This window comes from Streptomyces olivaceus (genome assembly GCF_000721235.1).
Classification (GTDB): domain Bacteria; phylum Actinomycetota; class Actinomycetes; order Streptomycetales; family Streptomycetaceae; genus Streptomyces; species Streptomyces olivaceus.
In genome coordinates, this window is the sequence record NZ_JOFH01000005.1 from 57510 (window position 1) to 169437 (window position 111928).

The 111928-nt window shown below is 73.1% G+C and carries 104 protein-coding genes and 1 pseudogene (2 of these 105 only partly in view); 34 read left to right on the forward strand and 71 right to left on the reverse strand.

The genetic code is table 11. From position 1 onward, the window contains the following. Positions 1-1005, forward strand: the 3' portion of a protein-coding gene (aztD, locus tag IG94_RS0108025; protein ID WP_031032958.1) for a zinc metallochaperone AztD. It extends 195 nt beyond the left edge of the window; the window shows 1005 of its 1200 coding nt (coding positions 196-1200); its start codon lies beyond the left edge, outside the window; the stop codon is at positions 1003-1005. Positions 1006-1079: 74 nt separating this feature from the next. Here aztD and IG94_RS0108030 read toward each other — a convergent pair whose 3' ends face one another. The 7 genes from IG94_RS0108030 to IG94_RS44175 all read right to left on the reverse strand — a co-directional run bounded on the left by IG94_RS0108030 (position 1080) and on the right by IG94_RS44175 (position 8885). Beyond that, a complete protein-coding gene (locus tag IG94_RS0108030; RefSeq protein WP_031032960.1) occupies positions 1080-2159 on the reverse strand; it encodes a P1 family peptidase in 1080 nt (359 codons plus the stop codon). Beyond that, positions 2101-3093 carry an ion transporter gene (locus tag IG94_RS0108035; RefSeq protein ID WP_078892216.1) on the reverse strand — a complete coding sequence of 331 codons (993 nt, stop codon included), beginning with the start codon at positions 3091-3093 and terminating at the stop codon, positions 2101-2103. Before IG94_RS0108035 ends, IG94_RS0108030 begins: the two co-directional genes overlap by 59 nt. Positions 3094-3252: 159 nt before the next feature. Beyond that, positions 3253-4869 (reverse strand): dipeptide ABC transporter ATP-binding protein, encoded by a 1617-nt coding sequence (locus IG94_RS0108040; RefSeq protein ID WP_031032963.1) that lies wholly within the window; start codon positions 4867-4869, stop codon positions 3253-3255. Beyond that, positions 4866-5873, reverse strand: a complete 1008-nt coding sequence (locus IG94_RS0108045; protein ID WP_031032964.1) for an ABC transporter permease — start codon at positions 5871-5873, stop codon at positions 4866-4868. Before IG94_RS0108045 ends, IG94_RS0108040 begins: the two co-directional genes overlap by 4 nt. Further along, the gene (locus IG94_RS0108050; RefSeq protein WP_031032965.1) at positions 5870-6868 is read right to left on the reverse strand and encodes an ABC transporter permease; all 999 of its coding nucleotides are present in this window, start codon (positions 6866-6868) and stop codon (positions 5870-5872) included. Before IG94_RS0108050 ends, IG94_RS0108045 begins: the two co-directional genes overlap by 4 nt. A 4-nt stretch (positions 6869-6872) precedes the next feature. After that, positions 6873-8597 (reverse strand): ABC transporter substrate-binding protein, encoded by a 1725-nt coding sequence (locus IG94_RS0108055; protein ID WP_031032967.1) that lies wholly within the window; start codon positions 8595-8597, stop codon positions 6873-6875. A gap of 195 nt (positions 8598-8792) precedes the next feature. After that, positions 8793-8885 (reverse strand): Ms4533A family Cys-rich leader peptide, encoded by a 93-nt coding sequence (locus IG94_RS44175; RefSeq protein ID WP_324608934.1) that lies wholly within the window; start codon positions 8883-8885, stop codon positions 8793-8795. 382 nt (positions 8886-9267) lie between these two features. Here IG94_RS44175 and IG94_RS0108065 point away from each other — a divergent pair, with 382 nt between their 5' ends. After that, entirely contained in the window at positions 9268-10518 is a 1251-nt protein-coding gene (locus IG94_RS0108065; RefSeq protein WP_031032968.1) for a sulfite oxidase, read from the forward strand. A 33-nt stretch (positions 10519-10551) separates the two neighbouring features. Here IG94_RS0108065 and IG94_RS43350 read toward each other — a convergent pair whose 3' ends face one another. Continuing rightward, a complete protein-coding gene (locus IG94_RS43350) occupies positions 10552-10839 on the reverse strand; it encodes an MGMT family protein (RefSeq protein ID WP_031032969.1) in 288 nt (95 codons plus the stop codon). 175 nt (positions 10840-11014) lie between these two features. Here IG94_RS43350 and IG94_RS0108075 point away from each other — a divergent pair, with 175 nt between their 5' ends. Beyond that, entirely contained in the window at positions 11015-11845 is an 831-nt protein-coding gene (locus IG94_RS0108075; RefSeq protein ID WP_031032971.1) for an alpha/beta fold hydrolase, read from the forward strand. Between the two features lie 37 nt (positions 11846-11882). Here the strand turns inward: IG94_RS0108075 and IG94_RS0108080 are convergent, their stop codons facing one another. Continuing rightward, positions 11883-12752 carry an alpha/beta fold hydrolase gene (locus IG94_RS0108080; RefSeq protein WP_031032973.1) on the reverse strand — a complete coding sequence of 290 codons (870 nt, stop codon included), beginning with the start codon at positions 12750-12752 and terminating at the stop codon, positions 11883-11885. 141 nt (positions 12753-12893) lie between these two features. Between IG94_RS0108080 and IG94_RS0108085 the strand changes: the two genes are divergently transcribed. Then, positions 12894-13433 (forward strand): CGNR zinc finger domain-containing protein, encoded by a 540-nt coding sequence (locus tag IG94_RS0108085; protein WP_372458773.1) that lies wholly within the window; start codon positions 12894-12896, stop codon positions 13431-13433. Between the two features lie 7 nt (positions 13434-13440). Here the strand turns inward: IG94_RS0108085 and IG94_RS0108090 are convergent, their stop codons facing one another. The 8 genes from IG94_RS0108090 to IG94_RS0108125 all read right to left on the reverse strand — a co-directional run bounded on the left by IG94_RS0108090 (position 13441) and on the right by IG94_RS0108125 (position 24076). Further along, positions 13441-14268 (reverse strand): siderophore-interacting protein, encoded by an 828-nt coding sequence (locus IG94_RS0108090; RefSeq protein ID WP_031032976.1) that lies wholly within the window; start codon positions 14266-14268, stop codon positions 13441-13443. 15 nt (positions 14269-14283) lie between these two features. Continuing rightward, positions 14284-16659 (reverse strand): glycoside hydrolase family 3 N-terminal domain-containing protein, encoded by a 2376-nt coding sequence (locus IG94_RS0108095; protein WP_078892218.1) that lies wholly within the window; start codon positions 16657-16659, stop codon positions 14284-14286. Further along, a complete protein-coding gene (locus IG94_RS0108100; RefSeq protein ID WP_031032979.1) occupies positions 16656-18590 on the reverse strand; it encodes a glycoside hydrolase 5 family protein in 1935 nt (644 codons plus the stop codon). The genes IG94_RS0108095 and IG94_RS0108100 overlap by 4 nt, the downstream gene beginning before the upstream one ends. A gap of 97 nt (positions 18591-18687) precedes the next feature. Then, entirely contained in the window at positions 18688-19731 is a 1044-nt protein-coding gene (locus IG94_RS0108105; protein WP_031032981.1) for a LacI family DNA-binding transcriptional regulator, read from the reverse strand. After that, complete coding sequence (locus tag IG94_RS0108110; RefSeq protein ID WP_031032982.1) at positions 19728-20555, reverse strand: carbohydrate ABC transporter permease; 828 nt, start codon at positions 20553-20555, stop codon at positions 19728-19730. Before IG94_RS0108110 ends, IG94_RS0108105 begins: the two co-directional genes overlap by 4 nt. A 15-nt stretch (positions 20556-20570) precedes the next feature. Next, positions 20571-21509 (reverse strand): carbohydrate ABC transporter permease, encoded by a 939-nt coding sequence (locus tag IG94_RS0108115; protein WP_031032983.1) that lies wholly within the window; start codon positions 21507-21509, stop codon positions 20571-20573. A gap of 175 nt (positions 21510-21684) precedes the next feature. Further along, positions 21685-22974, reverse strand: coding sequence for an ABC transporter substrate-binding protein (locus IG94_RS0108120; RefSeq protein ID WP_031032985.1), 1290 nt, complete (start codon positions 22972-22974; stop codon positions 21685-21687). Positions 22975-23176: 202 nt separating this feature from the next. After that, complete coding sequence (locus IG94_RS0108125; protein WP_031032986.1) at positions 23177-24076, reverse strand: NAD-dependent protein deacetylase; 900 nt, start codon at positions 24074-24076, stop codon at positions 23177-23179. 316 nt (positions 24077-24392) lie between these two features. Here IG94_RS0108125 and IG94_RS0108130 point away from each other — a divergent pair, with 316 nt between their 5' ends. Next, positions 24393-25259: a PP2C family protein-serine/threonine phosphatase gene (locus IG94_RS0108130; protein WP_031032988.1), complete on the forward strand. Its 867-nt coding sequence runs from the start codon at positions 24393-24395 to the stop codon at positions 25257-25259. Between the two features lie 50 nt (positions 25260-25309). Then, entirely contained in the window at positions 25310-26299 is a 990-nt protein-coding gene (locus tag IG94_RS0108135; RefSeq protein WP_031032989.1) for an MASE1 domain-containing protein, read from the forward strand. A gap of 71 nt (positions 26300-26370) precedes the next feature. Here the strand turns inward: IG94_RS0108135 and rhaS are convergent, their stop codons facing one another. From rhaS to IG94_RS0108165, 6 genes are all read right to left on the reverse strand, one after another. After that, entirely contained in the window at positions 26371-27450 is a 1080-nt protein-coding gene (gene rhaS / locus IG94_RS0108140) for a rhamnose ABC transporter substrate-binding protein (protein ID WP_031032991.1), read from the reverse strand. 307 nt (positions 27451-27757) lie between these two features. After that, positions 27758-28117, reverse strand: a complete 360-nt coding sequence (locus tag IG94_RS0108145; RefSeq protein WP_031032992.1) for a hypothetical protein — start codon at positions 28115-28117, stop codon at positions 27758-27760. Then, complete coding sequence (locus tag IG94_RS0108150) at positions 28114-28977, reverse strand: DODA-type extradiol aromatic ring-opening family dioxygenase (RefSeq protein ID WP_031032993.1); 864 nt, start codon at positions 28975-28977, stop codon at positions 28114-28116. Before IG94_RS0108150 ends, IG94_RS0108145 begins: the two co-directional genes overlap by 4 nt. 166 nt (positions 28978-29143) lie before the next feature. Then, positions 29144-29965 (reverse strand): citryl-CoA lyase, encoded by an 822-nt coding sequence (locus tag IG94_RS0108155; RefSeq protein WP_031032995.1) that lies wholly within the window; start codon positions 29963-29965, stop codon positions 29144-29146. Between the two features lie 116 nt (positions 29966-30081). After that, the gene (locus IG94_RS0108160; RefSeq protein ID WP_052410589.1) at positions 30082-31263 is read right to left on the reverse strand and encodes a CaiB/BaiF CoA transferase family protein; all 1182 of its coding nucleotides are present in this window, start codon (positions 31261-31263) and stop codon (positions 30082-30084) included. Positions 31264-31411: 148 nt separating this feature from the next. After that, a complete protein-coding gene (locus IG94_RS0108165; protein ID WP_031032999.1) occupies positions 31412-32215 on the reverse strand; it encodes an IclR family transcriptional regulator domain-containing protein in 804 nt (267 codons plus the stop codon). A gap of 338 nt (positions 32216-32553) precedes the next feature. Here IG94_RS0108165 and IG94_RS0108170 point away from each other — a divergent pair, with 338 nt between their 5' ends. Further along, positions 32554-34029 carry an amidohydrolase family protein gene (locus tag IG94_RS0108170; protein WP_052410590.1) on the forward strand — a complete coding sequence of 492 codons (1476 nt, stop codon included), beginning with the start codon at positions 32554-32556 and terminating at the stop codon, positions 34027-34029. A 44-nt stretch (positions 34030-34073) separates the two neighbouring features. On the opposite strand, the gene IG94_RS0108175 is transcribed toward IG94_RS0108170, so the two are convergent. The 3 genes from IG94_RS0108175 to IG94_RS0108185 form a co-directional block, all read right to left on the reverse strand. Beyond that, positions 34074-35498, reverse strand: coding sequence for an MFS transporter (locus tag IG94_RS0108175; RefSeq protein WP_031033002.1), 1425 nt, complete (start codon positions 35496-35498; stop codon positions 34074-34076). Further along, on the reverse strand, positions 35491-35937 hold the full coding sequence (locus IG94_RS0108180; protein ID WP_031033003.1) for a MarR family winged helix-turn-helix transcriptional regulator: 447 nt from the start codon (positions 35935-35937) through the stop codon (positions 35491-35493). The genes IG94_RS0108175 and IG94_RS0108180 overlap by 8 nt, the downstream gene beginning before the upstream one ends. An 87-nt stretch (positions 35938-36024) precedes the next feature. Continuing rightward, positions 36025-36933 (reverse strand): NmrA family NAD(P)-binding protein, encoded by a 909-nt coding sequence (locus tag IG94_RS0108185; RefSeq protein ID WP_031033005.1) that lies wholly within the window; start codon positions 36931-36933, stop codon positions 36025-36027. A 102-nt stretch (positions 36934-37035) separates the two neighbouring features. Between IG94_RS0108185 and IG94_RS0108190 the strand changes: the two genes are divergently transcribed. After that, on the forward strand, positions 37036-37599 hold the full coding sequence (locus IG94_RS0108190) for a TetR/AcrR family transcriptional regulator (RefSeq protein ID WP_031033006.1): 564 nt from the start codon (positions 37036-37038) through the stop codon (positions 37597-37599). A 480-nt stretch (positions 37600-38079) separates the two neighbouring features. Continuing rightward, positions 38080-39129 carry a hypothetical protein gene (locus IG94_RS0108195; RefSeq protein ID WP_224326515.1) on the forward strand — a complete coding sequence of 350 codons (1050 nt, stop codon included), beginning with the start codon at positions 38080-38082 and terminating at the stop codon, positions 39127-39129. 36 nt (positions 39130-39165) lie between these two features. Here the strand turns inward: IG94_RS0108195 and IG94_RS0108200 are convergent, their stop codons facing one another. The 3 genes from IG94_RS0108200 to IG94_RS0108210 are packed head-to-tail and all read right to left on the reverse strand — an operon-like array spanning position 39166 to position 41488. Continuing rightward, positions 39166-40023: a 5-oxoprolinase subunit C family protein gene (locus IG94_RS0108200; protein WP_031033009.1), complete on the reverse strand. Its 858-nt coding sequence runs from the start codon at positions 40021-40023 to the stop codon at positions 39166-39168. Then, positions 40020-40739 carry a 5-oxoprolinase subunit B family protein gene (locus IG94_RS0108205; protein ID WP_031033010.1) on the reverse strand — a complete coding sequence of 240 codons (720 nt, stop codon included), beginning with the start codon at positions 40737-40739 and terminating at the stop codon, positions 40020-40022. Before IG94_RS0108205 ends, IG94_RS0108200 begins: the two co-directional genes overlap by 4 nt. Beyond that, positions 40736-41488: a LamB/YcsF family protein gene (locus tag IG94_RS0108210; protein WP_031033011.1), complete on the reverse strand. Its 753-nt coding sequence runs from the start codon at positions 41486-41488 to the stop codon at positions 40736-40738. Before IG94_RS0108210 ends, IG94_RS0108205 begins: the two co-directional genes overlap by 4 nt. Before the next feature lie 285 nt (positions 41489-41773). Between IG94_RS0108210 and IG94_RS0108215 the strand changes: the two genes are divergently transcribed. The 4 genes from IG94_RS0108215 to IG94_RS0108230 all read left to right on the forward strand — a co-directional run bounded on the left by IG94_RS0108215 (position 41774) and on the right by IG94_RS0108230 (position 45241). Then, positions 41774-42493, forward strand: a complete 720-nt coding sequence (locus IG94_RS0108215) for a DUF969 domain-containing protein (protein ID WP_031033013.1) — start codon at positions 41774-41776, stop codon at positions 42491-42493. Further along, a complete protein-coding gene (locus IG94_RS0108220; protein ID WP_031033014.1) occupies positions 42490-43464 on the forward strand; it encodes a DUF979 domain-containing protein in 975 nt (324 codons plus the stop codon). Before IG94_RS0108215 ends, IG94_RS0108220 begins: the two co-directional genes overlap by 4 nt. Positions 43465-43574: 110 nt before the next feature. Continuing rightward, positions 43575-44225 carry a pyroglutamyl-peptidase I gene (gene pcp / locus IG94_RS0108225; RefSeq protein WP_031033015.1) on the forward strand — a complete coding sequence of 217 codons (651 nt, stop codon included), beginning with the start codon at positions 43575-43577 and terminating at the stop codon, positions 44223-44225. Continuing rightward, a complete protein-coding gene (locus IG94_RS0108230; RefSeq protein WP_031033018.1) occupies positions 44225-45241 on the forward strand; it encodes a DUF2891 domain-containing protein in 1017 nt (338 codons plus the stop codon). The genes pcp and IG94_RS0108230 overlap by 1 nt, the downstream gene beginning before the upstream one ends. A 125-nt stretch (positions 45242-45366) precedes the next feature. Here the strand turns inward: IG94_RS0108230 and IG94_RS0108235 are convergent, their stop codons facing one another. From IG94_RS0108235 to IG94_RS0108280, 10 genes are all read right to left on the reverse strand, one after another. Further along, entirely contained in the window at positions 45367-46566 is a 1200-nt protein-coding gene (locus IG94_RS0108235) for a MalY/PatB family protein (protein ID WP_031033019.1), read from the reverse strand. Positions 46567-46568: 2 nt separating this feature from the next. Beyond that, the gene (malX, locus tag IG94_RS0108240; RefSeq protein WP_031033020.1) at positions 46569-48209 is read right to left on the reverse strand and encodes a maltose/glucose-specific PTS transporter subunit IIBC; all 1641 of its coding nucleotides are present in this window, start codon (positions 48207-48209) and stop codon (positions 46569-46571) included. A 163-nt stretch (positions 48210-48372) separates the two neighbouring features. Beyond that, positions 48373-49815: a xylulokinase gene (locus IG94_RS0108245; protein ID WP_031033022.1), complete on the reverse strand. Its 1443-nt coding sequence runs from the start codon at positions 49813-49815 to the stop codon at positions 48373-48375. Continuing rightward, positions 49812-50528 (reverse strand): GntR family transcriptional regulator, encoded by a 717-nt coding sequence (locus IG94_RS0108250; protein ID WP_031033023.1) that lies wholly within the window; start codon positions 50526-50528, stop codon positions 49812-49814. Before IG94_RS0108250 ends, IG94_RS0108245 begins: the two co-directional genes overlap by 4 nt. A 3-nt stretch (positions 50529-50531) precedes the next feature. Then, positions 50532-51743: a CaiB/BaiF CoA transferase family protein gene (locus IG94_RS0108255; RefSeq protein ID WP_031033024.1), complete on the reverse strand. Its 1212-nt coding sequence runs from the start codon at positions 51741-51743 to the stop codon at positions 50532-50534. A gap of 71 nt (positions 51744-51814) precedes the next feature. Further along, on the reverse strand, positions 51815-53506 hold the full coding sequence (locus tag IG94_RS0108260) for a thiamine pyrophosphate-binding protein (protein ID WP_031033026.1): 1692 nt from the start codon (positions 53504-53506) through the stop codon (positions 51815-51817). A 35-nt stretch (positions 53507-53541) separates the two neighbouring features. Beyond that, positions 53542-54549, reverse strand: coding sequence for a hotdog family protein (locus tag IG94_RS0108265; RefSeq protein ID WP_031033027.1), 1008 nt, complete (start codon positions 54547-54549; stop codon positions 53542-53544). Next, on the reverse strand, positions 54546-55922 hold the full coding sequence (locus IG94_RS0108270) for an MFS transporter (RefSeq protein WP_031033028.1): 1377 nt from the start codon (positions 55920-55922) through the stop codon (positions 54546-54548). Before IG94_RS0108270 ends, IG94_RS0108265 begins: the two co-directional genes overlap by 4 nt. Positions 55923-56024: 102 nt before the next feature. Beyond that, positions 56025-56987 (reverse strand): MaoC/PaaZ C-terminal domain-containing protein, encoded by a 963-nt coding sequence (locus IG94_RS0108275; RefSeq protein WP_031033029.1) that lies wholly within the window; start codon positions 56985-56987, stop codon positions 56025-56027. A 442-nt stretch (positions 56988-57429) separates the two neighbouring features. Further along, the gene (locus IG94_RS0108280; protein ID WP_031033030.1) at positions 57430-58071 is read right to left on the reverse strand and encodes a TetR/AcrR family transcriptional regulator; all 642 of its coding nucleotides are present in this window, start codon (positions 58069-58071) and stop codon (positions 57430-57432) included. A 137-nt stretch (positions 58072-58208) separates the two neighbouring features. On the opposite strand from IG94_RS0108280, the gene IG94_RS0108285 reads away from it, so the two are divergent. The 3 genes from IG94_RS0108285 to IG94_RS0108295 all read left to right on the forward strand — a co-directional run bounded on the left by IG94_RS0108285 (position 58209) and on the right by IG94_RS0108295 (position 61439). Further along, positions 58209-58871 (forward strand): peroxiredoxin-like family protein, encoded by a 663-nt coding sequence (locus IG94_RS0108285; protein ID WP_031033031.1) that lies wholly within the window; start codon positions 58209-58211, stop codon positions 58869-58871. 60 nt (positions 58872-58931) lie between these two features. Continuing rightward, on the forward strand, positions 58932-59687 hold the full coding sequence (locus IG94_RS38455; RefSeq protein WP_037769203.1) for an SDR family NAD(P)-dependent oxidoreductase: 756 nt from the start codon (positions 58932-58934) through the stop codon (positions 59685-59687). 423 nt (positions 59688-60110) lie between these two features. Continuing rightward, positions 60111-61439 carry an SGNH/GDSL hydrolase family protein gene (locus IG94_RS0108295; protein WP_031033034.1) on the forward strand — a complete coding sequence of 443 codons (1329 nt, stop codon included), beginning with the start codon at positions 60111-60113 and terminating at the stop codon, positions 61437-61439. Positions 61440-61453: 14 nt separating this feature from the next. Here IG94_RS0108295 and IG94_RS0108300 read toward each other — a convergent pair whose 3' ends face one another. Beyond that, positions 61454-62077, reverse strand: coding sequence for a TetR/AcrR family transcriptional regulator (locus tag IG94_RS0108300; RefSeq protein WP_031033037.1), 624 nt, complete (start codon positions 62075-62077; stop codon positions 61454-61456). 84 nt (positions 62078-62161) lie between these two features. On the opposite strand from IG94_RS0108300, the gene IG94_RS0108305 reads away from it, so the two are divergent. Continuing rightward, positions 62162-63106, forward strand: a complete 945-nt coding sequence (locus IG94_RS0108305) for an aldo/keto reductase (protein WP_031033041.1) — start codon at positions 62162-62164, stop codon at positions 63104-63106. Positions 63107-63112: 6 nt separating this feature from the next. Here IG94_RS0108305 and IG94_RS0108310 read toward each other — a convergent pair whose 3' ends face one another. From IG94_RS0108310 to IG94_RS0108340, 7 genes and pseudogenes are all read right to left on the reverse strand, one after another. Continuing rightward, positions 63113-63466 carry an STAS domain-containing protein gene (locus IG94_RS0108310; protein ID WP_031033042.1) on the reverse strand — a complete coding sequence of 118 codons (354 nt, stop codon included), beginning with the start codon at positions 63464-63466 and terminating at the stop codon, positions 63113-63115. After that, the gene (locus tag IG94_RS0108315) at positions 63463-64575 is read right to left on the reverse strand and encodes a cobalamin B12-binding domain-containing protein (protein ID WP_031033044.1); all 1113 of its coding nucleotides are present in this window, start codon (positions 64573-64575) and stop codon (positions 63463-63465) included. Before IG94_RS0108315 ends, IG94_RS0108310 begins: the two co-directional genes overlap by 4 nt. Beyond that, positions 64572-64826, reverse strand: a pseudogene (locus IG94_RS0108320) (SpoIIE family protein phosphatase); the annotation flags it as partial. The gene IG94_RS0108315 and the pseudogene IG94_RS0108320, both read right to left, overlap by 4 nt. Positions 64827-64951: 125 nt before the next feature. After that, the gene (locus tag IG94_RS0108325) at positions 64952-65485 is read right to left on the reverse strand and encodes a TetR/AcrR family transcriptional regulator (protein ID WP_031033047.1); all 534 of its coding nucleotides are present in this window, start codon (positions 65483-65485) and stop codon (positions 64952-64954) included. Positions 65486-65507: 22 nt separating this feature from the next. Beyond that, entirely contained in the window at positions 65508-66344 is an 837-nt protein-coding gene (locus tag IG94_RS0108330; protein ID WP_031033049.1) for an alpha/beta fold hydrolase, read from the reverse strand. A 224-nt stretch (positions 66345-66568) separates the two neighbouring features. After that, entirely contained in the window at positions 66569-66850 is a 282-nt protein-coding gene (locus IG94_RS0108335) for a hypothetical protein (RefSeq protein WP_051159819.1), read from the reverse strand. A 173-nt stretch (positions 66851-67023) separates the two neighbouring features. Continuing rightward, complete coding sequence (locus tag IG94_RS0108340; RefSeq protein WP_031033051.1) at positions 67024-68067, reverse strand: LacI family DNA-binding transcriptional regulator; 1044 nt, start codon at positions 68065-68067, stop codon at positions 67024-67026. A 259-nt stretch (positions 68068-68326) separates the two neighbouring features. Between IG94_RS0108340 and IG94_RS0108345 the strand changes: the two genes are divergently transcribed. The 8 genes from IG94_RS0108345 (at position 68327) to IG94_RS0108380 (ending at position 76233) form a co-directional block, all read left to right on the forward strand. Then, the gene (locus IG94_RS0108345) at positions 68327-69475 is read left to right on the forward strand and encodes a Gfo/Idh/MocA family protein (RefSeq protein ID WP_031033052.1); all 1149 of its coding nucleotides are present in this window, start codon (positions 68327-68329) and stop codon (positions 69473-69475) included. Next, complete coding sequence (locus IG94_RS0108350) at positions 69472-70431, forward strand: DUF6807 domain-containing protein (protein ID WP_031033054.1); 960 nt, start codon at positions 69472-69474, stop codon at positions 70429-70431. Before IG94_RS0108345 ends, IG94_RS0108350 begins: the two co-directional genes overlap by 4 nt. After that, a complete protein-coding gene (locus tag IG94_RS0108355) occupies positions 70428-71153 on the forward strand; it encodes a cupin domain-containing protein (RefSeq protein ID WP_372459485.1) in 726 nt (241 codons plus the stop codon). Before IG94_RS0108350 ends, IG94_RS0108355 begins: the two co-directional genes overlap by 4 nt. A gap of 270 nt (positions 71154-71423) precedes the next feature. Then, entirely contained in the window at positions 71424-72764 is a 1341-nt protein-coding gene (locus IG94_RS0108360; RefSeq protein WP_031033057.1) for an ABC transporter substrate-binding protein, read from the forward strand. Then, complete coding sequence (locus tag IG94_RS0108365; protein ID WP_031033059.1) at positions 72761-73723, forward strand: carbohydrate ABC transporter permease; 963 nt, start codon at positions 72761-72763, stop codon at positions 73721-73723. The genes IG94_RS0108360 and IG94_RS0108365 overlap by 4 nt, the downstream gene beginning before the upstream one ends. Further along, positions 73720-74556: a carbohydrate ABC transporter permease gene (locus IG94_RS0108370; RefSeq protein WP_031033060.1), complete on the forward strand. Its 837-nt coding sequence runs from the start codon at positions 73720-73722 to the stop codon at positions 74554-74556. Before IG94_RS0108365 ends, IG94_RS0108370 begins: the two co-directional genes overlap by 4 nt. Positions 74557-74560: 4 nt before the next feature. Then, entirely contained in the window at positions 74561-75205 is a 645-nt protein-coding gene (locus IG94_RS0108375) for a hypothetical protein (RefSeq protein WP_052410591.1), read from the forward strand. A gap of 20 nt (positions 75206-75225) precedes the next feature. Further along, the gene (locus IG94_RS0108380) at positions 75226-76233 is read left to right on the forward strand and encodes a homoserine dehydrogenase (protein ID WP_031033063.1); all 1008 of its coding nucleotides are present in this window, start codon (positions 75226-75228) and stop codon (positions 76231-76233) included. Positions 76234-76260: 27 nt separating this feature from the next. On the opposite strand, the gene IG94_RS0108385 is transcribed toward IG94_RS0108380, so the two are convergent. The 5 genes from IG94_RS0108385 to IG94_RS0108405 form a co-directional block, all read right to left on the reverse strand. Next, positions 76261-77250 (reverse strand): NAD(P)-dependent alcohol dehydrogenase, encoded by a 990-nt coding sequence (locus tag IG94_RS0108385; protein ID WP_031033064.1) that lies wholly within the window; start codon positions 77248-77250, stop codon positions 76261-76263. Positions 77251-77357: 107 nt separating this feature from the next. Then, positions 77358-78224 (reverse strand): GNAT family N-acetyltransferase, encoded by an 867-nt coding sequence (locus tag IG94_RS0108390; RefSeq protein ID WP_031033066.1) that lies wholly within the window; start codon positions 78222-78224, stop codon positions 77358-77360. Between the two features lie 62 nt (positions 78225-78286). Further along, a complete protein-coding gene (locus IG94_RS0108395) occupies positions 78287-79006 on the reverse strand; it encodes an ABC transporter ATP-binding protein (RefSeq protein WP_224228191.1) in 720 nt (239 codons plus the stop codon). Continuing rightward, entirely contained in the window at positions 79003-80406 is a 1404-nt protein-coding gene (locus IG94_RS0108400; RefSeq protein ID WP_031033068.1) for an ABC transporter permease, read from the reverse strand. Before IG94_RS0108400 ends, IG94_RS0108395 begins: the two co-directional genes overlap by 4 nt. A gap of 133 nt (positions 80407-80539) precedes the next feature. After that, entirely contained in the window at positions 80540-81814 is a 1275-nt protein-coding gene (locus IG94_RS0108405; RefSeq protein WP_031033070.1) for an ABC transporter permease, read from the reverse strand. 185 nt (positions 81815-81999) lie between these two features. Between IG94_RS0108405 and IG94_RS0108410 the strand changes: the two genes are divergently transcribed. Together IG94_RS0108410 and IG94_RS0108415 are read left to right on the forward strand one after the other, a co-directional pair. After that, positions 82000-82662, forward strand: coding sequence for a response regulator transcription factor (locus IG94_RS0108410; RefSeq protein ID WP_031033071.1), 663 nt, complete (start codon positions 82000-82002; stop codon positions 82660-82662). After that, positions 82653-83840 (forward strand): sensor histidine kinase, encoded by a 1188-nt coding sequence (locus IG94_RS0108415; protein WP_031033072.1) that lies wholly within the window; start codon positions 82653-82655, stop codon positions 83838-83840. The genes IG94_RS0108410 and IG94_RS0108415 overlap by 10 nt, the downstream gene beginning before the upstream one ends. Here IG94_RS0108415 and IG94_RS0108420 read toward each other — a convergent pair. From IG94_RS0108420 to IG94_RS0108460, 9 genes are all read right to left on the reverse strand, one after another. Beyond that, complete coding sequence (locus tag IG94_RS0108420) at positions 83815-84507, reverse strand: dihydrofolate reductase family protein (RefSeq protein WP_372459486.1); 693 nt, start codon at positions 84505-84507, stop codon at positions 83815-83817. The two genes, IG94_RS0108415 and IG94_RS0108420, sit on opposite strands and share 26 nt — an antisense overlap. Positions 84508-84536: 29 nt before the next feature. Next, positions 84537-85067 (reverse strand): TetR/AcrR family transcriptional regulator, encoded by a 531-nt coding sequence (locus IG94_RS0108425; protein ID WP_052410601.1) that lies wholly within the window; start codon positions 85065-85067, stop codon positions 84537-84539. Between the two features lie 176 nt (positions 85068-85243). Next, entirely contained in the window at positions 85244-85852 is a 609-nt protein-coding gene (locus tag IG94_RS0108430) for a TetR/AcrR family transcriptional regulator (RefSeq protein ID WP_031033076.1), read from the reverse strand. Positions 85853-85928: 76 nt separating this feature from the next. Continuing rightward, a complete protein-coding gene (locus IG94_RS0108435) occupies positions 85929-87161 on the reverse strand; it encodes a Gfo/Idh/MocA family protein (protein WP_031033077.1) in 1233 nt (410 codons plus the stop codon). A gap of 126 nt (positions 87162-87287) precedes the next feature. After that, positions 87288-88445, reverse strand: coding sequence for an ROK family transcriptional regulator (locus IG94_RS0108440; RefSeq protein WP_031033079.1), 1158 nt, complete (start codon positions 88443-88445; stop codon positions 87288-87290). A gap of 93 nt (positions 88446-88538) precedes the next feature. Beyond that, positions 88539-90038, reverse strand: a complete 1500-nt coding sequence (locus IG94_RS0108445; protein ID WP_031033080.1) for a glycoside hydrolase family 36 protein — start codon at positions 90036-90038, stop codon at positions 88539-88541. Between the two features lie 44 nt (positions 90039-90082). Next, positions 90083-91435, reverse strand: a complete 1353-nt coding sequence (locus tag IG94_RS0108450; RefSeq protein WP_031033082.1) for an ABC transporter substrate-binding protein — start codon at positions 91433-91435, stop codon at positions 90083-90085. 37 nt (positions 91436-91472) lie between these two features. Further along, positions 91473-92327 (reverse strand): carbohydrate ABC transporter permease, encoded by an 855-nt coding sequence (locus IG94_RS0108455; RefSeq protein WP_031033083.1) that lies wholly within the window; start codon positions 92325-92327, stop codon positions 91473-91475. A gap of 136 nt (positions 92328-92463) precedes the next feature. Then, a complete protein-coding gene (locus IG94_RS0108460) occupies positions 92464-93417 on the reverse strand; it encodes a carbohydrate ABC transporter permease (protein ID WP_031033085.1) in 954 nt (317 codons plus the stop codon). A 173-nt stretch (positions 93418-93590) separates the two neighbouring features. Between IG94_RS0108460 and IG94_RS0108465 the strand changes: the two genes are divergently transcribed. Beyond that, entirely contained in the window at positions 93591-95207 is a 1617-nt protein-coding gene (locus IG94_RS0108465) for a DUF4832 domain-containing protein (protein ID WP_078892221.1), read from the forward strand. 20 nt (positions 95208-95227) lie between these two features. On the opposite strand, the gene IG94_RS0108470 is transcribed toward IG94_RS0108465, so the two are convergent. Next, on the reverse strand, positions 95228-96172 hold the full coding sequence (locus tag IG94_RS0108470) for a DUF4232 domain-containing protein (RefSeq protein WP_031033087.1): 945 nt from the start codon (positions 96170-96172) through the stop codon (positions 95228-95230). Between the two features lie 67 nt (positions 96173-96239). Then, entirely contained in the window at positions 96240-97196 is a 957-nt protein-coding gene (locus IG94_RS0108475; protein ID WP_031033089.1) for a helix-turn-helix domain-containing protein, read from the reverse strand. Positions 97197-97486: 290 nt separating this feature from the next. Between IG94_RS0108475 and IG94_RS0108480 the strand changes: the two genes are divergently transcribed. From IG94_RS0108480 to IG94_RS0108500, 5 genes are all read left to right on the forward strand, one after another. Next, positions 97487-98239: a (5-formylfuran-3-yl)methyl phosphate synthase gene (locus IG94_RS0108480; protein ID WP_031033090.1), complete on the forward strand. Its 753-nt coding sequence runs from the start codon at positions 97487-97489 to the stop codon at positions 98237-98239. Then, on the forward strand, positions 98236-99648 hold the full coding sequence (locus tag IG94_RS0108485; RefSeq protein WP_031033092.1) for an aldehyde dehydrogenase family protein: 1413 nt from the start codon (positions 98236-98238) through the stop codon (positions 99646-99648). Before IG94_RS0108480 ends, IG94_RS0108485 begins: the two co-directional genes overlap by 4 nt. A gap of 1 nt (position 99649) precedes the next feature. Further along, complete coding sequence (locus tag IG94_RS0108490) at positions 99650-100771, forward strand: NAD(P)-dependent alcohol dehydrogenase (RefSeq protein ID WP_031033093.1); 1122 nt, start codon at positions 99650-99652, stop codon at positions 100769-100771. Continuing rightward, a complete protein-coding gene (locus tag IG94_RS0108495) occupies positions 100750-101649 on the forward strand; it encodes a class I SAM-dependent methyltransferase (RefSeq protein WP_031033095.1) in 900 nt (299 codons plus the stop codon). Before IG94_RS0108490 ends, IG94_RS0108495 begins: the two co-directional genes overlap by 22 nt. A gap of 110 nt (positions 101650-101759) precedes the next feature. Continuing rightward, positions 101760-102134, forward strand: coding sequence for a VOC family protein (locus tag IG94_RS0108500; protein WP_031033096.1), 375 nt, complete (start codon positions 101760-101762; stop codon positions 102132-102134). A gap of 133 nt (positions 102135-102267) precedes the next feature. Here the strand turns inward: IG94_RS0108500 and IG94_RS0108505 are convergent, their stop codons facing one another. The 8 genes from IG94_RS0108505 to IG94_RS0108540 all read right to left on the reverse strand — a co-directional run bounded on the left by IG94_RS0108505 (position 102268) and on the right by IG94_RS0108540 (position 110976). Next, the gene (locus IG94_RS0108505; protein ID WP_107060472.1) at positions 102268-103251 is read right to left on the reverse strand and encodes a LacI family DNA-binding transcriptional regulator; all 984 of its coding nucleotides are present in this window, start codon (positions 103249-103251) and stop codon (positions 102268-102270) included. A gap of 267 nt (positions 103252-103518) precedes the next feature. Then, a complete protein-coding gene (locus IG94_RS0108510; RefSeq protein WP_031033099.1) occupies positions 103519-104517 on the reverse strand; it encodes a nuclear transport factor 2 family protein in 999 nt (332 codons plus the stop codon). Positions 104518-104602: 85 nt separating this feature from the next. Continuing rightward, on the reverse strand, positions 104603-105949 hold the full coding sequence (locus tag IG94_RS0108515) for an MFS transporter (RefSeq protein ID WP_031033100.1): 1347 nt from the start codon (positions 105947-105949) through the stop codon (positions 104603-104605). Between the two features lie 202 nt (positions 105950-106151). Next, positions 106152-106937, reverse strand: coding sequence for an HpcH/HpaI aldolase family protein (locus tag IG94_RS0108520; protein ID WP_052410592.1), 786 nt, complete (start codon positions 106935-106937; stop codon positions 106152-106154). Further along, positions 106934-107707 (reverse strand): SDR family NAD(P)-dependent oxidoreductase, encoded by a 774-nt coding sequence (locus IG94_RS0108525; RefSeq protein WP_031033103.1) that lies wholly within the window; start codon positions 107705-107707, stop codon positions 106934-106936. The genes IG94_RS0108520 and IG94_RS0108525 overlap by 4 nt, the downstream gene beginning before the upstream one ends. After that, positions 107704-109014 carry a histidinol dehydrogenase gene (gene hisD, locus IG94_RS0108530; protein WP_031033105.1) on the reverse strand — a complete coding sequence of 437 codons (1311 nt, stop codon included), beginning with the start codon at positions 109012-109014 and terminating at the stop codon, positions 107704-107706. Before hisD ends, IG94_RS0108525 begins: the two co-directional genes overlap by 4 nt. Positions 109015-109093: 79 nt before the next feature. Then, entirely contained in the window at positions 109094-109831 is a 738-nt protein-coding gene (locus tag IG94_RS0108535; protein WP_224221783.1) for an alpha/beta fold hydrolase, read from the reverse strand. 5 nt (positions 109832-109836) lie between these two features. Continuing rightward, positions 109837-110976, reverse strand: coding sequence for a cupin domain-containing protein (locus IG94_RS0108540; RefSeq protein WP_031033108.1), 1140 nt, complete (start codon positions 110974-110976; stop codon positions 109837-109839). Between the two features lie 217 nt (positions 110977-111193). Here IG94_RS0108540 and IG94_RS0108545 point away from each other — a divergent pair, with 217 nt between their 5' ends. Beyond that, positions 111194-111928 carry the 5' portion of a LacI family DNA-binding transcriptional regulator gene (locus tag IG94_RS0108545; RefSeq protein ID WP_031033109.1) on the forward strand. 264 nt of this gene lie beyond the right edge of the window, so 735 of the gene's 999 nt are visible here — the first part of the coding sequence; its start codon is at positions 111194-111196; its stop codon lies off the right edge, out of view.

Consider the following 111928-nt stretch of genomic DNA (forward strand, 5'->3'; position numbering starts at 1 on the left):
AAGGACAGCCTCGAAGTCACCGAGACCATCGACCTGCCCGGCTTCAACCGCGTCAACCCCGCAGGCGACAAGGACCACGTCGTCGTCTCCACCGACAGCGGCTTCCGCGTCCTGAACGCCGCCGCGCAGACCCTCACCGACATCCGGTACGACGGCGCCAAGCCCGGCCACGTCGTCCGCCACGGCGGAAAGACGGTGCTCTTCACCGACGGCACCGGCGAGGTCAACGTCTTCGACCCCGCCGACCTGAGCGCCGGAAAGAAGCCGGAGGGACGCACCTACGCCTCCGCCGAGGCCCACCACGGCGTCGCCATCGAACTGACCGACGGGCAGCTGCTCACCACCCTCGGCAACGAGGAGAAGCGCACCGGCGCCCTGGTCCTGGACGCGAACGACAAGGAGGTGGCCCGCAACGAGGACTGCCCCGGCGTGCACGGCGAGGCCGCGGCGCAGGGCGAGGCGGTCGCGGTCGGCTGCGAGGACGGCGTACTCGTCTACAAGGACGGCGCGTTCACCAAGGTCGACGCCCCCGACGACTACGGCCGCATCGGCAACCAGGCCGGCAGCGAGGAGTCGTCGGTGCTGCTGGGCGACTACAAGACCGACCCGGACGCCGAACTGGAACGGCCGACCCGCGTCTCCCTGATCGACACCGAGAAGGCCGAGCTGCGACTGGTGGAGCTGGGCACCAGCTACTCCTTCCGCTCCCTGGCCCGGGGACCGCACGGCGAGGCACTCGTCCTCGGCACCGACGGCGCGATCCACGTCGTCGACCCCGACAAGGGAACGGTGGAGAAGAAGATCCCCGCCGTGGGCGAGTGGCAGGAACCGCTGGACTGGCAGCAGCCCCGGCCCACCCTCTTCGTCCGCGACCACACCGCCTACGTCTCCGAGCCCGGCAAGAAGGCCCTGCACGCCATCGACCTGGAATCCGGCAAGAAGGTCAAGTCGGTGACGCTGCCGCAGAGCACCAACGAGCTGTCCGGCACGGTCGCCGGCCACTGACCGGCCCACCCGCGCGGCACCCCGGCGGGGGCGGCCCGACCTCGTCGGACCGCCCCCGCCCCGCCGTTGCCGGATCAGCCGGGGCCGGGGAGGGCGGGACCCCGCAGGGCGGCGAGCAGCGCGTCCGCCTCAAGCGCGGACACCGTCCGGCCGCCGAAGCCGGTCGTCGTGTCCGCCGCGAGCAGGGAGTTGAGCACCGCCTCCTCGACGCCGTCCAGGACCGCCTCGAACAGCGGGCCGAGGTCGGCGTCCGCCACCGCGGCACCGGCGTCCGGCCGGGTGCAGAGGGCGACGGCGTAGTCACCGCTCCCGTGGCTGTACGCCGCGCCCGTGCGGGCCAGCGCGAACACCGCGCGCCGCGCCACCCGCGTGAGCCGGCGGGCGTCCAGCGGGGCGTCCGTGGCCACCACGATCATGCAGGAACCGGCGTCCGCCGCCGGCCCCGGCCCGTCCGCCCCCGCCCCCACGGACGCCGGCGGCACGCTGCGGCCGAGCACCCGCAGCGTGCCGCCGAAGTTCGCCTGCACCAGCACCCCCACCGTGCACCGCCCGCCACCCACCTCCGGTGTGCGCGACGCGGTACCGATCCCGGCCTTGAAACCCAGCGCGACGGTGCCGGTGCCCGCGCCCACGCACCCCTCGGCCACCGGCCCGCCGGACGCGGACTCCAGGGCGGCCAGGACGTGCTCCTCGTGCACCGGCCGGGAGCGGATGTCGGACAGCACGCCGTCGTTGCACTCGCCCACCACGGGGTTGAGGCTGCGCACCTCCTCGCAGCCGGGCAGCCCGAGCACCCAGCCGACGAGGGCGTCCGCGGCCCGGAACGCCGACAGTGTGGAGGTGAGCAGCACCGGGGTCTCCAGCGCCCCCAGTTCGGAGAGCTGGGTGGTGCCGACGAGCTTGCCGTAGCCGTTGCCCGTGAACACCCCGGCCGGCAGTGGAGTGTGCGGGCCGACGCGGTCGGGGACGACGGCGGTGACACCGCTGTGCACGTCGGGCGGCCGGCGCACGGTGGTGTGCCCGACCCGGACACCGGGCACGTCGGTGATCGCGTTCAGGGGCCCGGTGGCACCGGACCCGACGACGATCCCGAGGTCACGTGCCCGGGGCCGGGGGCTGCCGGACGGGGACGGCGGGGGAGACAGTGGTTCCATACGGCCGGACAGTACGTGTTCCGTCGGGCGCGGCGGGCCGGGGCGCCGGGACGGCTGCCGCGGTGGGCGGGGCGGTGGCCGCCGACCGGGCGAGGTCGTGCTCCAGGTCGTCCAGGGCCCGCCGGACGGTCTCGACGCGGAGCAGCAGCGGATGCTCCGCCGTGCGCGGTCCGGGAGGCAGGGGGCCGTCCGGCGGCTGTCGCCGGTCCAGTTCCCGCGCCTCGTCGAGCGAGGTGATGACGACGCCGATGAGGACGTTGACGAGCACGAAGGAGGCCAGCAGGACGTAGGAGGCGTAATAGAGCAGGCTCCAGCGGGAGATGTCCAGGCCCGCGTGGACCGCGTCGCCGATGCCGTCCAGGGTCATCAGCAGGAAGAGGGTGAGCGCCGCACGCCCGATGGAACCGTAGTGCTCCGGATCGTGCTGGCCGAAGAAGACCCAGCCCACCATCGCGTACATGTACAGCAGCAGCGCGCCCACCAGCAGGAAGCTCAGGGTGCCCGGCAGGCTGCGGACCACCGCGAGCAGCACGATGCGCAGCTGCGGCAGGAAACGCGCGGTGCGCAGCACCCGGGCCAGCCGCAGCAGCCGCAGGACGGTGGTGTTCTCGCGCACCACGGGCAGGAACGCGCACAGGACCACGGCCAGGTCGAACACGTTCCAGGGGTCCCGGAGGAAGTCCCGGGGCCGGTCGGCGTGCGCGCCCAGCCGCAGCAGGATCTCCACGGTGAACGCCGCCAGGCAGACCTGCTCGGCCAGGCGTAACCAGTGGTGCCACGCGGCGGCCAGACCGGAGTACGTCTCCACCCCCAGCAGCGCGGCGTTGACGAGGATCAACGTGAACACGGCGACCGCGAACCACCGTGCGCCGACGACCGCCCCGCACCGCCGGGCCAGGGCCCGGCGGCGGGCGTTGACTTGCTCTTCGGGCATCGTGCTGCCTCGTCTCCCTCACGTGCGCGGCATACCCGCCGACCTGCTCTTCGTCGAGTGGTCGGCCTGCCGACGATCATGTCCAGGAGGCATTTTCTACAGCACTGTAGTTTCCGCTGTGCGGCCAGGTGGCCGAGTGGCGGGGGAGGCCGGGTGCGGTCAGGTCACCGCCGGCTCCCGGCGCTCCGCGCGGCGCAGCGCCGCCAGGCCCGGGTCCAGCACGGGCACGGCGGCGAGCAGCCGCGCCGTGTACGGGTCGCCCGGAGACTCGTAGATGCCGTCGGCCGGGCCGTACTCCACCACCCTGCCGTGCCGCATCACCGCCAGCCGGTCGCTGACCCGGCGCACGACCGCCAGGTCGTGGGCGATGAACACCAGGGCGAGCCCCAGCTCGCGCCGGAGTTCGTCGAGCAGTTCCACCACCTGCGCCTGCGTCGTCACGTCGAGCGCGGAGACCGGCTCGTCGCACACCAGGACGCGCGGACCGGCGGCCAGCGCCCGGGCGATGCCCACCCGCTGCCGCTGGCCCCCGCTGAACTCGTGCGGGTAGCGGTCGTAGTGGGCGGGATCGAGCCCCACTCGCTCCAGCAGCTCGGCGACCCGAGCACGGACGGCCGGACCCCGTTCGCCGCGCGCCCGCAGCGGGTCGGCGACCGACTCGCCCACGCTGCGGCGGGGGTTGAGCGAGGAGACCGGGTCCTGGAAGACCATCTGGACGTCCGGCCGCACCCCGGTCACGGCCGCCCCGTCCAGGCGGACCCCTCCCGCCGACGGTTCGAGCAGCCCCACCAGCATCCGGCCGAGCGTGGTCTTGCCGCTGCCGCTCTCGCCGACGACGCCCAGGGCTTCGCCGCGCCGCACCTCGAGCGACACGTCGTCGACCGCCGTGAACGCCTTCGACCCGCGGCCGAAGACGCGCCGCAGGCCGGTGGCCTCCAGCACCACGCCGTCGCGGGAGGCATCGTCGGCCACCGCCCCGGCCGGCGGCGCGGGCGGCCGGGGCGTGTCCACCCGCGGTACGGACTTGAGCAGCCGCCGGGTGTACGCCTCGGCGGGGGAGCCCAGGACGGAGCCCACGGGGCCGTGCTCGACGGCGCGGCCGTGCCGCATGACCAGCACCTCGTCGACGCTCTCCGCGGCGACCCCCACGTCGTGCGTGACCAGCAGCAGACCCATGCCCGTCTCCTCGCGCAGCGCGTGCAGCAGGTCGAGGATCTGGGCCTGCACGGTGACGTCGAGGGCGGTGGTGGGCTCGTCCGCGACGAGGAGGTCCGGCTCGCAGGCCAGGGCCATGGCGATCAGGGCGCGCTGGCGCATGCCGCCGCTGAACTCGTGCGGGCGCGACCGCGACCGGCGCGCCGCGTCGGGGATGCCCACCCGGTCGAGGACCTCCACCGCACGCGCCCGTGCCGCCCGGCGCGAGGCCGGGTGGTGCACGCGGTACACCTCGGCGATCTGGTCGCCGACCGCGTAGTAGGGGTCCAGCGACGACAGCGGGTCCTGGAACACCATCGCGGCCTTCCCGCCCCGCAGCCCCCGCAGCTCCCGCTCGGACGCCGCACCCACGTCCGTCCCGGCGACCCGGACCGAGCCGTCGACCACGGCGCCCGTGCCCCGGTGCAGGCCGAGCAGCGCGGACGCCACGGTGGACTTGCCGGAGCCGGACTCGCCGACCAGACCGAGCGCCGCGCCCTTCTCCAGCCGGAAGGACAGGTCCTCGACGGCCCGCACGGACCCGAACGCGACCGACAGACCGGTGACTTCGACCAGACTCATGACAGCACCGTCCTTCGGTCGGCCACCGCGAACAGCACGTCCGCGAGGGCGTTGGCGAGCACCACGAAGAAGCCGGTCAGCAGGACCATGCCGACCACGACCGGCAGGTCGACCACGTTCACGGCGTGCACCAGCTCCCGGCCGATCCCCGGCAGCCCGAACAGCGACTCGGTGAGCACGGCCCCGCCGAACAGCGAGCCCAGGTCGTTGGCGTTGAGCGCGATCAGCGGTCCGACCGCGCCGCGCAGGGCGTGCCGGCCCACGATCTTCCGCTCCCCGACCCCGTAGGCACGGAAGGTGCGCACATGGTCCTCCGCCAGCGTCTCCAGCATGGCCGACCGGGTCAGCCGGGCGTACTTGGCCGCCTCGATGAGGGCCAGGGACAGCCAGGGCAGCAGCAGGTTCCACGCCCACTGCTCGGGGTCCTCGGTGAACGGCACGTACTGCGGGAACGGCAGCAGTTGCAACTGGCCGCAGACCACGATCATCAGCAGCAGGCCGATGACGAACACGGGCGTGGCCCAGCCGGCCAGCGTGACGCCCGTCAGGATCCGCTCCTCCAGCCGTCCGCGCCGCCAGGCGGCGAGGACACCGGTGCCCACGCCGAGCAGCAGCCAGAGCACCATCGCGCCGAGGGCGAGCGAACCGGTGACCGGCAGCTTGGCCAGGATCAGCTGCATGACCTGCTGGTCGCTCTGGTACGACAGTCCCAGGCACGGCGCCGGGCAGTGCTCCACCGAGGTGCCGGTGGAGTAGTCGTGCCCGGTGAACAGGCCCTGCAGGAAGTGGAGGTAGCGGACGTACAGCGGGTCGTCGAGCCGCAGCTGCTCGGTCACCTGCCGCACCTGGGCGGGCGAGCAGCGCTGCCCGCAGGTGATCTGGGCGACGTCGCCGGGAGCGGCGTAGAAGACGACGTACACGATGACCGAGATCGCGAGCAGCGTGACGACGGCGCCGAGCGTGCGGCGCAGCGTGAAGCCGAGGAAGCCGTGCAGGGCGCTCATGCCCGAGCCTCCTTCCGGCGGCCCGTGCCCACCGAGAGCCGGGAGGCCGCCCGCGGGTCCAGAGCCCGGCGCACGCCCTCCCCGAGGACGGTCAGGGTGAGCACGGTGACGAACAACATCCCCGCGGGCAGCAGCAGATACTGCGGCGCGGCCTGGTACCAGACGTTCGCCGACGTGAGCATCTGCCCCCACGACGGCGTCGGGGGCTTGACCCCGGCGCCGAGGAAGCTCAGCGCGGCCTCGGCGCTGATGTTGACCGGCACCAGGAGCGCGGCATAGGTGATGACCGGCGCGGCGAGCGCGGGCAGCAGCTCACGGCGGGCGATCCGCCAGGAACCCCACCCGCTGAGCCGGGCCGCGGCCACGTGGTCGAGCTGCTTGAGCGTCAGCGTCCCGGCCCGCACGATCTTGGCGGTGGAACCCCACCCGATCAGCCCGATCACGCCCGCGACCAGCACCGGACGCGGGAATCCGCCGGGCACGACCGCGAGCAGCGCCAGGGACATCACCATCAGCGGCAGCGCCACCACCACGTCGGTGAACCGGCTCAGCGCCTGGTCCACCCACCGGTTGCCGAGCCCCGCGGCGATGCCCACGACGACCCCGACGGTCACCTGCACGAGTGTCGCCGCCAGCGCCACGCCGAGGGAGACCCGGGCCCCGTACACGAGCCGGGCGAACAGGTCCCGGCCCGTCTGCGGTTCGACGCCGAGCCAGTGCTCGCCGCTCATGCCGCCGAGCGCGCCGACGGGCACCCCGCCGCGCGCGGAGTCGACGAGGCCGGGGTGGTACGTGGTCGGGTCCTGCCCCTCCAGCGCGGTGAGCAGCGGAGCGGCGAGCGCGACCAGGACGAGCAGCGCGACGACGGCCGCCGCGACGAGGGCGGCCCGCTGCGCGCGCAGCCGCCGCCAGAACTGTCGGGCCCCCGAGGCGGGGGCGAGCACCATGCCGGTGCCCGCCCGCGCGCCTTCGGAGACCACTTGGGCCTCGCTCATGGGACTACTTCACCGCGACCTGGGAGACGTCCAGCACACCGGTCCAGTCGCTGATCACGACGTTTTTGACGTCCTTGCCGTACAGCCGCTTGTAAACGGGGTGGAACAGCGGCACCGTCAGCGCCTTCTCACCGATCTTCTTGTCGAGGGCGCCCCAGCGCTGCGCCGCCTCGTCGAGGTCGGTGAGCTTGTTGATGGCGTCGATCTCGTCGTTGACCGACTTGTCGTCCAGGAAGCCGGTGTTGAAGTTGGCGCCGTCCCGCACGATCTGCCGGCCGTCGAAGATCGGCGCCAGGAACGGCCCGCCGGACGGCCAGTCGGCGCCCCAGTGGGCCAGGAAGAAGCCGGGCTCGGTCTTGGCGTCGTGGATGGTGTCGCGGTAGTCGTTGTCCTCCAGGCCCTCCAGCTCGACCGTGATGCCGGCCTTCTGCAGTGCGTCCTGGAGGGCGGTGGCGATCTCCGGGCTGGTCTCGAAGTCCTTGGCGTTGGAGTGGGTGAGCGTCACCGTGAGGCCGTCGGCGTGACCGGCCTCCTTCAGCAGCTCCTTCGCCTTCGCCGGGTCGCCCGACTCGCCGGCCGGGAAGTGGTCGTGGGCCGTGTACCCGAACGACTTCTGGTTCGGCAGGTAGGTGGTCGCGGGCTCCGCCAGCGAGGAGCCGCCGGCCGCGTTGATCACGGAGGTGCGGTCGACGGCGTAGGCGATCGCCTGGCGCACCTTCGGGTCGTCGAACGGCTTCACCTTCGGATTGAAGGCGATGTAGTTGGTGTAGCCGAAGTGGCCGGTGCCCACCCGGGCCGCGAGCTCCTTGTCGCCGCTGACCTTGGCGAGTTCGGCCGGCCCCAGGTTGGTGTCGGTGGTGACGGCGGCCGCGTCGGCGCCCTGGGAGGCGGACAGCCGCTGGTTGATGACCGAGGAGTCCAGGCCGGAGCGGACGTCGATGCGGTCCGGGTAGGCCTTGCGCTCCACGTCGGTCTTCTCCGACCAGTGCTCGTTGCGCTCCAGGACCAGCCGCTCGCCGTCGTTCTCGTTCCGGACGACCTTGTACGGCCCGGAGGAGACCGGGTGCTCCTCGTACTTCGTGCCCTTGTCGGCGGACTTCGGCACCGGCGCGAACTGCGTCTGGGTGGCCAGGAAGGGGAACTCTCCCTCGGGCTTGTTCAGACGGAAGACGATGGTGCGCTCGTCCGGCGTCTCGATCGAGTCGAGCCCCTTGCCCTTGTCCTTGTACGGCCCCTGGTAGTCGGCCCCGCCGATCAGCCAGTCCCGCAGGTACGGGGCACCGCCGGACAGCTCGGCGGCGAAGGACCGCTCGATGCCGTACTTGACGTCGGCCGAGGTGATCTTCGTCCCGTCCTCGTACTTCAGGCCCTCCTTGAGGGTGTACGTCCACACGGTGGCGTCCTTGTTCGGACGGCCGGTGTCCGTGGCGAGGTCGGGCACGACCTCGGTGCCCTTGGCGCCGTCCTCGCGGTTGCGCGTGGTGAGCGTGCGGAAGACCAGCGACGGGACGTTGCCGCCGCCGGAGGTGTACAGGCGCGCGGGGTCGAAGTCCGTCTGAGGGATGGCGTTGAGGACGGTCAGGGTGCCGCCCTTCTGCGGATCGCCGTCGGCGCCGCCGGACTTGGCATCGTTGTCCTCCGGCCCGCAGGCGGCCGCACCGGCCGTCACGATCAGGCTCACGGTCAACGCGGCGGCGGCGCGGCGCGTTCTGCGGGACGGATGACGCATCGGAAGACGACCTCTCGGAAGGACCGTCCCGGATCGCGGGACGGCGGTGACACGGGGAAGGAGCTGTCGGATGGGTTCGCCCCGGCACGGGCACGCGGACCGCCGGACACCGACCGCCCCCACGGCACGCGTGAGAGGTACGGGGAGGGAGGAACGTGAGGTCGAGGAACGCGACGTACGCGCCGAAGGCGGACGTCAGCGACAGATGATGTCGGCCACGCAGAGCGGGGTCACGCCGATCAGCGCCAGCTCGATGGCGGCGCGGGCGGGGGCGTGGGCAGACGACATGACTAGGAATATGAACGAACCGGCGGAGGATGTCAAAGCGCGCCGCTCCTCCCCGCTCCGGCTGCTGCGCCTGCGGCTGCGGCTACGGATGTCCAGGTTCACGGAGAGCGCCGCTCCTTCCGTTCCGCGCGCCGCGCTCGTTCCGTACGATGTGGCCATGATCCGCAGCCTCCGCCGCTCCGCCGCCCCGCGGTTCCGCGCGCCCGCTCCGTACGGCTGTTGTTGATCCTCACCGTGTAACCCCGCTGCGGCAGGCCGCGTTGGCCCGCCGTCCCGCCCGCCCGCGGCCCGTCTCCGGCGCGCCCACCGGCGGAGCGGACGCCTTTCCCCATTCCGCGCGCGGAGCTGCTCTCCGCGCCCTCCCTGAGAAGGGCAGGCCGTCATGCGTACCTCCGAATCCGCCTACGACCGCCGCAGACTCCGCCAGTGGCTGGCCGGCGAGGCGCGGGCCGACGGTGTCTCACGGCGCGACATGCTCCGGCTCCTGGCCGCCGCGGGCCTCGCCGGTGCCGCCCCCGTCGCGCTGGGCACACCGGCGGCCGCCGCCGCGCCCGGCATCGTCAAACCCCTGCCCGCGGACCGGTTCACCGTCCGGGGCACGAACGCCGAGACCCGCTTCGCGTCACTGGCGGGCACCGGCTACCACACGCCCAACGACCGCTTCTTCGTCCGCAACCACACCGCGACGCCCACTCTGTCGGCGTCGGACTGGGCGCTCACCGTGCACGGCGACGGCCTCACCCGTGACCGCACCGTCGACTTCACCCTGGCCGACCTCAGGGCACTGCCGTCCGTGACGCACAGCGCGTTCGTGGAGTGCGCCGGGAACGGCCGCAGTTTCTTCACCGGCCAGCAGGGGCAGCCCGTCAGCGGCACCGCCTGGACCCTCGGCGCGATCGGCGTGGCCCGCTGGCGCGGGGTCCGGCTGGCCGACGTCCTCCGGCGGGCCGGTCTGAGCAGGCGGGCCGTGGACGTCCTCCCCCGCGGCCTCGACGCCGACTACGTCACCGACGACGGCACCAACCTGGGCCGCGTCCGCCGGCCGCTGCCCCTGTCCAAGGCGCTCGACGACGTGCTGCTCGCCTACGAGATGAACGGCGAGCCCCTGCCGCCCGACCACGGCCACCCCGTACGCGTCCTCGTCCCCTCCTGGGTCGGCATCGCCTCCGTCAAGTGGGTGGGCGACATCGAGGTCTCCGCCGAGCCGCTGTACTCCCCGTGGAACACCGACTTCTACCGCCTGTTCGGCGACGCCCACCCCGACGGGGGCAGCGCACCGCTGACCCGGCAGACGATCAAGAGCGCCTGGGAACTGGACGGGCAGGCGAACCTGGCGACCGGCGTGACACACCGCCTCACCGGCCGCTCCTGGTCGGGCGGGGGCGGCATCGTGGCCGTGGAGGTCAGCACCGACTCGGGCGCCACCTGGCGCCCCGCCCGGCTGCACGACGCGCCCCGGCGGGACGGCTGGGTCCGCTGGTCCACCCACTGGCGCCCGGCGGAGCCCGGCCCCCGCACGCTGCTGGCCCGGGCGACGGACACCACGGGCCGCACGCAACCGGAGGCCACCGTCCACAACACACAGGGCTACCTCTTCGACGCGGTCGTGCGGCACCCCGTCAACGCGGTCTGACGCCACCGGTGCGCCGTGGGGTGCGGGACCGCCTCACGGCGCCGACGGCGGTGCACGGTGCCGCGCGCGCTCCATGTCCACCCGCGCGCCGCGCATCGGGGTGCCCTCGTCCCTGAGCAGGCCCGGTGCCCGGCCGCCGTGGCAGGAGGCCGGCGTTCCGTCCGCGTACACCACCCGCCACCACGGCACGCCCTCGTCCAGCAGCGACATGGCCCGGCCCACCTGCCGGGGGCCGGCCCCGATCCGCTCACCGATGTCGCCGTACGAAGCGACGCACCCGACCGGAATCCCGGCCACGGCCTCCCGTACGTCCTCGACGATCCCCCGCGCCGTCGCGGCGACGTCCGCGTGCGCCCGGTCGGGCGGGGCACCTGTAGGCAACACCTGATCAGTGTAGGTCTCAGGACCGGACGGGCGGAAAGTGAGGGATGTCCGGCACCGGCGTAAAGTGGCTCGCACGGGTGCCCCTCCGGTCGCCCGCACGGGAGGTCCAGGCATGGGTACGGTCACCACCGACGACGGCACGGCCATCTTCTACAAGGACTGGGGTCCGCGCGACGGACAACCGGTCGTGTTCCACCACGGCTGGCCGCTGAGTTCCGACGACTGGGACGCCCAGATGCTGTTCTTCCTCTCCCACGGCTACCGCGTCGTCGCGCACGACCGCCGCGGCCACGGCCGTTCCGGGCAGCCGTCGGGCGGCCACGACATGGACACCTACGCCGCCGACGTCGCGGCCCTGACCGACGCGCTGGACCTGCGGGACGCGGTCCACATCGGGCACTCGACGGGCGGCGGCGAGGTCGCGCGCTACGTGGCGCGGGCGAAGGCCGGGCGGGTCGCGAAGGCCGTACTCGTCGGCGCCGTGCCCCCGGTCATGGTGAAGTCCGAGTCCAACCCCGACGGCACGCCGATCGAGGTCTTCGACGAGTTCCGCGCGGCGCTCGCCGCCAACCGCGCGCAGTTCTACATCGACGTGCCGTCCGGGCCCTTCTACGGCTTCAACCGCGAGGGCGCGAAGGTGTCCCAGGGCCTCATCGACAAGTGGTGGCTGCAGGGGATGACAGGCGCGGCCAACGCCCACTACGACTGCATCAAGGCGTTCTCCGAGACCGACTTCACCGAGGACCTCCGGCGGATCACCGTCCCCGTCCTCGTCGCACACGGCACCGACGACCAGGTCGTGCCCTACGCCGACTCGGCGCCGCGGTCGGTCGAACTGCTGCGGAACGGCACCCTGAAGTCGTACGAGGGACTGCCGCACGGCATGCTCTCGACGCATCCGGAACTCCTCAACCCGGACCTGCTGGCCTTCGTGCAGGCGTAGCGGGCGAGGGCCCCGACGGCGGGGGCGCCCGGGCCGCTCAGGCGGTGAGCCGGGCGAGGAAGCCGCGGATGTGACCCGTGATCTCCTCCAGGTGGGTCTCCAGGGCGAAGTGACCGGTGTCGAGCAGGTGGATCTCCGCGTCCGGCAGGTCGCGGCGGAAGGCCCGCGCGCCCTCGGGCCCGAAGATCTCGTCGCCCGCCCCCCACACCGCCAGGAGCGGCACCCTGCTGTCGCGGAAGTACTGCTGGAGCCGCGGGTAGAGGGCCACGTTGGTGGGGTAGTCGCGGAAGAGCGCCAGCTGGACCGCGTCGTTGCCCGGGCGGTTCAGGAGGGCCTGGTCGAGGGTCCAGGTGTCGGGGCTGACGAGGCTCGGGTCGGCGACCCCGTTCACGTACTGCCAGCGGATCATCTCGGGACCCAGCGCCTCCCGGACGACGGCCTCCGTCTCCGGGGTCGGGTCGTCGGCGTAGGCGAACAGTCCGTCCCAGAAGGGCTTGACGAAGCCGTCGGTGTAGGCGTTGCCGTTCTGCGTGACGATCGCGGTGACGCGGTGCGGGGTGCGGGTGGCGATCCGCCAGGCGACCGGCGCTCCGTAGTCCTGCACGTAGACCGCGAACCGCTCCACGCCCAGGTGGTCCAGGAGGCCGGTCGTCACGTCGGTGAGGGCGTCGAAGCCGTAGTCGAAGTCGTCGGCCGAGGGGGCGGCGGACTGGCCGAAGCCGATCATGTCGGGGGCGATCACGTGGTAGGCGTCGGCCAGCCGGGGGATGAGGTTGCGGAACATGTGCGAGCTGGTCGGGAAGCCGTGCAGCAGCACGACGGCCGGCGCCCGCGGATCCCCGGCCTCGCGGTAGAAGACCTCCAGGCCGCCCACGGTCGCGGTCCGGTGGTGCACGGTGACACTCATGACAACCCCTTTGGAATGATTTAGCGGTTAGGGAGAGTGCAGCACTCGCGAGGTAACCTGTCAAGTTGTTGTTAGGGGTTAGGGTCGAGTCCGCGGGCAGGGTCTGCTGTAACCTGCCAAGGTCGAGCAAGGGGTTAGACAGTGGGTGAGAGGGTGGACGGCAGGGCCGCGGAGGACGCACTCCTGGAACTGCTCAACACGACGCCCGTCGTGGCGGGCTCGGTGCGCGACGCACTGGGCACGCCCGCCGACGGCCGTGCCTGGGCGCGTGCGCACGGGGGCACCGGATCGGGCGAAGAGGCCGCAGCCCTGGTCGCCGCTCGGGACGCCCTCCAGGACGTCGTCCGGGGCCGGCGCGACCCGGAGTGCCTGAACGAGTTCCTCCAGGACGTCAGCAGCGTGCCGGGTATCGCGCGCGGCGGCCTGGAGTGGGAGCTTCGGGTGCCCGACGCGCGCCGCCTCCCGGTCGAGCTGGTGCTGACCTGGGCGCGCGTCGAGGAGAGCCGGCCGGGGCGGCTGAAGCCCTGCGGCAACCCGGAGTGCCGGCGCTTCCTGCTGGACCGCAGCAAGCCCAACAGCGCCCGGTGGTGCTCCATGGCCGAGTGCGGAAACCGGATGAAGGCCCGCCGGCACTACCAACGCGTCAGGGACGCGGGGTCGGGGGCGGGGTCGGGGGCCTAGGGCCGGGTCAGGCCGCTGCTGCCTTCGCGTGTCCCTCGTGCTTCCAGAACCCCGAGAAGGTGATGCGCTCCTTCGGCAGGCCCAAACGGTGCAGGTGCCTGCGGCCCTCGGTGGCCAGTGAGGACTCGCCGACGACGAAGGCGTAACCCGTGGCCGCCGCCCGGGTGAGCCGCTGGAGTTCGCGCAGGGCGGCGGCACCGGGCACGGAGGAGCTGTCGCGGCGCACGACCCAGGAGACGGCCACACCGGGCGGCGCGTCCAGGGCGCGGCGGTCCGCCTCCGTGGGGATCTCCTGGATGACCCGGCCCACCGTGTCGCCCGGGAGCGAGCGCAGGATGCCCGCGGTGGCGGGCAGCCCGGTCTCGTCGGCGACGACCGTCACCTCCGAGGCGTCGTGCGGGCAGTCGAAGAGGACGCCCTGGTCCAGGACGGCGAGCGCGTCGCCGGGGCGGGCGTTGCAGGCCCAGATCGCGGCCCTGCCCTCGATCTCGCCCGTGGGACCGCGGTGCACGACGAAGTCGATGTCCAGCTCGGCCGCCTCCCGGCGGAAGCCGGCCACCGAGTAGTTGGCGCAGTGCGGGCGCTGCTCCTCGGGAATGGCGAGGTACGGCTGGTACCACTGCGCCCCGGTGAACTCCGGCAGCCGCAGCTCGCGTTGGTGGGGCAGCTGGAGGAAGAGCCGGAACCAGTGGTCGTACCCCAGCCACGGGAAGCCGCCGAGTCCCGGTCCGGCGACCGTGACGCGGTGCATGGACGGGGAGACCCGCTCCGTCCGCACGACGCGGGCACGGAACATCTCGGGCTGCTGGGGCGTGAGCCGACGGATCTTCGCCATGTAGGGAAGGCTACCCTAAGTTCCGCTCGGTTCCGACCCCCGTTCCCACGTCGGTTCCGGCACCCTTTCCGAGTCCGGCTCCGCGTCCTGCTCCCGGCCCGGCTCCGGGTTCCGCCCCGGGGCCGAGATCTCCAGACGCGCCGCCCGGGTGCGGTCGGAGGCGGGTCCCGTCTCCAGCTCCACGACGCCCGGCTCCACGGCGAGGCGCAGGTCGCGCCCCACCGAGGCCAGCGTGGCGGCGTCCACCTCGAAGACCGCGTCGGCCGCGGCGCCGGGCGCGATCCGCAGCCGGACGAAGCCCCGCAGCTCCCGCACCCGCGGCCAGGACGTGCCGCCCGACACCCGGCGCACGTAGAGCTGCACCGTCTCCTCGGCCGGCCGCGTCCCGGTGTTGCGCACGGCGACCCGGCAGGTCAGGTCCGGCGCGTCCGCCGTCACGCGGGCGCGCGAGAGGCGAGGGGCCCCGTAGACGACGGTCGTGTACGACAGGCCGTGGCCGAACGCGTGCCGCGGCCCGGCGCTCTGGTCGACGTAGCCGCGATAGCGGTGGTCCTTGCCGTTGTAGTAGACGGGCAGTTGGGCCGCCGAGCGGGGCACCGAGACCGGCAGCCGCCCGCGCGGCTCGGCGTCGCCGAACAGTACCTCGGCCACGGCCCGCCCGCCCCGCGGCCCCGGATACCAGGCGCTCAGCACCGCGTGCACGGGCGCGTCCAGCTCGGGCAGGGCGTGCGGGCGCCCCTGGACCAGCACCACGACGACCGGGGTCCCCGTGGCCGACACCGCGGCCAGCAGGGCGCGTTGGGCAGCCGGAAGAAGGAGGTCCGCCAGATCCACGCCCTCCCCGCACGTCATGCCGGTCGGAGCGCCGGAACCGGTGACGGCGGCCCCGTTCGCCTCGAACGCGGTGTCGGCGCAGCGGGCACTGGAGCCGCCGAGGACCAGCACGGCCACGTCGGAGGCCGCCGCCGACGCGACCGCCGACGGCACCTGGGACACGTCGTCCCCGACCAGGGCGCACCCCGGCGCCGTCACCACGTCGACGCCGGGCCCGGCCGCCGCGCGGATGCCCTCCAGGACGGTGACGCCGTCACCGGGCCGCTGGGGCGCCGTGTAGTCGCCGATCTGGTGCGGCAGGGAGTCCGCGTTGGGCCCGAGGACCGCGATCCGCCGCAGTGCCGCCCGCGCCAGCGGCAGCGCGCCGCCCTCGTGGGCGAGCAGAGTCACCGAGGCACGGGCCACGCGCTCGCCCAGCTCGGCGGCGTCCGCGGGGCCGGTGGCCGCCGCCCCGGCGGGAGGCCCCGGCTGCTCGAACAGGCCGAGGCGGAACTTCAGCGTGAGGACCCGGGCCACCGCGGCGTCCAGCGCCCCCTCGGACACCAGACCGCGCTCCACCGCCTCGCCAAGGCGCGTGAAGGAGTCGTCCCACAGGCTCAGATCGCAGCCGGCGTCCAGCGCCAGGGCCGCCGCCCGGACCGGGTCGCCGGTCAGCCGCAGCAGCCGGTCCACGGCGGTCCCGTCCGCCATCACGAGCCCGTCGAAGCCCCACTCCTCGCGCAGCACCTCGGTGAGCAGGTACCGGTTGGCGACGCACGGCAGGCCGTCGAACTCGTTGTAGGCGGCCATCACTCCGGCGGCCCCGGCCGCGACCCCGGCCCGGGCGGCGGCGAGATGGACCTCGTGCAGTTCACGCCGGCCCAGCTCCGTCGCCGCGCTGTTGCGTCCGCCGACCGTCGCGCCCTGGCCCGCGAAGTGCTTGAGCACCACGGCCACGCCCGCCCGCCGCGCCCCCTCGACCAGCGCCTCGGTCATCCGTGCCGCGAGGTAGGGGTCCTCGCCGAAGCACTCCTCGCTGCGTCCCCAGCGCGGATCGCGCACCAGGTCCAGTGCCGACACCAGGGCGATGTGCGCACCCCGCGCCCGCAGTTCGGCCGCCGCCGCGGCCACCGCGTCGGCGTACAGCTCCGGGTCCCAGGTGGCGCCGGCCGCCAGGTTCACGGGCAGCACCGTGCCGTCCAGGGCCTGGTGGCCGTGCGGCATCTCCTCCACCAGCAGGACGGGGATGCCGAGCCTGGTGTGCTCCACGACGTGCCGCTGGACGGCTGCCGCGGTCCGCGCCCCGTCCCGCGCGTCGAGCCCGTCCGTGAATCCGACGCCCGACCAGGGATCGGCCCGCTGCAGCCCGTAGAGCGCGCCCATGCCGTCGAAGGCGGCGACCTCCTCGCGGAACGCGTCCGTGAGGCGGTGGCCGTCGCGGGTGCGCTCGTAGGCGTGCCAGCCGTACATGCGCTGGTTGAGCTGGCCCACCTTCTCCGGCAGGGTCATCCGGCCCAGCAGGTCACGGACGCGCTCGGAAACCGGGGCCGCCGGGTCGCGGTAGCGGGGGACGGTCATCGCAGTTCCAGGACGGCGACGCCGTACCCGTCGAGCCGCACGTCCCCGACCGGCTCGCCGTCGGACAGGCCGTGCAGCTTCCCGTCGGCCGACGGACGCACCACCAGCGGCTCGGGGCTCTGGCTGACCAGCCACACGAACCGGCGGCCGTCGACGTGCTCGAGCACGTCCGCCGACACGTGCGGGTCGGCTACCGTCACCGGCCGGGACACGCCCGCCACCTCCGCCAGCGCCTCGTACAGGCGGTGCGTGACGTCCGGGTTGACGCGCGCCGTACGGGCGGCCATGTGCTCCAGCGGATAGGTGGCCAGCACCGTGCGGCCCGCCCCGGTCTCGTGCACGACCAGCGCCGGGCGGCCGTGGGCGTCCACGGCCACGACCCGGCCCGCCCGCGGCTCCACCGGCAGGTAGGCGCGGCTGTCCTCGTTCCCGGCGACCGGGAACCGCAGCACCTCGCCGGCCCGCAGCCCGCCGAAGTCCTCGGTGAACGTCATCTCCAGCACGTCGTCCCCGATGGGCTCCGCGACGCCGTACGACAACTGCAGCTCGACACCGAACAGCCCGTCCAGGTCGTCGAACCAGGGGCCGCGGGTGGCCGGGTGCTCGCCGGAGCAGAAGGACAGGTACACCGTGGCGCCCCCGGCGGCCCGGCGGGCCAGCTCGCGGCGGGTGCGGGTGGTGAGCTGGCGGGTGGCCGGCAGCAGGTACAGCGACGCCTCGCCGGGCAGCCCGTCGGCCTCGCGGCTGAGGGCCACCGGCAGGTCGGCGGCGCGCGCCGTGACGTAAGCCTGGTGCAGCGAGGTGAAGATGAGCGGCCGGTCGGCGGGACGGCTGTAGGGGTAGCCGCGTTCGAGGAAGGCGGGCACCACCAGCGCGGCACCGGCGTCCGTCCGGGAGCAGCGGGCGAAGTCCACGGCCTTCAGCACGTCGGCGAAGGCGGCCAGTTCACGCAGCGGCTCCTTCGGGGCGCCGGTGGAGTCGGTGATGCCGAAATGCATCTCGAAGGGGTGGTGGTCGTAGGGCGACTGGTCCCACAGGTCGTCGTAGTCGGTGTTGTTCCAGGCCATCCAGCCGGTGGCCCCGCCGAGGAGCGAGTTGTGCAGGGTCTGGCGGTAGTGGACGCCGGCGTTGGCGGCCGAGACGGTGTCCGTGGAGAGCCCGAACTCCTCCAGCACGACGGGCTGTCCGGTCACCGCGGCCAGCTCGCACTCGAAGGCCGCGCGGTAGTGCTGCCGCGGCCGGTCGGTGTCGGAGCGGTACACGTGCGGGCCCACGAAGTCGACGTACTCGGCGGTGTCCCGCAGCGAGAAGCCGTTGTCGCGGCCGGTGACCTCGATGCCCCACGCCCCGTCGCCGAGCGACACCGGCTGCCTCGCGCCCGTCGCGCGCACCGCGTTGCACATGGCCTGGGCCCAGGCGGTGACCACGTCGGCGGACGGCGGGTCGACCTGGTAGATCCGCCCGTAGCCGGGCATCTCGTTGGTGATCAGCCACCCGGTGACCGCCGGGTGGTCCTTGAAGCGGCGCGCCATCTGCGAGACGAACCAGGCCTGGCGGCCCACCATCCACACGTCCTCGTACAGATCGCGGTTGCCGCGCCAGGCCGGGTCCCAGTTCTCGCCTGACATGTGGCCGACGATGAAGGTCGGCACGGTGCCCATGCCCGCCTCCCGGTGGGCGTCGAGGAAGTCCGCGAACCGCTCGCACAGCTCCTCGTCGACGCGGTCCGGCTGCGGGTGGAAGTCGGGCCAGTAGAAGAAGGAGCGGGTCATGTTCAGGCCGTGGTCGTGCAGGACGCGCAGTTCCTCGCGCACGGTCGCGGGGTCGTAGTTCCGCCACATCAGCGGGCCGCCGGTACGTGACCAGAAGTTGGCGCCGAGCCAGGGCAGGACGTCGGGCTGGTGGGTGAGCTGGGCGCTGTGGCGTCGCATGGTCCTTCTCGGGTGGTGGGGGTGCGGGTGTCGGGATGACGGGATGACGGGGGGAGGGGCGGTGGGGCGCCGCGGCGCATCGCGGTCTTCTGCCGGATCAGCCCGGGGCGGGCCCCGTGGACTCGCGGACGACCAGCCGGGGCCGCCCGGTGAGGGCGCTCTCCTCGACCGGCTCGCCGCACAGGGCCAGCAGCATGCGCGCGGCGGCCGCGCCGACCCGCTGCACCTGCTGGTCGACCGTGGTCAGCCGGGGATGGAGCCAGCTGCCGAGCGGCAGGTTGTCGTAGCCGACCACGGACACGTCGCGGGGCACGGCCAGTCCGGCGCGCTGCGCGGTGCCGGTGCCGCAGACCGCCATGGAGTCGTTGGCGTACACGATCGCCGTGGGCCGGTCGGCGGCGTCGAGCAGGGCCTCGGTGGCGCCGACGGCGTGCCGCTCGCTGAAGTCGGTGGGCAGCACCGCGAAGGGGCGCAGCCCGGCCTCGCGCAGGGCGTCCTCGAAGGCCGCCCGGCGCACCCGGGTGTGCTGCAGTTCGGGCGGTCCGCTGACGTAGGCGACGCGCCGGTGGCCGAGGGCCAGCAGATGCGCGACGGCCTCGGCGATGCCGGCCCCCTGTTCGCGCAGCCCGACGCGTGGGACCACGGCCCCGTCGTCCGGCGAGCCGAGCAGCACCGCGGGCAGCCCGAGCCGGGCCAGCAGCGCGGGCCGCCCGTCGTCGTCCCGGGCGTCGGTCAGCACCGCGCCGTCCACCCGCCCCTCAGCAGCGAGGCGCTCGTACAGGCCGTTCTCCTCGCGGTCGCCGCTGACCAGGTGCAGCAGCAGACCGTAGCCGCGCGGCGCCAACTCGCCCTCTATGCCGGTGATCAGCTCGCTGAAGTGCGGGTCGGAGCCCAGCACGTCCGTGGGGCGCCGGACCACCAGGGCCAGACTGCGGGTACGCGCGTTGCGCAGCGCCGCCGCCGGGGCGTTCGGGCTCCAGCCCAGCTCCAGCGCCGCGTCGAGGATCCGCCGGCGGGTCGCCTCGGAGAGCCGGCCCTTGTTGTTGAAGGCCTGCGAGACGGCCGCGGTCGACACACCGGCCGCGGCGGCGACCTCCCTGATCGTCGGCCGCCTGCCCGGCCGCTCGGTGGCGACGCTCACATCTTCACCGCCCCGCTGACCAGGGCCTGCTGCATGCGCTTCTGGAGCACCGTGTAGACGATCCACACCGGCACCAGGGTCAGCACCGTGCCCGCCGTCAGCACGCCGTAGTCCGTGCCGGTGATCGACTTCAGGGTGGGCAGCGCCACCTGGACCGTGCGCTGCGCCGGGTCCGGGCCGATGATGACCAGCGAGTACAGGTACTCGTTCCAGAAGGTCAGGAAGTTCAGCAGCAGTACGGTGGCGATGCCCGGAAGGCACATCGGCGTGTAGACGTGCCGCAGCACCGCGAAGGTGGACGCCCCGTCCAGCCGGGCGGCCTCCTCCATCTCCGGCGGGATCGTGCGCATGAACTGCACCAGGATCACCACCGACAGCGGCAGCGCCGTCGCGGGCAGGAACAGCACCATGAAGATCCGGGTGTGGAACAGCCCGGTCGCCGCCGCCAGCAGGAACGTCGGGAAGAGCGCCGCGAACGTCGGGATCAGGAAGCCCAGCGAGAAGACCTTCTCGACGACACCGGCCAGCCGCCCGGTCGAACGCGCCAGCGCGAACGCGGCCGGGATCGCCAGCAGCAGGGTGAGCGCCAGCGAGAACACCGTCACCAGAGTGGAGTTGACGACCGCGAGTCCCAGATCGGCGCTGTCGAAGGCGGTTCTGAAGTTGCCCAGACCCAGGGAGGACGGCAGGGCGAAGGGGTGCGCGAAGATCTCGTCGTTCGACTTGAACGCCGAGGCGAGGAAGTAGTACAGCGGGACGACGAGCAGTACCGCGTACGTCCACACCAGGATGTGGGCCGGGAGCCAGCGCTTGCCGAGCTTCATGTGTGCTGCTCCGAATCAGTAGTTCTGGCGGAAGACGCGGCGGATCGTCAGCAGCCCGACGAGACCGGCGAGGAAGAGGAGGACGCCGACGGTCTGGCTGTAGCCGAGGTCGGCGGCGATGAACGCCTTCTGGTACACGAGGAACGACAGGGTGGTCGACGACGTCCCCGGCCCGCCCTGCGTCAGCAGCAGCACGTGCTGCGCGGAGCCGAACAGCGTCCACAGGAACTGGAGCATCGTCACCACGCCGACGTAGTCCCGGATCACCGCGAAGTGCACCGACCACATGGTCCGCCAGTGCCCCGCCCCGTCCAGCTGGGCGGCCTCCCCGAGCTCGTCCGGCACACTGCCCAGCCGGGCCGCGAACAGTACGGCGGTGAAGCCGATGCCCGCCCAGATGTCCAGGGCGATCAGCGCCGCCAGCGCCGTCGAGGGCGAGGCCAGCCAGGCGTCGGTCAGGGAGCCCAGACCCACGCCTTCCAGCGCCCCGTTGAGCAGGCCGTCCGGCGACAGGGCGGCGTAGAAGACCATGGCCTTGGCCGGCGTAGAAATCAGTCCGGGGATGAAGAGCAGGTAGCGGATGACCCGGTGGCCGGGCGGGCGCTGGGCCACGTAGTAGCCCAGCATGTACGCGCACACGATCATCACCGGCAGGGCGACGGCCAGTTGGACGGCGGTGTTGCGGACCGCGTCCCAGAACACCGGGTCGTCCAGCACCACCCGGACGTTGTCCAGGCCCGCGAAGGACACCGGCTGGAGCATGCCCGGCCAGTGCAGGGCCGCGATCACGAAGATCGCGAGGAGCGGCCCGACCATGAACACCAGGTACCAGACCAGCGCGGGCACCGCGAGGACGGTCCCGCCCTGCCGGGCGCGGCGCGCGGCGGCCGGGGGCGAGGGCGGGGCGGAGCGACGGGCCGCGCTGCCGTCCGGCGTCGTGGTGAGGGTCGTCATGCGGTGACTCCCGGAGAACGGGTGGCGGAAACGGAGGGGTGCCGGGCGGCGGGCACGGCGGGGTGCCGGACGACGACGGAGCCGGAGAGACTCCGGGCGGATGCGGATGCGGATGCGGATGCGGATGCGGGGGCGGGGGCGGGGGTGAGGCCGGGGCCGGGCTCGGGCATGCGGCTCACGCCGACCGGTACGCGGACTCGAGTGCGGCCCGCACCTGGGCCGCCGTCGTGCCGCGGGTGAAGGACGTGCTCGTCGCGGTGATCAGCGACTGCGCCGCGGCCGGCGGCACGTACACGTCGGGCAGCAGCACCTGGCTCACCTCGGGTCCGAGCCGCTGGGCCGCCCCGACCAGGGGGAAACCGGTGCTGACGGCGTCCGTGCGCAGGGCCATGTCCCGGCCGCTCTCCGTCACGAACCGGGCCACGATCTCGGGCCGGTACATGAACCGCAGGAACTTCTCGACCTGCTCGATCTTGCGCACGCCGTTGGGGCTGATCCAGAACCCGATCAGGGTGTAGGCACGGATGACCGTCGGCCCCTCGTGCGCGGCGCCGTCGGCCAGCGGCCAGCCGCCCACCTCGGTGTGGTGCGCCACCTCGTCCGGCACCTTGGCCAGGGCCGAGGACATCGCCGACTGGATCGCGGCCTCCTCGGTGTTGAACTGCGTGTTCATCGAGTCGGACGTGAGCCCCTGCGCCTTGTCCGCGAAGACACCGGCGTCCCGCAGATGCGTGAAGTACTCGATGCCCCGGCGGGCGCCGCGCCCGCCGAAGTCGCCGGTGGAGTAGACGTGCCGGGCCTCGTCCTGGGACAGGAAGGTCTGGATGATCTGCGCCATCAGCTTCTGGCCGGTCCAGTCGTTGCCGCCCACGGTCACGGGGGCGAGCCCCTTGGCGCGCAGCTTGCGGGCCGCGGCGATCAGCTGGTCGCCCGTGGTGGGGATCGAGTCGACCCCGGCCCGGTCGAGCAGGGCGCGGTTGTAGGCGACGGGCCAGTTGGTGGCGAAGTAGGGGAACGCCCTGACCCGCCCCTCGTCGTCGGTCCAGTCCGCGAGGGCGGCGGGCAGGACCCGCTCACGCAGTCCCCACGCGTCCAGGTACGGGCCGACGTCGACGGTCGCGTCGACGTCCGTCCAGGCCAGCGTCTTGTCGTAGAGGTTGACCATCACGACGTCGGCCTCCTTGCGGGCCAGCCGCGAGGTCTCGTAGACCTGGGCGAGGTCGTCGCTGTTGACCAGGTTCTTGACCTTGATCCCCGGGTTCTCCTCGTGGAAGAGGTCGACGGCCGCGAGGTACGTGGGGGAGCCCGGCGCGGTCGTGCCGAGCTGGGTGTGGACGACGAGGGTGTCCGGGTCGGAGTCCGCCGACGCCAACGACGAACACCCGGACAGAGCGGGCAGGGCAGCGGCCGCAGCCAGGCCGGAACCGGCGGCGAGCAGGTCGCGCCGAGTCAGCGATGAGCGCACAGGGGTGGTCTCCAACCAAGCGGTTAACGATTGGTTAATCGATGTACCTCGTGAGGTGCGAGGACTGTATGGAGTGGAGGCACCGCGGTCAAGAGGGTGGCCCGCGGGAGTTCCGCGTCCGGGCCGGACGGTCCGGACCACGCCCCAGCCGGCCTTCGCCGGATCGTCGCCGCGCTGCCGTCGGGTCGTCGCGGCGCCTGCGTCAGGCCGTCGCGGGGTCCTGGACGGGGACGCCCAGCCGGTCGGCGACCGTGGTCAGGGCCGCGCCGAGCGGCAGCGCGACCCGTGTGACGGCCTCCCGGTCGCCGCGGGTCGGGTCCCGGTTGACGATCAGCACCGGCTTCCCCTCCCGGGCCGCCTGGCGCACGAACCGCAGCCCGGACATCACCGTCAGCGAGGAGCCGAGGACCAGCAGCGAGGCCGCCTCGCGGACCAGGGCGCGGCAGTGCTCGACGCGCTGCGGCGGGACCGCCTCGCCGAAGAACACCACGTCCGGCTTGAGAACGCCGCCGCAGACCGTGCAGGGCACCACACGGAAGTCGCCCACCTGCTCGTCGCTGAGGTCGGCGTCGCCGTCCGGGTTGATGCCGGCGGCCACCGGCGAGAAGCCGGCGTTGGCCTCCTCCAGGCGCAGCGCCAGTTCGCGGCGCCGGCTGAGCGCGCCGCAGGACAGGCAGACGACCCGGGACAGGCTGCCGTGCAGCTCCACGGCGTCCTCACTGCCGGCCGCCTGGTGCAGTCCGTCCACGTTCTGCGTGATCAGGCCCGTGAGCAGACCGTCGCGTCCGAAGGCCGCCACCGACCGGTGCCCGGCGTTCGGACGGGCCCGGCCGAAGGTGCGCCAGCCGAGGTGGCTGCGTGCCCAGTACCGGCGGCGCGCCTGCGGGCTGCCGGTGAAGTCCTGGTAGGTCATCGGCGTGTGCCGGCTCAGACTCCCGCCCTCGCCCCGGTAGTCCGGGATGCCCGACTCCGTGGACATGCCCGCGCCGCTGAGCACCAGCACGCGGCCGGCGCGCAGGGCTTCGGCCACCGGCGCCGGATCCGTGGTGCCCGGCGGCAGGTCCGCGTCCGGGGTCCAGCTCAGAGTGGGGCGCATCCGCATGCCGCAAGGGTACGGAACGGCCCGCCGCCCACGGCGTGACGGGGAGCACACCGGGCCCGGGCCACGGGCTCGCGCCCCGGGCGACGCCGGGAGTACCCGCACCTCCGGCGGGGCGCGGTCCGGCTCCGCCCCGCTCTACGGCTCCGCCCCGCTCTACGGCTCCGCCCCGCTCTACGGCCCCGCCCCGCTCTACGGCCCCGCCCCGCTCTACGGCCCCGACGTGCCCGCCCGCGGGCCGGATGACACACTGGCAGTGTCCAGGGGCCGACAGGATGCCGATGGGATCTTCGAGGGCGGCCCGGTCCGGGAGTGGTCGATGTTCCGCAGGAGTCGCGCACCCGACGGCGAGGAGCTGCTGGCCCGGCTGGCGTCGCTGACCACTCAGGCACGGGAGCTGGCCGAGCTGAGGCGGTCCCAGGTGGAGCTGGCGATCGCCCTCCAGCGCGACATGCTCCCCGTCGACCTGCCCGTGGTCCCCGGCATCCACCTGGCCGCCTGCTATTCGCCCGCGTACGCCGGACTGAACGTCGGTGGCGACTGGTACGACGCCTTCCCGCTCCCCGACGGCAGCATCGGCCTCTCCGTGGGGGACGTCCAGGGACACGCCATCGACGCGGCGGCGTTCATGGGACAGGTGCGGGTCGGCCTGCGGGCACTCGCGTCCGTCACCGGCGAGCCCGGCTCCCTGCTCGCGTGCACCAACGAACTGGTGCTCTCCCTCAACAAGGACCTCTTCGCCACCTGCACCTTCCTGCGCTACGACCCGGCCACCGGCCTCCTGGAGAGCGCGCGGGCCGGCCACATCCCCTGCGTCCGGGCCACTGCGGACGGCAGGGCGGAGGTCTGCCGGGACGAGGGCGGACCGCCGCTGGGCGTCATGGAGGGCAGCGAGTACCCGGTGACCCGGTACCGGCTCGCTACCGGCGGGGTGTTCGTCCTGGTCACGGACGGTGTCGTGGAGGGGCCCTCGCTGAGTGTCGACGACGGACTCGAACGCGTGGTCCGACTGGCGGGTCTCGCCGCCGTCACCGGCATGGAGGCGCACGAGCTGGCCGCCGCGGTGCTCAAGAACGCCGAACTGAGCGGGCACGAGGACGACGCCGCCGTGCTCGTCGTCGGCCATGACGGGCGCGCCGTCACGCCGCCGCAGGGCCCCACGACGGGGGTCCCGGTTACGCCGTAGGGCCCTCCCGCGCGTCGCTCGCCTCGCCGCCGCGGCGGCACCGGTGTCTGATGGCTGCTGTGGAGGGTGTCCGAGCATGGCCGCGGCCGGTCGTCCTCGCCTGCGGAACGCTGCTGCTCGCCGGCTGCTACTACGCGGCGGGGAGGCTGGGGCTGTCGCAGCAGCTGAGCGCGGACGGAGCGGTCGCCACGCCCATCTGGCCGGCCAGCGGCGTCGCGGTGGCCGCCCTGCTGCTGTTCGGCCCCTGGTGCGTGCCGGGCATCGCGCTCGGTGTGCTGCTGACCGTCCTCCGGCTCGGCAACCCCGGAGCCGCGGCCCTGGGGATCGTGGTCGGCAACACCGCCGCCCCGGTCCTCGCCCACCTGCTGCTGCGCGCGGTCGGGTTCCGCGTGAGCCTGAGCCGGCTGCGCGACGGACTGGCGCTGGTCTTCCTCGGGGCGCTGACCGCCACGCTGGTCAGCTCGGGCATGGGCGTCGGCATGCTGCTGTGGTCCGACGAGATCCCGACCGGCCATCTCGGGCTCGTCTGGCTGGCCTGGTGGGTCGGTGACGCCATGGGCGTCGTCCTCGTCACCCCGCTGCTGCTCCTGATGTACCGGGCCCGCCTGCCACCGCCGTCCGTGCGCTGGGCCGAGGCGCTCGGGCTCGCCGTCGTCGTGTGCGTCCTGGTGCCGCTGATCACGTACAGCTCGGTCAGTGTGCTCTTCCTGGTGTACCCGCTCCTGATCTGGTCCGTGCTGCGGTTCCAGCTCGCGGGCGGCATGTCCTGCGCCCTGCTCGCCTCCGTGCTGGCCACCGTCGCGGCGCGGCAGGGGGCCGGATCCTTCGGGAGGCTGACCGAGATCGAGGCCATGATGGAACTGCAGGCGTTCAACGGGACCCTCGGTCTGACCGCGCTGCTGCTGTCCGCGGTGATCAGCGAGCAGCTGCACACCCGGCGGTCCGTGGAGGGGGCCTGCCACGAACTGGTCGAGGCACTGCAGCATCTGAACGCCGGGGGGCCTCCCGGCCCGGGGAGGTCCGGCGGAGACGTACGGTGAGTGCGGCGGCCGGGGCCGCCGCACTCACCGCAGCGCCGGACGTCTCCCGCGGGGACGGGCGCGGGCGCCGCTCAGAAGTCGTAGTCGTCGATGTTGCCGGCGTTGAAGACCGTCGGCTCGCCGAGCGCGATGACGCCGTTCTGGCTGATCTGGTACCAGCCCATGTCGCCGGCGAGGAACATCTGCCCCTCGCGGCCGGTGATCTGCGCGGAGGCGAGGGCGACGGCCGCGTACCCGGTCAGCTCGCCGAGCTTGGCCGGGTCCCACAGCACGAACTCCTCCACCGTGCCGTCCTCGATGTACGGGCGCATGTCGTTGGGGGCGCCGAGACCGGTCAGTTTCACGTCGCCCTTGAACTCCGACTGGGACAGGTACTTCGCTGCGGCCTTGAGGCCGTTGGTGGTGGGGGAGAGGATGCCCTTCAGCTTCGGGTACTTCTGCGTCAGCTCCTCGGCCTTCGCGTAGGACTTGTCCGCCTCGTCGTCGCCGTGAACGACGTCGACGAGCCGCATGTCCTTGTACCGCGCGTCCTGCATCTCCGTCTTGATGCCGGCGATCCAGGCGTTCTGGCTCGTGGCCGTCTCGGCGGCCGAGAGGATCGCGACGTCGCCCTCGTAGCCGACCTGCTCGCCCAGCAGTTCCAGCTGCCGTACGGCGATGTCCTCGGCGCTCGCCGGGGAGACGAACGCGTAGCGGCACTCGGGCTTGGTGTCGGAGTCGAAGGTGACGACCTTGATGCCCGCGTCCATGGCCTTCTTGAGCGGGCCGCACAGCGCGTCGGGGTCCAGCGCCGAGACGGCGATCGCGTCGACCTTCTGCTCGGTGAGCCGGTTGACGTGGGCCACCTGCTCGGAGGCGTCCGCACTCTGCTCGGTGCCCACCTCCTTGAAGGTCGAGCCCAGCTCCTTGACGGCGCGCTCCCCGCCGGCGTCGGCCATGTCGAAGTACGGCGTGTCCACCTGCTTGGGCAGGAAGCTAATGGTCATGCCCGTCCTGGTGGGGGCGTTGGGGGACGCTTCGGCGTTCTTGCCGCTCGTCGCCACGTCGTCGTCCGCGGAGCCGTCGCCGTCACCGCAGCCGGCGGTGAGGAGACTGAGGGAGGACACGGCGGCGACCAGTACGGAGGCGCGGCGTGCGGGGGTTCTGTGCATGTGCTTCTTTCGGTGAGTCGACGTGCGGCGACCGAAGACCGTTCACCAGGTGCGTTCAGCCATGGCGGTCTTGCGGAGCACAAAGGTCGCAGGGGGCCGCCCGGGCGTGGGGCCGGGGCGGTGAAAGGCTTCCTGGGGAGCTTGACGGGACGTTAGGCAGAAACGCCTTTCGGGTCAATGGACTTGGGGGAAGACTTCTGAGGTCCCCGGCCTCGCCGCCGTGCCCCCGGGGGATTGCGGAACCGTTCCCGGGGTGCGCGCGAGCCGTGCCCGCGCGGCAGCCGCCGGAGCGGGAGCGGACCGGCGTTCACGTCGCGATGTCCGGGTAGGGGAGGGCGAAGTGCGCCAGACGCTCGGCGTACTGCTTCTGGTAGCCCAGGCCCTCGTGGTCGCGCTCGAACAGGGCGATGAACAGCGTGAGGGTCAGGAACGGGTGGGCGCCCAGTGCGAAGAGCGCCGGATGGTCGTGGGTCGCGAGCGCCTCGCGTTCGGCGTCCTCGAACCGCGTCCAGGTGGAGTCCTCCCCGCCGGCGCAGCCCAGGAGGACGCCGGCCCGCGCCGCCTCCCACCAGGCGACGGTGGCGCGCGGGTCCTCGCGGTAGCGCTCCACCAGCGCGGGATCGCGGTCCACGGTGTACAGGAACTTGTTCACCAGGTACTTGCTCATGCGTCGGCTCCCTTCGGATACCAGGTGAAGTAGGCCTCCATGGTGTGGAACAGGTCGAGGGTGTCGACGTGGTCGGCCCGCACGCCCTCGCCCGCGACGCCCATCATCAGCATGAAGTCCATGAAGCCGTGGGTGGCGTTGCCCGGGCGGTGCAGGCTGTCGAGGGTGACCTCGGACAGACAGCCCTCGATGTCCCCGTTCGCGATCCACTCGACGGCCCTGCGGTCGAACTCCGGGTCGGGACCGTGGTCCCCGAACTGGCGCGGGCCGCCCAGTTCCAGGGAGAGGTGACCGGTGCCGATGACCGCGACACGCTGGTCGGAGGGCCAGCTCTCGACCATCTCCCGCAGTGCGCGGCCGAGTTGCACGAACCGACGGGGACGCGGCAGCGGGGGAGCGAAGATGTTGGTGTAGACCGGAACGATCGGCAGGTCGACCTCGGGCCGCAGCGTGATGATCGGGCAGGTGATCGAGTGGTCGATCCGCAGCTCGTTGCTGAAGGCCAGGTCGAAGCCCGCGTCCAGTCCCTGGCGCAGCACGTGCGCGGAGAGTTCCTCGTGCCCGGTGAGCAGCATGCGCGGCAGGCCGAACTCGCGCTCCTCGTTGTAGAAGTTGGCGTCGTAGAACGGGGCCTTGCCGACCAGGAACTGGGGCATGTTGTCCAGCCAGAGCTGGTGGAAGTGGTCGGAGCCGACCATCACCAGGACGTCCGGACGGGCTCTGGTCAGCGTCTCGCGGAACTTCTCGATCTTGGCCACCCAGGCGTCGGCGAACGGCGGCCGGTGCTCGCCGGTGGCCCTGCTCGCCCGGTAGTAGAAGGGGTGATGGGTCGAGGCGATGACCGCCACCAGCTCTGCCATGGTGATTCCCTCGTCGGATGCACGGAGTTGTCGGACGCACGGATCGGGCTGTGGGTCGTGGGTCGCGCAGTGCGGATCGCGCAGTTGGGGTCGTAGGCCGCGGGCCGGTGGGTTGTGGGTCGCGTCCGCGACACGGGGCGGTCGGGGTGCGGGGCGGTCGGCCCGTTCAGCCGTTCCCGGACGGGTCGGCGTACCGGGCGTTGCGGTCGACGGAGAGGTAGACGTCCATGCCCACGGGGGCACGCTGCTCCTCCGCGAGGTGCCCGAGGAGACCCGCGGTGCGGGCCAGCAGCGCGAAACCGCGCAGCAGTCCGACCGGCAGACCCAGGTCGGCCAGGGCCGCGCCGCACACGCCGGCGCCGTTGAGCGGCAGGGTGCGGCCCAGCACCTGGGGGTGCACCCTGCCGACGGCCTCGAACAGGCGCAGGTGCGGCCCCTTGCGGCCGTTGTCCTCGGCGATCCGCAGCAGCACGGGCGTACGCGGGTCCCGCACCTTGTGCACCGGGTGCCCGAGCCCCGGCACCCGCCGCCGCTGCGCGTGGGCCACCCGGACCGTCTGCAGGGCCAGCCGGTCCCAGCCCGCCTCGTCCGCCTCGTCGGGCAGCCGCTGCGGGTGCGCGGCCACGATGTCGTGCAGGAAGGCGCCGCAGTCCTCGGTGACGCCGAGGAACCGGGAGCCGCCGCCCAGCAGCCCGGCCGCGAGGGCGCCCTGCACGGAGTCGGGGGCGGACAGGTAGGTGAGCCGGGTCGTGATCGCGGTCGGGGTGAACCCGTGGTCGGCCAGGGCGACGAGCACGGCCTCGAAGACGCGGACGTCGCCCGGTTCCGGACGACGCTGCGTGACGAGCCAGAGGGCCAGTTCACCGAATCCGACCTTGCCCATCAGCTCCCCGGCCAGGTCGTGGCCGAGCAGGCTGATGCTGTCGGCGTCGGAGGTGCCGAGCGACGTCGGGTACCGCGGCGTGCCGTCGTGCGCGGATTCCTGCACGGTGCTGCTCCTCGGAGTGGGGACGGTCCGCCGGGGGCGGCGGGGTGGCTCGCGGTCGGCAGGGGGACGGGCCGGGGCGGCTCGGTGCACGGGGGCCGGCGGGGCGGAGGCGCGGTTCAGTCCCGCGGGCCGGTGAGCCAGGTGCGCAGCGCGGGTCCGTCGGCGTCCAGGGCGGGCGGGGGCAGTTCGTGTCGCGGCGGGGTGGCCGAGAAGGAGATCGGGTGGCGCACGGTCGGCACCGCCGCCCCGCCCTCGCCCGCCGCGGCCACCGGGTCGAGCCCCACCTCCTCGGCGAACGCGACGCCTTCCGCGACCGTGTTGATGGGGGCGCAGGGCACGCCCGCGGCGAGCAGCCGGTGGAAGAGGTCCTTCTTGGTGCGGGTCGCCAGCCGTTCCACGAGCAGCGGGCGGAGCAGGTCGCGGTGGGCGGTGCGGTCCTGGTTGCGCGCGAAGCGCGGGTCGGCCGGCAGGCCGGGCAGGCCCAGTACCTCGCACAGCTTCGCGAACTGGCCGTCGTTGCCCGCGATGACGACGAGTTCGCCGTCGGCGACGGGCAGGGGCTCGTAGGGGAACAGGCTCGGGTGGGCGTTGCCCATCCGGTGCGGGACCTCCCCGCCGGCCACGTAGGCGCTGGAGTGGTTGACCAGCCCGGACAGCGCAGAGGAGAGCAGGTTGACCTCCAGGTGCTGCCCGGCGCCCGAAGGGCCGCGGTGGTGCAGTGCCGCGAGGATGCCGAGGGCGGCGTGCATCCCCGTCAGCACGTCGAAGACCGAGATGCCGGCCCGGTAGGGCGGGCCGTGCGGGTCCCCGGTGAGGCTCATCAGCCCGGAAACGGCCTGGACCATCAGGTCGTAGCCGGGAAGGGACGGGTCGGCCTGCGGTCCGAACCCGCTGATCGAGGCGTAGACGACGCCGGGGTTGGCCTGCCGCACGGCGGCGTAGTCCAGGCCGAATCGGGCCAGCCCGCCCGGCTTGAAGTTCTCGATCACCACGTCGGCGCGGGCGGCCAGTTCACGGGCCAGCTCCGCGTCGGCCTCGTCCTTGAGGTCCAGCGCCAGCGAACGCTTGTTGCGGTTGACGGCGAGGTAGTACGTGGAGACCCCGTCGCGCGTCGGCGGGAGCCAGGTGCGGGTGTCGTCGCCCCCGGGGCTCTCCACCTTGATCACTTCGGCGCCCATGTCGGCGAGCAGCATGGTCGCGTACGGACCGGCGAGGATGCGTGAGAAGTCGGCCACCAGCAGCCCGTCCAGCGGTCCGCGGGTGGCGGGGCCCTCGGACCGGGTCGTTGCCTCTGCCATGCCTCAGCGCTCCCCATGTCCGTTGTGCGGACGGGTGTCCGTGAGGCGGAGTCTCGAAGCGCCGGGGGTGTGGTGTCAAGACCCCGGCACCCGCGTCACGCCTCGGTCACCCGCGTAACGCCTCGGTGTCCTCAGGCCGTCGGCGCCTTCACGCCATCGGTGTCCGCGGGAGTGCGCCACAGCGCGCGAAGTCCGCGCTCACCTCGCCCGCCGCGTGCAGCAGCAGCGGCAGGTACTCCTCGCGCAGCGTCTCGACCGAGGTCTCGGCCGCGTGCACGGTGACGTTCATCGCCGCGATCACCCGGCCCTCCCCGTCGCGCAGCGGTGCCGCCACCGACCGGATGCCCGCGGCCAGCTCCTGGTCGGTCAGGGCCCATCCCCTGGCCCGCACCTCCCGCAGCGCCCCGTCCAGTTCGGCCCGGTCGAACCGGTGGCGCGGCTCGGCGCCGGAACGGCTCGGTTCGGCCAGCGCCTTGTCCAGCTCGGCCGGCTCGAGACCGGCGAGCAGCACCTTGCCGAGGGAGGTCTGCGGTGCCGGGAAGCGGGTGCCGATGCTCACCGCCAAGGCGATGATCCTGGGTACGGCGACCCTGGCCACGTAGACGATGTCGGACCCGTCCAACTGCGCGACGGACGTCGACTCGTGCGTGCGGGCGACCAGGCGCTCCATGTGCGGGCGGGCCACTCCCCACAGCCCCAGCGACTGGACGTGGGTGAGCCCCAGGTCGAGCACCCGGGCGGTGAGGGTGAAGCCTCCGCCGGGCAGCGAGCGCGCGTAGCCCAGGGTCTCCAGGGTCAGCAGGATCCGCCGCACCGTCGGCCGTGCCAGCCCGGTGGCGGACGCCACCTCGCTCAGACCCATGACGGGTGTGTGCGGGCCGAAGGCCTTGATCACGTCGAAACCGCGGGCGATCGCCTCGATGAAGTTCGGGTCGTCGTCACGACGGGGCACGGTGGCTCCTGCTGCTCGGAGTTGATCGGGCACCACGGGGTGCCTCCGTCCTGAGACTAGCCGCTCCGGTCAGCCTGTCCGCCTGGCGGCTCGTGCGGCCCGGAGCCGCCGGAAGCGGCCGTCGGAAACCCGCGGACGGCCGTCGGCCGCCCGCCGGAAGCCCGCCGGGTTCCGTTCGGGCGGGAGCCTTGACAGGGCCTGGGGTCCGGACACATCGTTACGCACCAACCAAGCGTCCGGCAGGCGGACGTGCGTCCGCCACGGTCAAGGTACTCCGCGGGCTGACACCGTACTTCGCGGGCTGAACGCACTCCTCACGCTACGAGTCGGAGGAACGGATGAACGCGGCCGGCAACTCGTCAGGACTCGGCACGGGCCGGCCCGGGGCGCCCGTGGTGTTCCGCAACGGCACCGTCCTCACCATGGACGACCGCAGGACGCTGCACCGCGGGGCCGACGTACTGGTCGTCGGCGAGCGGATCGAGGCCGTCGGCCCCCTGCTGGCGGTCCCCGAGGGCACCCGCGAGATCGACGCCACCGGCGGCATCGTGATGCCCGGCATGATCGACACACACCGGCACATGTGGCAGACCGCGATGCGCGGTTACGGCGCCGACTGGACCCTCACCCAGTATTTCGTCTGGTACTACCTGGAGCACGGCACGCACTTCCGGCCCGAGGACGTCTACGCGGGCAACCTGCTGGCGGCCGTCGAGGCGCTCGACTCCGGCGTCACCACGACCGTCGACTGGTCGCACGGCCTGCAGACCGTGGAGCACGCGGACGCCGCACTCGACGCCCTCGACGAGGTCCCGGGACGGTTCGTGCTCGCCTACGGCAACATCCGGGCAGCACCCTGGGAGTGGACCGCCGCGCCGGAGTTCCGCGCCTTCGTCGACCGCAGGTTCGGCGGCGACCGTACGGGCCTGCAACTGGCCTTCGACATCACGGGCGACCCGGACTTCCCCGAGAAGGCGGCCTTCGAGGCGGCACGGGAGCTGGGCGTGCCCGTGACCACGCACGCCGGGGTGTGGGGCGCCACCAACGACGACGGCATCCGGCTGATGCACGAGCACGGCTTCATGGGCCCGGACACGGTCTACGTGCACGCCGCCACGCTCGGCGCCGACTCCTACCACCGGATCGCGGCCACGGGCGGTTCGGTGTCCGTGTCGACCGAGAGCGAGCAGAGCTGCGGTCAGGGCTACCCGCCCACCTGGGCCCTGCGCGCCCACGGCATCCCCGTCTCGCTCTCGATGGACACCAGCGTGTGGTGGAGCGGCGACCTCTTCTCCGCCATGCGGGCCACCCTCGGTGCCGACCGCGCCCGCGAGCACCTGGAGGCACACGCCGGTGGCGAGACCGTGACCCACTCCCACCTCCGGGCCGAGCAGGTGGTGGACTGGGCGACCCGGGGCGGGGCGAAAGCCCTCGGCCTCGACGACCGGGTGGGCAGCCTGGAGGCCGGGAAGCGGGCCGACGTCGTACTCGTCAAGAACGACCACTCCCCGGTGATGTTCCCGCTCCTCAACCCCTACGGCCACGTCGCCCTCCAGGCCCAGCGCGGCGACGTGCACACCGTGATGGCGGGCGGTCGCCTCGTCAAGCACGAGCACCGGCTGATCGGCGTCGACCTCGCCAAGGTGCGCCGGACCGTCGACTCGACGGTCGAGCACCTGCGGTCACGGCTCGGCGCCGAGGCGTGGGACCAGGGGATGAACCCCGACGTCCCCGAGACGAAGGTGCTCGACAACCCGTACACGTACACCGGCTACCGCACCGCCGCCACGCACGGCGGCCGGCCCGGCGACTGACCCGGCGTCCGCCCGGCCGTGGCGCCCGGGGCCGCGGCGTCGCTCTACGCCGCCGTCCGCGTGTCCCGCGTGTCCACCCGGCCGAGGGTGCGGTCGAAGAGGGTGAGCACCAGGTACAGCACGGCGGCGCCGAGCATCACCCAGGCCAGCCGGTGCAGTCCGCCGGTGTCGGCGTGCTGCCCGAAGGAGGCGGCGGTCGCGGCGGAGGCGACCATCGAGCCGATGTAGGCGAAGGTGCGCAGCAGCCCGGCGGAGGAGGCGGTGCGCGCGGGATCGGCCTGGAAGTAGACGGAGTTCTGCAGGGCCAGGTTGTTCAGTCCCTGCGGAACGCCGAAGACGAGCGCCACGAGGAGCAGCAGCCACAGCGGGCTGTCCCCGGTGAGGGTGAGGATCACCCCGCAGGCGGCTATCTGTCCGGCGGCCCCGATCAGCAGTTTCCCCCGCACGCCCCGGCTGCGGCCCGACACGACGGAGACGCCGATCGCCAGCAGGAACATGGGGATCTGCGCCAGCCCGGCGTGGAAGGGCGTCAGTCCGAAGCCCTCCTCGGTCCACTGGGTGAAGCCGTACAGGAACGCGTACGCGACGACGTAGGCGACCAGCGCCCGCCCGTAGGTGGCCAGCAGCGGGGTGTTGCCGCCGAGGACCCGCAGGTCGATGAAGGGGGTGGTGGCCCGCAGCTCCCGGACCGCGAAGGCGGCGCCCGCCGCGGCGGACAGCGCGAGCAGGTACCAGTCGCGCAGGTGCAGGTTCATCAGGAAGAGCAGCAGCGAGACGAGCATGGCGGCGAACAGCCCCATGCCGGGCAGGTCCAGGCGGGCGACCGCGCCCCCGCGCCGTGCCGGACCGCCCACCGGTGCCCGTTCCTCGCGGGGCAGCCGCAGCAGTCCCAGTGCGACGGCCGCGACGGACAGGGGAACGTTCAGCGCGAAGGTGGCGCGCCAGCCGCCCACCGCGATCAGCAGGCCGCCCAGCAGCGGGCCGACGACGGCGACGGTCTGGTTGGCGACGGCCAGCGCGGTGAGTACCCCGCCGGGACTGTCCCGCCCGGTGCGCTCGGCCTCGCTGCGCACCAGTGCCATCGCCGCCGGATAGCCGGCGCAGGTGCCGAACCCGAGCAGGACGCGCGCGCCGATCAGCACGCCCAGACCGGGAGCCAGCGCCCCGACGACACCGGCGACGCCGACGAGGCCGGTACTGAGGAGGAAGAGGCGGCGCGGCCCGAAGAGGTCGACGAGCCGACCCACGACGGGCTGCCCGAGCGCGGTGGCCAGGTAGAGCGCGGAGACCAGCCAAACGGTCTGCGAGGCGGGAGCGCCCAGGGCCCTGCCGATGGGAACGAGGGCGACCGCGACGATCGTCGAGTTGACCGGGTTCAGTACCGACCCCAGCAGCAGCGGCGGCAGCAGTCTGCGGTCGAACGCCGGCCTGCCGGAGTCGCGAGCCGCCTCCGCCTCCGCCTCAGTCACGGGTGAGCCGTTGCAGCACGGCCATCGTCTCGATCACGGCCAGGCGCTCCTCCTCCGAGCACCTCGTCTGCAGCCGGTCGGCGAGCCACTCCGTCCGTGCCTGCCGTCCTTCCTCCACCCGGCGCAGGCCCCGCGCGGTCAGCGTGATCAGCAGGCGCCGCCCGTCGTCCGGGTCGGGGCGGCGCTCGACCAGGCCGAGGGAGGCGAGCGCGGAGACCGTCGCCGTCATCGACTGGTGCCTGACCCCCTCGGTGGCCGCGAGTTCGCTGGCCGTGACGCCGCCCTTGTCGGACAGGCGGGCCAGGACCGAGGCCTGGCCCAGGGTGATGTCCTCGGCCTCGGACGCCTTCAGGATGCGGCGGCGCAGCCGGCTGATGACCGCACGGACCTCGCGCGAGGCCTGCACCGCCGTCGGTGAGGGGCTCTGGTTCTCACTCATGCGGCCAGGCTAACTTCCACAGGGTGAGCTGTACAGCCTTGGCTGCATGTGTGTGGACCGTGTCCCGCCCGGTGTGCGGGACCGGTGTCAGGCCGAGGTCGGAAGGTGCTTCCGGGCCCAGGTGGAGAAGTCGGTGAGCGGGATGCCCAGGTCGCGGGCGAAGGCGGGCCGGGCCGGCTGCGGGTGCTCGTTGAGCGACGCCTGCCCCAGGCCCATGTCGGGCATCCCGGCGGCGACCGCCTCCTCCTTGGTCATGTCCGGCGCGGTCACCGCGGTGTCCAGGTGCTCGGTGAGGATGCCGGCGATCTCCCGCATCGTCAGGACGTCGCTCGCCAGTTCCAGTTCGACCCGGTCGAACCGCTCGGGTGCGGCCACGGCGGCAGCGGCGGCCGCGCCGATGTCGTCGACGGCGACCAGGGACAGCCGGGTCGCGGGCTTCAGGAGCGTCACCAGCCCGCCCTCCAGCCCGCGCGGGAACACGATGGCCTCCGAGGGCAGCAGGTTCTCCATGAAGTACCCCGGCTTGAGGAGCGTCCAGCGGGCGAAGCCCGCGTCGCGCACCCGGTCCTGGATTCCGGCCTTCGCCGTGTAGTAGGGCTCCATCCAGCTCCAGTCGTCCTTCACCCAGCTCGTGTGCTGCCCGGCGCCGGAGACGGAGGTGTGTACGAACTGGGGCACCCCGGCCGCCCTGGCGGCCTCGATGAGGTGGGTGGCCTGCTCGAGCTCCCCCTCGAAACCGCGCCGGCCGAAGTCGGGCATCTGGACCGAGAAGACGGCACGGGCCCCTTCGGCGGCCCGGGTCAGCGAGTCGCGGTCGTCCAGGTCTCCGGCGACCAGTTCGGCGCCGAGTGCCGCGACTGCCGCGGCCCGGTCCGTCGAGGGGTCCCGGACCAGGGCCCTGACCGGGACGCCCGCCTTCAGCAGGGCGCGGGCGGCGGCGCCGCCCTGCCGGCCGGTCGCGCCGGTGACCAGGACGGGTGCGGAAGCTGTGGGCATGGGTGTCCTCCAGAAGTGGTGACCCTAAACGGCGGGGCCCGCCGTTTATCTGCCGGGTACGATACGGAGGACCCCGCCGTTTAGCAATCGCGAGAGGACGTCATGGCCGACCAACAGCGCGCGGACGCACGGCGCAACTACGCGCGGATCCTGGCCGTCGCCGAGCAGGAGGTCGCCGCGCACGGCGCCGACGCGTCCCTGGAGCGGATCGCCCGCGTGGCCGGTGTCGGTTCGGCGACCGTGCGCCGGCACTTCCCCGGCCGCCAGGCCCTGCTGGAGGCGGTGTTCAGGGAGCGCATCGAGTCCCTGTGCGCCCGCGCCGAGGCGTTGGCGGACGCGGCCGACGCCCGTGCCGCGCTCCTGGACTGGCTGGGCGGGCTCACCGAGTACTCCGCCTCGGCGCGGGGCATGGCCGAGGCGCTGGTCCAGGACCGGCTGGTCGAACCGGAGCAGGTGAGCGCCTGCTCGGTGAAGCTGGAGGGGGCGATCGAGCCGCTGCTGCGACGGGTGGCCGAACAGGGCGCGGTGGCACCGGGCGTGACCGCCGCCGACCTGGTCACGCTGGTCACCGGCATCGCGCTGGCCACGGAGCACCACAGCGACCCCGCCGCCGAGGGCCGCCGGCTGCTGGACCTGACCGTCCGGGGCGTCAGCCCTTCGCACTGACCGGGCCCGCCGCCCATCGGCGGGGGACCGGCGCGAGTGGCGAGATCCTCGGTACGGACTGCGAGGCGCCGAGGCCGCGCGCCGGTGGGCACGGGTGCGGTGCGCGTGTGCGGTTTCCGGTGCGGGCTGCTGGTCGCGGACGGTGACGCCGGTGGAGGCGGGGCGTCCCGGGGGGGGCGTCGGTCCGGGCTCCCGGGCGTCATGCTGCGCCCCGGTGGGGTTGGGGCGCGGTGCGAGGGCCCCGGCGCGCGGTGCCGGGCGGTGCGGACCCGCGCAGCCGTCGGCGGACGCCGGCCGGCTCCGCTCGGGTGGCGGACGGGTCCGGACCGGCGACTGTCCGCGTGGCCTGCCGGGTCCGCGGGATCTCCTTCGAGTACGACGGTCGCAGCGGCGCAGCCCGGCCCGTACCCGCCCGGCCACGGCGCTCATGTCTCCACGGCTTCCTCGACCCCGAGGACGCCCCGGCCCCAGGAGTGCCCGATGCCGACCCCTTCCCTGCCGTGCCGCGGACCGCGGACCACACGCGCGCCGGGCGCCGCGGCGCGCCCGCTCGCCCTCGCCGGTGCGGTCCTCGCCGGCGCGGCCCTCACCGCGGCGCCCGCCGCCGACGCGGTGGTCCCGCCCGCGCCCGTGTCCTGGCGGGCGGACCTCTCCCGTACCGGCGCCGACGGCGTCAACGTCCGGTACGACTCGGGTGCCCTGCGGGTGCGGGACGGCTCGGTCAGCCCCGCGTCCCTCGGCCGGGACCGCGGATACGCCTCCGCCGTCCTGGAGGCACACCGGGTGGACCGGCCCGTGAACCGGGTCACCGCTGTCCTCGACGCGACGGTGCCCGACGCCGCGAACGTCGAGGTCGACGTGCGCGGCCGCGCGGCCGACGGCACCTGGACCGAGTGGCGGCGGGCGGGGACCGGCACCCCGGCCGAACTGCCCCGCGAGGTCGTCGACGTACAGGCCCGCCTCACACTGTGGAACGCCAAGGGCGAGCCCACGGCGGCCGTACGGGCGTTGACCCTGACCGCCGACGACACGGGCGGCGCCCCCGCCGAGCCCGCCCCCGCCGCCTTCTCGGCCCGCCTCTACGCCACCCGCGAGGGCCTGGTCGGGTACACCACCGCCAACGGCCACGTCATCCGGGAGGACGACCACTTCGTCGCCCTGCCCTCCCGGCGGGCCCTGTCGCCGAAGGGCAGCACTCAGTACTCCGTGCAGGTGTGCGGGCCTGCCCGCTGCGAGACGGCGCCGGTGTGGGACGTCGGGCCGTGGAACACGCACGACGACCACTGGAACCCCTCGGCGCTGCGCGAGCAGTGGAAGGACCTGCCCCAGGGCCTTCCCGAGGCGCAGGCCGCGTACGAGAGCGGCTACAACGCCGGGCGCGACGAGTTCGGCCGGCAGGTCGCCAACCCGGCCGGCATCGACCTCGCCGACGGCACCTTCTACAACGTCGGCCTCTACGACAACGGCTGGGTGGCGGTCACCTACCTGTGGACCGGCGGTACCGGCGGCGCGGCGGCCCCGGCGCCTTGACGCCCTGGCGCCGTCGGTCGGCGCGGGCGGCCGGGGTCAGGCGAGTACGAAGCGCACCGGAGTGCCGGCCGCCGCCTGGGCCGCCGCCGCGAGGGCGGGCTCCAGGACGACGGCGACGACCGGGTAGCCCCCTGTCGTCGGGTGGTCGTTGAGGAAGACGACGGGGTGTCCGTCCGGCGGGACCTGGACGGCGCCCAGGACCATGCCCTCGCTGGGCAGTTCGCCGGTCGACGCGTGCTGGAGCGGCGGTCCCTCCATGCGCAGGCCGATGCGGTTGCTGTGCGGGGAGACGCGGTAGGCGCCCGAGGCGAGGGTGCGCAGGGCGGCCGGGGAGAACCAGTCGGCGCGGGGCCCCAGGCGCACCGGCAGGACCAGTTCGGCGGCGGGCCCCGGCCAGGGGGCGGCGACGGGCAGCGGTACCGGGCGCGGGGCGGTGCCCACCGCGACGACGTCCCCGTCGCGCAGCGGAGCCGGCCCGAGCCCCGACAGCAGGTCCGTCGAGCGGCTGCCCAGGACCGGCTCGGCCGCGATGCCGCCCGCGACGGCCACGTACGAGCGGACCCCCGCGACGGCCGCCCCCACGTCCAGGACCGAGCCCGCCGGCACCCGCACCGGGGCGCCCCAGGCGGCCGGCCGTCCGCCGACGCTGACCGGGCAGTACGCGCCGCCGACCACGGCGGTGACGTCCCGGTCGGGCCGCAGGGCGCAGCCGGTCAGGGTGGTCTCCAGGACGGCGGCGTCCGGGGCGTTGCCGAGGAGGCGGTTGGCCAGCCGCATGGCGGGGGCGTCCAGCGCGCCGGAGCGGGGGACACCCAGGTGGGCGTGGCCGGGGCGGCCCGCGTCCTGCACGGTGGTGAGGGCCCCGGAACGGACGGTCGTGAACGCGGCCGTCATGCTCCGTCCTCCGTGCCGGCGCCGGCCGCCGACGTCTCCTGCGGGGACGCTCCGCCCCGGCCGGGGCCGGTCGGCTCCGCGTCGGCGGTGACGAACCGCACACGCGTCCCGGGCACGAGCAGAGCCGCCCGCTCCCGCGCCGGATCCCAGAGCGCCCCCGGATCCGGCATGGTGCCGATCAGCTGCCAGCCGCCCGGCGTGGCGCGCGGGTACACCGCGCTGTAGGGGCCGGCGAGGGCGACCGCACCGGCCGGCACGCGGGTCCTGGGCGTGGCGCGGCGGGGCACGTGCAGCCGGGCGGGCAGTCCCGTGAGATAGCCGAAACCGGGGGCGAAGCCGCAGAACGCGACCCGGTAGGTGTGGGCGCGGTGGCGGGCCCCGACCTCCTCGGGGGCGACCCCCCACAGGGTCGCCACGTCGGCCAGGTCCGGCCCGTCGTAGCGTACGGGGATCTCCACCGCCTCCCCGTCGTCCGCGGTGACCGGCGGCACCTCCCAGCCGGCGACCCCGCGGGCCAGCGCCCCCGGGTCGCCCACGCCGTCCAGCAGGACGGTCCGGGCGCCGGGCACGATCTCCGCGACCGGCGGCAGCGTCCCCGCCGCGCGCCGGCGCAGCACCTCGGCGTGGAAGGCCGCGGTGTGCTCGGCGTCGGACAGTTCGACGAGGAGGGCGTGGCGGCCGGCGGGCCGCGCGGTGAGGGACGGGCCGTCCGTCATGCGAACGCTCCGACATCGGCCCCGGCCGCTTCCAGCGCCTCGCGCACCCGCGCCGCGATCCGGGCCGCGTCCGGGGTGTCGCCGTGCACGCACAGGGAGCGGGCGGCGACCGCGACGGCCGTACCGTCCACGGCCTCGACGGAGCCCTCCAGGGCGAACGCCAGCGCACGGCGTACCACCGCGTCCCCGTCCGTCACCACCGAACCCGGCTCGCGGCGGGGCACCAGCGTGCCCCGCGCGGTGTAGGCCCGGTCGGCGAAGGCCTCCGGGACACCGGTCAGCCCGGCGTCCGCGGCGGCCGCGAGCAGCCGCGACCCCGGAAGTCCGAGCACGGGCAGCGCGCCGCCCGCCAGCCCGACCCCCGCCACGACGGCACCGGCCTGCTCCGCGTCGTGGACGGTGCGGTTGTAGAGCGCGCCGTGCGGCTTGACATAGGCCACCTCGGCGCCCGCGGCCTCGGCGAAGACCCGGAGCGCACCGATCTGGTACGCCACCTCGGCCGCCAGCTCGTCGGAGGGCACGTCCATGGCCCGCCGTCCGAAGCCCGCCAGGTCGCGGTAGGACACCTGCGCCCCGATCCGCACCCCGCGCGCGGCGGCGAGGTCGCAGACGCGGCGCATCACCGAGGGGTCGCCCGCGTGGAAGCCGCAGGCGACGTTGGCGCTGGTGACGACGGAGAGCAGGGCGGCGTCGTCGGTGAGGGTCCAGCGGCCGAAGCCCTCACCGAGATCTGCGTTGAGGTCGATCACACCTCGAAAGTAGACGATCGTTGAACGATCCGACAAGGGTATGCCGCTTCGGCGACCCCGCAGCTTCGGCGACTTCGGTGACTCCGGGACTCCGGCGGCTCCGGCGGCTTCGGTGGTCCCGGTCGCTTCGATCGATGAGGATTCACCTCTTGTTAGATCGTTGAACGATCGCTAGTGTCCGTGCATCTGCCACTTATTCGGAGCTATGGTCCCCGGGACCGATGAGTCCGGTTCCGAAGCTCCGGATCCGTGCCCTGCCCCCTCATGCCTGAAGAAGGCCACCGAATGATCGTTCTCCTCGGTGTGGTCGTGGTGATCCTCGGATTCGTCACGCGCCGCAACCCCGTCCTCGTGGTGGGCGTCGCCGGTATCGTCACCGGACTGCTCGGCAAGATGGACCCGCTGGAGGTCCTCGCGGCCTTCGGCCGGTCCTTCGCCGACAGCCGGTCGGTCACCGTCTACGCCATCGTGCTCCCGGTGATCGGGCTGCTCGAGCGCTACGGCCTGCGCGAGCAGGCCCGCAACCTCATCGGCCGCCTGGGCAAGCTCAGCGCCGGCCGGTTCCTCACCGTCTACCTGCTGGTCCGGCAGGTCACCGCGGCCTTCGGCCTGAACAGCATCGGCGGCCCGGCGCAGACCGTGCGCCCCCTGGTGGCGCCGATGGCCGAGGCCGCCGCCGAACGCTCCACCGGTGCCAAGCTGCCCGACCGGCTGCGTGAGAAGGTGCGCTCCTACTCCGCCTCGGCCGACACCGTGGGCGTCTTCTTCGGCGAGGACTGCTTCATCGCGATCGGCTCCATCCTGCTGATCACCGGGTTCGTCAACTCGACGTACCACCAGCACATCGAGCCGACCCAGCTCGCGCTCTGGGCGATCCCGCTCGCCGTCTGCGCCTTCCTCATCCACGGGGCCCGGCTGCTGCTCATGGACAAGCAGCTGGAGCGCGAGATGGCGCTCGCCGCCGCCGAGCACGACCTGCCGCTTCCCGAGGGGGCCGACAAGTGATCAAGGTCGAATGGCTCTACTGGCTGATAGGCCTCGTCTTCGTCGTCATGGCCGTGCAGATGGCCACCGACCGCAGCAATCCCAAGCGGTGGACCTCCGCGGCCTTCTGGGGACTGCTCGGACTCACCTTCCCCTACGGCACCGGCGTCGCGACCGCCACCGCGGGCAAGGGCGGCTGGACCCTGCCCGCGGAACCGCTCGGGGCCGCCGTCCTCGCCCTGATCGTGCTGGCCGGCTTCAACTTCCTCGGCAAGGGCGTCCCCGTCACCACCACCGGCGAGCAGCGCGAGGCCGCCGCCGACCGGCTCGGCAGCAAGATCTTCATCCCCGCGCTGACCATTCCGCTCGTCGCCATCCTCTGCGCCGCCGTCCTGGACGAGACCGGGCTCTTCGAGTCGGGACAGGCCACCCTCCTCGGGCTCGGCCTCGGCTGCGTCGTCGCGCTCGCCGTCGGCATGCTCGTCACCGGTGAGAAGAAGCTCTCCGTGCCGATCCACTCCGGCCGCTCCATGCTGGAGGCGATGGGCTCCGCCCTGCTGCTGCCCCAGCTCCTGGCCGTGCTCGGCTCGATCTTCGCCGCCGCCGGGGTCGGCGACCAGGTCGGCGACATCATGAACAAGGTGCTCCCCGACGACTCGAAGTACTTCGCCGTCGTCGCGTACTGCGTGGGCATGTTCCTGTTCACCGTCATCATGGGCAACGCCTTCGCCGCGTTCCCCGTGATGACCGCGGCGATCGGCTGGCCCGTGCTCATCCAGCAGATGCACGGCAACGAGCCCGCCGTGCTCGCGATCGGCATGCTGGCCGGCTTCGCCGGCACCCTCTGCACGCCGATGGCCGCCAACTTCAACATCGTCCCCGCCACCCTGCTCGAACTGAAGGACCAGTACGGGCCGATCAAGGCACAGCTCCCGACGGGCGTCGCCCTGCTCGGCTGCTGCACGGTCATCATGGCGCTCTTCGCCTTCTGACCCGGCCCGGCCTCCGACCGCCGGCTCTCCGGCCCCCGTCAGTACCGGCACGCGCCCGACCCGCAAGGCCCAGTACCGGCACGCGTCCGACCGCAAGGCAAGGAACGTCCATGAACCGAGTCCTCATCACCGGCTTCGCCCCCTTCGGAGGCGAGCGCGTGAACCCGTCCTGGCAGGCAGCGTCCCTGGTGGCCGCCGAACCGCCGGCCGGTCTCACCGTCACGGCCGCCGAACTGCCCTGCGTCTTCGGCGCGTCCCTCGACGCGCTGCGCGACGCGGTCCGGGCCGAGAACCCCGACCTGGTGCTCTGCCTGGGGCAGGCGGGCGGGCGCCCGGGCGTCACCGTCGAACGCGTGGGCATCAACGTCGACGACGCCCGCATTCCCGACAACGCGGGCGGGCAGCCGATCGACGAGCCGGTGGTCCCGGGCGGCCCCGCCGCCTACTTCTCCACCCTCCCCGTCAAGGCGTGCGTCGCCGCGATCCGCGAGGCCGGTGTGCCCGCCGCCGTCTCCAACACGGCCGGCACCTTCGTCTGCAACCACGTCGCGTACGGCCTCGGCCACCTCATCGCCACCGAATACCCGCACCTGCGCGGCGGGTTCGTGCACGTGCCCTGGGCGCCGGACCAGGTCCCCGACGGCACCGCGCCCTCCCTGCCGCCCGCCACCGTCGCCCACGGCCTGCGCGCCCTGCTGGCCACCGCCGCCCGTACGCCCGCCGAGCAGGACCTGAAGGTCACCGAAGGAGCCACCCACTGATGCCGCTCAGCGCCCACGCGGCCCCCTTCGCCCGGCTCGCCCTGGCGAACATCACCCGCGAGTACCCCAACTTCCCCGCCCACCTGATCACCTCGCCCGACGAGCGGCTCGCACCGCGCTCGCTGCACCCCGCGTTCTACGGCGCCTACGACTGGCACTCCTCGGTGCACATGCACTGGCTGCTCGTCCGGCTGCTCCGCCGCCACGGCGGCACACCCGCGCTCCCCGGCACCGAGGCGGCCGTCGCCGCGCTCGACCGGCACCTCACCCCGGACAACCTCGCCGCCGAGGCCGCCTACCTGCGTGCCCGCCCCTCCTTCGAGCGCCCCTACGGCTGGGCCTGGCTGCTGGCGCTCGCCGCCGAGTGCCGGGCGCATCCGGGCGCCGAGGGCGCCCGCTGGGCCGACGCGCTGAAGGAGGCCGTCGACGCCGTCGACGGGCTGCTGGCCGACTGGCTGCCCCGGGCCACCTATCCCGTACGGCACGGCAACCACCCCAACAGCGCCTTCGCGCTGGGGCTCGCACTCGACTCGGGCGAACTGTCCGCCGGCACCGAGCGGGCCGTACGGGAACGGCTGCTGACCTGGTTCGCCGACGACCACGACGCGCCCGCGCACTGGGAACCCTCGGGTCAGGACTTCCTGTCCCCGGCGCTCACCGAGGCGGACGCCGTGCGCAGGGTCCTGGCGCCGGAGCGGTTCGCGGCCTGGCTGGACCGCTTCCTCCCCGGGCTCGGGGCCGGGGACCCCTGCCCGCTCCTGGAGGTGCCGGTGGTCTCCGACCACGCCGACCCGCAGATCGGCCACCTGCTGGGTCTGGCGCTCAGCAGGGCCGCCGCGCTGCGCTCCCTCGCCGGTGCCCTGCCCGACGGCCCGGTCCGGGACCGTCTGGACGCGGCGGCCGAGGCGCACCTCGCGGCGGGCATGCCGGCCGTGGAGGGCGGCGACTTCACCACCGACCACTGGCTGGCGACCTTCGCCGCGCTGGCCCTCGACCCGGCGCCCGCCCGCCGCTGACGCCGGGGACACCCGCGGGCCGCGGACGACGAGGACGCCCGCGGTCCCCACGGACGCCGGGTGCCGCGGTGGCCCCCCGGATCTGCCGGGCCGGCCGGGGTTCACGGTCGTCCCGCGCCCCACGGTCAGCCGGCGTCCACCAGCCGCCGCAGCGCCCGTACGAGCGCCTCGACACCCGCGCGGGCCTTCGACCGGGGGCAGCCGACGTTGAGCCGCACCCGCCCCGGGGAGCCGTAGGCCGCCCCGGGCATGACGGCGACCTTCTCCACCTCCACCAGCTCGCGCTGCAGCGCCTCGTCGTCGACGCCGAGCGGGCGCAGGTCGATCCACGCCAGGTAACCCGCCTGCGGCGGCTCCCAGCCGAGCTGCGGGAACTCCTCGCGCAGCCGGCCCGCGACCATCGCGAGGTTGTCCGCGAGGTACGTCCGCAGGGCGTCCAGCCAGGGCGCCCCCGCGCGGTACGCCGCGATGTGGCCGACCAGCGACAGCACCGCGGGGGAGGAGAGACCGTCCGCCTCCTTGAGGCGGCGCAGATACGCCTCGTGCGTCGCCGGGTCCCCGATGATGCCGTAACTTCCCGTCAGGGCCGGGATGTTGAACGACTTGGACGCCGAAGTGACCACCGCCCAGCGGCTGTCCCCGGCGTGCTGGACCCAGGGGCGGTGGACGTGCGGGGCGTGCGCCAGGTCGGAGTGGATCTCGTCGCTGACGACCGCCACGCCGTACCGTGCGCACAGCCCGGACATCCGGTCCAGTTCGTCCGCCGACCACACCCGGCCCGTCGGGTTGTGCGGCGAGCACAGCAGGAGCACGGCCGTGTCGGGCAGCGCCAGCAGCCGCTCCAGCTCGGTCCAGTCGTCCAGGGGGCACTCCCGCAGCCGCCGGCCGTTCGCCGCGACGGTCTTGGGGAACGCGTCGTACATCGGCGTGTGGGCGACCACCCCGTCACCCGGCCGCGACCACAGGCGCAGCAGCTGCGAGATCTGGTAGACGACGGAGGGCGCGTAGACCACGTGGGCGGGGTCCACCTCCGTGCCGTGCCGTGCCGCGTACCAGTGCACGATCGCGGAGAGGAAGTCGTCCTGGCGCCAGCGCGAGTAGCCGAGCACCCCGTGTTCCAGGCGGCCCCGCAGCGCGGCCAGGACCTCCGGGGCCGTCTCGAAGTCCATGTCCGAGATCGTGAACGGCAGCAGGTCCGGCACGCCGAAACGGTCCTGGACGTAGTCCCACTGCGTGCACCAGGTGCCGCGCCGGTCCACGGGCGTGTCGAAGTCGTACGGCGGGGACGGGGGAGTGGACGCGGGCGGGGGCGTCGACGGGGTCACGGTCAGCCCACCGGGATCATCGTGGCGATGGCGTCCTTCACCGACTGGACCTGCGGACCGATGACGACCTGCACGTTGTGCCCGTCGAGCTTGATGACGCCCACCGCGCCCAGCTTCTTCAGCCGGGCCTCGTCGACCAGTTCGGCGTCGGCGACCGTCATGCGCAGGCGGGTGATGCAGTTGTCCAGCGACTGGATGTTGCCGGCGCCGCCGATCGCGTCGAGCATGGCGACGGCGTCGTACTTCCCCGCGACCAGCTCGCGGGGGGTCTCGGAGGCGTCGCCGTCCCGTTCGCCCGCGCCCGTCTCCGTGCTCTTCGCCGCGCCCCTCTCCGCGTCCGGGGCGTCGTCCTGCGGCGGGTCCTCGCGGCCGGGGGTCTTGAGGTTGAAGCGGGTGATGGCCCAGCGGAACAGGAAGTAGTACACCGCGAACCACACCGCCGCGATCACCGGCACCAGGTACCACTTGGTCGTCGAGCCCTGGAGCACACCGAAGACGAGCCAGTCGATGACGTTGCCGTCGGTGTTGCCGATGAAGACGCCGAGCACCGCCGCCGTGAGGAAGCCGAGGCCCACGAGCACCGCGTGGATGGCGTACAGCCACGGGGCGACGAAGAGGAACAGGAACTCCAGCGGCTCCGTGATGCCGCCGACCACACAGGCCACCACGCCGGACACGAGCAGGGCCTTGATCTCCGGGCGCATACGGCGCCTAGCGCAGTGGTACATGGCGAGCGCGGCACCCGGCAGGCCGCCGAGGTAGGCCGCCATCTTGCCCTGGGAGAGGAAGTGCGTCGCGTCGGTGACCGCGGAGTTGGGCGCGGCCGAGCAGTCCAGCTGGGCGTAGAACAGGTTCAGCGCGCCGGAGACCTGGTCCCCGCACACGGCTCCCGAGCCGCCGACGTCCGTGAAGCGGAACATGGCGACGAGGATGTGGTGCAGGCCGATCGGACGCAGCAGCACCTCGCCCATGCCGAAGAAGAACGGTCCGAAGACGCCCGTGTGCCCGATGCCGCGGCCCACGGCGTTGATCCAGCCGTTGAAGGTCGGCCACAGAAGCGGGATCAGCAGCCCGAGCACGCTGAGGACCAGGGCCGAGACGATCGGCACGAAGCGCAGCCCGCCGAAGAAGGCGAGCGCGTCGGGCATCCGCTGGGTGCGGAAGCGCCGGTGGAGCAGGCTGACCACGATGCCGACGGCCACGGCGCCCAGCAGGCCCGTGTCGATGGACTGCACGCCCAGCACGTCGGCGATGCCGTAGTGCTCGATCGCCTTCTCGTCCTCGAAGTCGACGCCCTTGGCGGTGAGGTAGAAGTTCACCGCGAGGTTCATGGCGGCGTAGCCGACGAAGCCCGAGAAGGCCGCCACGCCCTTGTCCTCGCGGGCGAGGCCGAGCGGGATCGCCATGGCGAAGAGGACGGGCAGGAAGGTGAAGGCCACCAGCCCCGTGTTGGCCATCCACGTGAAGACGAGGTCGAAGCCCTCGCCCTTCAGAAAGGCAACGTTGTCAGTGACGGCCTCGCTGGAGAGGGACGAGCCGATGCCCAGCATGATGCCGCAGAACGCGAGCAGGGCCACGGGAAGCATGAACGTCTTGCCGAGCCCCTGGAGGAACTCCCAGAGTGCGGCCTTGGTCTTCTGCATGTGAAGGGAACTTTCGAGCCTGGGGGACGGACCGTCCGCTCGTAGCGGCGACGCGGGGGGTGGGAACCACGGGCGGACCGAGCGGCGGAGGACACGGCACACGGAGCCGGCCCGTCCGCCGCAGGGGGATCACATCACAGCCGGTCGACGGCTGTCCATGGAGTCATCGGCCGTCCTCCGGGCCGCTCGTCCCGTACGCCGAGTCCACGGCGTCCCGCAGCGCCCGCCAGCGGGCGTGGAGCCCGGCGTACCGTGCCGCACGTGCCGGATCGGGGTCCACCCTGCGCAGGCCGCCGACGAGGCGGGAGCGCAGCGCGTCCAGGTCGGTGACCCCGCCCGAGCCGAGCAGCGCCAGCGCCGCCGCGCCGAGCAGCGTGACGTCCGGCTGCGGCGACAGCAGCAGCGGCCGGTCCAGGACGTCGGCGCGCAGCTGCGCCACGTGGGCGCTGCGCGAGGAGCCGCCCGCGAACGCCACGGGAAGCGCGCCCGTGGGGTCGAGCCGGTCCAGGGCCTCGCGCACGGTGAAGGACGCCGCCTCCTGCGCCGCCCGCAGCAGGTGCGCGGCGCCGTGCTCCGGACGCTGGCCCAGTACTCCGCCGCGGGCACCGGGCCGCCAGTCCGGGAAGCGGGCGCCGGTCATGCTCGGCAGCACCACCAGCCCGTCCGCGCCCGGCGGTACCGCCGCGAGCCGCTCCTCGTCGACCGTGCCGACCAGGGAGCGCCAGTGGGCGACGGCGCCCCCGGTGAGACCGGTGGCTCCGCCCGCGACGAAGCGGCCGGGCAGCACGGAGGGATTGAGGACCGCCCCGTCCGGCAGGTCGCCCGGCCCCGCGAGGAGCCGGCCGACGACGTCCGTGGTGCCCGCGACGTCGGCGACGACGTCCTCGGCCGTGCCGAGCAGGAGCCCGATGCCGACCGAGCCGTCCGGGCCGCCCGAGACGACGGGCAGCCCGGCGGGCAGCCCGGTGGCCGCTGCCGCCTCCGGGGTCAGCGTGCCGACCACCGAGGCCGGCTCCGACTGCGGAGGGAACAGCGCGGGGTCCACCCCCGTCTCGCGGAGCACCGCCACGTTCCAGGCACGGCGGCGGACGTCGGAGGCGAGGGTGTACGCGGCGCTGATCGTGTCCGCGGTGAGGCGGCCGGTGAGCCGGGCGACGAGGAAGTCCTTCGGGGAGAGCACGGCGTGCACCCGCGCCCGGTCGGCCGGGTCCGTGTCGAGAAGACCGGCCAGGGCCCCGCCCGCCGGACTCGGCCGGCCCGCCGCGGCCAGGAGCCGTCCCAGGGTCGCCCCGCCCAGCGCGGCCAGCCGCGGCACGCCGCGCGAGTCGGCCCAGCCGCTGCCGGGGCCGACGGGCCGCAGCCCCGAGTCGACGGCGACGGTGCCGATGTGCGCGGCGACGGCGAGGGCCGCCGGTGCCGGGCCGCCGGACACGCCCGCCAGGGCCGCCCGCACCTCCCGGTCCAGGGCCTCGGCGTCGAAGGTGTCGCCGCCGAGCCCCGAGGCACGGGCGATGCGCGTCTGGGCGAGGATCCGGCCGTCGGCGTCCAGGGCGGCGGCGCGTACGGCCGACGTGCCCACGTCCACCGCGATGACATGTGTGCTCATTCGGCGTCGATCCGCATCAGGAAGGGGAACTCGGGCAGCGTCCAGCTGGTGGTGAACTCCACCACCTCGCCCCGGGCTCCGAAGGTGGTGCGCCGGACCTCCAGGACGGCGCCCCCGGCCCGCACGCCCAGCAGCTCGGCCTGCCCGGCGTCGAGCAGGGCCGCCGCCATGGACTGGTCGGCGTGGCGCAGTTCGACCCCGAAGCGCTCGGTCAGCGTCCGGTAGAGGGAGTCGTCGACCAGCGGTTCACGGCACAGCGAGGGCGCCACGGAGTACGGCACCCAGGCGTCCTGGAGGGCGGCGGGCACCCCGCCGATCAGCCGCACGCGGGTGAGCCGGTTGGCCGTGTCGCCCTCCGCGGTGCCGAAGACCGCGGCGACCTCGGCGGAGGCCGGCGCGGTCTCGCAGCGCACCGTCCGCGAGGTCGCCCGCCCGCCGGTGTCCGCGATCTCGTCGGCGAACGAGCGCAGCCGGTTGAGCCGCCGGCCGCGCTCGGTGTGGTCGCTGACGAAGGTGCCGCTGCCCTGCCGGCGCACGACGAAGTGCTCCGACTCCAGCAGGTCCAGGGCCTGACGCACCGTCATGCGGCTGACGCCGTACTGCCGGGCGAGCTCCGTCTCACCGGGCAGCCGGGCCGCCTGGCCGAGGAGGCCGGCGCGGATCTGGGAGACGAGATCGTCGTAGATCACCTGGTACCGGGGTGCGCGCGACATGCCTCAGATCGCTCCCGCCTCGCGCAGACGGGCTGTCTCCCGCGCGGACAGTCCCAGGATGCCCTGGTAGACGTGGGCATTGTCCTCGCCCACCTGAGGCGGTGCCTTGCGGACCATGGGGGGAGTCTTCTCCATCTTGATGGGGTTGCCGGGCATCCGGATGGTACCGAGTTCGGGATGCTCGGACTCCACGATCATGTCGCGTGCGGCGATCTGCGGGGAGGCGGCCACCTCCGCGACCGAGGCGACCTTGGCGTACGGGACGCCCGCCTCGTCGAGGACGCGGGCGATCTCGGCGGTGGACCGGCCGGCCGCCCAGGCGCCGATCTCGCCCTCCAGGAACTCCTGGTGGGCCATCCGGCCCTCGACGCCGGCGAAGCGCGGGTCGCCCGCCAGGTCCGGCCGCTCCATCACGGCGCACAGCTTCGGGAAGAGCGAGGCCGTGCCCGCCTGGATGTAGACCGGCCCGTCCGCGGCCTCGTAGACGTTGACGGGCGCCGTCAGCAGGTCGCGCGAGCCGCTGCGGGGCATGTCCTGACCGAGCATCAGCTGCGAGATGAGGCGCACGCCCAGAGCGGAGAACATCGTGTCGAAGGACGCGACGTCCACCAGCTGTCCCTCACCGGTGCGTTCCCGGTGCAGGATCGCCATCAGCGTCCCGATCGCGGCCTGGTAGCCGGTCGTGTAGTCGGCGATGTAGGTGCCGCTGAGCGTGGGCTTGCCGTCGGGTTCGCCGGTCATGCTCATCAGGCCGGACGACGCCTGGGAGATCGCGTCGAACAGGGCGCGGCGCGAGTCCGGCCCGGTCTGGCCGAAGCCGGAGACGGAGACCAGGATGACGTCCGGGTTCAGCTCCTTCATCCGCTCGTAGCCGATGCCCATCTTCTCGATGGTGCCGGGCCGGTAGTTCTCGACGACCACGTCCGCCCACGCGATGAGGCGTTCGAGGATGCCGAGCGCCTCGGGGTGCCGGGTGTCCAGCGAGGCGTCGTACTTGTTCCGGTGGTAGAGGAACATGTAGATGCTCTCGTCCCGGTGGTACGGGCCGTGGTGCCGGGAGTCCTCGCCGTTCGGGCGCTCGACCTTGACCACCTCGGCGCCGAAGTCGGCCAGGATCTGCGCGCAGAGCGGGCCCGCGATGAACCGCGAGAGGTCGAGCACCTTCACGCCGTCCAGGGGCGACGGGGTGGTGGCACCCGGTGTCGTCGTTGTCACCTGCTTGCTCCTTCGTCTCGGTGCGGGGCCCGCGCGCCTCGGTGCGCGGTCCGCGCGTCGCCTGCCAGGGCCTACTTCTTCGGCGCCACGAACGACGGGAACGTCCACGCGTTGACCTCGCGGTCGATCGGCACGTCGAGCACCACGGGCGAGCCCGCGGCGAACGCGGCCGTCACCCGCTCCTGCAGGGTGGCCAGGTCGGTGACGACCTCGCCGGGCACACCCAGCGCGCGGGCCGCCATGCCGAAGTCGACGGGGCCGAAGTCGACGCCGGTCGTGCGGCCGTCGAAGTGCAGCTCCTGCTCCTGGCGGATGTTGCCGTAGCTGGAGTCGTTCAGGACGACGACGCACACGTTGCCGCCGACCCGGGCCAGCGTCTCGATCTCGCCGAGGCTCATCCCGAGCGAGCCGTCGCCGATGAGCGCCAGCACGGGGCGGCGCGGGTCGATCAGCGAGGCCGCGATCGCCGAGGGCAGCGCGAAGCCCATGTTCCCGAAACCGACGGGCTTGATGTAGGTGCCCGCCTGCTGGATCTCCCAGAGGAACGACCAGACGCCCGGGTTGCCGGCGTCCGGGATGAGCAGGGTGTCCTCGGGCGCCACGTCGCGCAGCGTGCGCACGATGTCGGCGGGGGACAGCGGCCCCTCGGCGGCGGTGTCGGCCACGGCGGAGCCCTCCCACCACTCGGCGCGCGCCTTGTCCAGGGCCGCGACCCAGTCCGCGCGCCCGGACTTCGCGTCCTCCGCCTTCCCGGCGGTCGCGGTGACCAGGTCCCGGGCGAAGGACCCGAGGTCGCTCACCACACCCTGGGTGATCTCGGAGTAGTAGCGCCCGATCATTGTCGGGTCCACGTCCACCTGCACGATCTCGGGCAGGGCGCGCCGCCAGCGGGTGGTGGAGACGGCGTTGAGGCTGTTGCCGAGCGCGAGCACCAGGTCGGCGTCGCCGATGACCCGGCCGGAGAGCGTGGTGCCCATGCGGCTGACCGCGCCGAACACCAGCGGGTGCGTGGTCGGGACGGAGCCGATGCCGTTGAAGGTCGTGACGACCGGGATGTTCAGCGCCTCCGCCAGCGCCAGCACGTCCTGGTCGGCCCGCGCCCGGTTGCCGCCGTTGCCGAGCCAGATCACCGGCCGCTCGGCCGCCAGGAGCCGCTCCGCGACCCGGGCCAGGGCGACCGGGTTGGCGGACGGGCGCTCGGTCACCCAGCTGCGGCTGGGGTGCACCTCGGGCACCACGGGCGGGTTCTCCACCTGCCCCTCTATGGTGTCGCGGGCGAAGTCCAGGTGCACGGGCCCGGGGTTGCCGGTCAGCGCGTTGACGTAGGCCTCCTCCATCGCCTGCTTGATGGACGAGCCGTGCGCCACCAGGCGGGAGTACTTCACCAGCGGCTTGACCAGCTCCACGTGGTCGGCGTTCTGCGCGTCGTCCTTGTGGATGTTCTCACCGTTGTTGTTGCAGGTGATGACGAAGCCGGGGCTGGAGTCGCGGTAGGCGCCGCCGACTCCGGTGAGCAGGTTGGTCGCCCCGGGGCCGGTCGTGGAGATGCACGCGGCGGGCCGGCCCGTGAGCCGGCCGTAGGCGTCCATCATCACGGCCGCGGCGTTCTCGTGCCGGGTGTGGACCAGTTGGATGCCGGGGGTGTCGATGATGGCGTCGGTGATGGCGAGGGTCTGGCCGCCGACGACGCCGAAGACGTACTCGACGCCGAGGGAGGTCAGCATGTCGACGACGACCTGGCCGCCGGTCCGGGAAGTGCTCATCTGCGAAGTACCGCTTTCTGTGTGCATGCGGCCGGTCATGCCGCGGGGACGGTCACGGCGGCCCAGCCGGCCGTGATCAGACGGTCGTCGGCGTCGCGCCGCGCCCAGACCTCCAGGTCGACGCGGAGGCCGTCGTCGACGGGGGTGACCTCGGTGACGACGCCGGTCAGGGCGAAGGGCTCGAACACCTCCAGCGGGGCCAGGAACTTGACCCGCAGCCAGCCGGAGGTGAGGAAGGAGGGCCCGGAGCGCAGCGTGAGGAGCTGGGCCAGCAGGCCGAACTGCTGCTGCCCCTGCACGATCGGCACCTTGAGGCCGCCCGCGCGGGCCACGTCGATGTCGTTGTGGATGTTGCGCACGTACTCGCCGATGCGGCTGAACACGGCCGCCTGCTCGGCGGTCACCGTCTTGTGCAGCGGGGCGAGCACGTCACCGGCGCGCACGTCCGGACCCAGGGCCCCGACGACCCGTGCGTCCGGCGGCACTTCGCCGGTGACACGCCGTTCGGGAGCGGCCGAGCCGCGTCCGCCGATGGCGCCGGGCACGGTCTTGAGGATCTCCACGCCGCGGTGGCGCACGACGCTGCGGCCGTCCGCGCCCGTGGCGGTGGCGTCCATCACGACGTAGCCCTCGCCGCGCCGCCGGTAGGCCTCGGTGTACGTGCCGTGCAGCGTGACGACCTCGTCGAGGTGGGCCGGGCTGTCGAACCACATCTGTTCCTCGGTGTGGTAGCCGACGACCCGGCTGCCCGCGTAGACGAGGGTGAACAGCTGCACGAGGTCGTTGCCCAGCAGCCCCGCGTGGCCGACGCGCCGGCCGTCGAAGGGGCCCTCGGCCAGGTGCCAGGGGTGGTGGTCGTCGTGTGTGAAGGCGTACCGCTTGATCTTGTGGTCGTCGACCACGACGTCCACGGTGCCGAGCTCCTCGGGGATCTCCAGGTTCTCGAACTCGGGCTCCTTCAGGCCCGCTTCGAGGTCGTCGACGTCACGGGCCCGGCGCGGGTCGGTGAGGTCGCGCCAGGGACGGGCGGACGGCTCCGTCATCCTGCCTCCTTCGTCTCTTCCGTCTCTTCGCCGACACGGGTCATGTCGATCTTGTTGGTCTCGGGTGCCAGCAGCGCGCACACCAGCCCGATGAGCAGGCATACGACGGTGATCAGGGCGATCGGCCAGGGATCGCCGTCGGTGGCGGCCAGCAGCGCGGTCGAGGCGAGCGGCCACAGACCGATGAGGACGCTCGGGATCTGCGCCGACAGCGACAGGCCCGTGTAGCGCACCTTCGTGCTGAACAGCTCGGCGAAGAAGGCCGGTTCGACGCCGTAGACGGCGCCGACGCCTATCGCGTACGCCACGGTGTAGATCACGTAGGTCAGCACCAGGGCGTCGGCGTCGAGGATCCAGAAGAACGGGAAGGTGACGACGATGCCGACGACCGAGCCGATGACGAACACCGCGCGCCGGCCGATGCGGTCCGACAGTTGCCCGAACCAGTAGTACGTGAAGATGGCGGCCGCGGCGGCGACGCTGCTCGCGACGAGGACGTGGGTGCGCGGGATGTCGGTGTAGTTCTCGGCGAACGTGAGGCCGATGGTCAGGATGATGTACCCGAAGACCGCCTCGCCGAGGCGCATGCCCATCGCCAGCAGCAGGGGGCGCCTGAACCGCCGGAACAGTTCGGTGACCGGCAGCTTCTCCTCGGCCTTCTCCTGCGCGGACTTCTCCTCCATCTCGTCCTGGGCGGCCTGGAAGGTCGGGGTCTCGGTCAGCCGGAACCGGATGAAGAGACCGACCCCGATGAGTACGGCGCTCAGCAGGAACGGCAGCCGCCAGCCCCAGCTGAACAACTGGTCGTCGGGGAGCATCGAGACCAGGGCGAAGACGGCCGTGGACAGGACGAGTCCCACGGCGTTGCCGATCTGCGGGAAGCTGCCGTAGGCGCCGCGCTTGTCCGGTGGCGCGTACTCGACGGCGACCAGGGAGGCTCCGCCCCACTCACCGCCGACGCCGAAGCCCTGGACGAGTCTCAGCAGCACGAGCAGGACCGGCGCCCAGATGCCGATGTGGTCGGTGGTGGGCATCAGCCCGATCAGGAAGGTCGAGCCGCCCATCATCATGAGCGTGGTGACCAGGGCCGCCTTGCGGCCGAACTTGTCACCGAAGTGCCCGAAGACGACACCGCCGACCGGGCGGGCGAAGAAGCCGACACCGAAGACGGCGAAGGCCGACAGGGTGCCGATGATCGGGTCGTCCTCGTTGGGGAAGAAGAGGTCGCCGAAGACCAGGGCCGAGGCGGTGCCGAAGATGAAGTAGTCGTACCACTCGACGGCCGTGCCGACGAGGCTGGCGACGGCGGCCCGTTTGGCGAGCGCGGTGCGCTCCTGCTCGCCGGCGGGCGGAGCGGTGGCTGGTGGCGCCATGGATGACTCCGTTGTCGATCGCATTGCCGGATGGGGCGGGGGACCGGATGGGTCGGGGAAGGTTCGAAGGGGGAGTGGGGGCGGGGCGTAGGGCGGCGGGCGTCAGACCAGGCGCCGCGGGCGCTCCGGGTCGTCGTCCACCCGGGCGGAGGCCCAGCCGAGGGCGGTGCGCGTCCCGTCCGCCTTGTCCACCCAGATCTCCAGGTCGAGCCGGTCGCCGGTGGCGCCCACGACGGCACCCCCGGTGGTCAGTTCGTCGCCGACGAAGGCCGGTGAGACGAAGCGCAGGTCCAGTTCGCCCGAGGTGAAGAACGACTTGCCGAACACGTCGACGAGGTTGCTCACGACGAACCCGGTCTGCTGCTGCGCCTGGACGATGGTGCGGTCGAGCCCGGAGGCGGCGGCCTTGCCGCGATCGGTGTGCACGTTGGCGTAACCGCGCCCGGCCCAGGAGAAGACGGACATCTGGTCCTGGCTGAATACAGTGGTGCGTTCGGGCAGCGCGGCGCGTTCCGGAGCGTCGAGCCGGGCCCGTTCCACGGGCGGTACGGAGCCGTCCACGGTACCGATCACGGTGCGTGTCCGCTGCTCGCCCGCCGTGCGGTTGCGTCCGGTGACCTCGCCGGCGACCGTCCGCATGATCTCCTTGCCGACGTGCCGCACCAGGAGGCGGCCGTCCTCACCCCTGGCCTCGGCCTCCAGGACGACGTAGCCCTGCCCGCGGCGCTCGTACTTCTCCGTGTAGCCGCCCTCGACGGTGACCGTCTCGCCGACCCGCACGGGGGAGTGGAAGGTGAGGTGCTCGTGGGTGTGCAGGCCCTGCGCGGTGTTGCCGTCGTAGTTCTCGTAGAAGAGGAACAGCAGGTCGTTGGCGAGGACGAGGGGGTGGCCCACGGGTCCGCCGAAGGGGGAGTCACCGAAGTACCAGGACCCGTAGTCGTCCTCGCTGTAGGCGTGGTCGAGCACCTTGCGCCGGTCCACCGTCACCTCGACGGGACCCATCGGCTCGGGGATCTCTACCAGCTCGTAACGAGCTTCCTTGAGCTGAGACGTCTGCGACTTCATCGTCACCTCCGTTGGGGGTGCCCGGCTGGGCGCGTAATTGTCTAGACGACTAGTCGTTACGCTAGGTTCACGTTCTCGGGGCTGTCAAGAGCCTTGCGTCGAGGAGGGGAACGACGAGATCCGGACACGCGTAGACGCGTGCCCGTTGACCCGATCGCTCGGGTGGGGTGGGGTGCCGGGCGTTCCGGCGTTCAGTGCCGGCGGGTCAGGACCGGCCGTGCCGTGCCGCCCGCCGGGCGAGCTGCGTGCGGGTCGTCGCGCCGGCGCGCTCCATGCTTCGTATACGGCGCCGGACGGTGCGCCGGCCCGGCCGCAGGCCCGCACGTCGACACGGTGCGGGGCGGGGTGCCGCGCGCCGTGTTGTGCGTGTGTACGGGGACGTCGTGCCGAGTTCCCGCGTATTCGCGGGGTGTCGCCGTGGGCGGCGGGGACGGGCCACCCTTTAGCTGGCGGGCGCCCTCTGGGTGACGGCGTGGATTCGGATGCGGTCGATCATCGCGTCGAGGACGGCTTCCAGGGCGAGTGTGTCCCGGCGGTTCTGCGTCATCAGCAGGCCGCCCTGCAGCGCCGTGAGCAGTGCCAGGGCGAGCCGGCCGGGGTCCGCCGCCGCGTCCAGTTCGCCGCGCTCGCGCATGGACGCCAGGCCGTCGCGGACGGCGTCCTCCCACTGGCCGTAGGCGGCCATGAGCTGCTCACGGGCTCCCGGGTCCACGTCGGACAACTCGGCGGCCAGTGAGCCCAGCGGGCAGCCGCCCTCGCAGTTGCGGGCGCGCTGCACCTCGACGACCGCGTCGCGCCACGCTTGAAGGGACTCGAAACTGTCCAGCCGGCTCAGCAACGGCCGCTGGAAGGCGAGGACCTGCTCGGTCTGGTACTGGATGACGGCCTGGACGAGGGTCCGCTTGTCACCGAAATAGTGGTAGAGCTGCGAGGGGCTCTTCACCTCGGCGGCCCTCTGGATGTCCTCCGTGGTGGTGGCCGCCACGCCGCGCTCGTACATCAGACCGGCGGCCGCCGCCACGATGCGGTCGCGGGTGGCACGTCCCTTGGCGGTGAGCTGCCGCGTCCCGGTGTCGCTCTTCACGCGGCCACGCTAACAGATCGGCGCCCCATTTTAGAGTTGACATTCTAATTTCACGCGTCATGATTAGAGCAACCAGTCTAGAAATTGGGCGGGTCGACGACCGCGTTCCCCCGCTCCTCGCGAAAGAAGGACGACCCATGGCTGCCGCTCCCATCGCCGACCAGTCCGCCGCCCTCACGCAGGGCATGGCCGGGGAGGTGCCGGCCGACGCCCTGGAGACGTTCCGTGCCGAACAGGCGGCCCTGGACGCCGCCGGTGTCCCCGACGCCGTGCTGGAGGCGGGGTCCGTGATGCCGGACGCGCGACTGCTCGACGTGAGGGGCGACGCCGTCACCCTGGAGCAGGCCCGCGCCGGCCGGCCCGCGGTCGTGGTGTTCTACCGCGGCGCGTGGTGCCCGTACTGCAACGTCGCTATTCGCACGTACCAGCGTGAGCTCGCGGCCGAGCTGGACGAGCGGGGCGTCGCGCTGATCGCCGTCAGCCCGCAGAAGCCGGACGGGTCGCTGAGCGTCGTGGAGGTCAACGAGCTCTCGTACACCGTCCTCTCGGACCCCGGCAACCAGGTCGGCAGGGCGCTCGGGATCGTCACCCGGGCGAGCGATCGCGTCCTGGGCGCGCAGGCGTCGCTCGGCCTGGACGTGGCCGGGGAGAACGCCGACGGCACCAGCGAGATCGTCATGCCGACCGTGGTGCTCGTCGACGCCGGTGGAGTGGTGCGCTGGATCGACGTCCACCCCAACTACACGACACGCACCGAGCCCGCCCAGATCCTCGCCGCGCTCCGGAGCACGGTCCGCTGACGGCCGCCCGGGCCCACCGGTGACATGCCCTGCGCAGACCTCGTCGATCGGAGTGGAATCGTGTCCCTGAACGGCAGTGTGGCCCTGGTGACGGGCGCGGGCAGAGGCATCGGCCGGGCCGTCGCGCTCGCCCTCGCGGAGCTGGGTGTGAAGGTGGCCGTGGTGGCCCGTGGGCGGGAGGAACTGGACCGCACCGTCGAACTGGTGCGGGCCCGGGGCGGCGCGGCGGTCGCCGTCGTGGCCGACCTCGGTGACCCGTCGGCGGCGGCCGGGGTCGTCGAACGGGCGGTCGGCGAGCTGGGACCCGTGGACGTACTCGTCAACAACGCCGCCACCGTCGAACCTCTCGGCCCCAGCGCCGGCCTGGGCCCGGCGGCCTGGGACGCCCTGCGGCTGAACGTGCTCACACCGGTCGCCCTCTGCAACGCCGTACTGCCCTGGATGACCGCGGCCGGACGGGGCCGGATCGTCAACGTCTCCAGTGGCGTCGTATCCCGTCCGGCCTCGATGATCGGTGGCAACGTCTACGTCACCACGAAGGCCGCGTTGGAGGCCCACACCCTCAACCTCGCCGCGGAACTCGACGGCACCGGGGTCACGGTGAACGTCTTCCGCCCGGGGACCGTGGACACGGCGATGCAGGCCGCGATCCGCCGCACGGGCGAGGGCAGGCTGGACGACACCACGTACGCGCGTTTCGTACGCAACCACGAGGAGGGCGGTCTGATCACGCCGGAGCAGTCCGCCCGCGCGTTGGTCGGCCGCATGGGCGGGAACGCCTCCGGGCAGATCTGGGACGTCTCCGACGCCGCCTGACCGGTACCCGTTCCGGCGCCCGGCCGTGAGGGTCCGACGGCCCGGCCGCACGGCGGGCGGCCCCGGCGGTGTCGTCGGCGGCGGCCCGGCCGACGTGGCAGACGGGGTCGTCGGCGGCGGCCCGGCCGACGTGGCAGCCGGGGTCGTCGGTTGCGACCGGCGCCGCCGGGACGGCCGTGACCGACGGCGCCGCCCCCGCACACCGACCCGGCCAGAGGCGTGGTGTCGGGGACCCGGTGATCGTGCTTACGATGCCGGGCACCGGAGCGGCCAAGGGGCGAGGACGGGGGGCGGTGTACTGCCGAGGTGCCGTGCGGGGCGTTTCGTGCCCGCCACCCCCCTCGGCCGTCACCGTGCTGAGGGAGGCCGGACCCCTGCCGTGGCCGGCCGTATCCGTCCAGTCATGTCGGAAGGCAGGCACGCATGCACGGTCTCCTTGCCCGGATACTTCACCCCGCCAGATCGTCCCGGTCCAGGGGCGTCGGGGCCGCACTGGCGCTCACCGTGGTGTCGTCGGTCCTCGCCGCGTCGGCATCGACGGCGGCCGCGCCCGCCGGCACCGAGCAGGCCGGGCGCAGCGGGAGCGACGTCTGGTTCACCTCCTGGGCCGCCTCCCAGCAGAACCTCGCCCCCACCCCGCTGCGCGACCAGTCGGTGCGCATGATCACCCACCTGAGCCAGGGCGGGGACGCCGTCCGCATCCGCGTCCAGAACACGTTCGGCCGGACACCGCTCACCGTCGACGCGGCGACCGTCGCGCCCAGCAGCGGGCAGGACGCCTCGACCGAGGGCCGCCCGCGCCCCGTGACGTTCGACGGCAGGCGGCAGGTCGTGGTCCCGGCCGGGGGCGAGGTGTGGAGCGACACGGCGGCGCTGAGGACGGGCGCCCAGGACGACGTGGCGGTCTCGCTCTCGGTCTCCGGCACCGTGACGCCCGGCCGTCACGAGAGCGCCTTCCGCACCAACTGCCTGACGGCGCCCGGCACCGGCGACCACACCGCCGACGCGGACGGCACCGCGTACACCGAGAACACCGGCTCCACCCTGCTGGTCAGCGCCGTCGACGTGCGCAACCCGCGACTGCGCGGCAGCCTCGTCGCCTACGGCAGCTCGGTGGTCGACGGCACGGGGTCGACGAACTGCGGGCCGGACTGCAGCCGTCCGGGCGCCGACCTGAGATGGACGGACGACCTCGCCCGGCGGATCACCTCGGAGCTGCCGGCCGCCCGGCGGGTGGCCGTCGCCAACGCCGGTATCGGCGGCACCACCAGCGCCGCCAACTGCCCGGGCATCGGTGAGCCGGTCCGCGGTCTGGACGCGGCGGCCCGGCTGGAGCGGGACGTCCTCGCGCTGCACGGAGTCACCGGAGTGCTCTACTACTACGGCACCAACGACCTCGCCGCCGGGTGCGACGCCGCACAGATCCTGGAGAGCTACCGGGAGGTCTTCCGGCGGCTGCGGGCCGAGGGGATCAAGGTGTACGTCACGCCCATCACCCCCCGCCCCGGCTACAGCGACCGGAACAACCGCGACCGGCACGACGTGGGCACCTTCGTCGCGAAGTGGAACAACTGCGGCGGCACCTGCGACGGGGTGCTCCCCTTCGACCAGGTGCTCAGGGACCCGGTGCGGCCCAACAGCATCAACCCGCCCTACGACACCGGGGACGGTGTCCACGCGAACATCGAGGGTCAGCAGGCCCTCGCCGACATCGTCTCCCTGCCGATGGTGACGTCCTCGGCGCGCCGCTGACCGACACGCCCGGTTCAGGAGCCCTCTCGCGGGCGCAGGGCGTCGACGACGAGGCCGAGCCGGCGTTCCAGCCGCCCCGGTCCGGCGTCGGCGCCCGTCGAGAGGAAGACTCCGAGCACCATCGCGGTGACGTCCTCCGCCTCGACGTCCGCGCGCAGGGCGCCGGTGCGCGCGCCCGCCGTCAGGAAGGCGCCGATCGCGGCCGTGATGCGTTCCCGGGTGACCGGGGTCGCCAGGCGCCCCGAGGCCCAGCCGCTGTGCAGGGTGTTCAGCATCGTGCGCTTCGTCGCGACGAAGGCCGCGTACCGCTCCATCCACGCGCGCAGGGCCTGCTCGGGCGGCAGCTCCTCCACCAGGGCGGCGGCGCTGTCGGTGACGGCGTCCAGTTCGGCGGCGTAGACGGCCTCGACCAGTGCCTCGCGGGTGGGGAAGTGGCGGTAGAGCGTGCCGATGCCGACCCCGGCCCGGCGGGCGATGCCCTCCAGGGGCACGGTGTCGTCCGCCGCCGCGAAGGCGGCCCGGGCGGCGGCGACGAGGTTCTCCCGGTTGCGCCGCGCGTGCGCGCGCAGCGGGCGCTCTGTGCCGCCCGGCTGCTCGGGCCGCTCGGCGGCCGGTGTCGGTTCCTGGTCCGGACTCAAAACGGAGGATCCTCCGGTAGTGCTACAGTCGACATAGCGGAGGGTCCTCCGCTTCTGTCATCTTCTCATGAGGACGGACTTCCCATGACCTCGAACGGCACCTCCATCCCCGTCACCGCCGACGGCACCCCGAGGCCGGGCGGAGCCGGATCGCTCGCGGGCCGCACGGTCTCCCGGATCGGCTACGGCGCGATGCAGCTCGAACGCCTGCGCACCGACCGGGCCGCGGCCGTCGCGCTCGTGCGCCGCGCGGTGGAACTCGGCGTCGACCACTTCGACACCGCCCAGTTCTACGGTGACGGCTTCGTCAACGAGGTCCTCCGCGAGGCCCTCGCCGCCACGCGGGACGCCGTGGTCGTCACCAAGGTCGGCGCCACCCCCGATCCCGGCGGCCCGCTCCCGCTGCGCCTCGCCCAGCGGCCCGAGGAGCTGCGGGCGAGCGTCGAGGACAACCTCAGGAGCCTCGGCACCGACCGGCTCGCGGTCGTCAACCTGCGCCGCGCCGACACCGGCCCGGGGCTGCGGGCCGAGGGCGACCAGGTGGTCGGCCTCGACGACCAGCTCGCCGTGCTGACCGCGCTCCGCGACCAGGGCAGCATCGGGGCCATCGGCCTCAGCAGCGTGACCGCCGACGGACTGCGCCGGGCCCTCCCCGCGGGCATCGTCTGCGTCCAGAACTCCTACAGCCTGGTCAGCCGCGACGACGAGGACCTGCTGCGGCTGTGCACCGACGAGGGGATCGCCTGGGTGCCCTACTTCCCGCTCGGCGGAGCGTTCCCCGGCATGCCCAAGGTCTCCGACGAGCCCGCCGTCCACGCCGCGGCGCGCGAACTCGGCGGCACGCCGGCGCAGGTGGGCCTCGCCTGGCTGCTCCACCACGCCCCGAACGTCCTGCTCATCCCCGGCACCGCCGACGCCGGACACCTGGCGGACAACCTCGCCGCCGGCGGTCTGGCCCCGGACGGGGAAGGGCTCGCGGCGCTGGACGCGGTACCGAGCCGTTCGGCCGACGACGTCCGGCTCGGCTGACGGCCGCTACGGGTGGTTCCCGTCGCCGGGCGAGGTCAGGTGCTCGTACGTCCCGGTGATTTTGAGCAGGCGGACCAGCGTCGGACCCGGGTTGTCGAGGTGGAAGCCCATCCCGGCGCGGCCGGCGAGCCGGTGGATCTGCAACAGGACCGAAAGCCCCATCGAGTCGACCAGGTCCAGCTTCCGGCAGTCCAGCCGGAGGACGCCGAGGCCCGCGCGCTCCTCCAGGGTTCGCCGGACGCTCGCGAGGGCCTCGTCCGCGGTCTCGTAGTCCAGGTCGCCGGCCAGGGAGAGCAGCAGCTCGTCCGGGCCGGCCGACGGCTCGATCGTCACGGGGCGGGGACGCGGGGACGCGGTCACGGCGTCGGTCCAGCCGTTCGGGGTCGGGAGGCGAGAGCGGCGCGCCCCTCGCGCAGCAGCGCGCGGGCCCTGGGGAAGTCGCGCAGCTGTTCGTCGAGCAGCTCCAGACTCGGCAGCAGCACGCCGGCCGGTACGCCGCGGGCGGCGAGGATCTCACCGGTCCAGGTGAGGAAGCCGGTGAAGAGATCGGAATCGTCCACGTACAGGGCGGTCGTCAGGAACTCGACGATGTGGGCGATGTCCTCGGCGGTGCGCTCGCGCTGGGCCTCGTCGTAGTCGCGCAGGGCGGCCACGCGTGCTTCGAGGCGCTTGCAGGTTTCGCGCACCAGGGTCCGCGCGGACTGCCGTACCAGGGTGAACTCCTGGTCGGCCAGGTGGGGCAGGTCGTCGGTCGCCTGGTGCGGCGGTCTGGGCCGGGGCAGCGGGCCCGCACCGAGCCGGTCGGCCGCGCTCCGGGCGTCCGGCGCCCAGGCGTCGGCGCCCAGCAGCCGGGCGTAGCGGCCGTCGGGTCCGAAGGCGAGGCCGCCGACCATGACGGGCACGCCGGTGGCCTGTACGGCCGTGATCGCCGCGTGCGAGGCGGGCAGCCGGGTCGACAGCGAGCCGGACAGGCACACCGCGCTCGCCCCGGTGCGGTGGAGGTGGCTGACCAGGTGAGCGGTGGGCACCTGTGCTCCGAGGTAGCCGACCTGCCACCCGCGCAGACGGAGCGTCTCGGCGAGCAGCCGGGCCGGCAGGGCGTGCCACTCCCGGTCCACGCAGGCGACCGTCACCCGGCCCAGGGACGCGGCCGGCCGGGCGGGGGACAGGCTGGAGACGACGCGCTCGTTGATGGCGGTGGCCGCGTGCTCGTCGGCGACGCTCATCCGGTTCGCGGCCCACTCGACGCCCACCTTGTGCTGGACCGCCCCGACCACCTCCAGCAGGACGGTCTCGGCGTCGAGGCCGGCGGCCAGGGCGTCCGTGACGGTGTCGAGGGCCGCGTGCTCGTCCGCGGCCCGGACCGCGTTCCAGAGCCCGGCCGCCCAGGTGGCGGCCCGCTCGTCGCCGGGTACGGGTGCGAGGCGGGCGCCCACGCGGTGGTGACCGGGTGCTGGGATTGACGTCATGGGCAGTCTCTGCCCGCCGGCGTCGCCTCCATGGCCCCCAGCGGGGCGGTGATCGCGACGACGGCGATGTCGTCGTGGCGGCCGTCGCCGATCCACTCGGCCACCAGCATCTGCACCCGTTCGACGACGACGGCCTCCGTCGGCATCCCGGCGCACTCGGCCGCGGCCCGCCGCAGCCGCTCGCCGCCGAACATGCCGTCACCCAGCGGACCGCCCCTGGCCTCGACCACGCCGTCGGCGTACAACAGGCACGCCGCGACCCGGTGCGCGATGTGCTGCCGCGAGCCGTCCGGGGGAGACGAGGAGCTCGCCGACCCGGGCGTCGGGCAGGGGGGGGCCGCGTGCGCCGCCGGGGAGGCGGCCCGCGGCCGGGCGCTCACATGGCGCGCAGGCCCCGGTCGGCGAAGCGGATCAGCCACTCGAAGCTCTCGTCGACGTCCGTGCTCCACTGGAATCCGCCCGCCGACTGCAGGGTGGCGAAGCCGTGGCAGAGGCTGCGGAGCAGGCGCAGGGCGTGGTTCACGTCGGACTCCGCGACCTCGTAGCCGCGCAGGACCGCGGTGAACGCGCCGAGGAGCCGCTGCCCTGCGGCGGCCATCGGGTCGTCGGGTCCGGTCGGTTCCACACCGATCGTCGCGGCGTACCGGCCGGGATGCTCCAGGACGAAGGCGCGGAAGGCGCGCGCCGCGGCCCCCAGGGCGTCGCGTCCCGCGTATCCCTGCACGGCGCTGCCCACGGCGTCGGCGGCCTCGTTCAGCGCCAGAGCGGCGATCCGCCGGTTGAGGTCGTTCTGACCGGCCACGTGCTTGTACAGGGACGGCGTGCGTACGCCGACCCGCTCGGCCAGCAGTCCCATCGTCAGGCGGGCGATGCCCACCTCGTCCGCGAGAGCGGCACCGGCCGCGACCACGGCCGCCGGGTCGAGTCCCGCCCTAGGCACGGGCGGCGTCCGGACGCAGGAAGGCGAGGACGAGCGACGCCACCCGGTCGGGGAACTGGTCGTGCGGGTAGTGGCCGGCGCCGTCGATCATCTCCAGCCTGCCGAGACCGGACGGCAGTGCGTCGACGACCGCCGCCCCCTCGGCGTGCGGGTCGGCCCAGTCCGGGTCGAGCGTGCCCATCACCACCAGGACCGGGCAGCGGACGCCGCCGAGGTGCGCACCCGCGTCGGTCGGGGCGGAGCGGCCCATGGCCTGCATGGCCTTCATCCGGCCCGGCTCGCGCAGGAGGGACTCGATGCGCCTGATCCGCTCGCCGAAGTCGGCCGGCCGCACGCCGGGGTTGGCCACGTCGAGGTAGGAGAGCCAGAGCCGCCGGCTGCCGAAGAGCCCGGCGCCCAGCAGCCGCAGCATGCCCTGCCGGACCCGCCTCACCCGCAGGTCGCCGAGGCGCACCGACTGCTTGCGGGTGAACGGCGCCAGCTCGACCACCGACGTGACGAGCGAGGGGTCCAGCGCCGCGGCGATGGTGGCCGCGCCGCCCGAGACCGAGTGGCCGACGAGGACGGCCGGGCCGCCGAGGCGGCGGATGACGGCGAGCAGGTCGCCGGCGATGTCGGTCCGGGACCAGGCGGGCCAGTCGACGCCGGACTCGCCGCAGCCGCGCAGGTCGACCGAGGCCACCCGGTACCCCGCGGCCACCAGGTGCGGGACCACGGCCCGGTAGGCGGCGCGGCTGTCGCCCATGCCGTGCGCGAGGACGATCAACGGTCCGGACCCCGTCACTTCGTACGCGATCGTGCCGCCGTCGACGGCGAGGTGCTCGGTCATGGTGCCCCCAGGGACGTGATGAGCGTGGCTAATGGTGTTAGCTCAAAGCTACTGTCATTAGCCACGCTCGTCAATGGTCCATGTCCGTCAAGGGTCCTCGACTGTCAACGGGGCGATCCGTCAACGGGTCGTATTCGTCAACAGGGCGTATCCGTCAACGATCCGCGTCCTCCCGCGTCCGCCCGGGTCCTCCCTCGATCCGTGTCCGTCCTCGATCCGTGTCCTCAACGCTCCGCGTTGTCGATGGCGTGCCTGGGCCGCGGTCCTGAGCGGCGGGGTGCCGGTGGAGTGCGCGGTCCCGCCGCTTCCTCCACGGCCCGTTCCAGCTCCTGGCGCGAGGTGCCGGTCTCCTCCGCGTACTCGGCGATGCCCCGGGCCAGGGCGGCGGTGGCGTCGGACCAGACCGCCAGGGCGACGGTGGCGTTCTCTCCGGAGTTGCTGCGGTAGCGGTTGTCCGCGGCGTCGACGGCGCGTCTGAGTTCGATGAGACGTCTCGGGATGTCCATGGATAAAAAGCCTAGGGATGCAAGGCGGCGCGCCACACAGTCTCGTGGAGCGGTAATGGCCCAGGTGGGGGCACGTGTCCTTGCCCTCACCGGTGCCCGTACCGCCCCGTGTTGATCACCGGATCGCGGGGTAGAACCACCTGTCGGTCTGTCGCGCCGAGCCGGGTCCGGCGTCAGGGGCGCACCGCGCGGCGCGCGCCCAGCGTGGACTCCCGCTCCTCCAGCCAGTGCGGTGCCACGTGCACCTCGAACGGGAGGGGCGTCCGCGACCTGATCCGGGCCGCCAGGCACTTCACGGCCAGGGAGGCGATCGCGGCCTTGTCGGGGACGACGGTCGTGAGGGAGGGCGTGCTGTACAGGGCCTCCTGCGAGCCGTCGATGCCGGCCACGGCGACGTCGCCCGGGACGGCGAGCCCCGCCTCGTGCAGGGCGCGTTGGGCGCCGACGGCCAGCAGGTCGCTGAAGCAGAACACCGCGTCGGGCCGTTCGCCGGCGGGCAGGGAGGCGAGTGCGCGCATCGCGAGCAGTCCGTTGCGGCGGTCGAACTCCTCCACCCGGGGCGCGAGTCCGGGGTCGAAGGGCAGCCCCGCGGCGTGCAGGGCCTGCTGGTGGCCCTCCAGTCGCTGGCGGCTGGTCGCCGAACCCTGGTGGTCCACGCCGATCGCCGCGATCCGGGTACGGCCCAGGCCGATGAGGTGCGAGGTGATGTCACGGGCGGCGGCGACGTTGTCGATGAGCACGTGGTCGGCGACGACCCGGTCGCGGCCGTAGCTGCGCTCGCCGAGCAGGACCAGGGGGAAGTCGTCCGTGACGCCGGCCAGTTCGTCGGGGGTGGCGCGCAGCGGGGAGAGGATCACCCCGTCGAGGAGCGAGGCCCCCACCCCGCCCGCCAGGCGCAGTTCCTCGGCGGCGTCGCCCAGTGACTCCTCGATCAGGACGGTGAGGCCGAGCGAGGTGGCCTCCGCGCGTACGTGGTGGGCGAGTTCGGCGAAGTACGGGGTGGCCAGGTCGGGGACCACCAGGGCGACGAGCCCGCTGCGGCCCGTGCGGAGCCTGCGGGCCGAGGGGTTCGGCCGGTAGCCGAGTTCGTCGACCGCCCGTGCCACCCGGGACCGGGTGGCCTCGGACACCCGCGGGATCCCGCGTACAACGTTGGACACGGTTTTGATCGATACCCCGGCGCGCTCCGCCACGTCCTTGAGTGTCACCGCGGCCACAAGTCCATCCCCCTCACCCAAGTTTTCGCAGATTATCCCCTCGCGGGCACACCTTGTCAGCACGCCGAAACGGGTGCGGACTCTTTTCCGGACAGAGGGTTGACCTTGCGGACGCACGCCGGTTACAACGTTGGAACACGATAGCAAGCGGTTGCTGCCGGGTGGCGGACGCCGCGGACGACGGCGCCGGTCGCCCTGCCTCGTCGCTTCCCCACATGGCCCGCAGTATCCCGCCCGTCCGGCTCACGAGAGGGTCCGCATGTCATCGCACGTTCCAGCCGCACCACTGCGCACAGTGGTGGTCGGCACGGGGTCCATCGCGCGCTCCAGTCACCTGCCCGCCCTGCAGAAGCTGGCCGCCGACGGAGAGGTGGAGGTGGTGGCCGCGGTCGATGTGGACGCCGCCGCGGTCCGCGCGTTCGCCGACGAGTACGGGATCCCGCACGCCTCCACGGACCTCGACGCGTCGCTGGCCGAGGTGCGTCCCGACCTCGTCGTGCTGTGCACACCGCCCGCCGTGCACCGGGAGCAGTCGGTCGCCGCGCTGCGGGCGGGCGCCCACGTGTGGTGCGAGAAGCCGCCCTGCCCCTCCCTCGCCGACTACGACGCCGTGACGGAGGCCGAGGGCGCGGGGGAGTCGGGGCCGTACGCCTCCATCGTCTTCCAGCACCGCTTCGGCTCCGGCGCGCGCCACGCCCGTGCGCTGCTGGGCAGCGGCGCGCTGGGCCGGCCGCTGGTCGCGCACTGCCAGACCACCTGGTACCGCGACAAGGCCTACTACGCCGTGCCGTGGCGGGGCCGTTGGGCCACCGAGGGCGGCGGGCCCGCGATGGGGCACGGCATCCACCAGACCGACCTCCTGCTCGACCTGATGGGCCCGTGGAGCGAGGTGCGCGGCATGGCGGGCCGGCTCGTGCACGACGTGGAGACCGAGGACGTCTCCACGGCACTGGTCCGGTTCGAGGGCGGGGCCGTCGCCACCCTCGTCAACAGCGTGCTGAGCCCGGACGAGGTGAGCCGGATCCGCATCGACTGCGAACTGGCCACCGTCGAGCTGACCCACCTGTACGGCTACCGCAACGCCGACTGGCGCATCACCCCGGCGCCCGGCGTCCCCGAGGAGACGGTGGCCGCCTGGCGCGACTTCGGTGCCGACGAGCCCAGTTCGCACCTGGCCCAACTGCGCGTCCTGGTCGACGACATCAGGAGCGGCCGGCGCCACGCGACCAGCGGCGCGGGCGGCCGGCGGACGCTGGAACTCATCACCGCCGTGTACAAGTCCGCGTTCACCGGCGCCACCGTGAGCGCGGGCGAAGTCGGTCCCGGCGACCCGTACTACACCGAACTGCACGGCAGGGCTCCCGGCTGGGCGCCGGCCGCCGTCCGCGAGGAAGAGGACCAGGCATGACGCTCTCACTGACCCACGCCCACGGCGACCGCATCACCGTGGCCCACGCGGCGACCGGCACCGAGCTGTTCTCCTACGTCTACCGTCCGGAGGCCGACTGGGAGGCGCCGAAGCCGTACCTGCACCCCGTTCGCACGCTGTCCGGCGGCCTCGTCACCGACTACCGGCCCAACGACCACCGCTGGCACAAGGGCCTCCAGCTGACCGCCTCCCACCTCTCCGGCCAGAACCTGTGGGGCGGCAACACCTACGTGCACGGCGAGGGGTACCTCGCGCTGCCCGAGAGGGTCGGCTCCATGGCCCACGTGGCCTTCGAGGAGGTGAGCGCGGCGGACGACCGCGCGGTCATCGCCGAGCGGCTGACCTGGCACCCGCACGACGGCAGCCTGTGGGCCGAGGAGGACCGCCGCATCGAGGTCCGCGACGTCGACGACGAGACGGGCAGCTGGACGCTCACCTGGACGTCGTCGGTCACCAACCGGCGCGACGAACCACTGCGGTTCGGCAGCCCGACCACCCACGGACGCCCCGCCGCCGGCTACACCGGGCTCTTCTGGCGCGGCCCCCGCGCCTTCCGCGACGGGCGAGTCTTCACGGCGCGGACCCCCGGCCCCGAGGAGTCCGCCGTGTCCGCCGAGTCCTCGGACGGCGACCCGATGGGCACGCAGGCGCCCTGGCTGGCCTACGTCGGCGAGCACGACGGCCGGGACGGTCACGCCACGCTCGTCTTCGAACACGCCCCGTCCAACGACCACTTGGGCGAGAAGGGCACCCACCCCGCGCACTGGTTCGTGCGCAGCGACCCCTTCGCCGCGGTGGCACCCTCCTGGGCCTTCCACGAGGAACTGGTCCTGCAGCCCGGCGACACCCTCGCCCGCTCCTACCGCGTGACCGTCGCCGACGGCGCCTGGGACCGGGAGCAGGTCGCCGCCCACCTGGAAGGACTCACGTGGTGAGCACGGCGTACGACGGCTTCCCCGGAGCGGTGGGCGTGTCCCGCCTGACCGTCTACGACTGGCCGACCGTCGAGGGACTGCCCGGGGGCGGCACCCCGCACCTGCACCTGACGTGCACCGAGGGGTACGTCGTCACGGCGGGCCGGGGCGCGGTGCAGACCCTCACCACCTCCGGCTTCGAGGAGACACCCCTGGAGCCCGGCACGGTCGCCTGGTTCACGCCCGGCACGATCCACCGCCTGGTCAACGACGGCGGTCTGGAGATCACCGTCGTGATGCAGAACAGCGGCCTGCCCGAAGCCGGAGACGCGGTACTCACCCTGCCCCAGGACCGCCTCACCGACCCGGACACGTACGCCGACGCGGTCCGCATCCCCGCCGACGTCCCCGAGGCCGAGCAGGTGGAGGTGGCGCGCGCCCGCCGCGACCTGGCGACCCGGCGCTTCCTGGAACTGCGCGAGGCGACCGAGAACGGCGATCCCGAGCCGCTGGCGGCGTTCCAGCGGTCCGCCGCCGAGCTGGTCCGGCCCCGCCTCGACGCGTGGGAGCAGCGCTGGCGCGACGGCGCCCACGCGGCCGCAGAGACGACCCGCGCCCAGCTCGACGCCCTGCGTGGCAAGGACGACGGACACCTGGCCGAGGCCCGGGTGTCGGCCACCGGACCGGCGGCCCGCGGCCGCTTCGGCATGTGCGGCCGGCTGGACGTCTATCCGGGGATCTGAGCACGGGCCGGCCCGTCGAGCACGGACCGGCCCGCTCGCCCGCCCTCTCCCGAACCCCCGTACTTCTGAACGCCGTAGCCCCGGCTCCTGACCTCCGTACTCCTGAACGCCGTAGCCCCGGCTCCTGACCTCCGTACTCCCGAACGCCGTAGCCCCGGCTCCCACCCCCGTAGCCCCGCGAATCCGTACCCCCGCGATCCCGAACGCGGGCCGTGCCCGTCCCGCCGGGCCCCTGACCGCACCCATCCACGCACCCCTGGGAAGGCCCCCATGCCCGAGCCCCGAAGCGGCAGGCGCCGACTCCCGAGCCGACGGGCCGTCCTGGCCGCGGCCGCCGTCGGCCTCAGTACCGCGCTGACGGCGTCGCTCAGCGCGTGCTCCTCCTCGTCCGGCGACGTGTCCTCCGGACAGGTCACCCTCACCTTCTCCTGGTGGGGCAACGACGACCGCGCCGACCGCACCAAGAAGGCCGTGGACCTCTTCGAGAAGGAGCATCCCGGCGTCACCGTCCGCACCTCGAACGCGGACTTCGGCTCCTACATGCAGAAGCTGGCCACCCAGGCGGCCGGCGGCGGCATCCCGGACGTGGCCCAGCTCGACTACCGCCAGATCTCGCAGTATTCGGGCGGCGGCGCCCTGCTGCCGCTCGGCGACGCCGTCGAGGACGGCACGATCCGCACCTCGGACATGGACGAGGAGTTCGTGGCCACGGGCGAGTACGAGGGCAAGCTGTACGCGGTGCCGATGGGCCGCGGCATCACCGGTTACGCCTACGACTCCAAGATCTACCAGCAGGCCGGCATCCCCGCCCCCCGGCCCGACTGGACCTGGGACGAGTGGGCCGAAGCCAACCGGAAGATCGCCGACCTGGGGCTGAAGTCCCCCGACGGGCGACCGGTGGCGGGCGCCAACGACAACGGCGTCAACGAGGACATCTTCGAGGACTGGCTGCGCAGCCACGGCAAGAAGCTGTACGCGAGCCAGACCGAACTCGGCTTCACCGAGGACGACCTGACCGAGTTCTGGGAGTTCTGCGACAAGCTCCGCGAGGACGGGGCCACCGCCGAGGCCAAGGACACCTCGCAGGCCAACACCACGGAGACCTCCCCCATGGGCCGCGGCCTCTCCGCCGCCGACTACACCTGGGACGCGCCGTTCCCCGGCTACACCGCGCTCCTCGGCGACCAGGTCCACTACGCGCCCGTCCCCACGATCGACGGGCGGCAGGGCGCCTACTTCAAGCCCTCCATGCTCCTGGGCGTCGGCGCGAACACCGAACACCCCAAGGAAGCGACCGAGTTGGTCGACTTCCTCCTCAACGACGAGCGGGCCGGCGACGTCCTCGGCTTCACCCGCTCCACCCCGCCCAACCGGAAGATCGCCGCCCGCGTCGCCAAGACCCTGGAAGGCGCCGAGCGGGAGATCTACGAGTACGCGCTGAAGATGGAGGAGTACGGCCTCGACGCCCCGCCCTCCGCGCCGCCGAAGGGCGACGTCGCCCTCCAGACCGCCTTCAAGCGCGCCTACCACCGTGTCATGTACGAACTCGCCTCCCCGCGCGACGCCGCGCGGGAATTCATCGACGAGGCGGAACGGGAGCTGCGGTCATGAGCACAGTGTCGACCAGGGCGCCCGCGCCCGACCGCCCGTCGCCACCGGAGCCGCCGGCCACCCGCCGGCGCCGCCGTGAACAGCAGTGGCCCGCCTACGTGTTCCTCACGCCGTGGATGCTCGGCGCGGCCGTGCTCACGCTGGTGCCGATGGCCGTGTCGCTGTACCTGTCCTTCACGGACTACAACCTCTTCGACCCGCCGCACTGGGTGGGGCTGCGCAACTACACCGAGATGCTCACCGAGGACCCGCGGTTCTGGCGGTCGGTCGGCACCACGCTCCTCTACGTGGTGATCGCCGTGCCGCTCAAACTGGGCCTCGCGCTCGGCGCGGCGATGCTGCTGAGGAACCTCGGCCGCGGCCGCGCCTTCTACCGCTCCGCCTTCTACGCGCCCTCGCTGCTCGGGGCGAGCATGTCCATCGCGCTGGTGTGGCGCGCGCTGTTCAACGACGGCGGCACCGTCTCCGAAGTCCTCGGCTCGATCGGCATCAACACCGGCAGCTGGGTCGGCGACCCGGACCTCGCCGTGTACGTCGTCGTCCTGCTGACGGTGTGGCAGTTCGGCGCCCCCATGGTCATCTTCCTCGCCGGGCTCCAGCAGATCTCGCCCGAGCTGTACGAGGCGGCGGCGCTGGACGGCGCGGGCCGCTGGCGGCAGTTCGTCTCCGTCACCGTGCCGATGCTGTCCCCGGTCGTCTTCTTCAACCTCGTCCTGGAGATGATCCAGTCCTTCCAGGTCTTCACCCCCGCCTTCGCGGTCAGCGGCGGCGAGGGCGGCCCCGCCGACTCGACCATGTTCTACACGCTCTATCTCTACGAACGCGGCTTCACCGCCTCCCACATGGGCTACGCGGCGGCCATGGCCTGGCTGCTGCTCATCGCCATCGGCGTCATCACCCTGATCCTGTTCAGGACCTCCAGGTCCTGGGTCTTCTACGCGGACGAGGAGGGACGATGAACCTCACCACCAGGCGATGGATGCCCCACACGATCGCCGTCGTGGGACTGCTCGTCCTGCTGTACCCCCTGGCCTGGCTGCTCGGCACGTCGCTCAAGCCGGCCGACGAGGTGGTCACCAGCCTCGACCTGTGGCCCAGCCACCTGGAGTGGTCGAACTACACGACCGCCCTGGACGGAGTCTCCGGGGTGCCGGTGACCCGGCTGCTGTGGAACTCCCTGCTGATCGCGGGCGGCGCGGTCGTCGGCAACGTGGTCTCCTGCTCCCTGGCCGCCTACGCCTTCGCCCGGCTGCGCTTCCGGATGCGCAAGGTGATGTTCGCCTTCATGGTCGCCACGCTGATGCTGCCGCACCACGTGGTGCTGATCCCGCAGTACATCATCTTCAACCGGCTCGGCATGGTGGACACCTACTGGCCGCTGATCCTGCCGAAGTTCCTGGCCACCGAGGCGTTCTTCGTCTTCCTCATCGTCCAGTTCATGCGCAACCTGCCGCGCGAACTGGAGGAGTCGGCCCGCATCGACGGCTGCGGCGCCTTCCGCACGTACTGGTCCATCACGCTCCCGCTGAGCCGTCCGTCGCTGATCACCACGGCGATCTTCACGTTCATCTGGACCTGGAACGACTTCTTCACGCAGTTGATCTACCTGTTCGCCCCGGAGAAGTTCACCATCACCCTGGCGCTGCGCAGCTTCGTCGACCAGTCCAGCATCTCCGCCTACGGCCCGATGTTCGCCATGTCGGTGATCTCGGTGCTCCCGATCGTCCTGTTCTTCTTCGTGTTCCAGCGCTACCTGGTGCAGGGCATGGCCACCTCCGGACTGAAGGGCTGACCCCATGACCCAGGCACCCGTCCTTCCGCCGAGCGACCGCAGGGAACCCGGGGAGGTCTTCTCCGCCGGCTTCACCCTCTTCGCCGACATGCTCCTCGTGGGCCTGCTCACCGGCGTCGCCTGCCTCCCCGTCGTCACCGCGCCCGCCGCGTTCGCCGCCGGCTCGGCCACCCTGCGCCGGGCGGCCGAGACCGGCGCTCCCGTCACGGCGCGTGCGTACGCCGGGCACCTGCGCGCGCGGCTGACCCGGGGCTCACTCGCCGGCGGCCTGGCGGTACCGCTCCTCGTCGCCGTGCTGCTCGTCGACTCCGCGCTGATCCGCAGCCCCCTGCCCGGCGCCGGCGTCGTGGCCCCCGCGCTGGTGCTGCTGACCGTCGGCGCGGCGGTGGTGGGCCTGCGCGCCACCGCGCTCCCGGCTCCGTACACCCTGTCCCCGCGCGAGGCCCTCCTGCGCTCCCTCGCCGCCCCGCGCGGCTCACTCCTGCTGGCCGGCGCGGTCGTCCTGGCCGCGCTGCTCGTCTGGTCGATCCCCGTCCTCATCCCGCTGCTGCCCGGCCCCCTGGTCTTCGCGGCCACCGTCGTGGACCTGCGCTCCCCGGGAACGGAGCGGGTACCGGCGAGCCCCGCGCCGGAGCCGGACGCGGGGTGATGTGAGAGGATCCCCGGTCCATGGGCGAACAGACACGGACCGGTGTGGTCCTCTCCGGGTACGGGCCGGTCGGACAGGCTTTCGTGGACGAGCTGGCCCGCCACCAGGACGCCCTCGCACGCCGTTACGGCGTACGGCCGCGGGTGGCCGCCGTCCGCGCGAGCTCGGCCCAGTGCCGGCCGGACGAGGACGGGACCGTCCCGCCGCGCCCGCGGTGGGTGCCGCCCAGGCCGTTGGAGGAGACGCTGGACGACACCGGCGCCCGCGTCTTCGTCCAGGCGCTCCCGTCCTCACCGGCCCTCCGCGAGCACGCGGCGCGGGAGGCGGTGGCCGCCCTGCGCCGGGGGGTCCACGTGGTGACCGCCACCAAGAGCCACCTGCTCACCCACTGGCGGGAACTCGGCGCCGCCGCGCACACCGGCGGCAGCATGATCAGGATCTCCGGCGCCACCGGGGCGGCGCTGCCCGCGGGCGACCTGTCGCGCACCTCCCTGCGCGGTCTGGACTGCCGGACCATCCGCGCCTGTCCCAACGGCACCGTCACCTTCGTCCTCGACCGTCTCGCCGCGGGCGACGGGTTGAGCGAGGCGATCGGCGCCGCGCGGCTGCGGGGGATCGCGGAGGCGGACCCCTCGGCGGACCTGTCGGGCGAGGACGCCGCCACAAAAGTACGGCTGCTGGCCGCACTGGCCTGGGGATGGGACCCGGCCGGGGTGCGGGTGCGGACGGAGCCGGTCGACGAGAGCACCGCCGGTCCGGCCAGGGACGCGGCCACCCGCTCCCGCCGCCTGCGGGCGGTCGCCGCCGCGTCGGCGGACGAGCCCCACGTGGTGCACGTACGGCTGGAGGAGACCGGTCCGGGGGACCCGCTGTACGCGCTGACCGGGCCGGAGAAGGCCGTCGTCTTCGGCTGCCCCGACGCGGGCGACGTGACGGTGAGCGGCGGGCGGTCGAGCCCGCAGGGGGCCGCGCTGGCGCTGGTGAAGGACACCATCGAGGTCACCGCGCCCCGCACGGGCTTCCACTGAACCGCGGCGCCGCGCCCGCTTTCCCGCCTACGGCACCGTGATCACCGTCTTGCCGCCGGCGTGCCCGTCCTCGACGTGCCGAACCGCCCGAGCCGTGTCGGCCAGCGTGTAGGTACGGCCGACCACGGGTGTGAGCCGGCCGGCCTCGACGAGCGAGGTGACGGCGAGCAGGTCCCGGCGGGCCGGCCCGTCCGGGGTGGCCGGGAGGATCGGGCGGAGCCGCTGCCGGGTGACGGCGTTGACCGCGGCGAGTGCCAGCATGGCGCCGATCGCTCCGAACACGCGGCCCGGGGAGCCGCCGCCGTTCGCCACCAGGACGCCCGCCGGGGTGAGCGTCCGGCGCAGCCGGCCCAGCGGGTGGTTGCCCACGTTGTCCAGGACGACGTCGTAGCGCTCGCGCCGGTCGGTGAAGTCCTCCAGGGCGTAGTCGAGGACGTGGGCGGCGCCCAGCGAGCGCACCAGGCCGGTGTTGTGCGCGCTGCACACGCCGGTGACCTCCGCGCCGAGGACCGCCGCGATCTGCACGGCGAAGGTGCCGACCCCGCCGCCCGCCCCGTTGACCAGGACCCGCTGCCCGGCCCGGACCCGGCCCACGGTCCGTACGCCGCGCAGGGCGGTCACCGCCGCCATGGGCACGGCCGCGGCCTGCTCGAAGGTCAGCCCCACGGGCTTGGCCACCAGCAGGTCGGCGCTGGTGCACGCGTACTCGGCGAAGGCCCCCGGGCAGAAGCCGAGCACCGGATCACCGGGCAGGAACCCGCGCACTCCGGCCCCGGTGCCCTCCACCACCCCGGCCGCGTCGATGCCGGCCACCGGCCGCTTCGGCCGGGTGAGCCCCACGCCTCCCAACAGCCGCGCCGCATACGGGTCCCCGCGCACCATGTGCCAGTCGTACGGGTTCACGGCGGCGGCGCGCACGCGCACCAGCACCTCTCCGGACCCGGCACGGGGCCGCTCGGCCTCCCGCAGCCGCAGGGTGTCCGGCGGGCCGAACCGTTCCTGGACCACTGCCTTCATCGCCCTGCCACCATCCCCTCGGGACGCCGTCCCGGGCCGATCGCGGGTCACGCGGTGAGGGCACCGTAGGGGCAGGGCGCCCGGTCGTCAATGGCCGTCAACGGCCCCTACCGCTGATCTTCCGGCCGACGGAAGGCGTAGCCGGTGAAGTCGGCGAGCGGCAGGTAACCGATGCGCCGGTAGAGGGCGTTGCTGGTGCGGTTGGCGGGGTCGGTGAACAGCACGACGTCCGTCGCCCCGGCGGCGAGCGCGGCACGGCTGGAGTCCACCGTCACCGCTCCCGCGTAACCCCGGCCGCGCGACGCGGCCGGGGTGTAGACGGGATCGATCCGGACCTGCCCGCCGACCAGCGGGTTGGAGCCCGCCATGGAGACGGGCGTGCCGTCCGGGGTCTCCCAATAGGTGTAGCGCTTCTCGGCGAAACGCGTGCCGGCCCAGGTGCCGGCGTCGATGGTCACCGCTTCCCCGACGTCCGCCGCGAACTCGCGGCACCAGCGCATCAGGTGCTCGTGGTCCCGCTCGCCCACGGGCCGGCCCCGGCCCGCCGGAACCGGCGCCGGCGGCGTGAGCGTGCCGAGGCGGTGCAGCCGGGCACCCCAGTCGCGCACCGGGACGGCGCCGGTGCGCCGCCGCCAGACCTCGGCGAACGCGTCGGCGGTCGCGTCGTCCGCCAGGACGCCGCCCGCCACGTGGCCCCCGTCGAGCAGACGGGCGGCGAGGGAGCCGGCCTGCGCGGGGGAGAGGGCGGAGGGGAGCAGGCGCAGCGTCGGCCGGCGGAAGAACACGGCGCGCACCCGGCCCCCGGACTCCAGCCGGCCGAAGAGAGAGCCCCGGGGGTCTTCACCGCTGGTGCGCAGCTTCTCGATCGCCGTCAGCTGCGTGGTGTGCAGGGCGGGACGCGAACGCAGGAACTCTCCGGCCCCGGCCAGGAAGTCGTCGACGTCTTCGGTGAGGTGCCACTCGTCCGATCGCATGCTCCATGATCTCGGAACCGCCCGGTCGCCGGCAGTGGTTGCCCCAAACGCGTCCCGCTCGCTCAGCGCGTGTTCACCTGTTCCGTCAGCTTCCCCTTGCGCAGTGTGTGGACCCGGTCGGACTGCGCGGCCAGTTGCTGGGAGTGGGTGACCACCACCACGCATTTGCCCTGCCCGTGGGCGAGGTCGCGGAAGATGTCGATGACGCCCTGGGCGGTGTCCTCGTCGAGGTTTCCGGTGGGTTCGTCGGCGAAGAGGATGTCCACGTCGCAGGCGAGCGCGCGGGCGACGGCGACGCGCTGCTGCTGGCCGCCCGACAGCCGCAGGACGCCCCGCCGGGCCGTGTCCGAGTCCAGGCCGACACTCTCCAGGACCTGCAGCGCGCGTGCCTTGCGGCCGCCCTGCGCGGGCTTCGCGCCGGTGATCTCCATGGCGGTGGTGACGTTCTGCAGGGCGGTCATGTAGGTGAGGAGGTTGTACTGCTGGAAGACGGTCGAGCAGTGCTTGTTGCGGTAGCGGCCGAGCCCCAGCCGCGCGAGGTCCTGGCCGTCGAAGCTGACGGTGCCCCTGGTCGGTGCGTCGAGTCCGCTGGCGAGGCTGAGCAGGGTGGTCTTGCCGCTGCCGGAGGGGCCGAGGATGGTGTGGAAGGTGCCTCGTTCGAAGGAGCAGTCGATGTTCTTGAGGACGGTGGTCCGGCGGCGCTGGTCGGCGTAGGTGTGGCTGACGCCTTCGAGGCGCAGCGCGGGCGGGGTGGCGGTGGGCGGGGTCATGGGGGTGGTCACTTGCCTTTCGTGAGGATGGCCCGGGGGCTGAGGCGCAGGACGGCGCCGGCCGGGAGGGCGGTGGCGATCAGGGCGATGCCGAGGCCGACGGCGCCCACGGTGGCGACGTCCGCCGGGTCGAGACGCACGGTGATCCGGTCGACGGGGTCGGCGTTCTCCACCGGCCTCTCGTCCGGGTCCATGCCCTGGTCGATACCGGTGCTGCCGGGTGGCGGCGCCTGCCAGGAGTCCAGCTTCCGCTGGGCCGCCGCGGCTTCCCGGCCGAGCAGCGACTGGCCGGCGGACTGGGTCAGGGTCTGGGCGAACAGGGAGCTGAGCCCCACGGCGAGAGCGGCGACGACCACCATCTCCAGCGCCTGCTGGAGGATGAGCCTGCTCCTGCTCTCTCCCATGGCCAGCAGCACGCCGTATTCCCCGCGCCGCTGTCTGACGGCGAGGTTGGCGAGCAGGGCGAGGACGGCGGCGCCCGCCAGGCCGATCAGCCACATGGCCAGCGTGGCGGTGGAGCCGATGCTCTTGAGCGGCCCCGTCATCTGTCGCAGCGCCTTGTCGTTGGCGTCCAGTGCGAACCCGTCCAGCGCCGAGCCCGCCAGACGGGCCGCTTCCTCCTTGAAACCGTCCAGATCGTCGGCGTCCTGCAGGAGGAAGACCGCGTTCGCGACCTGGAGCGAGCCGCCGCCGGACTCATGACCCTGCTCCTGGCCGGAGTTGAGCCCGGCGAAGGCACCCACGGACGCGTAGAGCATGTTGGCCGGGTTGACGCCGTACTCCGGTTCGGCCTCCGAGACCGGCCGGGGGTCCCGGTAGACGCCGGTCACGGTGAAGTCGGCCGAGGCCGTGCCCTCGTTGCTGCCGAGGGTGACCTTGTCGCCGACCCGCAGACCGTTCTTCCGGGCCAGCCGCTCCTCGACCATCAGCAGCTTGTCGTTCTTGTCGGCGGCGCTGAGGTGCCGACCGGAGAGCAGCCGGAAGTTGCCGCTGCGGAAGTCCGGCAGCAGCGAGGAGTCGAGGACGCCGAGGGTGATGGTGCCGTCCGCGCCCATGGGGCTCTGCACGCCCTCGGTGACCAGTTCGGTGCCGCCCTTGAGGATGCCGCGGTCCCACATCGAGTAGGTGTACCGCTGCACCTGCGGCAGGCCGCCCATGGCGTCCACGGTTCCCGCGTCGATCCGGGGCGCCTGGAGGCCGGCGCCGCCGGAAGTCAGCGCGCCGAGGTCCATCCCGAGGTTGACCTCGGCGCCCACGGAGCGCCTGGCCTCCTGCTGCGCCCGGGCGGTCGCGTCGTTGACGAGGACACCTGCCAGCACCATCACGGAGATGACGAGGAAGGTGCACAGGGTGATCAGGGTCCGGCCCTTGCGCGCCCACAGGCTGAGCCCGGCGCGTTTCACGAAGTTCATGGAGGTGGGAGTCTTCCGGTCGGTTCGGTCGTGTCGGGTTCGGTCGTGTCGGTTCGGCTGTCTGGGAGCCGTGGAGCCGTGGAGCCGTGGAGCCGTGGAGCCGGTCGGCCCGTGGGGCGGGGCTGCGCCGCGGCTATGTGTCGGTGGCGAGGATGGAGCGCGGGTGCAGGCGGAGGATCCCGACGCCGGGTACGACGGTGGCGATCAGGGAGATGCCCAGGGCGATGCCGGCGACCCTGCCGACGTCGACGGCGCCGGCGCGGAGTCGCGGCGGCTCGACCGGTGCGGGTGCCGTCCCCGGGTGCGCCGCGGGCCCGTCCGCCGCGCGGGGCAGCAGCGCGTCCCCCGCCGGCCCGCCCGCCACCCGGCCGAACAGCACGGCGAGGAAGACGGCGGGGACGGCGACGGCGGCCACCTCGACCACCAGCTGGCCGACGAGCTTCCACTTCCGCTCACCCATCGACAGCAGCACCCCGAGTTCCTCCCGGCGCTCACGTGTCTGCGACAGCACGACGAGCCCCAGGATCAGCGCACCGGCCACGGCGACGAGCCAGACGATCAGCTCCGCGAACGCCCCCACCCGCTGGACCGGACGCACCTGGTCCCGGTACGCCTTGTCGTTGACGCGGAAGTCGAAGTCCCCGCCCCCGAGCAGCCGCTCGGCCGCGGAGTGCAGCCCTTCGGCCTGCTCGGGCGCGCCGATCCGGAAGACCGCCTCCCGGACGTCCGAGGCCCCCGCGCCGAGCCGCTCCGCCGTGCGCACGGGCACGTACAGCAGATTGCCGGGCAGCTCGTACGACGGCGTCCACCGGGCCGGGTCCGGCGCCGGGTCGCGGAACACCCCCACGACGGTCGCGGACACGGTGCGTTCGCCGTCGGCCGAGGCCAGCCGCAGGGTGTCACCCGGCGCCAGACCGTTCCTCGCGGCCAGCCGCTCCTCGACCACGACGACGTCGCGGTCCGCGTCCCCGGGAGCGACACCGCGCCCCGCCGTGATCCTGGCCGATCCGTAGGAGAAGGGCAGCAGCAGACCGAAGTCCCGTACGCCGTTCAGCGCCACGGCGGGCTGCTCCCCGTCCCCTGCGCCCGCCCCGTCGGACCCGCCGCCCTCGCTCCGCAGGGGTGCGAAACCCCGGGCACCGGCCCGCAGCGAGAGCACCGGGTTGTAGCGGTGCACCCGCTCCGAGCCGCCGAGCCGGTCCGCGAGGTGCCGGGTCAGCCCCTCGCCCCGCACGGTCACGTCCACGCCGACGCGGCGCTGCACCTCCGCCTCCTGACGGACCGTCGCCCCCTGCAGCAGGAAGCCGCCCAGCAGCAGAGTGCACAGCACCACGAAGACCGCCAGCAGGGCGGCGGCCTTGGACTTGCGGGCACGCAGGCTCGTCCCGGCGCGCTTGACGAAGTTCATGGCGACGAGGAGAACAGGCGGCCGCTTGCAGCCCGATAAACGCGTTACAGCGGCATAAGGAAGTCCGGCCCGCCCGCGGCCGGTGCCGCCCCGCGCGGCGCATCCTTGTCCCCGCGCGACGCTTCCTCATCCCCGCGCGACGCTTCCTTATCCCCGCGCAATCGTGACCTTGCTTTCATGGGCGCATGAGAGTTCTGGTAGCCGAGGACCACCGCATACTGGCCCGCACCATCGCCACCGGTCTGCGCCGCCAGGCGATGGCCGTCGACGTCGCCGGCTCCGGGGACGCGGCCGAGCGGATGTGCCTGGTCACCGACTACGACGTCCTGATCCTCGACCGCGATCTGCCGGTGATGACCGGCGACGAACTGTGCCGCCGGCTGCGCGCGGCGGACGGTGCGCCGCCGATCCTGATGTTGACCGCGGCCGGAGAGATCACCGACCGGGTGTACGGACTCACGGCGCTCGGCGCCGACGACTACCTGTCCAAGCCCTTCGACTTCGCCGAACTGGTCGCGCGGGTGCGCGCGTTGAGCCGCCGTACGGCCAAGGCACCGCCCGCCCTCCTGCGGCACCAGGACATCGGTCTCGACCGGGCGAAGCGCCGGGTGACCGTGGAGGGCAGGACACTGGAGCTGACGCCCAAGGAGTTCTCCGTGCTGGAGCTGCTGATGGCGGCACGGGGCGCGCCCGTCCCGCACGACGAACTCGTGCGCACCGTGTGGGACGAGCACCTCGACCCGCGCACCAGCGCGGTGCGCGCCACGGTCAGCCGGCTCCGCGGCAAACTCGGCGGCGCCGCCCGCATCGCCGCGGACAACGGACAGGGCTACCGGCTGTGCGACTGAACCCCCGGATCCACCTGCGCGACATTCCCTTCCGGGTCCGGCTCGCCACCGCCATCGGCGCGGTGGTCCTGCTCGCCGGAGTGGTGCTGCTGGTCTTCGTCGTGGTGCTCGCGCGATACGGCACGGCGCAGCAGATCGACGGCATGGAGATCAGGTACGGGGGAGTGACCGGCGGCGTGTCGTCCGGACCCGCGCACTCCACCGGCACGGTACCGGCGCCGACCGGGGCCGGGGACCGTGGCATCGAGGTCCGCAAGATCGACCGGACCGTGCAGGCCGTCCAGGACACCGCGCTGCGCCAGACGGTGCTCTGGTCCGCCGTCGGACTCATGATCACGGCGGTGCTGGCGGGAGTGCTCGGCTGGTGGCTGGCGGGGCGGGCCCTGCGCCCGGTCGCCTCCATGACGGCGGCCGCCCGCCGCATCAGCGAACAGAACCTCCACCAGCGGCTGGCGCTGACCGGGCCCGACGACGAACTCCACCGCCTCGCCGACACCTTCGACACCATGCTCGACCGGCTCGAAGGCGCCTTCGAGAGCCAGCGCCGCTTCGTCGCCAACGCCTCCCACGAACTGAAGACACCCCTGGCCGTCCAGCGCGCCAGCATCGAGGTCGGCCTCGCCGACCCCGTCACCGACGGCATCGCCGAGGTCCGCGAGGACCTGCTCACCGCCAACCGCGAGGCCGAGCAGCTGATCAACGCGCTGCTGCTGCTGGCCCGCAGCGACCGGGGCCTGGACGAGACCGAGAGCGTCGACCTGGCGCGCACGGCGCACGCCGTGGCCGACGAGCACACCGCGCGGGCCACCCGGCACGGCGTGACCCTCGACGTCACGGCGCCCGCCCCGCTGACCGTCGTGGGCAACCCCCTCCTCCTGCGCCACCTGCTGGCCAACCTCGTCCACAACGCCGTCCAGTACAACCACCCCGGCGGCCGGGTCCGCGTACGGGTCGAGGACCGCACCGTGACCGTGACCAACACCGGCCCGCACGTGCCCCAGGACCGGGTGGCGGACCTGTTCGAGCCCTTCCGCCGGCACGCCCGGGACCGCACCGCCACGGACGGCCACGGACTCGGCCTGTCCATCGTGCGCTCCATCTCCCGGGCCCACGACGCCGCGCTCACGGCCGAGGCCGGGAAGGAGGGCGGGCTCACCGTCGCCCTGCACTTCCCCTGACGGCGGTCAGCGGACGTCGTACACCAGGTGGGTGGCCGCCGGTGTCGCGGTCACGCCGCGCCGCACCAGCGGGTGCCGGGTGCCGGGTGCCGCCGGTGACGCCGCGCCGCACCAGCGGGTGCCGGGTGCCGCCGGTGAACAGCGGAGTCCCGGCGCCCAGCACGACGGGCGCCAGGTGCACGGACAGCACGTCGACCAGCCCGGCTTCGAGCGCCGAGCCGATGGTGGCGCCGCCGCCCATGAGGACCACGTCGAGGTCGGCGCCGCGGTCGGCGGACGCCGCCTCGGCGCGTGCGCGCGCGGCGGCCACGGCGTCGGCGAGGCCCGTCGTGACGAACGTCCAGTCGAGACCGGTGAGCCGCACCGACTCGGGCGGGGAGGCCGTCACGACGACGAACGCCGGTCTGCCGACCTCACCGGCTCCGTACCCGGTGGTGTCGTCCCAGCCGCCCGGCCCGTCGACCACGTCGAAGAGGCGGCGGCCCAGGACGACCGCGCCCGAGCGGGCGGTGCCCTCGCGCAGGATCCGGCGGTCCTCGGGGTCGTCTGAGAAGGCCCAGGTGTGCAGGGCCTCGCCTCCGGCGCCCAGGCCGCTGTCCGGGCCCGGACCGGGCCCCGTGACGAAGCCGTCGAGGGAGATCGAGATGTCGGCGACGATACGAGTCATACAGTGTGGACCCGGTCCGGCACCGGAACTCATCGCCGCGGCGGGCTTTCCGGGTGGGTCCGCAGCGCGTCCATCACCAGGTCCAGGAGCCTGGCAGCGCGTGGCTGCCAGTCGCTGCGCGGGTCGATGTGCCACAGCCCGGCGATGGCCAGTGTGAAGTCGTCGACCGTGACGTCGGCCCGTACCGCACCGGTCTCCTGGGCCGCACGCAGCAGGAGGCCGGCTCCCGAGGCGACGGGATCGCGCCCGGACTTCGCGGACGCGGCCGGGGCATGCACGGCCTGCTGCATGGCATCGGCGATCCCCGCCTTCGCCATGGCGAAACGGGCGAGCCGGTCCATCCACTCGCGCAGGGCCAGGTCCGGCGGACGGGTCCGGAGCAGCTCCACGGCGCCGTCGGCGACCTGCTCCAGCTCGTGGCGGTACAGCTCGAGGAGCAGGGCCTGCCGATCGGGGAAGTTGCGGTAGAACGTACCCTGGCCGACCCCCGCCCGGCGGGCGATGGCGCTCACCGGGGCGTCCGGCGACCGCGTCAGCTCCGTCAGCGCCGCGGCGAGGATGCGCTCCCGGTTCTGCCGAGCGTCCGAGCGCCGGGTCGCCCGCTTCGCGGGGTGCGCCCGTGCCTCGTCGTCCGGCCGCGCCTCTTCGTTTCCGCGCGCCTCTTTGCCCACGCACGCCTCTTCGTCCACCCGGGCCTCCTTGCCGTCCGGAGCCGGGCCGGACGCTGCCGCCGGGGTCAGGACGAGTGCCGGGTCAGCGCGCGGTGCCAGTGGGCGGTGACGGGGCCGCGCAGCCGCTCGGTGTCCACGAGGCCCGGGTCGAGCAGGCGCTGCAGCCCGATGCCGCGCAGCTGCCCGAACACGGCGATCGCCGTCTCCTCGGGTGCGACGCCGGGGTGGACGGTGCCGTCGGCGATGCCCGCGGTGAGGTCCTCCCGCAGGTCGGCGAGGAACACCTCCGCCCGCTCGTGGAAGATCGGCACCAGCTCGGGCAGGGTGGCGGACTCGGCCCAGAGCATCAGAAATACCTTGTTGCGCAGGTTCATGCTCCCCAGCGCCGCGATGTACCCGTCGATCAGGCGCAGGAGCCGGTCCAGGCCGGGAGGCAGATCGCCGAGACCGGGGACGAACCCGCTCTGCGCCGAACGCGCCAGGTGCTCCACGAGCCCCTGCTTGGAACCGAAGTGGTGGGTGACGAGCCCGCGGCTGTACCCGGCCCGCTCGCCGACCCGGGCCAGCGTCAGCGAGCGGACGCCCTGCTCGGCCACCAGTTCGGCGGCGGCGGTGAGCAGGGCGTTCTCGGCCAGGTCGCGGCGCTCCTGCTGGGTACGGCGGGCAGTGGTCATGGAGTGCACGCTAACAAAAACTTGTCGACTGGACAACAAGTTAGTGACCGTGCGCCGGCCCGGGGACTCCGCAGTCTCAGCCTCGCGGTCCCGCCGGCTGGTGCTCCCGGAAGTAGTCGGCGATCGCGGGCGCGGGCGGGGAGACGTCGACCGGTGTGCCGCCGGACCGCAGGGAGGCGGTGGCGGCCACCGCGGCGGCGACCGCCTCCCGCGCGGCCACCGGTGAGGTCTCCGTGGGGCCCCCGGCGGCGGCGAAGCGGAGGAACTCGTCGACCAGCGCCCGGTCCGCGCCGCCGTGGTCGTCCTCGGACGGGGTGTCGACGGTGACGGTGAGGTCGGCGTCGCGCCGGTAGCCGGAGCGGTGCCGGTTCCACACCTGGATCGTCGCGGGATCGCCCTCCATGCCGTCGCCGAAGTTCTCCAGCCGGCCCTCGTCCCCGATCACGGTGTAGTTCCGCCAGTAGTCCGGAGTGAAGTGGCACTGCTGGTAGCTGGCGAGGACGCCGTTGTCCAGGCGGGCCAGCATCATGCTGATGTCCTCTACGTCGACGACGGGGTTCAGCTCCCGCAGCGCGGACGGCGGCCAGACCTCCGGGTCGAACCAGTCGGGCATGCGCCCGTCGGCGGGCACCGGATCGTCGGCGCCGCGCCTCGGGTTGCCGCCGTAGACCGCGAGGTCGCCCTGTGCGACGACGCTCCTGGAGTAGCCGCCGGCCAGCCAGTGGATGACGTCGAGGTCGTGCGCGCCCTTCTGGAGGAGCAGCCCGGTGGTGTTGGCGCGCTCCGCGTGCCAGTCCTTGAAGTAGTAGTCCCCGCCGTGCCCGACGAAGTGGCGGCACCACACCGCGCGCACCCGTCCGATCGCGCCGTCGTCGATCAGCTCGCGCATCCGCCGCAGCACCGGGAGATGACGCAGGTTGTGGCCCACATAGAGGCGGCTGCGGGTGTCGTGGGCGGCTTCGAGCAGCGTGTCGCAGTCCTCGACGGTGATCGCGAGGGGCTTCTCCACGAACACGGGTACCCCGGCGGCCAGGAAGAACAGCGCGGGCTGCGTGTGCACGTAGTCCGGAGTGAGGACGAACACGGCGTCGAGACCGTCGTCGGCCATCTTCTCGTACCGCTCGTGCAGCACGACGTCCGGTCCGAAGAGCTTCAGGGCGTCGGCCCGGCCCCGTGGATCCGGATCGGCGCAGGAGACGACCCGGGCGACACCGGGGACGTTCGCCAGTGCGGCCATCGGCGCGCGCTGCCCGATGCCGACCACCCCCACGCGCAGTTCGGGTACCGGTGTCTGGTCGCGCTGGCTCACTGGGACGTCCCTTCGTTCCCGGCCCGTTCCCGGCGAGGAGCGGTCGGTGCGGTGTGCGGTGTCTGTGCGGTGCGGGGTTGTGCGATGTGGGTTCGGCGCACGCGGGGAGGGTGCTGCCGTCGGGGCCTACCGGTGCGGGGCACTCGGCGCGGAGAGCCCGTCGCTCAGCAGCCGGCTGTCGACCTCGTCCAGCGCGAGGCGCACCGCGCCCAGGGCCACGCTCTCGTCGCCGAGGGTGGAGGCGCGCAGTTCCGGCAGGCGCAGGCAGTGCTTGGTCAGTTCGCGGCGCAGCGGTTCGAGCACCACGTCGGCCGAGCGGGAGAAGCCCCCGCCGTAGACGACGACCTGCGGATCCAGGGTCAGCACCAGCGCCGCCACCCCCACCGCGAGGTCGCGGGTGTAGCGGCGCACGGCCTTGGTTGCCTCCCGGTCGCCGTCCCTGGCCGCCTGGAAGACCCACGCGGCGGCCTCCCCGGGCGCGGCCGTCGCCGGAATGCCGGGGCAGGACTGGAGGTGGTCCGGCGCGGTCAGCCAGCGCACCGCCTTCAGGGCGCCGATCTCACCCGCCGCGCCGCCGTGGCCGCGCCGCAGGGTGCCGTCCAGGATGAGACCGGCGCCGGTGCGCAGGCCGGCGAGGAGGAAGACGATGTCGTCGGCGTCCTGGGCGACTCCGTTCCACCGCTCGGCCACGGCCGAGAGCTTGCAGTCGTTCTCGATCCGGACGGGGCAGGAGAAGCGGGCCGCGAGGTGGGCGACCGGGTCGGCGGCGGTCCAGCCGGGCAGGGGAGTGGACAGGCTGGTCCGGCCCGCCGTGTCGACCGGGCCGGTCACCCCGAGCGTCACGGCCCACACGTCGGCCGGTGCCATCCCGGCCGCCCCGAGGACGTCGTCGATCACCCGGTCGACCTCCGACAGCCGTGCCGTGGGCGGCGCGTCGGGGTCGACCGGCCTGCGCAGTGTCCCCACGAGGTTGCCCTCCAGGTCGCTCAGCACCGCGAGGATCTTGTGCACGCCCACGTCGATGCCCAGCACGTGCCCGGCGTCGGCCCGGAACCGGTACCGGCGCGCGGGGCGCCCCACGGCGCTGCTGGCCCCGGGTTCCTCCACCTCCGCCCAGCCGTCCGTCACCAGTGCCTGCACCAGGACGTCCACGGCGGGACGCGACAGACCGGCCCGGCCCGCGAGTTCGGTGACCGTCGACGGCGGGTTGCCGCGCAGCGCCCACACGATGGACAGCTGGTTCAACTCGCGCATCCGGGACAGGTCTGTTCCGGTCGTCGCCATGCTTGGTACTCCCTGCGAGGGTTGCTGTGCGCGCCGCTGGATAATGCTGAGGAGTTTACTAACTCGGTACGGCGCACGTGCCGGTGCCGGAGGTCAGGCGATCGGATACCGCTGTTCCGCGCCGGGGAGCACGGCCGGGGTGAGGTCGACCTCCCGTCCGTCGAGCGCGAAGCGGTAACGGCCGAGCCGGCGCACCGCCGGGCGGGCCTCCAGATACGCGGTCATCGCCTCCAGCTCGTCCGGGCGCAGCCACCCCGGCGGGTCCGAGACCGCCCGGAACCCGCACACGTCGGCGAGATCGCGCAGCCACCGCTGCTGCTGCTCGGTCAGCAGGTTGAGGCGGCTGCGGAAGTACACCACGTCCGGGTCGACCTCGAGGAGCGGCGTCTGCCACAGCCGGTGCACCGTGTTGACGACGGCGTTGCGGGCCAGAGCGTCGGACGGGTCCCGGGTCGCGTAGTGCTCCCACATCGGCGCCACGTCCGGGCCGCTGCGCACACCGTCGGCGAGACCGAGCGAGGGCAGCAACGGCGCCCCGCTGGCCAGCAGGTACGCGTCCGGCCCCGCCGCCTCGCGGATGATCCGCAGACCGGTCCGGTACGCCTCCTCGCGGCCGACGTCCGCGAACCGGGCGCCGGGCACCGCGCCGCCCTGCAGGAAGTCCAGCTTGAGGTAGGTGAATCCCCACTCGTGGACGACCCGTCGGATCGTCTCCCGCAGGTGTTCCTGCGCCGCCGGCGAGGTGAGGTCGAGCGCCCAGTACCCGGTGTCCCAGTTGTGGCCGGCGACCACGGGCGCGCCGTCGGCGTCGCGCAGCAGCAGCTCGGGCCGCTCGCGTGCGGTGCGCGAGTCGGGGAGCAGGATGAACGGGGCGAGCCAGAGGCCGGGCCGCAGCCCGGCGTCGGTGATCCGGCCGGCCAGCGCCCGCATGCCCGAGGGGAACTTGTCGTTGGCCTCCCAGTCGCCGACGGTCCGCTCCCAGCCGTCGTCGACCTGGACGACGTCGAAGGGCAGGGCGCCGAGGTCGGCGATGTCCGCGCCGAGCTGCTTCTCGGTGATCCCCTCGTAGTACGCGTACCAGCTGCACCACACGTTGCCGGCCCGCTTGCCGCTGCTGCCGAGGCGGGCGGCGAGGTGCCGGGTGTAGTCGGCGAAGACCTGCTCCTCGTCGCCGTACGCCAGGAACCACGGTGCGCCGTCCCGCTCGTACCACCCGGAGAGGGTGTCCCGGTCCGCGGTCAGACGCGGTACGTCGAGGCCGAGCGCGCCGAGCAGCAGGACCCGGCCGTCCTCGCCCTGGAGCGCGGCGACGGCGGAGGAGTGGTGCCGGGCCGGGTCGTCCCACGCGGTGTCGTCGGCGGTGACCCGGCGTTCGGGGTTCTCGATCCTGAGCGGTGCCTCGGACAGGCGGCGCCAGCCGCACGGGCTCCAGGAGTTGTGGCCGTGGCGGTAGAAGAGCGCGTCCCCGAGGCCGTGCAGCAGGGCCACCCGGCCGGGTGGCAGCAGCAGGCCGCCGTCGACGGGTTCGGGCGGGGCTTCGCCTGCGGCCTCGACGGCGAAGGTGCGCTCGCCGAGGGTCACGAGCCGGGCCATGTGTCTCCTTGTGTCGCGGGTAGGGGTGGGTACGGGGTGAGCGGCTATTCGAGGAGGGCGTTGACCTTGTCGTTCGCCGTCCTCATGGCCTCCTCGGTGGAGGTCTGGCCGAGGATCGCGGACTGGATGGCGTCCTGGACGATGGGCCCGATCTCGGTGCCGCGCTCGGTGATGGGCAGCAGGAAGGTGCCGTCCTTCGCCGCCGCGGCGTCGGTGAAGACCGAGACGTCCTCGCCCTTGGCCCGGTAGGCGGCGAGGGTCTTCTCGGTGGACGAGGTGAGCGCCGGGAAGACGACGGCCCGCTCGGCGACGAGGTCCTGGCACTCGGCGGATCCCAGGAACTTGACCCACTTCCAGGCCTCCTCCTTGTGCGGAGTCCCGGCCCAGATGGCGTCCGACAGGCCGTTGATGGCGCTCTTGCGACCGGCCGGGCCGGTCGGCAGCGGCGCGAAGTCGAAGTCCTGCCGCGCGTTCTGACCGGTGTAGCTGGAGATGGAGTAGGAACCGGCGAGCGTCATCGCGGCCTTGCCCGCGGAGAGCAGCTCGGTGTTGCCCAGCTCCGACTTCTGGGCGAGGCTCGGCGCGTACCCCTTGTCGATCAGGTGCTTGTACCAGTCGAGGGTCTCGATCAGCTTTGGGTCGTCGAAGCGGTACTCGGTGCCCCAGGGGTTCTTGTCGAGGTACTGGAAGCCGTTGATGGCGGCGAACTCGCCCCAGCCGTTCTGCCCCTGGGAGGCGTCCTCCCACTCGGGCAGGTAGCCGTAGACCGCGACGTGCTTCTTGTCGAAGTCCGGGTCGAGGCCGTTGCGGCCCTTGGTGTCGACGGTGGCCCTGGCGACGACCTCCTCCATGGTGCCGCCGTCGGTGGGGTTCCAGGTCAGGTTCTGCAGGTCGGCCGCGTCCACGCCCTGCTTCTCGAGCATGTCGGTGTTGTAGACCACCGCCACGGTGTCCCAGTCCTTGGGCAGGCCGTAGCGCTTGCCGTCCTTGACCCAGGGCTCGGTGAGGCCGGGCTGGTAGCCGGAGAGGTCCACGTCGTCCCGCTCCACCAGGGGCTGCAGATCGAGGATCTGCCCGCCGGTGGCGTAGGTCGGGGAGTACGTGGTCTGGTTGACCCAGACGTCGGGGGCCTCGCCGGAGACGAGCTGGGTGGTCAGGTTCTGCCAGTACTGCAGCCAGGCCGTCTGGGTGATCTTGATCTTGATCTTCGGGTTGTCCTCGTGGAAGGCGGCCGCGCAGTCCTCGTAGGCGGGCAGCTGGCGGTCGTCCCACAGCCAGTAGTCGAGGGTGACGGTGCCGTCGGCGGCGGTGTCGTCGGAGCCGCCGCAGGAGACGAGGGAGGCGGAGGCCGCCAGGCACAGCAGGGCCGCGCCGGCGCGCACGCGCAGGGATCTCATGGGGGTGGGGCCTTCCTGGCTAGTACCGCGGGGCGGTCTACTTGCCGCCGGTGAAGTTGAGGGACTCGACCAGGCGGCGGCCGAGCAGGATCAGCAGGACCAGGACGGGCAGCACCGAGAGCGTCGAGCCGGCCATCAGCCCCGTCCAGTCGGGCGAGGTGTTGGGCGACTGCTGCTGGAAGATGCCGAGGGCCACGGTCAGCACCCGCACCTCCTCGTCGCGGCCGGTCAGCAGCGGCCAGAGGTAGTCCTTCCACGCCCAGACGGTGGTGGTGAGCCCGATGGTGAGGAGCGGGCCCCGGCTCATCGGCAGCACGACCCTCCAGAACAGGCCCCAGGCGCCGACGCCGTCCAGGATGGCCGCCTCCTCCACCTCACGGGGGATGGAGAGGAAGAACTGCCGCAGGAAGAAGACCGCGAACGGTGTCATCAGCACGGTCGGCGCGACCATGCCGGCAAAGGTGTTCAGCCAGCCCAGGTCCTTCACCAGGACGAAGTTGGGCATCAGGGTGAAGATCGGCGGCACCATCAGGGCGGCGATCAGCACCCCGAAGACGGCGTCGCGGCCGGGGAAGCGGAGGCGGGCGAAGGCGTATCCCGCCATGGCGCAGCACAGCGTCTGCAGCACGGCGATCAGTCCGCTGTAGACCACGGAGTTGAGCAGGTACCGCAGGAAGTCGACCTGGGCGCCCGAGCCGCCGGCCGCCACGGCCTCCTCCTGGCTGGTCAGACCCATGACCCGCAGGAAGTTGACCATCGTGGGGTGCTGGGGGACCAGCGAGGTCGAGTCGGAGTAGAGGTCGGCCGCCGGAGTCAGCGCGGTGCGGACCATCCAGTAGAAGGGGAAGACGGTCGCGACCAGCGCGGCCGCGAGGACCGCCCAGGCGACGATCCGGCCGGGCGTGAGCCGCTTGCGGGCGGCGGCGCCGGGGCGGGTGCGGGTCCCGGTTCCGGCGCCGACTCCGGTTCCGGTTCCGGTTCCGGTTCCCGATTCGGTGCCGGTGAGTGTCTGTGTCACGTCCGCCTCCTCAGGCCAGGTCCGAGCGGGAGGCGCGCAGCAGGCGCATCTGTACGGCGGTCAGTACCCCGAGGATCAGGGCGAGCACGACGGCCACGGCGGAGGCGTAGCCCATGTGGAAGTACGTGAAGGCCTGCTCGTAGATGTAGAAGTAGATGACCCGGGTGGCGCCCACCGGGCCGCCCTGGGTGGTCACCGCGATGGTGTCGAAGATCTGGAACGAGCCGATCAGCGACACCACCAGGACCAGCGCGAGCACGGGACGCAGCAGCGGCAGGGTGATCCTGGTGAACATGCGGATCTCGCCGGCCCCGTCCAACGAGGCACTCTCGTACAGGTACTGGGGAATCTGCACCATTCCGGCGTACAGCAGCAGCGCCGTGTACCCGGTGTACGCCCAGGCGTTGACGGCGGCGATGGACGGCATCGCCCAGTCGGGCGAGGAGAGGAAACCGGTGGTCCCGAGGCCCAGGGTGTTGAGGATGTGGTTGACGAAACCGAGGTTGGTGTCCAGCAGCCACATCCACAGCAGACCGACGGTGACGTTGGGGACCAGCCAGGGCACCAGGAGCATGGCGCGCAGTACCACCGAGCGGGTCAGCCGGTGCATCAGCGCCGCCAGGAGCAGCGCGAGCAGGGTCTGCGACCCGATGTTGACCACCACGTAGTAGCCGGTGACCTTCAGTGCGTTCCAGAACTGGTCGTCGGTGACGAGCTGCTGGTAGTTCTCGGCGCCGGTGAAGTTCGGGGCGGCGAGGAGGTTGTAGTCGGTGAGCGAGTAGTAGACGCCGCGCACCGTCGGATAGGCGTAGAACAGCGCGAAGCCGAGCAGCGCGGGCGCCAGGAACAGCCAGGCCGCCTTCCGGTCGTCGGGAGCGCGCCGTGCTCTGCCAGGGGCGGGGGCCTCGCCCGAGGCGGGGCCGGCGGGCCCGCGCGGTCGCGCAACTGCGGTGTTGGCGCCCATGGTTCCCCTCCGAAGGTATTGCGCCGCACCTCTTGCCAGTGGGGCACCGTGGCTACATATTGATGAGCAGCAGCGAAACTTTGTCAACGCTGTCTCATAAATCAGGTGGGTTCCCGCCCCTGCCGGACCCCGCCCCCACCGGATCCCGCCCCCCCCACTCGGAGGTTGTCAGGATGCGCACCTTCGCACGACGACGCGGCAGAAACATGCTGGTCGGAATCTGCGGCACGGCCCTCGCGCTGGCCGCGGCCGTGCTGCCGGTCACCGCCCAGGCCGATCAGGCCGGTCAGGGCTCGGGGCCGGACGCCGGCCCGGCGGCCGCGGGCGCCCCCGAGCGCCCCGAACCCGGCCCGGACCCCGACCCCTCGCTCCCCGCGCACTCCCTGGAGCGTGCCGACACGCCGCTGGACAACCCGCTCAAGGGATTCGCCCGCTTCTACGCGCCGGGCGCCGACCAGAACACGGGCTACCCGCACTCCCTCACCTGGACCTACTTCGGCCTGTCCGAGGTCATGACCGACGCCGACGACTGCGGCACGTACGACTGGGACCTCGTCGACGACGCCCTCGACGAGGTCGCCTCCTACGGCAACCAGGCGGCCATCCGCTTCTACATGGAGTACCCGCACGACGCCGGCGGCCATCCCACCAACGCCATCCCGCACTGCTTCGACGGGCACGTCGACTACCGCCACAACGGGGAGTGGGACACCACCAGCCCGGACTACGACAACCGCTACCTGCTGGACGGCCTCAAGGACTTCGTCGCCGCCTTCGGCGCCCGCTACGACGGCGATCCGCGCCTCGGCTACATCCACATGGGCCTGATCGGCCTGTGGGGCGAGTGGCACACCTGGCCCTACGACACCGACACCGCCGACGGCTACCCGAACCTCATGCCCACCGACGCCCACGGCGCGGAGATCATCGAGGCGTTCGACAAGGCCTTCACCCGCACCAGGATCGAGGTGCGGGCGGCGGACAACGCCGGAGGCGCGGCCGACGACCTGCCCGCCGTCGGTTACCACGACGACTCGTTCTGCTTCCGCGAGGGCGATCCCCCGGCCGGCGTCACCCTGCCGCAGTCGATGGGCGGTGCCTCCTGGTCCCAGCTCCAGAAGGCCCTCGACCACGGCGTGGAGAACCGGTGGATCACCGCCTCCATGGGCGGCGAGGTACGCCCCGAGATCCAGTCCAGGGCCTTCGACGACTGGCCCGGCGGGTCCGGCGACGTGGACGACATGCGGGCGTGCATCGAACTGGAGCACACCACCTGGAAGATCAACGAGAAGAGCGCCGAGTACGCCGCCGACGATCCGAACGTGGCCGCCGCGGTCCGCACCATGGGCTACGACCTGACGGTCGACCACGCCTACTTCCACGACACCGCGCAGGGCGCGACCACCGTCGGCGTACGGATCGCCAACGACGGCGTCGCGCCCTTCTACTACCCGTGGACCGTGAGCCTCGGTCTGAAGGACTCCGCCGGCCACGTCGTCAGGATCTGGGACACCTCCTGGGACCTGCGCGAGGTCATGCCGTGCAAGATCCGCGCCTTCCCCGACTGGAACGCCGGTTCCGACCCCGCCCACCTCGACTACGGCTACCCCGAGTACTTCGACCAGGACATCGACCTGTCCGGTGTCACGGCCGGGGACTACCAGCTCGTCATGAAGGCGAAGAACCCCCTGGAGGACATCAACCCCGACGCCAAGAAGCTCCGCTTCGCCAACGCGACGCAGAACGGCGACGGCTGGCTCGGACTCGGAGACATGACCGTCGAGGACTGAGACGGGCCCGCCGAGTCACGTCATGACGGTCCCGCCGCGGGCCGGCCCTGGCTGTCCGCCTTCTTCCAGGGCCGGACCCCGAGCTTCCCGGTCGTTCCGAGGTCGAGTTCCGGCGTCACCGTCACCGGGTCGGCGCCGGTCCTGGCCCGGACCCGCACGTGGGGCACGTTCACGGGGGTGCCGGACTCGGTGGTGTTGCGCCAGACGAGGGCGGCGGTCGCCGACTCACCGGGCGCGAGGGCGACCGTCCTGGGCGCCTCGTCGGGTCCGGCGCCGGTGGTGATCCCGCCACTGCCGTCGAGGACGTCCACACCGTTGACGGGCCGGAAGTTCTCGTCGAGGAGCTCCAGCCGCGGGTACCCCTTCACGGTGTAGTCGCGCGTGCCGCAGTTGTCGAGGTGCAGGCCCACGACCCGCAGCCCCATGGCCGCGTCACCCCGGTCGGCACTGACCCGGACACCGGAAGCGGGGCAGGCGCCCGGGTCGGCCGGCGCCTCGCCGGCGGGGACCTTCGTCACCTTCAGGACCCTGGCCCGTGTGATCCGCGGGGCGGAGGGCGGCAGCTCCCCGGCGTGCACGGTGCCCCGGACGGTCTTGCCGGGACCGACGTCGCGCACGGTCACCTCCTGGTTCGCCACGGCCCCGCCGTCCTCGCTCGCGAAGGTGAGGACGACCGAGTACGTCAGTGCCTCGGCGCTCTCGTTCGTGACCTCGTAGCCGGCCGAGACCCCCGAGTCCGCGCCGGTGGCGAGGCGGTCGGCGGAGACGGAGTAGCTGCGGCTGGGCGAAGGGGAGGCGGAGGGAGAGGGAACGGTGAGAGAGATGACGCGTACCCCGTCCCGGCCCGGGTCGTCGACGGGCGCGGCGGAGGGGATGGACCCCGTCTCCGCGCGCTCCGTTCCGCAGGCGGCGAGCAGCAGGAGGGTCGCGGCGAGGGCCGCCGGAGCGGCGGTGCGGGTGCGCATCCGCCCATCCCATCAGCACCCCCGCCGCGCCGGTGCGGCGGGTGCCGCAGACACGGTCGCGCGACTGTCACGACGACGATTCCGAGCGCCCCGACCGGGCCAGGGCCTCGATCATCCACGGCTGGAACGGCAGGTGGCCGTCGATGATCCGCCAGTCGTTGACGGTCCAGACGAGCCGCCAGTACCGCTCGACGAGCGGGTGGTGCCCCGCCTCGAACACCTGGGCCATCCACCGCCGCAGCTCGGGGCCGTCCGCGCGGCCGAGCGCGGCGGCGAAGCGTTCCGCCACGGAGTCGACGACGGGCCCGGCACCGGCACTGTCCGCGGCGGTCCCGGCCTTCCTCGCGGCGGCGACCGCCTCCCTGACGAAGGGCACGAGCGCGGCCGCCGTCCCGGGAGCCACGCCCGGCAGGGCGTCCTCGTCGGCGGGCGGGAACGGCGCGCGGGCCATCCGCGCGCGAAAGCCGTCGTCGGCCATCAGCTCGGCCAGCTCCACCCAGGCGTCGAGCCGGGCGTCGGAAGGATCGTCGGGAAGGACGGGCAGGGCGGTGCGCAGCACGGCCGCCGCGCCGCGGACCTCGGAGCCCTCGGCGGTGAGACCCGCGACGAAGTCGCTCACCAGGGTCTCTCGTTCGGCGGACGTCAGGCGGGTGAGGCGGTGCATGAGAACGGTCTCCTCCGGGCCGGAACCGCGCCGGGCGACGAGACGCAGCAGGCTCTGCCGCATCCGCAGCGCGCGGATCCGAAGGGTGGTGGCATCGGCGTGTGCGGCCGCGACCTCGGCGACGGAGAGGTCACCGTCCAGGACGCGGCGGATCGTGGTGAGACCGACGTCCAGGTCACGCAGGACGCAGATCAGGCGGAGGCGGCCCGGGGCCGCGTCGCCGTAGCGGCGGTAGCCCGCCCGGGTGCGGTCGGTGGGCGGCAGGAGTCCGGTGTCCGAGTAGAACCGGATCGTCCGTACCGGGACGCCGGTGAGGGCCGACAGGCCACCGATCGAGTGCAGGGACTTCGCGCCGTTCATGACCCCACTCTCCGGTCTCCAGCCACTGGAGAGTCAAGACGCGAGCCCGGGGCCTGCCCCCTATCAGGGCGGAACCGACCGCCGCCAGTGGGCGTAGCCGCGCCCCGCCGGCCCGGTGCGGGACGGCGCGCTGCGCCCGGCGTGGGCAGGTCCCGGAAATGCCCCCTGTGTCACCGCGCGCGCCCTGCCCCATTCGGCCGGGCGTGGAAATGATGTGCGGACCGCGCACCAACCAGGCGGAATCCGTGCACCTGCCCCGAGCAGGTGGACATGCGGGGAAGGGACCCACCTTGCTGCTCCTCATCTCTCCCGACGGTGTCGAAGAGGCCCGCGACTGCGCGCAGGCGGCCGAACACCTGGACATCGTCGACGTCAAGAAGCCCGACGAAGGCTCGCTCGGCGCGAACTTCCCCTGGGTGATCAGGGAGATCCGCGCGGCCGTCCCCGCGCACAAGCCGGTCTCCGCCACCGTGGGGGACGTACCGTACAAGCCCGGCACGGTGGCCCAGGCGGCGCTCGGCGCGGCCGTCTCCGGAGCCACCTACATCAAGGTCGGCCTCTACGGCTGCACGACGCCCGGGCAGGCCGTGGACGTCATGCGCGGGGTGGTCCGGGCGGTGAAGGAGTACCGGTCCGACGCGTTGGTCGTCGCCTCGGGCTACGCCGACGCCCACCGGGTCGGCTGCGTCAACCCGCTCGCCCTGCCCCACATCGCCCACCGCTCCGGCTGCGACGCGGCGATGCTCGACACCGCGATCAAGGACGGGACCCGGCTGTTCGACCACGTTCCGCCCGACATCTGCGCCCAGTTCGTGCAACGCGCTCACGAGGCCGGACTCCTCGCGGCCCTCGCGGGCAGCGTCAAGGCCGGCGACCTGGGCGAACTGGCCCGCATCGAGACGGACATCGTCGGGGTCAGAGGGGCGGTCTGCGAGGGAGGCGACCGCAACTCCGGGCGGATCCGGCCCGAGTTGGTGGCCGCCTTCCGCGCCGAGATGGACCGCCACGTGCAGGCGCACGCCGCTGCCGCCACCGCGGGATGACCGCGCTCGTGCCCCCGGCACGCCCCCGCGCCCCCCTACCGTCCGCCGGACGCCTCGCCGTCGTCGACCCGGCCACCGGAGAGGCCTTCGACGAGGCCCCCGACCAGCAGGCCGCCGACCTGGACGCCGCCGTGGAACGTGCCCACGCGGCCTGGCGGGACTGGCGGACCGACCCCGGCGCCCGGAGGACGGCGCTGCGCGCGGCGGCCGACGCCGTGGAGAGGGCCGCCGGTGAACTCGCTCCGCTGCTCACCCGCGAGCAGGGCAAGCCCGTCTTCGAGTCGTACGCGGAGGTCGCCCGCACCGCCGCCCGGCTGCGCTACTTCACCGAACTCGACCCGGCCACCCTGCCGATCAGGGACGAGAGACCGGTGCGCGGCGAGATCCGCTGGCGGCCGCTGGGCCCGGTGGCCGCCATCGTGCCGTGGAACTTCCCGCTCCAACTGGCTTCGGCGAAGATCGCGCCGGCACTCGCGGCGGGCAACACGGTGGTGCTCAAACCCTCACCGTTCACCCCGCTCGCCACGCGACTGCTGGCGTCCGTCGTCTCCGGTGCCCTGCCCGAGGGCGTGCTGACGATCGTCACGGGCCGCGAGCCCCTGGGCGCGGGACTCGCGGCGCATCCCGGCATCCGCCACGTGACCTTCACCGGTTCGGTGCCCGTCGGGCGGGCCGTCGCCCGGGGCGCCGCCGCCTCGCTCGCCAGGGTCACCCTGGAACTGGGCGGCAACGACGCCGCCGTCCTGCTGGAGGACGTCGACGTGGAACGCATCGCGGACCGGCTGTTCTGGGCGGCGTTCCGCAACTGCGGACAGGTCTGCATGGCGGTCAAGCGCGTCTACGCCCCGGCCCGGCTCCACGCCCGCGTGGTCGAGGCACTCGCCCACCGCGCGAGGACCGCCGTCGTCGGAGCCGGACTCGACCCCGGCACCCAACTGGGACCGGTGAACAACGCCGCCCAGCTGGCCAGGGTCGAGCACCGCACGGCCTCGGCCCTCGGCGAGGGCGCCCGGGCCGCGGCCGGCGGCCACCGCCTGGACCGGCCGGGCTACTTCTTCGCCCCCACCGTCCTGACCGACGTGCCGGCCACCGCCGCGATCGTGACGGAGGAGCAGTTCGGCCCGGTCCTCCCGGTCCTGCCGTACCGGAGCCTCGACGAGGCCGTCGAGGCGGCCAACGGCACCGGATACGGACTGGGCGGATCGGTGTGGGGAACCGACCTCGACCGGGCCGAGTCCGTCGCCGACCGCCTGGAGTGCGGGACGGTGTGGATCAACCACCACGCGGAGCTGTCCCTGGCGCAGCCCTTCGCGGGTATCAAGGACAGCGGCCTCGGTGTCGCGGGCGGCCCCTGGGGGCTCTACGGAAATCTCCGGCCCTTCGTCGTGCACCGCCCGCGGGAGGCCTGACGTGAGGTTCGCCGCGGCGGTACTGCGCTCGTACGAGGAGCGGTTCGCCGTCGAGGAGGTGATGCTGAACGAGGGGCCCGGCGACGGCGAGGTCCTGGTCCGGATCGCGGGCTGCGGCATGTGCCGGACCGATCTCGCCGTACGCCGCTCGGGAGGCCGCTCACCGCTGCCGGCCGTGCTCGGACACGAGGGCGCCGGAGTCGTCGCGGCCACCGGGGGCACGGGCACCGGCCTGGGCGTCGGCGACCACGTCGTGCTGAGCTTCGACTCCTGCGGACACTGCCGCAGCTGCCTGGCGGCGGCACCCGCGTACTGCGACTCCTTCGCCCCGCTGAACCTCTTCGGAGGACGCGAGGAGCACGCCGGCCGGTACACCGACGCGGCGGGTGGCGAGCTGGCGCCCCGGTGGTTCGGCCAGTCCTCCTTCGCGGAGTACGCGATGGTGCCGGCCCGCAACGCCGTGCGGGTCGATCCCTCGCTCCCCGTCGAACTGCTCGGACCGCTCGGCTGCGGCTTCCTCACCGGCGCCGGAGCCGTCCTCAACTCCTTCGGCGTCGCTCCCGGCGACACGGTCGCCGTCTTCGGCGCCGGAGCGGTGGGCCTCGCCGCGGTCATGGCGGCCACCGCGGCGGGAGCGGTGACCGTCGCCGTCGACCGCCACCCCGACCGGCTGGCACTCGCCGAGCGTTTCCGGGCGATCCCGCTGCCCGCCGCGTCGACCGACCTGCCCGCGCACGTCCGGCGGCTGACCGGCGGGGGAGCGCGCTACGCACTGGACACGACAGGCTCCGCCGAACTGATCAACGACGCCCTCCGGTCCCTGCGCCCGGCCGGGCACCTGGGCCTGGTGGCACGGCTGCGCACCGCGCTGCCGCTCGAACCCGGAACCCTGGACCGCGGGCGCCGGATCTCCCACATCTGCGAGGGGGACGCGGTCCCCGGACTCCTGGTCCCACGGCTGATCGCCCTCTGGCAGGCCGGACGGTTCCCCTTCGACCAGCTGATCCGCACCTACCCGCTCGCCGACATCAACGAGGCCGAGCGCGACTGCGACGCCGGCCGCGTCGTCAAACCCGTGCTCATCCCGGAAGGACTGGACACATGGTCGACACCGCACCCGTGAACGCCGGAGTGGAAAGAGGCGTCGGGACGACCGCCCTCCTGGTGGCCGCGGCCCGGGCCATCGAGACCCACCGCCCCGACAGCCTGGCCGCGGACGTCTACGCGGAGCACTTCGTGCGCGCCGCCCCCGCCTCCGCGGGCTGGCCCGTCCGGCCGCACCAGGTCCCGGACGGGGACGCCGACCCCCTGTGGGGGCGGTTCGCACGCTACTTCGGTCTGCGGACCCGGGTCCTCGACGACTTCCTGCTCAACGCGGCGCACACGGGCGGGATACGCCAGGTGGTGCTGCTCGGGGCGGGGCTGGACACGCGGGCGTACCGCCTGGACTGGCCGTCCGGATGCGTGGTCTTCGAGATCGACAGGGAGGGCGTACTGGCGTTCAAGCACCAGGTCCTCGGCGCACTGGCGGCCGAACCGAAGGCGGCCCGGACACCGGTCGCGACCGACCTGCGCGCCGACTGGGCCGGTGCGCTGACCGGAGCCGGCTTCGACCCGACGGCACCCACCGTCTGGCTGGCCGAGGGACTGCTGTTCTACCTGCCGGGCGCGGCCGAGACACACCTCGTCACCACCGTCGACCGGCTGAGCGCGCCGGGCAGCGCGCTGGCGTACGAGGTCAAGCTGGAGAAGGATCTCCTGGCGTACCGCGACAGCCCGCTCTACACCTCGACGCACCGCCAGTTGGGCATCGACCTGATCGGCCTGTTCAGCCGTGAACCCCGGCCCGACTCCGCCGGAGACCTGACGGCCAGGGGCTGGTCCGCCTCCGTCCGCACGCCCTTCGAGTTCAGCCTCCTGCACGGCCGAGGGCCGCTGCCCGAGCCGAACGACGCGCTGGCAGGCAACCGGTGGGTCTTCGCGGACAAGCCGCCCTCGTGACTCCGGCCCGGTACGCCCGGCGTGTCGCGGCGCATGCGCCACGCTGCGCCGGGTACGACCGTCCCGTGCGGGACGCCACGGGGGCGGCCGCGGAGCGAAGGGTGTCAGAAGTGATTCGAAAGCTGCAGGCGGTCGCGCTGGACTGTGCCGATCCGGTACGGCTCGCCGAGTTCTACGCGCATCTGCTGGGCGGCCGGGTGGTCGTGGACCCGGACGACTCCGACTGGGTCGAGGTGCAGGGCTTCGAGGGGACACCGCTGGCCTGCCAGCGGGTGGACGGCTACCGGGCGCCGGAGTGGCCCGGCCAGGAGCGTCCGCAGCAGGTCCACCTCGACTTCGACGTGGACGACCTCGACGCGGAGGAGGAGAGAGCGATCGCCCTCGGCGCGACCGTGCTGGAACGCACGGACCAGCTCCGCCCGGAGGCCAACTGGCGGGTCTACGCCGACCCGGCCGGCCACCCGTTCTGCCTCTGCGCCCACTAGAAACCGTCCCGGCGGCGGCCCCTCCTGCAGGCGGTCGCCCCGGCGCAGGACCCGGGTGCCGACTTCATGCCTGGTGACGTCGATCCCGGACCGAGGTCCGGGCCGGCCCCGCAGGACCCGCGTTCGGTGTCCCTCAGCGGCCGTACACGGCCAGCAGGGTGGGAATGACCGTTCTGCGCGGCGGGCCGGTCGGGCGCGTTGCGGCCCCGGTCTCCAGGCGGTCCACGAGCAACTGGGCCGCGCGGCGGCCGATCTCGTCGGGGGCGTAGGCGGCGAGGGTCAGCGGGACCCCGAGCAGATCGGCGGACTCCACGTCGTCGAAGCCCGCGATCGCGGCGGCGGCGCCGAGACCGCGCACCGCGCGACAGGCGCCCAGGGTCAGCCGGTTGTTGGCGCAGAACAGCGCCGAAGGGCCGTCCTCCTGTCCGAGCAGTTCCAGCGCGGCGGCCTCGGCCGTGACGACGGTGTACGGCCCCCGCCGCACCCACTCCTCCCGGGGCCGCAGCCCGGCCTCCTCCAGCGCGGACCACCAGCCGCGGAAGCGCTCCGCACCCGTGAAGAGAGTAGGAGGGTTGCCGAGGAACCCGATTCTCTCGTGGCCGTCCGCCACCAGCCGCGCGGTGGCCGCCCGCGCCCCGCCGAAGTCGTCCACCAGCACGGTGTCCGCCTCGATGCCGGCCGGCGGGCGGGCGGCCAGGACGAGCGGAGTGCCTTCCAGCTCACCCGGGGAAAGGTGCCGCTGGTCGGACCCGGCCGGCACCACGATCAGCCCGTTCACCTGCCGCGCGACGAGGTCCTGGACCAGGTGCTTCTCCTGCGCGAGCTGTTCGGCGGTGTTGCCGAGCACCAGCCGCAGGCCGTAGGACTGCACCACTTCCTCGGCGCCGAGGGCGAGTTGGGCGTAGAACGGGTTGGCGAGGTTGGTGACGACGAGACCGACGAGCCCGCTGTGCCGGCCGAGCCGCAGATTGCGCGCCGTCTCGTTGCGCCGGTACCCCAGGTCGGTCACGGCTCGGAGCACGCGTTGCCGGGTGGATTCGCCGACGCCCTCGTTGCCCTTCAGCACCCGCGAGACGGTCATGGCGCTGACTCCGGCGCGTGCGGCGACGTCTCGCATCGTGGGGGTCGGACGAGGCGGATCTCCGGCGGATTCGGACCCGGACACTGCGTTGCTGCTCCTTTCGGGCACCGGCAGCCGTTCGCCGTCTGCGCTGGCCCACCATCATAGGCGGACGCCCCGCCGGCCCGGCCTCGGTGAGGGCGGCAGGCCGAGGCCGGGCCTACGGCCGAGGGAGGGGAGGGCGGGCCCCGGCGGCCGGCGCCTCAAAAACGCCGCGTCCGGGCCCCGCACCGTGGTGCCGGGCCCGGACGGAGGCGGCGGAGGTCAGTAGATGTTGGCCGCGACCTCGGGACCGTCGCCGCGTGCCGCGTTGAGCTGGGCACGCAGGGAGATCTCGTCGTAGACGCGGACCTCCTTCACGATGCGGCCCCCCTGGATAAGGAACTGCGAGACGCCGAGGACCGTCACCGGACTTCCGGTGAGCGGGCCGAAGGCGGGGGTTCCGCGGTAGGAGCCGTGCATGGTCCACAGGACGGCGATGCGGAGGCCGGCATAGCGCGGCGAGTGGTTCGTCTGGATGTCGCGCACGGCGAACCGGGCGTCGGGGAACGGTCCCACGAGGTCCAGGAGGTCCTCCTGATAGCGCTCGGGGCGGATGACGGTCCGGTCGCCGATCGTGTGGAGGAACAGGTCACGGTCCATGAAGTCGGTGACGCGGTTCAGGCGGCGCCGCGTCCACACCTCGTCCATGAACTGGAGCACCATCTCGCACTCGGGACGGAAGTCGTCCGGACGCGGACCGCTGACACCCTCCAGCAGGACGTCCGCCGGCGGTTGGTCGAGCATCGAGCCGCTGTAGCCCTGGAAGGTCAGGCCACGCGCCACCTCGTCCGGGTCCTCGCCCCGCTGCAGGCAGTCGGCCAGGTCGTCGCGGACCACCCATTCCTCGACCATCCGCCCGCGCCGGTACAGGCAGTTGGCCACCGTCCGCTTGCGGACGCGGACGTTGCGGCCGCCCACGAGGTGCTCGTCGGCGGAGAAGACCAGGTGGGAGCTGAGGAAGGCGTCGTCGCCGCGTGCCTCCCACACCACGTCCTCGGCCTGGCCGATGTGGCCCGGGGAACTGCCCATCCGGATGGTGCTGCCCTCGATGACGCCCTGGCGGCCGACGACAGTGCCGAGGCTCGCGTGCACGATCGAGTCGGGCTCGTAGTTCTCGACGATGTGGTCGATGTCGCGGTCGACCCAGATGCGGTCGGTGACCTCGCGGATGAACTCGTCCGGGTCCTTGTAGGGGAGGTGGGCGACGGGGTCGAGGGGCATGGTGATGTCCGTTTCTCCGGTGCGTTCGGGTGTGTGCGGGTGTGTGCGGTGGGTGAATGCGTATGCCGACTGCGCCGTCGGCGCGTCAGCGGGCGAACTTGTCGGCGCCCAGGTGGCTCCGGTACGTCTCCGTCATGAAGGCGCTCACGACGACCAGGGCCAGGAGGGCACCCACCGCCAGGTAGGCCCAGACGGCGTAGATGGTGCCAAAGGTACTGACCAGCAGCGTCGCGACGAACGGTGTGATGCCCATGAAGATGGAGAACGAGCTGTTGTAGGCGATGGCACTGGCGCTGAACCTCGTCCGGGTGGAGAACAGCTCGGCCGCGCAGACGGTGACGATGCCGGTGAGGAAGAACTCCGGCACGATGTAGATGAGCTGGCTGGCCACCGCCGCTCCGAAGGTACCCTCCTCGCCGACCCGGAACGCGAGGGGGACCAGCACGATGCAGAGGACGGCGCCCGTGACCAGCATCGGCTTGCGCCCGATGCGGTCGGAGAGGATGCCGGCCAGCGGCAGGGCCGGGATGAGGACGGCGATGGAGATGGCGTTCGAGGCCAGGCCCATCCAGCGTGGCAGGCCGAGCGTGTCGGTCAGGTACTGCGGATAGAAGGTGACCCAGCTGTAGGACAGGATCGCCAGCATGATCGAGATTCCGCAGAAGACCAGGATGGGGCGCCACTGCGAACGCAGGGCCTCACGGATCGGCGCCTTGACGACGTCCGCGCCCTCCTCGGTGGCGCGCACGAACTCCGGGGTCTCCTCGATGTGACGGCGCAGCCACACGCCGACCAGACTGAGCGGGATCGCCAGCAGGAACGGAAGGCGCCAGCCGTACGAGTCCAGGGCCTCGCCCTCGAACACCCAGCTGGTCAGGGCCGCCGTTCCGGCACCGGCGAGGGTCCCGACGAAGCAGCTGTTGGAGGCGTACGACGTGTAGTACGCGCGGCGGTTCGGCTCGGCCCACTCCACGATGAACGCGACGGCCCCGACGTACTCGCCGCCCGAGACCGCGCCCTGGGCCACGCGCAGGAGCAGCAGAAGGACCGGCGCCCCGATGCCTATCTGCTGGTACGTGGGCAGCATGCCGATCAGGGCGGTGGCCACGCCCATGGCCACGATCGTCCACAGGAGTGTCTTCTTGCGGCCGACCCGGTCGCCCCAGCGGCCGACGAGCGTGCCGCCCAGCGGACGGAACAGGCAGGCGATGGCGATGATCGCGTAGGTGCCCAGCACGGCCACGGTCCGGTCGCTCTCCGGGAAGAACGCCGGTGCCATGATCGGGGCCATGTACCCGTAGAGGCCGTAGTCGAACTGTTCGACGAAGTTGCCGATGCTGCCCGCGCCGATGGCTCGGCGTATCGCGGCCCGCTTCTGCGGGTCGGTCTGCGGGGAGTCGAGTACTCGGTCGGGCGGCGCTGCGGCGGACATGGTTTCTCCGATCGCGCAGGGGGTGGGGGACGGAAGGCAAGGAGGGGACGGGAGACGGGAGACGGAAGGCCGAAGTGGGGGATGGTTCGTGACCGGGGGACGGGCCGTGACATACGTATGTATTGACGGGGAACGCTAAGCACTCCGGTGTGGGGCGTCAAGAGTCCGGGCCCTCTTCGGTGCGGAGGGCCGGGTGGTGCCGTCAGGCCGGGTCTCCCGTCGCCCCCGGCGGTCCGGCGGCGCTCAGGGAGCGCAGGGTGTCCATGAGGACATGGGCCATGTTGTAGACGACGAGCTGGGCTCCCGCGCGTTCCGCCGCGCGGGCGGCGGCGAGGCTCGGCACGATCGTCATGACGGCGCGCCCGTGGGCCCGCGCCGCCTCGTGCGCCCGGCCGACGAGCGCGTCCACGACCTCCGGGCCCGGAAAGCCGCAGTCCGCGGCGAGGTCGGCGGGACCCGCCAGGATCGCGTCCACCCCCTCGGTGCCCGCGATCGCGTCGGCGTCCTCGCAGGCACGCCGCGTCTCGGTCATCGCGACGACCAGCGTCTCGCGGGAGGCGGCCACATGCTCGGCGGCGGTGACCGTGCCGAACCGGCCGGCTCTGCTGTAGGTGGCGAAACCCCGCTCTCCCCGGGGCGGGTAGTGGCTGGCGGACACCGCCCGCCGGGCGTCCTCCCGGCCGTCCACGTGCGGGTGGATCAGCCCCGCCGCGCCCAGATCGAGGCAGCGCAGGGCGAGCGCCGGCTCGTGGGAACCGACCCGGACGAGTACGTCGGTCCCGTGCGCCGCGGCGGCGGTGAGGTGGTGCTGGAGCACCGTCATGTCGGCCGGGCCGTGCTCGCAGTCGATGACGACGAAGTCGAGTCCGGCCACCCCGGCCATCTCCACCAGCGTCTCGGAGGGGAGTCGCAGCAGGGCGCCCCGCAACCGCTCACCGTCCGCCACGCGCTGCTTCAGGCTGCGGCGCGGCGTGCCGTGCGCCGTCACCGGGCCACCATCCCGGCCGAGAGGTCGATGTCGGCTCCGCACAGCCCGCGCATCCGCAGCATCGCGCCGACGGCCTCGCCGACCTCCTCCTCGTCGACCATCCGGCCCAGCGCCGAGCGGGACACGAACGCCTGCTCGGCCTGCTCGTAGGAGCCGCCCGTGCGTTCCGCCTCCAGCCGGAAGTTGCGCTCCATGCGCGGTCCCGAGACCGGGCCCGGAGACAGGGAGTTCACCATGACGCCCAGCGGTCCCACCTCGACGGCCAGAGTGGTCGTCAGTCCGATGACCGCCATCTTCGAGGCGCAGTAGGGGGTGCGCCGGGCCAGCGGTCGCTTCCCCGAGACCGAGGCGATGTTCACCACGTCGCCCGCGCCCCGCGCCGTCATGGGCGGCAGGAAGGCCCGGCACATCAGGAACACCCCCCGCACGTTGACGTCGAACACCTCGTCCCAGGCCTGCGGGGCGATCTCGGTCAGCGGTGCCACCGGGCCGGCGACGCCGGCGTTGTTGACCAGGATCGAGATCTCCTCCCCGGCCAGGGCGCGGGCGAGTTCCGCGACGTCGTCCGGACGGGAGACGTCGCACACGTGGTGGGTGACGCCCGGTCCGAGCAGGGCCGCGGTCTCCTTCAGCCTGGTCCCGTCCCGGCCCGTGAGCACCACGCGCGCCCCGTCGGCGACCAGCGTCCGCGCGATCGCCCGGCCCAGGCCGCTGCCGCCGCCGGTGACGAGGGCGGTGCGCCCGGCCAGTGGCGCGCTGCGGGCGCTCACGCGGCGCCCTCCTCGTTCCAGGGCAGCGTGCCCTTGCCGTACTTGGCGGCGCGTACGTCGCCGGAGCGGGCGTGGCCCTCGAACAGCTCGACGCGCGCGGCCCGCCCGCACACCTCGCCGAGCAGCGCGGAGGAGGCGGTGTCGGTGACCTCCTGGTACGTCACCGTCTTCAGGTACTTGCCGACCCACAGGCCGCCCGTGTAGCGGGCCGCACCGCGGGTGGGCAGGACGTGGTTGGTGCCGATGACCTTGTCGCCGTAGGAGACGCAGGTCCCCTCGCCGAGGAAGAGGGCGCCGTAGTCGCGCATCTTCTCCAGTGCCTGGCGCGGATTCTCGGTCAGCACCTCCACGTGCTCGCTCGCGTACGAGTCGGCGATCCGGAACGCTTCGTCGAGGCCGTCGGCGACCACGATCTCGCCGTGGTCGCGCCAGGCCGGTGCGGCGAAGTCCCGGGTGGGCATGCCGGGCAGCAGGCGCTCGACGTGCCGTGCCACCTCATGGCCCAGGGCCTCGGAGGTGGTGACCAGCACGGCGGGGGAGTCCGGTCCGTGCTCCGCCTGCGAGAGCAGGTCGACGGCCACCACGAACGGGTCCGCGTGCTCGTCGGCGATCACCAGGATCTCGGTGGGACCGGCGAACAGGTCGATGCCGACCTCGCCGAACAACTGCCGCTTGGCCTCGGCGACGTAGGCGTTGCCCGGCCCGGCGAGCATCGGTACGGGATCGACGGTCTCGGTGCCGAGCGCCAGCGCGGCCACGGCCTGGACGCCGCCGAGGAGGTGGATCTCGTCGGCGCCCGCGAGGTGCATGGCCGCCACCGTCGCCGCCGGGATCTCGCCCCGGATGGGCGGGGTGCAGGCGGCGACCCGGGGGACGCCCGCCACCTTGGCCGTCACGATCGTCATGTGGGCCGACGCGGTCAGCGGGTAGCGGCCACCGGGTACGTAGGCGCCGGCGCCGGACACGGGGATGTGCCGGTGGCCGAGGCGGACGCCGGGCAGGGTCTCGATCTCGACGTCGCCCAGGGCGTCGCGCTGGGCCTGGGCGAAGGTGCGGACCTGCTGCTGCACGAAGCGGATGTCGTCCAGGACCGTGTCGGGCACGCGGGAGACGATCCGCCGGATCTCGTCGGGGGCGAGGCGGAAGGAGTCCGGGCTCCAGTCGTCGAACTTCTCGGAGTAACGGCGTACCGCGTCGTCGCCGTGCGCGCGGACGTCGTCGAGGATGGCGCGGACGCGCTCGGTGACGTCCGCCCGGGCCGCGGTCACGTGCCCGGAAGGCACGGGGAACTTGAGATGCAGGGGCATGGCGGCTCTCTTCCGGTGGATGGAGGCAGGGCGAAGGTCGTAGGGGCAGTGAGGGGCAGTGAGAAGCAGTGCGGAGCGGTCAGGAGCCGGCGTCGGCCGAGGTCGTGGACGCCGCGGCCGTGACCAGGTCGCGCAGAGCGGCCGACACCGCGTCCGGGCGCTGCCACGGCACGAGATGCCCGGAGTCGGGCAGCACCGTCAGACGGGCCCCGGGGACCGCTCGCGCGATGGTCCGGTGGAAGGCGGGCGGGCACAGGGCGTCCCGGGCTCCGGCCAGGACGACGGTGGGGCGGCGCACCGTCCGCAGCACGTCGACGGCGTCCGTGCGGGTGGCCTGCGCGGCGAGCTGGGCGCGGGCGGCCCGGTCGCCCACGGCGTGCGCCATCGCCCGGTAGCGCCGTGCGGCCGCCGGTGTCGGGTTCCGGTCGGGGAACATGTCCGGCAGGGTCCGCTCGACGACGTCCGTCAACCGGCCGGCCGCGATCAGCTCGTCCATCTCCCGCCAGGCCGCGTACTGCCCGGGGCGCGGCGCGCCCGCGTTGGTCGCCATCAGGCACAGGCCCGCGACGCGCTCGGGCGCCCGGCGCAGTACCTCGAAGCCGACGATGGCACCGAGGCTGAGTCCGACCAGTACGAACGGTCCCGCGACGCTGTCGAGCACGTCCTCGGCGAGCGAGCCGAGGTCCGGCCGCACCAGCGGGACGTGGTGCACGGCGTGGCCCTCGGGGAAGTCGACGTCGTGCCAGAGCCTCGCGTCGCAGAGCATCCCGGGCACGGCGACCAGGGGCAGCGGGCCGGCCGCGCCGGTGTACGGCACCCCGGTCACCAGGGGCGCGCGGAGCGGGGGAGCAGGGCGTACGGGGCGACGTACCCGTTGTGGTCGATGCCCAGGCCCGCGTCCGCGGCGCTCTTGAGCACCTCGTCGTCCCACTCCAGACGGACCCGCCCGTCGCCGGAGTTGACCACGAGGAGGTCGCCCTCCTCGTCACCGACGTTGCGCAGCGTGCGCCAGGCGTCCTGCGGCACGGAGAGCATGTCGCGCGGGCCGAGCCGCACCGGCAGGGGGTCGGTGCGGTTGAGGGTGACCTCCCACAGCCCGTCCTTGACGATCAGCGTCTGGGTCTCGCGCTGCCGGTGCGTGGAGACCCCCTGCCCCGGGGCGGCGCGCAGCCAGGCCAGGTTGTGGCCGTGGGGGTTGAACACCCGGGGCTCCTGATGCGGGTCCTCGGTCATGCCGTAGCCGATGACGCAGCTCAGCCGCGCTCCGCCGCCGGGCAGGGTGCTGTCGAGGAAGGGGTGCTCGGAGAAGACCAGCTCGTCCGCGGCGGCGATGCGGCGCTTCATCTCGTCGGCGGTGTAGTGGCGCAGACGGTCGATGTGTTCCTGGGCCAGGGGCCGCACGAGCTCGGACTCCGGCGGGACGGTGTCGCCGGCGACGGTGTCGACGAGTTCGTTGTCGGCGGTGAGGTACAGGCCGTGGTCGCGCGCCTCGCGCAGGACCGACGGGCCCCAGATGATGCCGCCGGTGTCGTCCATGCCCAGCACGGTGAAGAGCCACCCGTCGTCCGGGCCGGTGTTGGTGAACCCGCGGAAGATCCACGTCGGTACGGAGGCGATGTCGCCGGCCCTGAGCATCAGTTCGCCCTCGGTGCCGTCGGCGCCCCAGCGCAGCAGGTACTCGCCCTCCGTGCAGACGAACACCTCGGCCGTGTAGTGGAGGTGCAGGTTGTTGGTGATGCCGTGCGGCATGGCGGCGGCGCCGATGTTGTAGCCGTGCGGCAGCCGGAGGTTGACGTGCTGGCCGGCCGCCTGCGAGACGCCGGGCCCGATCATCGCGTAGTTCTCCTTGCGGTCCGAACCCGGCGTGCGGCAGTCGATGAAGGCCTGGTTGCAGGAGACGAAGTCGCCGCGGCGGACCGTGCGGCGGGCCAGCTCGGCGGGGGTCACGACGGAGTCGGGCATGTCAGCTCCTCGGCTGGTTGTGAATACGTATGTATGCCATGACAGGCGTCGTCGGCACGGATGTCAAGGGGATCGGTCAAGGTCGTTGCCAGACATACGGTCGAGCGCCGTACGACAGGGGAGCGGGCGGGCCGCTCCCGCACACCGCTGATCACATACGTATACTGAATCGGGTGCGCGCCACCGGTTGGCGCAGGGGGCGACGAGGAGAGGGCCGATGGGGATCACCAGCCACGACGTGGCCAGACTGGCCGGGGTCTCGCAGCCAACGGTCTCCCGTGCGCTGCGCGACGACCCCCGTGTCTCCGAGGCCACCCGGGAGAAGGTGCGGCGCGCCGCCCAGGCGCTCAACTACGTGCCGAGCGAGGCCGGACGCACCCTCTCCACGCGCGCCACCCGGCGGGTGGGCGTCATCGTCACCGACCTGACCAACCCGTTCTACCCGCACGTCATCGCGCCGCTCCACGACGAACTGAGCGGCCTCGGCTACCGCATGATGCTGATCACGGAGCGGTCCGACGAGGCGGTCGCGGAGGAGAAGCTGCTGGACCAGTCGATGGACGGAGTCGTCCTCGCCACGGCCACCACCGACTCCCGCCTGCCCGCCCAGCTCGAACGGCGCGGCATGCCCTACGTCTTCCTCAACCGGGACACCGGCCGGGCCGGCGACTTCGCCTCCGTCGTCGACAACGAGGGCGGCGGGCGGCTCGTCGCCCGGGAACTCGTGGCCCTCGGCCACCGGCACGTCGCCGGTGTCTTCGGCGCCGCCAACACCACCACGGGGCGCGAGCGCGAGCTGGGCTTCCGGCTTGCCCTCGCCGAGGCGGGCGTGGGCCTGGTGGAGGACCGGGTGGTGCGCGGAGCGTTCGAGTACGACACCGGCTACCGGGCGCTGCCCGCCCTGCTGGCCGCGGACCCCGCCCCCACCGCTGTGTTCTGCGGCAACGACGTC

Excerpts from the sequence above, each read along its gene's own strand:
- IG94_RS0108150 (WP_031032993.1), bottom strand. The coding sequence starts at position 28,977 with ATGGCAGAGCTGGTGGCGGTCATCGCCTCGACCCATCACCCCTTCTAC.
- IG94_RS0108050 (WP_031032965.1), bottom strand. The coding sequence starts at position 6,868 with ATGAGCGAGGCCCAAGTGGTCTCCGAAGGCGCGCGGGCGGGCACCGGC.
- IG94_RS0108475 (WP_031033089.1), bottom strand. The coding sequence starts at position 97,196 with ATGAACGGCGCGAAGTCCCTGCACTCGATCGGTGGCCTGTCGGCCCTC.
- IG94_RS0108385 (WP_031033064.1), bottom strand. The coding sequence starts at position 77,250 with ATGAAGGCAGTGGTCCAGGAACGGTTCGGCCCGCCGGACACCCTGCGG.
- IG94_RS0108405 (WP_031033070.1), bottom strand. The coding sequence starts at position 81,814 with ATGAACTTCGTCAAGCGCGCCGGGACGAGCCTGCGTGCCCGCAAGTCC.
- IG94_RS0108215 (WP_031033013.1), top strand. The coding sequence starts at position 41,774 with ATGATCGTTCTCCTCGGTGTGGTCGTGGTGATCCTCGGATTCGTCACG.
- IG94_RS0108200 (WP_031033009.1), bottom strand. The coding sequence starts at position 40,023 with ATGACGGCCGCGTTCACGACCGTCCGTTCCGGGGCCCTCACCACCGTG.
- IG94_RS0108250 (WP_031033023.1), bottom strand. The coding sequence starts at position 50,528 with ATGTCGCGCGCACCCCGGTACCAGGTGATCTACGACGATCTCGTCTCC.
- IG94_RS0108090 (WP_031032976.1), bottom strand. The coding sequence starts at position 14,268 with ATGGCGAAGATCCGTCGGCTCACGCCCCAGCAGCCCGAGATGTTCCGT.
- IG94_RS0108075 (WP_031032971.1), top strand. The coding sequence starts at position 11,015 with ATGGGTACGGTCACCACCGACGACGGCACGGCCATCTTCTACAAGGAC.
- IG94_RS0108115 (WP_031032983.1), bottom strand. The coding sequence starts at position 21,509 with ATGACGACCCTCACCACGACGCCGGACGGCAGCGCGGCCCGTCGCTCC.
- IG94_RS0108390 (WP_031033066.1), bottom strand. The coding sequence starts at position 78,224 with ATGCGATCGGACGAGTGGCACCTCACCGAAGACGTCGACGACTTCCTG.
- rhaS (WP_031032991.1), bottom strand. The coding sequence starts at position 27,450 with ATGCACAGAACCCCCGCACGCCGCGCCTCCGTACTGGTCGCCGCCGTG.
- IG94_RS0108045 (WP_031032964.1), bottom strand. The coding sequence starts at position 5,873 with ATGAGCGCCCTGCACGGCTTCCTCGGCTTCACGCTGCGCCGCACGCTC.
- IG94_RS0108330 (WP_031033049.1), bottom strand. The coding sequence starts at position 66,344 with ATGACCGAGCACCTCGCCGTCGACGGCGGCACGATCGCGTACGAAGTG.
- IG94_RS0108295 (WP_031033034.1), top strand. The coding sequence starts at position 60,111 with ATGCACGGTCTCCTTGCCCGGATACTTCACCCCGCCAGATCGTCCCGG.
- IG94_RS0108465 (WP_078892221.1), top strand. The coding sequence starts at position 93,591 with ATGCGCACCTTCGCACGACGACGCGGCAGAAACATGCTGGTCGGAATC.
- IG94_RS0108065 (WP_031032968.1), top strand. The coding sequence starts at position 9,268 with ATGCGTACCTCCGAATCCGCCTACGACCGCCGCAGACTCCGCCAGTGG.
- IG94_RS0108450 (WP_031033082.1), bottom strand. The coding sequence starts at position 91,435 with ATGAGATCCCTGCGCGTGCGCGCCGGCGCGGCCCTGCTGTGCCTGGCG.
- IG94_RS0108170 (WP_052410590.1), top strand. The coding sequence starts at position 32,554 with ATGAACGCGGCCGGCAACTCGTCAGGACTCGGCACGGGCCGGCCCGGG.
- IG94_RS0108430 (WP_031033076.1), bottom strand. The coding sequence starts at position 85,852 with ATGACCACTGCCCGCCGTACCCAGCAGGAGCGCCGCGACCTGGCCGAG.
- IG94_RS0108275 (WP_031033029.1), bottom strand. The coding sequence starts at position 56,987 with ATGAAGTCGCAGACGTCTCAGCTCAAGGAAGCTCGTTACGAGCTGGTA.
- IG94_RS0108400 (WP_031033068.1), bottom strand. The coding sequence starts at position 80,406 with ATGAACTTCGTGAAACGCGCCGGGCTCAGCCTGTGGGCGCGCAAGGGC.
- IG94_RS0108145 (WP_031032992.1), bottom strand. The coding sequence starts at position 28,117 with ATGAGCAAGTACCTGGTGAACAAGTTCCTGTACACCGTGGACCGCGAT.
- hisD (WP_031033105.1), bottom strand. The coding sequence starts at position 109,014 with ATGCCCCTGCATCTCAAGTTCCCCGTGCCTTCCGGGCACGTGACCGCG.
- IG94_RS0108110 (WP_031032982.1), bottom strand. The coding sequence starts at position 20,555 with ATGAAGCTCGGCAAGCGCTGGCTCCCGGCCCACATCCTGGTGTGGACG.
- IG94_RS0108315 (WP_031033044.1), bottom strand. The coding sequence starts at position 64,575 with ATGACGTCAATCCCAGCACCCGGTCACCACCGCGTGGGCGCCCGCCTC.
- IG94_RS0108265 (WP_031033027.1), bottom strand. The coding sequence starts at position 54,549 with ATGACGGAGCCGTCCGCCCGTCCCTGGCGCGACCTCACCGACCCGCGC.
- IG94_RS0108185 (WP_031033005.1), bottom strand. The coding sequence starts at position 36,933 with ATGCCCACAGCTTCCGCACCCGTCCTGGTCACCGGCGCGACCGGCCGG.
- IG94_RS0108040 (WP_031032963.1), bottom strand. The coding sequence starts at position 4,869 with ATGAGTCTGGTCGAAGTCACCGGTCTGTCGGTCGCGTTCGGGTCCGTG.
- IG94_RS0108100 (WP_031032979.1), bottom strand. The coding sequence starts at position 18,590 with ATGCGACGCCACAGCGCCCAGCTCACCCACCAGCCCGACGTCCTGCCC.
- IG94_RS0108485 (WP_031033092.1), top strand. The coding sequence starts at position 98,236 with ATGACCGCGCTCGTGCCCCCGGCACGCCCCCGCGCCCCCCTACCGTCC.
- IG94_RS0108135 (WP_031032989.1), top strand. The coding sequence starts at position 25,310 with ATGGCTGCTGTGGAGGGTGTCCGAGCATGGCCGCGGCCGGTCGTCCTC.
- IG94_RS0108495 (WP_031033095.1), top strand. The coding sequence starts at position 100,750 with ATGGTCGACACCGCACCCGTGAACGCCGGAGTGGAAAGAGGCGTCGGG.
- IG94_RS0108375 (WP_052410591.1), top strand. The coding sequence starts at position 74,561 with ATGACCCAGGCACCCGTCCTTCCGCCGAGCGACCGCAGGGAACCCGGG.
- malX (WP_031033020.1), bottom strand. The coding sequence starts at position 48,209 with ATGCAGAAGACCAAGGCCGCACTCTGGGAGTTCCTCCAGGGGCTCGGC.
- IG94_RS0108270 (WP_031033028.1), bottom strand. The coding sequence starts at position 55,922 with ATGGCGCCACCAGCCACCGCTCCGCCCGCCGGCGAGCAGGAGCGCACC.
- IG94_RS0108380 (WP_031033063.1), top strand. The coding sequence starts at position 75,226 with ATGGGCGAACAGACACGGACCGGTGTGGTCCTCTCCGGGTACGGGCCG.
- IG94_RS0108445 (WP_031033080.1), bottom strand. The coding sequence starts at position 90,038 with ATGGCCCGGCTCGTGACCCTCGGCGAGCGCACCTTCGCCGTCGAGGCC.
- IG94_RS0108190 (WP_031033006.1), top strand. The coding sequence starts at position 37,036 with ATGGCCGACCAACAGCGCGCGGACGCACGGCGCAACTACGCGCGGATC.
- IG94_RS0108130 (WP_031032988.1), top strand. The coding sequence starts at position 24,393 with ATGTTCCGCAGGAGTCGCGCACCCGACGGCGAGGAGCTGCTGGCCCGG.
- IG94_RS0108470 (WP_031033087.1), bottom strand. The coding sequence starts at position 96,172 with ATGCGCACCCGCACCGCCGCTCCGGCGGCCCTCGCCGCGACCCTCCTG.
- IG94_RS0108095 (WP_078892218.1), bottom strand. The coding sequence starts at position 16,659 with ATGACCGTCCCCCGCTACCGCGACCCGGCGGCCCCGGTTTCCGAGCGC.
- IG94_RS0108180 (WP_031033003.1), bottom strand. The coding sequence starts at position 35,937 with ATGAGTGAGAACCAGAGCCCCTCACCGACGGCGGTGCAGGCCTCGCGC.
- IG94_RS0108410 (WP_031033071.1), top strand. The coding sequence starts at position 82,000 with ATGAGAGTTCTGGTAGCCGAGGACCACCGCATACTGGCCCGCACCATC.
- IG94_RS0108305 (WP_031033041.1), top strand. The coding sequence starts at position 62,162 with ATGACCTCGAACGGCACCTCCATCCCCGTCACCGCCGACGGCACCCCG.
- IG94_RS0108035 (WP_078892216.1), bottom strand. The coding sequence starts at position 3,093 with ATGCCCGAAGAGCAAGTCAACGCCCGCCGCCGGGCCCTGGCCCGGCGG.
- IG94_RS0108370 (WP_031033060.1), top strand. The coding sequence starts at position 73,720 with ATGAACCTCACCACCAGGCGATGGATGCCCCACACGATCGCCGTCGTG.
- IG94_RS0108245 (WP_031033022.1), bottom strand. The coding sequence starts at position 49,815 with ATGAGCACACATGTCATCGCGGTGGACGTGGGCACGTCGGCCGTACGC.
- IG94_RS0108420 (WP_372459486.1), bottom strand. The coding sequence starts at position 84,507 with ATGACTCGTATCGTCGCCGACATCTCGATCTCCCTCGACGGCTTCGTC.
- IG94_RS0108125 (WP_031032986.1), bottom strand. The coding sequence starts at position 24,076 with ATGCGGATGCGCCCCACTCTGAGCTGGACCCCGGACGCGGACCTGCCG.
- IG94_RS0108335 (WP_051159819.1), bottom strand. The coding sequence starts at position 66,850 with ATGGACATCCCGAGACGTCTCATCGAACTCAGACGCGCCGTCGACGCC.
- IG94_RS0108260 (WP_031033026.1), bottom strand. The coding sequence starts at position 53,506 with ATGAGCACTTCCCGGACCGGCGGCCAGGTCGTCGTCGACATGCTGACC.
- IG94_RS0108080 (WP_031032973.1), bottom strand. The coding sequence starts at position 12,752 with ATGAGTGTCACCGTGCACCACCGGACCGCGACCGTGGGCGGCCTGGAG.
- IG94_RS0108460 (WP_031033085.1), bottom strand. The coding sequence starts at position 93,417 with ATGGGCGCCAACACCGCAGTTGCGCGACCGCGCGGGCCCGCCGGCCCC.
- IG94_RS0108345 (WP_031033052.1), top strand. The coding sequence starts at position 68,327 with ATGTCATCGCACGTTCCAGCCGCACCACTGCGCACAGTGGTGGTCGGC.
- IG94_RS0108505 (WP_107060472.1), bottom strand. The coding sequence starts at position 103,251 with ATGCGAGACGTCGCCGCACGCGCCGGAGTCAGCGCCATGACCGTCTCG.
- IG94_RS0108055 (WP_031032967.1), bottom strand. The coding sequence starts at position 8,597 with ATGCGTCATCCGTCCCGCAGAACGCGCCGCGCCGCCGCCGCGTTGACC.
- IG94_RS0108205 (WP_031033010.1), bottom strand. The coding sequence starts at position 40,739 with ATGACGGACGGCCCGTCCCTCACCGCGCGGCCCGCCGGCCGCCACGCC.
- IG94_RS0108360 (WP_031033057.1), top strand. The coding sequence starts at position 71,424 with ATGCCCGAGCCCCGAAGCGGCAGGCGCCGACTCCCGAGCCGACGGGCC.
- IG94_RS0108195 (WP_224326515.1), top strand. The coding sequence starts at position 38,080 with ATGCCGACCCCTTCCCTGCCGTGCCGCGGACCGCGGACCACACGCGCG.
- IG94_RS0108365 (WP_031033059.1), top strand. The coding sequence starts at position 72,761 with ATGAGCACAGTGTCGACCAGGGCGCCCGCGCCCGACCGCCCGTCGCCA.
- IG94_RS0108350 (WP_031033054.1), top strand. The coding sequence starts at position 69,472 with ATGACGCTCTCACTGACCCACGCCCACGGCGACCGCATCACCGTGGCC.
- pcp (WP_031033015.1), top strand. The coding sequence starts at position 43,575 with ATGAACCGAGTCCTCATCACCGGCTTCGCCCCCTTCGGAGGCGAGCGC.
- IG94_RS0108160 (WP_052410589.1), bottom strand. The coding sequence starts at position 31,263 with ATGGCAGAGGCAACGACCCGGTCCGAGGGCCCCGCCACCCGCGGACCG.
- IG94_RS0108515 (WP_031033100.1), bottom strand. The coding sequence starts at position 105,949 with ATGTCCGCCGCAGCGCCGCCCGACCGAGTACTCGACTCCCCGCAGACC.
- IG94_RS0108540 (WP_031033108.1), bottom strand. The coding sequence starts at position 110,976 with ATGCCCGACTCCGTCGTGACCCCCGCCGAGCTGGCCCGCCGCACGGTC.
- IG94_RS44175 (WP_324608934.1), bottom strand. The coding sequence starts at position 8,885 with ATGTCGTCTGCCCACGCCCCCGCCCGCGCCGCCATCGAGCTGGCGCTG.
- IG94_RS0108285 (WP_031033031.1), top strand. The coding sequence starts at position 58,209 with ATGGCTGCCGCTCCCATCGCCGACCAGTCCGCCGCCCTCACGCAGGGC.
- IG94_RS0108030 (WP_031032960.1), bottom strand. The coding sequence starts at position 2,159 with ATGGAACCACTGTCTCCCCCGCCGTCCCCGTCCGGCAGCCCCCGGCCC.
- IG94_RS0108510 (WP_031033099.1), bottom strand. The coding sequence starts at position 104,517 with ATGCCCCTCGACCCCGTCGCCCACCTCCCCTACAAGGACCCGGACGAG.
- IG94_RS0108230 (WP_031033018.1), top strand. The coding sequence starts at position 44,225 with ATGCCGCTCAGCGCCCACGCGGCCCCCTTCGCCCGGCTCGCCCTGGCG.
- IG94_RS0108440 (WP_031033079.1), bottom strand. The coding sequence starts at position 88,445 with ATGGCGACGACCGGAACAGACCTGTCCCGGATGCGCGAGTTGAACCAG.